This is a genomic window from Nonomuraea sp. NPDC050790, from assembly GCF_044456745.1.
GTDB lineage: Bacteria > Actinomycetota > Actinomycetes > Streptosporangiales > Streptosporangiaceae > Nonomuraea.
In genome coordinates, this window is sequence record NZ_JBITGF010000008.1 from 223,721 (window position 1) to 323,579 (window position 99,859).

General features: G+C 72.0%; 98 protein-coding genes (1 of these 98 only partly in view). 47 read left to right on the forward strand and 51 right to left on the reverse strand.

Annotated features, from left to right (window positions below; translation table 11 throughout):
- From ACIBEJ_RS37245 to ACIBEJ_RS37270, 6 genes are all read left to right on the forward strand, one after another.
- Window positions 1-249, forward strand: the end of a protein-coding gene (locus tag ACIBEJ_RS37245; RefSeq protein ID WP_397187633.1) for an ABC transporter substrate-binding protein. It extends 1,095 nt beyond the left edge of the window; only the last 249 of its 1,344 coding nucleotides appear in the window; the start codon falls outside the window, past its left edge; the stop codon is at window positions 247-249.
- A 1-nt stretch (window position 250) separates the two neighbouring features.
- Window positions 251-1,195: a carbohydrate ABC transporter permease gene (locus ACIBEJ_RS37250; RefSeq protein WP_397187634.1), complete on the forward strand. Its 945-nt coding sequence runs from the start codon at window positions 251-253 to the stop codon at window positions 1,193-1,195.
- A complete protein-coding gene (locus tag ACIBEJ_RS37255) occupies window positions 1,192-2,079 on the forward strand; it encodes a carbohydrate ABC transporter permease (protein WP_397187635.1) in 888 nt (295 codons plus the stop codon). The genes ACIBEJ_RS37250 and ACIBEJ_RS37255 overlap by 4 nt, the downstream gene beginning before the upstream one ends.
- Complete coding sequence (locus ACIBEJ_RS37260; RefSeq protein ID WP_397187636.1) at window positions 1,965-3,032, forward strand: N-acetylglucosamine kinase; 1,068 nt, start codon at window positions 1,965-1,967, stop codon at window positions 3,030-3,032. The genes ACIBEJ_RS37255 and ACIBEJ_RS37260 overlap by 115 nt, the downstream gene beginning before the upstream one ends.
- A gap of 98 nt (window positions 3,033-3,130) precedes the next feature.
- Complete coding sequence (locus tag ACIBEJ_RS37265; protein WP_397187637.1) at window positions 3,131-3,445, forward strand: hypothetical protein; 315 nt, start codon at window positions 3,131-3,133, stop codon at window positions 3,443-3,445.
- 67 nt (window positions 3,446-3,512) lie between these two features.
- Window positions 3,513-3,743, forward strand: coding sequence for a hypothetical protein (locus ACIBEJ_RS37270; protein ID WP_397187638.1), 231 nt, complete (start codon window positions 3,513-3,515; stop codon window positions 3,741-3,743).
- A 43-nt stretch (window positions 3,744-3,786) separates the two neighbouring features.
- On the opposite strand, the gene ACIBEJ_RS37275 is transcribed toward ACIBEJ_RS37270, so the two are convergent.
- From ACIBEJ_RS37275 to ACIBEJ_RS37295, 5 genes are all read right to left on the reverse strand, one after another.
- Entirely contained in the window at window positions 3,787-4,251 is a 465-nt protein-coding gene (locus tag ACIBEJ_RS37275; protein ID WP_397187639.1) for an Lrp/AsnC family transcriptional regulator, read from the reverse strand.
- Between the two features lie 23 nt (window positions 4,252-4,274).
- Window positions 4,275-4,868 (reverse strand): GTP-binding protein, encoded by a 594-nt coding sequence (locus ACIBEJ_RS37280; RefSeq protein ID WP_397187640.1) that lies wholly within the window; start codon window positions 4,866-4,868, stop codon window positions 4,275-4,277.
- Between the two features lie 217 nt (window positions 4,869-5,085).
- Window positions 5,086-5,946 carry a terpene synthase family protein gene (locus tag ACIBEJ_RS37285; RefSeq protein WP_397187641.1) on the reverse strand — a complete coding sequence of 287 codons (861 nt, stop codon included), beginning with the start codon at window positions 5,944-5,946 and terminating at the stop codon, window positions 5,086-5,088.
- A gap of 636 nt (window positions 5,947-6,582) precedes the next feature.
- Window positions 6,583-7,476 carry a 5'-3' exonuclease H3TH domain-containing protein gene (locus ACIBEJ_RS37290; RefSeq protein WP_397187899.1) on the reverse strand — a complete coding sequence of 298 codons (894 nt, stop codon included), beginning with the start codon at window positions 7,474-7,476 and terminating at the stop codon, window positions 6,583-6,585.
- Window positions 7,477-7,815: 339 nt separating this feature from the next.
- Window positions 7,816-9,015: a PP2C family protein-serine/threonine phosphatase gene (locus tag ACIBEJ_RS37295; RefSeq protein ID WP_397187642.1), complete on the reverse strand. Its 1,200-nt coding sequence runs from the start codon at window positions 9,013-9,015 to the stop codon at window positions 7,816-7,818.
- A 214-nt stretch (window positions 9,016-9,229) separates the two neighbouring features.
- Here ACIBEJ_RS37295 and ACIBEJ_RS37300 point away from each other — a divergent pair, with 214 nt between their 5' ends.
- Window positions 9,230-10,324, forward strand: coding sequence for a M24 family metallopeptidase (locus tag ACIBEJ_RS37300; protein WP_397187900.1), 1,095 nt, complete (start codon window positions 9,230-9,232; stop codon window positions 10,322-10,324).
- Here the strand turns inward: ACIBEJ_RS37300 and hpaE are convergent.
- The 3 genes from hpaE to ACIBEJ_RS37315 are packed head-to-tail and all read right to left on the reverse strand — an operon-like array spanning window position 10,321 to window position 14,116.
- The gene (gene hpaE, locus ACIBEJ_RS37305; RefSeq protein WP_397187643.1) at window positions 10,321-11,787 is read right to left on the reverse strand and encodes a 5-carboxymethyl-2-hydroxymuconate semialdehyde dehydrogenase; all 1,467 of its coding nucleotides are present in this window, start codon (window positions 11,785-11,787) and stop codon (window positions 10,321-10,323) included. The two genes, ACIBEJ_RS37300 and hpaE, sit on opposite strands and share 4 nt — an antisense overlap.
- Window positions 11,784-12,698 (reverse strand): 4-hydroxy-tetrahydrodipicolinate synthase, encoded by a 915-nt coding sequence (gene dapA / locus ACIBEJ_RS37310; protein ID WP_397187644.1) that lies wholly within the window; start codon window positions 12,696-12,698, stop codon window positions 11,784-11,786. Before dapA ends, hpaE begins: the two co-directional genes overlap by 4 nt.
- Window positions 12,695-14,116, reverse strand: coding sequence for a fumarylacetoacetate hydrolase family protein (locus ACIBEJ_RS37315; RefSeq protein WP_397187645.1), 1,422 nt, complete (start codon window positions 14,114-14,116; stop codon window positions 12,695-12,697). The genes dapA and ACIBEJ_RS37315 overlap by 4 nt, the downstream gene beginning before the upstream one ends.
- Before the next feature lie 170 nt (window positions 14,117-14,286).
- Here ACIBEJ_RS37315 and hpaD point away from each other — a divergent pair, with 170 nt between their 5' ends.
- The 3 genes from hpaD to ACIBEJ_RS37330 are packed head-to-tail and all read left to right on the forward strand — an operon-like array spanning window position 14,287 to window position 16,654.
- Window positions 14,287-15,147, forward strand: coding sequence for a 3,4-dihydroxyphenylacetate 2,3-dioxygenase (gene hpaD, locus ACIBEJ_RS37320; RefSeq protein ID WP_397187646.1), 861 nt, complete (start codon window positions 14,287-14,289; stop codon window positions 15,145-15,147).
- 38 nt (window positions 15,148-15,185) lie between these two features.
- Complete coding sequence (locus ACIBEJ_RS37325; protein ID WP_397187901.1) at window positions 15,186-15,905, forward strand: alpha/beta fold hydrolase; 720 nt, start codon at window positions 15,186-15,188, stop codon at window positions 15,903-15,905.
- A gap of 59 nt (window positions 15,906-15,964) precedes the next feature.
- Window positions 15,965-16,654, forward strand: coding sequence for a GntR family transcriptional regulator (locus ACIBEJ_RS37330; RefSeq protein ID WP_397187647.1), 690 nt, complete (start codon window positions 15,965-15,967; stop codon window positions 16,652-16,654).
- A gap of 12 nt (window positions 16,655-16,666) precedes the next feature.
- Here the strand turns inward: ACIBEJ_RS37330 and ACIBEJ_RS37335 are convergent, their stop codons facing one another.
- Together ACIBEJ_RS37335 and ACIBEJ_RS37340 are read right to left on the reverse strand one after the other, a co-directional pair.
- Window positions 16,667-17,389 carry an SDR family NAD(P)-dependent oxidoreductase gene (locus ACIBEJ_RS37335; RefSeq protein WP_397187648.1) on the reverse strand — a complete coding sequence of 241 codons (723 nt, stop codon included), beginning with the start codon at window positions 17,387-17,389 and terminating at the stop codon, window positions 16,667-16,669.
- On the reverse strand, window positions 17,386-18,378 hold the full coding sequence (locus tag ACIBEJ_RS37340) for a methyltransferase dimerization domain-containing protein (protein ID WP_397187649.1): 993 nt from the start codon (window positions 18,376-18,378) through the stop codon (window positions 17,386-17,388). The genes ACIBEJ_RS37335 and ACIBEJ_RS37340 overlap by 4 nt, the downstream gene beginning before the upstream one ends.
- 95 nt (window positions 18,379-18,473) lie before the next feature.
- Here ACIBEJ_RS37340 and ACIBEJ_RS37345 point away from each other — a divergent pair, with 95 nt between their 5' ends.
- Window positions 18,474-19,451 (forward strand): aldo/keto reductase, encoded by a 978-nt coding sequence (locus ACIBEJ_RS37345; protein WP_397187650.1) that lies wholly within the window; start codon window positions 18,474-18,476, stop codon window positions 19,449-19,451.
- Here ACIBEJ_RS37345 and ACIBEJ_RS37350 read toward each other — a convergent pair.
- Window positions 19,448-20,776, reverse strand: coding sequence for an amidohydrolase (locus ACIBEJ_RS37350; protein ID WP_397187651.1), 1,329 nt, complete (start codon window positions 20,774-20,776; stop codon window positions 19,448-19,450). The two genes, ACIBEJ_RS37345 and ACIBEJ_RS37350, sit on opposite strands and share 4 nt — an antisense overlap.
- A 113-nt stretch (window positions 20,777-20,889) precedes the next feature.
- Here ACIBEJ_RS37350 and ACIBEJ_RS37355 point away from each other — a divergent pair, with 113 nt between their 5' ends.
- From ACIBEJ_RS37355 to ACIBEJ_RS37385, 7 genes are read left to right on the forward strand one after another with little or no spacing between them, the layout of a single operon-like run.
- The gene (locus ACIBEJ_RS37355; RefSeq protein WP_397187652.1) at window positions 20,890-21,837 is read left to right on the forward strand and encodes an alpha/beta hydrolase; all 948 of its coding nucleotides are present in this window, start codon (window positions 20,890-20,892) and stop codon (window positions 21,835-21,837) included.
- Complete coding sequence (locus ACIBEJ_RS37360; protein WP_397187653.1) at window positions 21,834-22,553, forward strand: ABC transporter ATP-binding protein; 720 nt, start codon at window positions 21,834-21,836, stop codon at window positions 22,551-22,553. The genes ACIBEJ_RS37355 and ACIBEJ_RS37360 overlap by 4 nt, the downstream gene beginning before the upstream one ends.
- Window positions 22,550-24,331, forward strand: coding sequence for an ATP-binding cassette domain-containing protein (locus tag ACIBEJ_RS37365; protein WP_397187654.1), 1,782 nt, complete (start codon window positions 22,550-22,552; stop codon window positions 24,329-24,331). Before ACIBEJ_RS37360 ends, ACIBEJ_RS37365 begins: the two co-directional genes overlap by 4 nt.
- Window positions 24,332-24,355: 24 nt before the next feature.
- Window positions 24,356-25,507 carry an ABC transporter substrate-binding protein gene (locus tag ACIBEJ_RS37370; RefSeq protein WP_397187655.1) on the forward strand — a complete coding sequence of 384 codons (1,152 nt, stop codon included), beginning with the start codon at window positions 24,356-24,358 and terminating at the stop codon, window positions 25,505-25,507.
- A gap of 3 nt (window positions 25,508-25,510) precedes the next feature.
- Complete coding sequence (locus tag ACIBEJ_RS37375; protein ID WP_397187656.1) at window positions 25,511-26,383, forward strand: branched-chain amino acid ABC transporter permease; 873 nt, start codon at window positions 25,511-25,513, stop codon at window positions 26,381-26,383.
- A gap of 15 nt (window positions 26,384-26,398) precedes the next feature.
- On the forward strand, window positions 26,399-27,508 hold the full coding sequence (locus ACIBEJ_RS37380) for a zinc-binding dehydrogenase (protein WP_397187657.1): 1,110 nt from the start codon (window positions 26,399-26,401) through the stop codon (window positions 27,506-27,508).
- An 11-nt stretch (window positions 27,509-27,519) separates the two neighbouring features.
- Window positions 27,520-28,476, forward strand: coding sequence for an aldo/keto reductase (locus ACIBEJ_RS37385; RefSeq protein WP_397187658.1), 957 nt, complete (start codon window positions 27,520-27,522; stop codon window positions 28,474-28,476).
- Here the strand turns inward: ACIBEJ_RS37385 and ACIBEJ_RS37390 are convergent, their stop codons facing one another.
- Complete coding sequence (locus ACIBEJ_RS37390; RefSeq protein ID WP_397187659.1) at window positions 28,477-28,794, reverse strand: hypothetical protein; 318 nt, start codon at window positions 28,792-28,794, stop codon at window positions 28,477-28,479. It abuts the gene before it with no gap.
- Between the two features lie 230 nt (window positions 28,795-29,024).
- Here ACIBEJ_RS37390 and ACIBEJ_RS37395 point away from each other — a divergent pair, with 230 nt between their 5' ends.
- The gene (locus tag ACIBEJ_RS37395; RefSeq protein ID WP_397187660.1) at window positions 29,025-29,594 is read left to right on the forward strand and encodes a TetR/AcrR family transcriptional regulator; all 570 of its coding nucleotides are present in this window, start codon (window positions 29,025-29,027) and stop codon (window positions 29,592-29,594) included.
- 184 nt (window positions 29,595-29,778) lie between these two features.
- Entirely contained in the window at window positions 29,779-32,439 is a 2,661-nt protein-coding gene (locus ACIBEJ_RS37400; RefSeq protein ID WP_397187661.1) for a calcium-translocating P-type ATPase, PMCA-type, read from the forward strand.
- A 9-nt stretch (window positions 32,440-32,448) separates the two neighbouring features.
- On the opposite strand, the gene ACIBEJ_RS37405 is transcribed toward ACIBEJ_RS37400, so the two are convergent.
- A complete protein-coding gene (locus ACIBEJ_RS37405; RefSeq protein ID WP_397187662.1) occupies window positions 32,449-33,444 on the reverse strand; it encodes a LuxR C-terminal-related transcriptional regulator in 996 nt (331 codons plus the stop codon).
- Window positions 33,445-33,580: 136 nt separating this feature from the next.
- Window positions 33,581-33,940, reverse strand: coding sequence for a hypothetical protein (locus ACIBEJ_RS37410; protein WP_397187663.1), 360 nt, complete (start codon window positions 33,938-33,940; stop codon window positions 33,581-33,583).
- A gap of 174 nt (window positions 33,941-34,114) precedes the next feature.
- Between ACIBEJ_RS37410 and ACIBEJ_RS37415 the strand changes: the two genes are divergently transcribed.
- Complete coding sequence (locus ACIBEJ_RS37415) at window positions 34,115-35,173, forward strand: glycoside hydrolase family 19 protein (protein WP_397187664.1); 1,059 nt, start codon at window positions 34,115-34,117, stop codon at window positions 35,171-35,173.
- A gap of 81 nt (window positions 35,174-35,254) precedes the next feature.
- Here the strand turns inward: ACIBEJ_RS37415 and ACIBEJ_RS37420 are convergent, their stop codons facing one another.
- Window positions 35,255-35,767, reverse strand: coding sequence for a hypothetical protein (locus tag ACIBEJ_RS37420; RefSeq protein ID WP_397187665.1), 513 nt, complete (start codon window positions 35,765-35,767; stop codon window positions 35,255-35,257).
- A 145-nt stretch (window positions 35,768-35,912) separates the two neighbouring features.
- On the opposite strand from ACIBEJ_RS37420, the gene ACIBEJ_RS37425 reads away from it, so the two are divergent.
- From ACIBEJ_RS37425 to ACIBEJ_RS37445, 5 genes are read left to right on the forward strand one after another with little or no spacing between them, the layout of a single operon-like run.
- Window positions 35,913-36,587 carry a response regulator gene (locus ACIBEJ_RS37425; protein WP_397187666.1) on the forward strand — a complete coding sequence of 225 codons (675 nt, stop codon included), beginning with the start codon at window positions 35,913-35,915 and terminating at the stop codon, window positions 36,585-36,587.
- Window positions 36,584-37,963: an ATP-binding protein gene (locus ACIBEJ_RS37430; protein WP_397187667.1), complete on the forward strand. Its 1,380-nt coding sequence runs from the start codon at window positions 36,584-36,586 to the stop codon at window positions 37,961-37,963. The genes ACIBEJ_RS37425 and ACIBEJ_RS37430 overlap by 4 nt, the downstream gene beginning before the upstream one ends.
- Window positions 37,960-38,451, forward strand: a complete 492-nt coding sequence (locus ACIBEJ_RS37435; protein ID WP_397187668.1) for a hypothetical protein — start codon at window positions 37,960-37,962, stop codon at window positions 38,449-38,451. Before ACIBEJ_RS37430 ends, ACIBEJ_RS37435 begins: the two co-directional genes overlap by 4 nt.
- A 49-nt stretch (window positions 38,452-38,500) precedes the next feature.
- A complete protein-coding gene (locus ACIBEJ_RS37440; RefSeq protein WP_397187669.1) occupies window positions 38,501-39,262 on the forward strand; it encodes a class I SAM-dependent methyltransferase in 762 nt (253 codons plus the stop codon).
- Window positions 39,259-39,564: a hypothetical protein gene (locus tag ACIBEJ_RS37445; protein WP_397187670.1), complete on the forward strand. Its 306-nt coding sequence runs from the start codon at window positions 39,259-39,261 to the stop codon at window positions 39,562-39,564. Before ACIBEJ_RS37440 ends, ACIBEJ_RS37445 begins: the two co-directional genes overlap by 4 nt.
- A 4-nt stretch (window positions 39,565-39,568) precedes the next feature.
- On the opposite strand, the gene ACIBEJ_RS37450 is transcribed toward ACIBEJ_RS37445, so the two are convergent.
- A complete protein-coding gene (locus ACIBEJ_RS37450) occupies window positions 39,569-40,594 on the reverse strand; it encodes a LacI family DNA-binding transcriptional regulator (protein ID WP_397187671.1) in 1,026 nt (341 codons plus the stop codon).
- Between the two features lie 86 nt (window positions 40,595-40,680).
- On the opposite strand from ACIBEJ_RS37450, the gene ACIBEJ_RS37455 reads away from it, so the two are divergent.
- The 4 genes from ACIBEJ_RS37455 to ACIBEJ_RS37470 are packed head-to-tail and all read left to right on the forward strand — an operon-like array spanning window position 40,681 to window position 45,098.
- On the forward strand, window positions 40,681-41,958 hold the full coding sequence (locus tag ACIBEJ_RS37455; RefSeq protein WP_397187672.1) for an ABC transporter substrate-binding protein: 1,278 nt from the start codon (window positions 40,681-40,683) through the stop codon (window positions 41,956-41,958).
- Window positions 41,955-42,833: a carbohydrate ABC transporter permease gene (locus ACIBEJ_RS37460; protein ID WP_397187673.1), complete on the forward strand. Its 879-nt coding sequence runs from the start codon at window positions 41,955-41,957 to the stop codon at window positions 42,831-42,833. The genes ACIBEJ_RS37455 and ACIBEJ_RS37460 overlap by 4 nt, the downstream gene beginning before the upstream one ends.
- Complete coding sequence (locus ACIBEJ_RS37465; RefSeq protein WP_397187674.1) at window positions 42,834-43,661, forward strand: carbohydrate ABC transporter permease; 828 nt, start codon at window positions 42,834-42,836, stop codon at window positions 43,659-43,661.
- Window positions 43,662-43,676: 15 nt separating this feature from the next.
- Complete coding sequence (locus tag ACIBEJ_RS37470; RefSeq protein WP_397187675.1) at window positions 43,677-45,098, forward strand: RNB domain-containing ribonuclease; 1,422 nt, start codon at window positions 43,677-43,679, stop codon at window positions 45,096-45,098.
- 124 nt (window positions 45,099-45,222) lie between these two features.
- Here ACIBEJ_RS37470 and ACIBEJ_RS37475 read toward each other — a convergent pair whose 3' ends face one another.
- On the reverse strand, window positions 45,223-46,074 hold the full coding sequence (locus ACIBEJ_RS37475; protein ID WP_397187676.1) for a LysR family transcriptional regulator: 852 nt from the start codon (window positions 46,072-46,074) through the stop codon (window positions 45,223-45,225).
- A 70-nt stretch (window positions 46,075-46,144) separates the two neighbouring features.
- On the opposite strand from ACIBEJ_RS37475, the gene ACIBEJ_RS37480 reads away from it, so the two are divergent.
- Window positions 46,145-46,843 (forward strand): hypothetical protein, encoded by a 699-nt coding sequence (locus tag ACIBEJ_RS37480; RefSeq protein WP_397187677.1) that lies wholly within the window; start codon window positions 46,145-46,147, stop codon window positions 46,841-46,843.
- A gap of 34 nt (window positions 46,844-46,877) precedes the next feature.
- Here the strand turns inward: ACIBEJ_RS37480 and ACIBEJ_RS37485 are convergent, their stop codons facing one another.
- The 6 genes from ACIBEJ_RS37485 to ACIBEJ_RS37510 form a co-directional block, all read right to left on the reverse strand.
- Window positions 46,878-47,741, reverse strand: a complete 864-nt coding sequence (locus tag ACIBEJ_RS37485) for an aminoglycoside phosphotransferase family protein (protein WP_397187678.1) — start codon at window positions 47,739-47,741, stop codon at window positions 46,878-46,880.
- Window positions 47,742-47,843: 102 nt separating this feature from the next.
- Window positions 47,844-48,014 (reverse strand): hypothetical protein, encoded by a 171-nt coding sequence (locus ACIBEJ_RS37490; protein WP_397187679.1) that lies wholly within the window; start codon window positions 48,012-48,014, stop codon window positions 47,844-47,846.
- A gap of 187 nt (window positions 48,015-48,201) precedes the next feature.
- A complete protein-coding gene (locus ACIBEJ_RS37495) occupies window positions 48,202-49,719 on the reverse strand; it encodes an acyl-CoA dehydrogenase family protein (RefSeq protein ID WP_397187680.1) in 1,518 nt (505 codons plus the stop codon).
- A 14-nt stretch (window positions 49,720-49,733) separates the two neighbouring features.
- Window positions 49,734-51,344, reverse strand: coding sequence for an acyl-CoA dehydrogenase family protein (locus ACIBEJ_RS37500; protein WP_397187681.1), 1,611 nt, complete (start codon window positions 51,342-51,344; stop codon window positions 49,734-49,736).
- 28 nt (window positions 51,345-51,372) lie between these two features.
- Window positions 51,373-51,648 (reverse strand): acyl carrier protein, encoded by a 276-nt coding sequence (locus ACIBEJ_RS37505; protein ID WP_397187682.1) that lies wholly within the window; start codon window positions 51,646-51,648, stop codon window positions 51,373-51,375.
- A 120-nt stretch (window positions 51,649-51,768) separates the two neighbouring features.
- Entirely contained in the window at window positions 51,769-54,330 is a 2,562-nt protein-coding gene (locus ACIBEJ_RS37510; RefSeq protein ID WP_397187683.1) for a glycosyl hydrolase family 18 protein, read from the reverse strand.
- 413 nt (window positions 54,331-54,743) lie between these two features.
- On the opposite strand from ACIBEJ_RS37510, the gene ACIBEJ_RS37515 reads away from it, so the two are divergent.
- Complete coding sequence (locus tag ACIBEJ_RS37515; protein WP_397187684.1) at window positions 54,744-55,607, forward strand: lytic polysaccharide monooxygenase; 864 nt, start codon at window positions 54,744-54,746, stop codon at window positions 55,605-55,607.
- A gap of 45 nt (window positions 55,608-55,652) precedes the next feature.
- Here ACIBEJ_RS37515 and ACIBEJ_RS37520 read toward each other — a convergent pair whose 3' ends face one another.
- Both ACIBEJ_RS37520 and ACIBEJ_RS37525 read right to left on the reverse strand, forming a co-directional pair.
- Window positions 55,653-58,376, reverse strand: a complete 2,724-nt coding sequence (locus ACIBEJ_RS37520) for a DEAD/DEAH box helicase (protein WP_397187685.1) — start codon at window positions 58,374-58,376, stop codon at window positions 55,653-55,655.
- A 31-nt stretch (window positions 58,377-58,407) separates the two neighbouring features.
- The gene (locus ACIBEJ_RS37525; protein ID WP_397187686.1) at window positions 58,408-58,557 is read right to left on the reverse strand and encodes a hypothetical protein; all 150 of its coding nucleotides are present in this window, start codon (window positions 58,555-58,557) and stop codon (window positions 58,408-58,410) included.
- A gap of 219 nt (window positions 58,558-58,776) precedes the next feature.
- Here ACIBEJ_RS37525 and ACIBEJ_RS37530 point away from each other — a divergent pair, with 219 nt between their 5' ends.
- The gene (locus ACIBEJ_RS37530; protein WP_397187687.1) at window positions 58,777-59,700 is read left to right on the forward strand and encodes a BtrH N-terminal domain-containing protein; all 924 of its coding nucleotides are present in this window, start codon (window positions 58,777-58,779) and stop codon (window positions 59,698-59,700) included.
- A 77-nt stretch (window positions 59,701-59,777) separates the two neighbouring features.
- On the opposite strand, the gene ACIBEJ_RS37535 is transcribed toward ACIBEJ_RS37530, so the two are convergent.
- Window positions 59,778-60,830: a diacylglycerol kinase family protein gene (locus ACIBEJ_RS37535; protein WP_397187688.1), complete on the reverse strand. Its 1,053-nt coding sequence runs from the start codon at window positions 60,828-60,830 to the stop codon at window positions 59,778-59,780.
- A gap of 184 nt (window positions 60,831-61,014) precedes the next feature.
- On the opposite strand from ACIBEJ_RS37535, the gene ACIBEJ_RS37540 reads away from it, so the two are divergent.
- Window positions 61,015-62,196 (forward strand): cytochrome P450, encoded by a 1,182-nt coding sequence (locus tag ACIBEJ_RS37540; protein ID WP_397187689.1) that lies wholly within the window; start codon window positions 61,015-61,017, stop codon window positions 62,194-62,196.
- A 3-nt stretch (window positions 62,197-62,199) separates the two neighbouring features.
- On the opposite strand, the gene tatC is transcribed toward ACIBEJ_RS37540, so the two are convergent.
- The 5 genes from tatC to ACIBEJ_RS37565 form a co-directional block, all read right to left on the reverse strand.
- Window positions 62,200-63,093, reverse strand: a complete 894-nt coding sequence (gene tatC, locus ACIBEJ_RS37545; RefSeq protein WP_397187690.1) for a twin-arginine translocase subunit TatC — start codon at window positions 63,091-63,093, stop codon at window positions 62,200-62,202.
- Window positions 63,094-63,119: 26 nt separating this feature from the next.
- On the reverse strand, window positions 63,120-63,443 hold the full coding sequence (gene tatA / locus ACIBEJ_RS37550; RefSeq protein ID WP_397187691.1) for a Sec-independent protein translocase subunit TatA: 324 nt from the start codon (window positions 63,441-63,443) through the stop codon (window positions 63,120-63,122).
- Window positions 63,444-63,511: 68 nt separating this feature from the next.
- On the reverse strand, window positions 63,512-63,700 hold the full coding sequence (locus ACIBEJ_RS37555; protein ID WP_397187692.1) for a hypothetical protein: 189 nt from the start codon (window positions 63,698-63,700) through the stop codon (window positions 63,512-63,514).
- Window positions 63,697-64,662: a helix-turn-helix transcriptional regulator gene (locus ACIBEJ_RS37560; RefSeq protein ID WP_397187693.1), complete on the reverse strand. Its 966-nt coding sequence runs from the start codon at window positions 64,660-64,662 to the stop codon at window positions 63,697-63,699. The genes ACIBEJ_RS37555 and ACIBEJ_RS37560 overlap by 4 nt, the downstream gene beginning before the upstream one ends.
- Window positions 64,663-64,690: 28 nt before the next feature.
- Window positions 64,691-65,638 carry a helix-turn-helix transcriptional regulator gene (locus ACIBEJ_RS37565; protein WP_397187694.1) on the reverse strand — a complete coding sequence of 316 codons (948 nt, stop codon included), beginning with the start codon at window positions 65,636-65,638 and terminating at the stop codon, window positions 64,691-64,693.
- A gap of 40 nt (window positions 65,639-65,678) precedes the next feature.
- Here ACIBEJ_RS37565 and ACIBEJ_RS37570 point away from each other — a divergent pair, with 40 nt between their 5' ends.
- Window positions 65,679-66,746, forward strand: coding sequence for a DUF3866 family protein (locus ACIBEJ_RS37570; protein WP_397187695.1), 1,068 nt, complete (start codon window positions 65,679-65,681; stop codon window positions 66,744-66,746).
- An 80-nt stretch (window positions 66,747-66,826) separates the two neighbouring features.
- Window positions 66,827-68,011, forward strand: coding sequence for a monooxygenase (locus ACIBEJ_RS37575; RefSeq protein ID WP_397187696.1), 1,185 nt, complete (start codon window positions 66,827-66,829; stop codon window positions 68,009-68,011).
- Here the strand turns inward: ACIBEJ_RS37575 and ACIBEJ_RS37580 are convergent.
- From ACIBEJ_RS37580 to ACIBEJ_RS37605, 6 genes are all read right to left on the reverse strand, one after another.
- Window positions 67,948-68,436, reverse strand: coding sequence for a DUF3291 domain-containing protein (locus ACIBEJ_RS37580; protein WP_397187697.1), 489 nt, complete (start codon window positions 68,434-68,436; stop codon window positions 67,948-67,950). The genes ACIBEJ_RS37575 and ACIBEJ_RS37580 overlap by 64 nt on opposite strands.
- Before the next feature lie 33 nt (window positions 68,437-68,469).
- Entirely contained in the window at window positions 68,470-69,120 is a 651-nt protein-coding gene (locus ACIBEJ_RS37585; protein WP_397187698.1) for a helix-turn-helix transcriptional regulator, read from the reverse strand.
- A 25-nt stretch (window positions 69,121-69,145) separates the two neighbouring features.
- Complete coding sequence (locus ACIBEJ_RS37590) at window positions 69,146-70,039, reverse strand: FKBP-type peptidyl-prolyl cis-trans isomerase (RefSeq protein WP_397187699.1); 894 nt, start codon at window positions 70,037-70,039, stop codon at window positions 69,146-69,148.
- 78 nt (window positions 70,040-70,117) lie between these two features.
- Window positions 70,118-71,044 carry an FKBP-type peptidyl-prolyl cis-trans isomerase gene (locus tag ACIBEJ_RS37595; protein ID WP_397187700.1) on the reverse strand — a complete coding sequence of 309 codons (927 nt, stop codon included), beginning with the start codon at window positions 71,042-71,044 and terminating at the stop codon, window positions 70,118-70,120.
- A 76-nt stretch (window positions 71,045-71,120) separates the two neighbouring features.
- Entirely contained in the window at window positions 71,121-72,479 is a 1,359-nt protein-coding gene (pafA, locus tag ACIBEJ_RS37600) for a Pup--protein ligase (RefSeq protein WP_397187701.1), read from the reverse strand.
- 101 nt (window positions 72,480-72,580) lie between these two features.
- Window positions 72,581-73,258 carry an FCD domain-containing protein gene (locus ACIBEJ_RS37605; protein ID WP_397187702.1) on the reverse strand — a complete coding sequence of 226 codons (678 nt, stop codon included), beginning with the start codon at window positions 73,256-73,258 and terminating at the stop codon, window positions 72,581-72,583.
- 102 nt (window positions 73,259-73,360) lie between these two features.
- Here ACIBEJ_RS37605 and ACIBEJ_RS37610 point away from each other — a divergent pair, with 102 nt between their 5' ends.
- From ACIBEJ_RS37610 to ACIBEJ_RS37620, 3 genes are read left to right on the forward strand one after another with little or no spacing between them, the layout of a single operon-like run.
- Entirely contained in the window at window positions 73,361-74,470 is a 1,110-nt protein-coding gene (locus ACIBEJ_RS37610) for a mandelate racemase/muconate lactonizing enzyme family protein (RefSeq protein WP_397187703.1), read from the forward strand.
- A 2-nt stretch (window positions 74,471-74,472) separates the two neighbouring features.
- On the forward strand, window positions 74,473-75,762 hold the full coding sequence (locus ACIBEJ_RS37615; RefSeq protein ID WP_397187704.1) for a cation:dicarboxylate symporter family transporter: 1,290 nt from the start codon (window positions 74,473-74,475) through the stop codon (window positions 75,760-75,762).
- Entirely contained in the window at window positions 75,737-76,903 is a 1,167-nt protein-coding gene (locus ACIBEJ_RS37620) for a mandelate racemase/muconate lactonizing enzyme family protein (RefSeq protein WP_397187705.1), read from the forward strand. The genes ACIBEJ_RS37615 and ACIBEJ_RS37620 overlap by 26 nt, the downstream gene beginning before the upstream one ends.
- 323 nt (window positions 76,904-77,226) lie before the next feature.
- Here the strand turns inward: ACIBEJ_RS37620 and ACIBEJ_RS37625 are convergent, their stop codons facing one another.
- The 5 genes from ACIBEJ_RS37625 to prcB all read right to left on the reverse strand — a co-directional run bounded on the left by ACIBEJ_RS37625 (window position 77,227) and on the right by prcB (window position 81,662).
- A complete protein-coding gene (locus tag ACIBEJ_RS37625) occupies window positions 77,227-78,834 on the reverse strand; it encodes an ABC-F family ATP-binding cassette domain-containing protein (RefSeq protein ID WP_397187706.1) in 1,608 nt (535 codons plus the stop codon).
- Between the two features lie 154 nt (window positions 78,835-78,988).
- Entirely contained in the window at window positions 78,989-79,267 is a 279-nt protein-coding gene (locus ACIBEJ_RS37630; protein WP_397187707.1) for a hypothetical protein, read from the reverse strand.
- 75 nt (window positions 79,268-79,342) lie between these two features.
- Entirely contained in the window at window positions 79,343-79,900 is a 558-nt protein-coding gene (locus tag ACIBEJ_RS37635; protein ID WP_397187708.1) for a hypothetical protein, read from the reverse strand.
- Between the two features lie 129 nt (window positions 79,901-80,029).
- Window positions 80,030-80,809, reverse strand: coding sequence for a proteasome subunit alpha (gene prcA, locus ACIBEJ_RS37640; protein WP_397187902.1), 780 nt, complete (start codon window positions 80,807-80,809; stop codon window positions 80,030-80,032).
- A 22-nt stretch (window positions 80,810-80,831) separates the two neighbouring features.
- Window positions 80,832-81,662, reverse strand: coding sequence for a proteasome subunit beta (gene prcB, locus ACIBEJ_RS37645; RefSeq protein ID WP_397187903.1), 831 nt, complete (start codon window positions 81,660-81,662; stop codon window positions 80,832-80,834).
- A gap of 190 nt (window positions 81,663-81,852) precedes the next feature.
- Between prcB and ACIBEJ_RS37650 the strand changes: the two genes are divergently transcribed.
- The 4 genes from ACIBEJ_RS37650 to ACIBEJ_RS37665 are packed head-to-tail and all read left to right on the forward strand — an operon-like array spanning window position 81,853 to window position 85,968.
- Window positions 81,853-83,205, forward strand: coding sequence for an extracellular solute-binding protein (locus tag ACIBEJ_RS37650; protein WP_397187709.1), 1,353 nt, complete (start codon window positions 81,853-81,855; stop codon window positions 83,203-83,205).
- Entirely contained in the window at window positions 83,202-84,113 is a 912-nt protein-coding gene (locus tag ACIBEJ_RS37655) for a carbohydrate ABC transporter permease (RefSeq protein WP_397187710.1), read from the forward strand. Before ACIBEJ_RS37650 ends, ACIBEJ_RS37655 begins: the two co-directional genes overlap by 4 nt.
- Window positions 84,110-84,928: a carbohydrate ABC transporter permease gene (locus ACIBEJ_RS37660; protein ID WP_397187711.1), complete on the forward strand. Its 819-nt coding sequence runs from the start codon at window positions 84,110-84,112 to the stop codon at window positions 84,926-84,928. The genes ACIBEJ_RS37655 and ACIBEJ_RS37660 overlap by 4 nt, the downstream gene beginning before the upstream one ends.
- Window positions 84,925-85,968 (forward strand): ABC transporter ATP-binding protein, encoded by a 1,044-nt coding sequence (locus ACIBEJ_RS37665; protein ID WP_397187712.1) that lies wholly within the window; start codon window positions 84,925-84,927, stop codon window positions 85,966-85,968. Before ACIBEJ_RS37660 ends, ACIBEJ_RS37665 begins: the two co-directional genes overlap by 4 nt.
- Here ACIBEJ_RS37665 and ACIBEJ_RS37670 read toward each other — a convergent pair.
- The gene (locus ACIBEJ_RS37670; protein ID WP_397187713.1) at window positions 85,941-86,828 is read right to left on the reverse strand and encodes an alpha/beta fold hydrolase; all 888 of its coding nucleotides are present in this window, start codon (window positions 86,826-86,828) and stop codon (window positions 85,941-85,943) included. The two genes, ACIBEJ_RS37665 and ACIBEJ_RS37670, sit on opposite strands and share 28 nt — an antisense overlap.
- An 86-nt stretch (window positions 86,829-86,914) precedes the next feature.
- Here ACIBEJ_RS37670 and ACIBEJ_RS37675 point away from each other — a divergent pair, with 86 nt between their 5' ends.
- From ACIBEJ_RS37675 to ACIBEJ_RS37685, 3 genes are all read left to right on the forward strand, one after another.
- Entirely contained in the window at window positions 86,915-87,349 is a 435-nt protein-coding gene (locus ACIBEJ_RS37675; RefSeq protein ID WP_397187714.1) for a MarR family winged helix-turn-helix transcriptional regulator, read from the forward strand.
- Window positions 87,350-87,413: 64 nt separating this feature from the next.
- Window positions 87,414-87,836 (forward strand): luciferase family protein, encoded by a 423-nt coding sequence (locus tag ACIBEJ_RS37680; RefSeq protein WP_397187715.1) that lies wholly within the window; start codon window positions 87,414-87,416, stop codon window positions 87,834-87,836.
- A gap of 33 nt (window positions 87,837-87,869) precedes the next feature.
- Window positions 87,870-88,922 (forward strand): DNA polymerase IV, encoded by a 1,053-nt coding sequence (locus ACIBEJ_RS37685; protein WP_397187716.1) that lies wholly within the window; start codon window positions 87,870-87,872, stop codon window positions 88,920-88,922.
- Here the strand turns inward: ACIBEJ_RS37685 and ACIBEJ_RS37690 are convergent.
- Genes ACIBEJ_RS37690 through ACIBEJ_RS37700 form a run of 3 tightly spaced genes read right to left on the reverse strand, consistent with a single transcriptional unit; the run spans window position 88,912 to window position 92,728 of the window.
- A complete protein-coding gene (locus ACIBEJ_RS37690) occupies window positions 88,912-91,164 on the reverse strand; it encodes an ATP-binding cassette domain-containing protein (RefSeq protein ID WP_397187717.1) in 2,253 nt (750 codons plus the stop codon). The two genes, ACIBEJ_RS37685 and ACIBEJ_RS37690, sit on opposite strands and share 11 nt — an antisense overlap.
- Window positions 91,161-91,970, reverse strand: a complete 810-nt coding sequence (locus ACIBEJ_RS37695; protein ID WP_397187718.1) for an ABC transporter permease — start codon at window positions 91,968-91,970, stop codon at window positions 91,161-91,163. Before ACIBEJ_RS37695 ends, ACIBEJ_RS37690 begins: the two co-directional genes overlap by 4 nt.
- A complete protein-coding gene (locus tag ACIBEJ_RS37700) occupies window positions 91,967-92,728 on the reverse strand; it encodes an ABC transporter ATP-binding protein (RefSeq protein WP_397187719.1) in 762 nt (253 codons plus the stop codon). Before ACIBEJ_RS37700 ends, ACIBEJ_RS37695 begins: the two co-directional genes overlap by 4 nt.
- 59 nt (window positions 92,729-92,787) lie before the next feature.
- On the opposite strand from ACIBEJ_RS37700, the gene ACIBEJ_RS37705 reads away from it, so the two are divergent.
- On the forward strand, window positions 92,788-93,540 hold the full coding sequence (locus ACIBEJ_RS37705) for a TetR/AcrR family transcriptional regulator (protein WP_397187720.1): 753 nt from the start codon (window positions 92,788-92,790) through the stop codon (window positions 93,538-93,540).
- A gap of 168 nt (window positions 93,541-93,708) precedes the next feature.
- Here the strand turns inward: ACIBEJ_RS37705 and ACIBEJ_RS37710 are convergent, their stop codons facing one another.
- The 5 genes from ACIBEJ_RS37710 to ACIBEJ_RS37730 form a co-directional block, all read right to left on the reverse strand.
- Window positions 93,709-94,296: a gamma carbonic anhydrase family protein gene (locus ACIBEJ_RS37710; RefSeq protein ID WP_397187721.1), complete on the reverse strand. Its 588-nt coding sequence runs from the start codon at window positions 94,294-94,296 to the stop codon at window positions 93,709-93,711.
- 528 nt (window positions 94,297-94,824) lie between these two features.
- Window positions 94,825-95,034 (reverse strand): ubiquitin-like protein Pup, encoded by a 210-nt coding sequence (locus tag ACIBEJ_RS37715; protein WP_397187722.1) that lies wholly within the window; start codon window positions 95,032-95,034, stop codon window positions 94,825-94,827.
- 479 nt (window positions 95,035-95,513) lie between these two features.
- Entirely contained in the window at window positions 95,514-97,028 is a 1,515-nt protein-coding gene (dop, locus tag ACIBEJ_RS37720; RefSeq protein ID WP_397187723.1) for a depupylase/deamidase Dop, read from the reverse strand.
- Window positions 97,029-97,114: 86 nt separating this feature from the next.
- The gene (locus tag ACIBEJ_RS37725; protein WP_397187724.1) at window positions 97,115-98,218 is read right to left on the reverse strand and encodes an acyltransferase family protein; all 1,104 of its coding nucleotides are present in this window, start codon (window positions 98,216-98,218) and stop codon (window positions 97,115-97,117) included.
- A gap of 371 nt (window positions 98,219-98,589) precedes the next feature.
- Window positions 98,590-99,639, reverse strand: coding sequence for a diaminopropionate ammonia-lyase (locus ACIBEJ_RS37730; RefSeq protein ID WP_397187725.1), 1,050 nt, complete (start codon window positions 99,637-99,639; stop codon window positions 98,590-98,592).
- Window positions 99,640-99,859 lie beyond the last annotated feature (220 nt).

A 99,859-nucleotide genomic window follows, 5' to 3' on the forward strand; every position in this document is an offset into this window, starting at 1 on the left:
GTGCCCACGACCAAGGCCGCGATGGAGTCGCCCAACCTGGCCAAGGACGACAACTTCAAGACCTTCCTCGACATCTTCGCCCACCCGAAGACCTCGACGCTGCCCGCCAACGTCAACAGCGTCTTCAACCAGGACGCCTTCTCCACCTTCATGGCCTCCTGGGAGAAGGGGCAGGTCAAGGACCTCGACGCCGGGCTCAAAGAGGTCGACAAGCGCATCAACGACAAGATGAAGCTGTCCGGAGGCTGATGTGGCTTCCCGCGCTCACGCTGCGCCGCCGTCCCGGTGGCGGCGCAGCGAGGGCCTGCGCGCCCTCGTGTGGCTGTCGCCCTGGCTGGTCGGGATCACGATCTTCTTCGTCTACCCGCTGGTCGCGACCGTCTACTTCTCCTTCCACCGCTACGACCTGTTCACGCTGGAGTTCATCGGCCTGGACAACTGGCGCTACCTGTTCAAGGACGACCGGGTCTGGACCTCGATCAAGAACACGCTGTGGCTGGTCGTGTTCATGGTCCCGGCGCAGTTGATCTTCGCTTTGGGCGTGGCCCAGTTCATCACCCGGCTGAAGTCGGGCCTCGGCCTGATCCGCACCATCGTCTACCTGCCCTCGCTGGTGCCGATGGTGGCCGGCACGGTGGCGTTCGTCTTCCTGATGAACCCCTCGACCGGCCCGTGGAACCAGTTGCTCGCGCTCGTCGGCATCACCGGGCCCGACTGGTTCGGCAACCCGGCCTGGTCGAAGCCGAGCCTGACGCTGCTGGCGATGTGGAGCGCCGGCAACATGATCGTCATCTTCATGGCGGCGCTGCTCGACGTGCCCAGGCACCTGTACGAGGCGGCCTCCATCGACGGGGCCAACGCCTGGCGGCAGTTCCGCAGCGTCACGCTGCCGATGATCTCGCCGGTGCTGCTGTTCTCGACGATCACCGCGGTCATCTACGCCCTGCAGTACTTCACCCAGGCCATGATCGCCTCCCGGGTCGCGTCGGGCTCCACCGACTCGGCCGGGTCGGTGTTCACGCCCGGCTATCCCGACCAGTCGCTGCTCACCCTGCCGCAGTGGCTCTTCCACGCCGGCTTCCGCGACTTCTCCATGGGCTACGCCTGCGTGATGGCGCTCCTGCTGTTCGCGGCGGCCATGTTGTTCACCCTGGTCCTGCTGCGCAGGTTCCGTTACGCGGAGGAGGTCTCATGAGCGCCACCGCGACGGCGCCCGCACGGCGGCGCGCCGCCCGCGCCAGACCGGCGGCCGGCTCCCGGCGCAGGACGCTCTTCTGGATCGCCAAGCACTCGATCACCATCGTGCTCTGCCTGATCTTCCTCGGGCCGCTGGTCTTCGTGTTCCTGACGGCGCTGATGACCGACGAGCAGGCGCTCACGAGCGAGCTGTGGCCGCAGACGTGGAACTGGTCGAACTTCGCCGCCGTCTTCGCCAAGTCGAAACTGGTGCAGTGGACGCTCAACACGTTCATGTACGCGGCGCTCGCGACGACGTTCACGCTGCTGTCGTCGATCCCCGTGGCCTACGCCCTGGCCCGGTTCCGCTTCCGCGGGCGCAAGCTGGCGTTCCTGCTGGTCATCACCACGATGATGCTGCCGCCCCAGGTCGTGGCCGTCCCGGTCTACCTCATCTGGGCCCGCTTCGACCTGACGGACTCACTGTGGCCGCTGATCCTGCCGATGCTGCTGGGCGACGCCTTCTCGATCTTCCTGATGCGCCAGTTCCTCGTCACGATCCCCCGCGACTACACCGACGCCGCCCGGGTGGACGGCTGCTCCGACGTCAAGACGCTGTTCAAGGTCATCCTGCCGATGGCCAGGCCGGCGATCGCGGCGGTCGCGCTCTTCCAGTTCTTCTACTGCTGGAACGACTACTACGGCCCACTCCTGTATGCGGGAGTCGACCAGGAGGGGTGGACGCTATCGCTGGGTCTGGCCACCTTCAAGGCCTTCCACAGCGTGCAATGGAACCTCACCATGGCGGCCACGCTGCTCGTGACGGCTCCGGTCATCGTCATCTTCTTCCTGGCGCAGAAGGTGTTCATCGAGGGGGTGACATTGACGGGGGTGAAGGGCTGATCCTGGCCATCGACGGGGGCAACAGCAAGACCGACGTCGCGCTGGTCGCCGCGGACGGCAAGGTCCTGGCCACCGTGCGCGGCGGCCCGTTCACGCCGCACACCGAAGGCGTCCCCGCCGCCGTCGCGACGGTCCTCCACACGGTACGGCAGGCCGGCATCACCACCTCCCCCACACTGGTCGCGGCCTTCCTGGCCGGTGCCGACCTGCCCGCGGAGGAGGAGGTGCTGGCGGCCGAGTTCGCGCTCCAGGGCCTCTCCGGCCGGATCGTGGTCCGCAACGACACCTTCGCGCTGCTGCGGGCGGGCGCGTCCGGGCCGTGGGGCGTGGCCGTCGTCTGCGGCGCCGGCATCAACGCGGCCGGCGTCTCCCCCACCGGCAAGGTGGCCCGCTTCCCCGCGCTGGGGAAGATGTCGGGCGACTGGGGCGGCGGACAGGACGTGGCGGAGGAGATGCTCTGGCACGCGGTGCGCGCCGAGGACGGCCGCGGCCCGGCGACCGCGCTGAGCACGCTGGTGCGCCGGCAGTTCGCCGTCGGGTCGGTCGAGGAGTTCGTGCTCGACATGCACTTCGGCCGGGTGGATCCGGCCCGGGTGCTGGAGCTGGCGCCCGGGTTGTTCTCGGCCGCCGCCTCCGGTGACGCGGTGGCAGCCGCCCTGGTCAGGAGGCTGGCCGAGGAGGTGGTCGTGATGGCGGAGGTGTGCCTGCGCCGGCTCGACCTGCTGGAGACGCCCACCGAGGTGGTCCTGGGCGGCGGCATGCTGACCGCGCGCGACCCGCTCATGACGGCGCTGCTCGACGGTGAGTTCGCCGGGCGGGCGCCGCGGGCCAAGCTGATCGTCGCCGACGTGCCGCCGATCGCCGGGGCGGCGCTGAGCGGCCTGGACCTGCTCGGCGCCACCGAGGAGGCGAAGGCCCGCCTGCGCGCCCGCTACGCGCCCCTGCTGCCCTGAACGGCCTCCCCGCCGCCGCCCGCGGGGAGCCTGTTTAGGGGCTCTGAGCTGCGGATACTAATCACCACGGCACGAGTTTCGCGACTCTGGGTGATGGTGTGACCACGTTTAGCTCGCAGATCAGATCGGCGCGGTGGCCGGCGGTGCTGGCCGCGTTCTGGTTGTGCGTGGCGTTGTGGTCACCCGGTCACGCGGTCGGGGCCGCGGAGCCTGTGGCGGTGGCCTCCGCCGTACATCTGGGCGAGGAGTGCGGCACCGAGGAGGCCGGTCCGCGCGGCGCCCGCCGCCCGCCCGTGAAGCGGCCGCGGTTCGCGGCCGCCCGCCCCTCCCCAGGGGTACGGCGGGCCGCGCCCCCGGCCAGGACGGACGGCCACGCCGAGCGACTGGTCCTGCTGAGCGTCTGGCGGCTGTGAGCCGGGCGGGGAGACCTCTCCCCCGCCCGTCAGCCATCATCACCAAGCGCTCGGAGGGTGATTCGCCATGCGCGAAACCGACGTCTTCTCGGAAATCTGGACCTTCTTCTGCCAGCGCTGCTCGCACGTCTGGCAGGACGAGTACGAAGCCCGCCACCTCGACGACGGGCACGGCGGCGACACCGTCGCCTGGCGCCACCACGGCGTGCACAGCATGCCGCCGTGGGCGCACGCGACCTGCGTGAGCTGCGCCGGCGTCACGGTCAGGGTCATGCCGGCCGTTCCCGGCCAGCGCTGAGCACCCGAGCGGCCTCCGTGTCGTGCGGGGGCCGCCCGCGGGGTCAGTCGACGGGTTCCGTCTCGCCCTCCAGGAGCGGAGGCCGGTGCTCGTACGGGGTGCTCAGGACCACGGTCGTGCGCGTGGAGACGTTGGCGGCGGCCCTGATCTGCTGCAGCAACTCCTCCAGCCCCACCGGCGAGGCCACGCGGACCTTCAGGATGTAGCTCTCGTCGCCGGCGACGCTGTGGCAGGCCTCGATCCCGTGGAGATGGGCCAGCCGGTCGGGGGCGTCGTCGGGCGCGGCGGGGTCGATGGGTTTGATCGACACGAACGCGGTCAGCGGCAGCCCGACGGCGTCATGGTCGATCACGGCGGCGTAGCCGCGCACGATGCCGCGCTTCTCCAGGCGGCGCACCCGCTGATGCACGGCCGAGACGGACAGTCCCGTCTCCCTGGCCAGATCGGTGAAGCTCATCCGGCCGTCCTTGGCCAGCAGCGTGACGATCCGGCGGTCGATCTCCTCCATCGGTCAAAGGTAGCGGCTTCGTGTCACGGCGCGGTTCCGACGGGCTCGGCGCCCGACCGCATCGCGTGCTCGACGAGCGTGATGAGCACCTCTTTGCCCGAGTCCTTACGGCGGGCGTCGCATAACACGATCGGGATCTCGGGCTCCAGCTCCAGCGCCTGGCGGACTTGGCCGACGGTGAAGGGGCGGGCGCCGTCGAAGCAGTTGAGGGCGACGACGAAGGGGGTGCGGTGGCGCTCGAAGTAGTCGATGGCGGGGAAGCAGTCGGCCAGGCGCCGGGTGTCGGCCAGCACGACCGCGCCCAGGGCGCCGAGCGCCAGTTCGTCCCAGACGAAGTAGAAGCGCTCCTGGCCCGGCGTGCCGAACAGGTAGAGCATGTAGTCGTCGCGGATCGTGATGCGGCCGAAGTCCATGGCGACCGTGGTCGTGGGCTTGGTCTCCACGCCGGACAGGTCGTCGACACCCGCGCTGACGTGGGTGATCATCTCCTCGGTGCGCAGCGGGCGCGTCTCGGAGACGGCGCCGACCATCGTGGTCTTGCCCGCGCCGAACCCGCCGGCGATCAAAATCTTGATCGCGGTCGGCAGTCGCCATCGTTCAGAGCGACCGAAGTCCATCGAGCACCGCCCTGTGAAGTGCCCTGGTCAGAGTGACCTGTCAAGGCGCAGAGAAAAGGTCCCATCCACTTACCTGGCAACGAGACACCCTAGCAACGCCACAATTTCCACTCAAGGCACAATCCATCACAGGAAGCCATATGTCCCGCTTTGTCGCCTAGAGCACGGTAATACACGGCGGGCCGTCGCGCTCGTAAACTCCGGAGTCAGCAAGTTGTCAGGCCATCAGGCCCGAAATGCCATGAAAACCGGTATTAAATCCGATCTGACGACGCAGGTACGCGGCCGTCAGCGGGCTCACCTCACGCAACGGCCCGATCAGCGCCGCCGCCTCCTGGGCCAGAACGGTCATCCGGTCGGTCACGTCGCCGTGACTGACGCCCAGCATGAGCACGTTGAGATCGCCCCAGCTGACATCCCGGCGATAGGAGGCCAGGTCGCCCAGCAGGTGCAGATACCGCTGCACCTGCCGGCTGGCCGGCTCCAGCTCGCCCAGATTCCGCCGCGCCCACGGGTCGCCCGCGTAGATCCAGTGTGACAGATCAACAAAGCTCGAACCGCAACTGTCGGCATTGTCGAGATATCGCCCCAGCGAGGGCACGGTCCCCGCCTCCCGCCACACCCAGGCCCGCGCCATGGCCGACAGCATGCGTTCGAGCTGCGCCCGCCAGTGGCCGCGCAGGTCGGCGAAGCCGTTGGAGGTGGCCAGCTCGTCGCGCAGATCCGCCAGGAACCGGGTGGCCGGCACCCTCGGCGCCGCCCCGTCGGCCACGGCCAGGCAGTCGTGGCGCAGCTCGTCCACCTCGTCGCGGGTGGCCGCCGCGTGCTCCACCAGCCACCCGACCGCCCGCACCCATAGCGCCGCCCGGTTGGCCACCTTCAGCCGCTCCGCCGCCGACCAGGGAGAACTGAACGCCGTGGACAGGCACAGCGCATGGTAAAGGTCGGGGTCGAAGGCCGCCCTGGGGAACAGGCCGCCGTACATCTCGACGCAGCGGCGCAGGTCACGGGCGCATTCGGCGGCGAGCGCACAGACGCGACCCAGCTCGGAGGCCTCGCCCAGCTCGTCGCCCGCCACCCTAGGGCCGCTCGCTCAGCGTACGCACCATGACGCCGACCCCCACACCGCGTGTATCGACCTGTGGGCGAATTGTCACATGATCGCGCACTACCGATCAAGGTATGCCCCAGTTGCTAAACCATCCCATCCCACCCACCCATGTGCCCCCCTCCGTGCCGAGAGCCCCCACCCCCAGACACCCCTCCGCCACCACGCCCGCGCCCCGGTCGTCGCTCCAACACCGGTCCCCGCGGACTGACCTGCCCAGCGTGCATCTCCCCGGCAGCCTGGCACCGCTCCAGGGGTGCCTCGGCGACCCTGGAGCTCCGCCCCCAGCAGACCGAGACCCAGCAGACCGAGGCCCAGCGGCGCGGGGCCGTCGAACCAGGGCCAGCGAACCGGGCCAGCGAATCGGGGCAGCGAATCGGGGCGGCGTGCCAGGTAGCCGAAAGGCCCAGGCGCCAGGAAATGGCCGGTGACCGGAAGCGCGGGCGGCCAGAAGGGTGGGCGCGGGTCGGCAAGGGCGAGGGCGGGTCCGTGGGGTTGAAGGCGGGCAGGTTAGGGCGAGGACAGGTCGGTGGGGGTCCGAGGCGGGTCGGGCGGGTCGGTGGCGGGTCGGTAAGGGCGCGGGTGGGCGGCGGGTTGGTGAGGTGGTTATTTGAGGGTGTCGAGGAGGCGGTTGAGGGGGCTGTCGAGGTCGTAGCGGTCGGCGAGCTGGACCAGGGTCTCAGGGTCGCGGGGCTTGGTGGGGACGGTGAGGTCGGTGGCGGGTAGCGGGGCGCCGGAGGCGACCTCCACCACGGCGGGGGCGACCCGGAGGTAGTCGCGGGCCGCGGTCAGCTTGGTGCGGGCGCCGGCGGGGAAGCCTTCGGTCACTCCGTCGTCCAGGGCAGTCAGCAGAGCGTCCAGGGAGCCGAAGCGGGTGATCAGCGCGGCGGCCGTCTTCTCCCCCACGCCGGACACGCCGGGCAGGCCGTCGGAGGGGTCGCCGCGCAGGGTGGCGAAGTCGGCGTAGGAACGGCCGGGAATGCCGTACTTGGCGGTCACCCACGCCTCGTCCACGACCTGGAGGTTGCGGATGCCGCGGGCGGTGTAAAGGATGCGCACCGGCCGCGAGTCGTCCACGAGCTGGAACAGGTCGCGGTCCCCGGTCACCACGTCGACCGCGCCGCTCCCGGCCGCGTGGGTGAGGGTGCCGATGACGTCGTCGGCCTCGTACCCGGGCGACTCCAGGCGGGCGATGCCGACCGCGTCCAGCACCCGCTCGATCACCGGGATCTGCGGCACCAGCGTGTCGGGCACCTCCTCCGTGTCGCCGTGTGCCACCCGGTGCGCCTTGTACGTGGGAATCGCCGCCACCCTGAAGGCCGGGCGCCAGTCGGCGTCCATGGTCGCGACCAGCTCGGCCGGGCGGTACTTGCGCACCAGCGTGGCGATCATGTCGATCAGGCCGCGGACGGCGTTGACCGGCATGCCGTCGGGCGCGGTCATCGACTCCGGGATGCCGTAGAAGGCACGGAAGTAGAGCGAGGGTGTGTCGAGAAGCATCAGCACCCGCCCATGTTCGCACCCCGCCCCGACATTCCGCTCCCCACCGCTCCGCACACCCCACACCCCCCACCGCCACCGCTCGACACCCCGCCGCTCGGCACAGCCCGCTCCGCACACCGTCGCTCGGCACACCGCCTGAACGCCTCGCCTCTATGTCAAAGGGAAAAGGAGTGGGCCGGGGCGCGTGCCCAGGGCGGAGTCGTTGCGGCGGGAACCCCGTGAGCCCTCACGACCGGCGCTCGACAGGCGGTCAGGCACGTCGGCGGGGCGGGTGGGGCGGCTTGCCGTAACGGAAAAGGGCCGGAAAGCAAGGAGCGGGACGGAAACCCACGACCATCAGCAACCGACCCCCACGGCAAGGAGGCAGGCGTCGTCGTCCGGGTTGGGGCCGCCGATGGCGTGGAGGAGGCGGTCGAGGCCGGCGTCGAGGTCGGTGGTGAGGAGGTGGGCGGCGGCCGAGACGGCGAGGTCCAGGCCCGCGTCGATGTCGCGGGTGCGCCGTTCGACCAGCCCGTCGGTGAACAGCAGCAGCAGGTCGCCGTCACGCAGTTCCACGCTGGCCAGGTTGTAGGGCTGGTCGCAGGTGGCGCCCAGCAGCACCCCCCTCGGCTGGGTCAGCGTCTCGGCCTTGCCGTCGCGGACCAGGATGGGCGGCAGGTGTCCCGCCTGGCTCCAGGTGAAGACGCGCGTCCCGGTGTCCAGGTGGCCGATGATCGCGGTGGCGGTGGTCTCCTCAAGGCGGTGCAGGACGAGTTCGTTGAGCCAGGCCAGGAGCTGGTCGGCGCTCTGGCCGGTCATCGTCAGGCCGACGAGGGCGTGGCGGAGCTGGGCCATGTGGGCGATCGCGGGCAGCCCGTGGCCGGAGACGTCGCCGATGGCCAGCATGACGCGGTCGTCGGGCAGCGCGGCGGCCTCGAACCAGTCGCCGCCCAGGTTGGCGGTCTTCTCGGCGGGCACGTAGCGGACGGCGATCCGGGTGCCGGGCAGGTCGAGGCGGCCGGTGGGCTCGGGCAGGATGGCCTCGCGCAGGGCCAGCATGACGTGGCGTTCCTCGGCGGCCCGCTCGCGGGCCTCCAGGAGCTGGCGGCGGGACTCGGACATGATGCGCTCGGCGCGGCGGCGGCCGGTGATGTCCTGGACGACGCCGTGGACGCCGATGGGCCCGCCGGGGGCGATGAGCGGTTCGAGGACGACGCGCAGGTTGCGCACCTCGCCCCCGCGCCGGATGCGGAACTCCGCCTGGACCGGCTCCACGCCCTGCACCACGCTCCACAGGAGCTGGTCGAGGGCGCCGAGGTCGCAGGGCTCGACGTAGCCGGCGAGTTCGGGCAGCCCGAGCGGGCCGTCGGCGGGGTCGCGGCCGAAGATCACGTAGACGTGGTCGGACCATATGGCCTCGCCCGTGCGCAGGTTCCATTCGGCCCAGCCCATGTTGCCGAGCCGCTCGGCGTGGGACAGGCGGATGGCCAGCATGGCGGTGTCGTGCTCGCCCGCCTGCTGCTGGGTCAGGTGTCCGATGAGCTCGGCCGCGCTCATCGGACGGTGGTCCGGTGATGGGAGGGGTGGCTGATGGCCGCCCGTAACGTCGACCATAGTTCACTCGCAAATGACAATGGATCGGGACAAGAGGTCCCACAGTATGTGATCGTCCTTGAACGGAGTGTAGCGATGGCTTGCCGTGTTGTGAGAGCTTTTCGCGGATTTTAGATGTGGGGTCGCGAGTAGATTGGGGCCTGTGACGTCCGAAGACTTGTATCCCGTGTCCCGTCTTGCCGCCGCCCAGGAGGCCACCGCCAAGGCCGGGCTCGACGCCCTGCTGCTCACCCCCGGGCCCGATCTGCGCTACGTCAGCGGCTACCAGGCCCTGCCGCTGGAGCGGCTCACCTGCCTGGTGGTGCCCGCGGCCGGCGAGCCGTACATGATGGTGCCGCGGCTGGAGCTGCCGGCCGCTCAGGCCTCGCCCGCCTCGCGACTGGGGCTGGAGTTCGTGGCGTGGGACGAGACCGACGATCCCTATGAGATCGCCGCGAAGCGCCTCGGCCCCGTCGCGAAGGTGGGGCTGGCCGACCGGATGTGGGCCATGGCCTCGCTGGCCTTCCGCGCCGCCATGCCGAAGACCGAGCAGGTGCTGGCCGGGACGGTGCTGCGGGAGCTGCGCATGCGCAAGTCCGCGGCCGAGGTCGAGGCGCTGCGCGAGGCAGGGGAGGCGATCGACGCGGTGCACCGGCAGGTGCCCGGGTTCCTGCGGGCGGGGCGCACCGAGCGCGAGGTGGGCCGCGACATCGCCGACGCCATCCTGGCCGCAGGGCACGAGACGGTCGACTTCGTCATCGTCGCCTCCGGCCCCAACGGCGCCAGCCCGCACCACGAGCTGTCGGACCGGGTCATCCAGGCGGGCGAGCCGGTCGTGGTGGACATCGGCGGGCAGTTGCACAACGGCTACTGCTCCGACTCCACCCGCAACTACTGCGTGGGCGAGCCGCCCGCCGACTACGCGGCGTACTTCGAGGTGCTGCGCCGTGCCCAGGACGCCGCGTGCGAGGCGGTACGGCCCGGCGTGTCCTGCGAGTCGATCGACGCCGCGGCCCGCGAGGTGATCACCGAGGCCGGGTTCGGGGCGAACTTCATCCACCGCACCGGGCACGGGATCGGCATCGAGACGCACGAGGAGCCGTACATCGTCGCGGGCAACGGCGAGCCGATGGAGCCGGGCTTCGCGTTCTCGGTGGAGCCGGGCATCTACCTCGCCGGGTCCCACGGGGCCCGGATCGAGGACATCCTGGTCTGCACGGGCTCGGGCGGCCTGCGGCTCAACAACACGCCGCGCGACCTGGTGATCGTCTAGCCCGCGCCGAACCTCGGCACCGGCAGGTCGTCGGTGGCCAGGTGCACGACGGGCGAGACCGTGTAGACGTCGATGCTGTGCCGCCCGCCCTCGCGGCCCAGCCCGCTGGCCTTCACCCCGCCGAAGGGTGTGCGCAGGTCGCGGACGTTCTGGGAGTTGACCCAGAGCATCCCGGTCTCGATGGCCTGCGCCATGCGGTGGGCGCGGCGCAGGTCGTTGGTCCACAGGTACGCGGCCAGGCCGTACCGGGTGGCGTTGGCCAGCTCGATCGCCTCGGTCTCGGTGCCGAACGGGGTGACGCACACGACGGGCCCGAAGATCTCCTCCTGGAAGATCCGCATGTCCGGGGTGACGTCGGCGAACACGGTCGCGGCCAGGAAGTTGCCGCGGGGCAGGTGTGGCGGCCGGTCGCCGCCCGCCGCCAGGCGCGCGCCCTCCTCCACGCCGAGCCGCACGTACCCGGCGACCCGGGCGTGGTGCTCGGGGTGGATGAGCGCGCCCAGTTCGGTGGCGGGGTCGGCGGGGTCGCCGACCCGTACCTGGGCGGCGCGGGCGGCCAGCCGTACCGTGAACTCGGCGTAGATCGAGGCGTGCACGAGCACGCGGGAGCTGGCGGTGCAGCGCTCGCCGTTGAGGGAGAACACGCCGAAGACGGCGGCGTCCAGCGCCCGCTCCAGGTCGGCGTCGTCGAACACGATCAGCGGCGACTTGCCGCCGAGCTCCATCGACAGGGTCTTCAGCGATCCCGCGGCGTTGCGCATGATCTCCTGGCCGGTGGCGCTCTCCCCGGTGAAGGAGATCACCGGGACGTCGGGGTGCGCCACCAGCGCCGCGCCGGCCTCCTCGCCGATGCCGTGCACGAGGTTGAACACCCCGGGCGGCAGCCCCGCCTCCTCCATGATGTCGGGCAGCAGCCCGGCCGACAGCGGCGACCACTCGGCGGGCTTGAGCACGACCGGGCAGCCCGCCGCGAGCGCGGGCGCCAGCTTCCAGGTCTCCAGCATGAACGGCGTGTTCCACGGCGTGATCAGCCCGGCCACGCCGGCGGGTTTGCGCAGGACGTAGTTGAGCTGGGCGGAGCCGACCCGGTAGACGTCCTCGCTGATCGTGGCGGCGACGTCGGCGAAGAAGCGGAAGTTCTGCGCCGCGCGCCTGGCCTGGCCGCGGGCCTGGGTGATGGGCAGACCGGTGTCGCGGCACTCCAGCGCGGCCAGGCGCTCGTCGCGCGCCTCGATCGCGTCGGCGATCCTGCGCAGCGTGACGGCGCGTTCCTCGCCGGGCAGCCGCGGCCACGGGCCGTCGGTGAACGCCTTCCTGGCCGCGGTCACGGCCGCCTCGACGTCCTCGGCGCGTCCGGCCGCCACCGTCAGGTACGCCTCGTTCGTCGCCGGCTCCAGGGAGGTGAAGGTGGCCCCCGAGACGCTCGGGACGCGGGCCCCGTCGATGTAGTGCTCCAGGGTCATCGGGTCAGTTCCTCACACTCGGCCAGCAGCGCCTCGATCCGGGTGACTCCGGCCGGGGTCGGCGGGATGAGCGGCGGACGCACGTGCCCGGAGGCGATCCGGCCCCGCAGCTCCAGCACCCATTTGGCCGGGGCGGGGTTGGTCTCCACGAACAGCAGTTCCACGAGCGGGTGCAGGGCGTGGTGCAGGTCGAGCGCGGTGCGGTGGTCGCCTTCGGTGTACGCGGTGTACATGCGGGCCACGGCCGCGGGGGCCAGGTTGGCCGCGGCGCTGACGAACCCGGTGCCGCCGATGGCCAGCAGCGGCAGGCAGAGCAGCTCGATGCCCGACCACACGAGGAAGTCGCGGCCGCAGCGGTACAGCACCTGCGAGAAGTGCTCGAAGTCGCGGGTCGTCTCCTTGATGCCCACGATGTTGTCGTGCGCGTGGCGCAGCCTGGCGACCGTCTCCGGCGCGATGTCGACGGCGGTGCGCGCGGGCACGTTGTAGATCACGATCGGCAGGCCGGGGAACTCCGCGGCGATCGTGGAGTACCAGCGGAACAGCGCCTCCTGGCCGGGCCGGGAGTAGTAGGGCGTGATGACGAGGACGGCGTCGGCGCCGAGCCGTTCCGCCTCCGCGGTGAGCAGGAGGGTCTCCTCCAGCTTGGCCGAGCCGGTGCCGGGCAGGAACGGCGCGCGCTCGCCGAGCTCCTCGGCGACGGCGGCCATGGCGGCGATCCGCTCCTCGGCCGTCTGCGCGCCGGGCTCGCCGGTGGAGCCGCCGATGGAGACGCCGTGCGAGCCCTGGCCGAGCTGCCAGCGGACCAGGCCGCGCAGCGAGGCGAGGTCGAGCGCGCCCTCGGCGGTGAACGGCGTCACCACCGGTGCGATGGACCCCCGGATGGCCGCGGGGTCGGAACGGTACTTCACGCGTCTTCTCCTTGCTGCCAGGCCCGGTAGGACTCGCGCCAGGTCCTGTTCATGGGGTAGAGGCCGTCGATCGAGGCGCCGGCCGCGACCCGCTGGTAGATGAAGCGCTCCTCGTCCTCCTGTACGGCCGCGGCCCCCGCCACCTCGGCGGCCAGCGCCGGCGGCAGCACGACCACGCCCTCGGCGTCGCCCACCAGCACGTCGCCGGGCATGACGAGCACCCCGCCGCAGGCCACCGGGACCTGCGACTCGACGGGCACGTGCCGGCGCCCGAGCACGGCCGCGTGCGGCACCGCGTAGTAGGCGGGCAGGTCCAGTTCGGCGAAGGAGGGGCTGTCGCGCAGCCCGCCGTCGGTGACCACGCCCACGGCTCCCCTGCGCAGGGCGCGCATGGCCAGGATGTCGCCGAGCGTGCCCGCGCCGTGCTCGCCGCGCGCCTCGATCACCAGCACCTCCCCCGGCCTGATCTCCTCGACGGCGCGCTTCTGGGCGTTCATGCCGCCGCCGAGCTCGGCGAAGACGTCCTCGCGCAGCGGCAGGTAGCGCAGGGTCCGCGCGACGCCGACCATGCGCAGGTCGGGCCGGGTGGGCCGGACGCCTTCGACGAAGTGGTGGTCGATGCCGCGCCGGCGGAGCTGCGAGGAGAGCGTGGCGGTGGAGACCGTCCGCAGCGCCGCGATCGTGGCCTCGTCCAGGGGGTACGGCGCCGCCGTCCGCCCCCGTCCGACGGCGGCGGCCCTGCTCTCCTCGTCGGCCCTCGGCTGCGCGCCCCACGCGGCAGGGGCGGCGCGGGGCTCGGCGACGACCTCGTTGCGCAGCCGGCCCGCGCCTGCCAGCTCGACCTCGACGACGTCGCCGGGCTCCACGACGGTCGAGCCGGCGGGCGTGCCGGCCAGGATCAGGTCGCCGGGCTCCAGCGTCATGTAGCGCGACAGGTCGGCGATGAGCAGGTCGAAGCCGAAGAGCAGCTCACCGGTGCCGGCCTCCTGGGCCAGCTCGCCGTTGACGTAGGTGCGCAGGCACAGGGCGCCTGGGTCCACGCCGGTGAGGATCGCGGGGCCGACCGGGGTGTAGCCGTCCTGACCCTTGGCGCGCAGGTTGGAGCCCTGGTCGGCGTGCCGGAAGTCGTACACGCCGAAGTCGTTGGCGGCGGTGTAGCCCGCGACGTGCTCCAGCGCCCGCTCGGGCGGCACGCACCGGGCGCGCTCGCCGATGACGACGGCGATCTCGCCCTCGAAGGTGAGCAGCTCGCACCCGGCCGGGCGCACGACGGGCCGGCCCGACCACGACAGCGAGGAGGGCGGTTTGAGGAAGTAGGAGGGGGCCGAGGGGAAACGTCCCCGCTCGGCGGCCCGGCCGCGGTAGTTGAGGTGGACGGCGATGATCTTCCCCGGCGCCAGGCCGAGCGGGTGATCCATGACTACTCCAGATCGTATATGACATCGTGGATGATAGCGGATCCGAAGGATGGAGTACTATAGACAAAGATATCTGAGTTCGTACATGATTTTGCGATGCCGGGGGGTGGAACAGGCCCCCCGCCCTTCGGCATACTCAACGAGCCGATGCCGGGCCTGGGAGGATGCGCATGGGAGAGATCGTCCTGGCAGCCAAGATCACGCACGTCCCGTCCATCTGGCTGTCCATCCAGCCGGGCAAGCACTACGGCATCCGCCGTCCCGCCGAGATGGCGCTGACGGAGATCGGCCGCCGCGCGCGCGAGCTCGGGACCGAGACCTTCCTGGTGGCCGACACCCACTGGATGAACAGCATCGGCTTCCACCTCAACGGCAAGGAGCGCCACCGCGCCTCCTACGCCAGCCACGAGCTCCCGCACTTCATCCACGACCTGAAGTACGACTACGACGGCGACCCCGACCTGGCCGAGCTCATCCGCGAGGAGATCGTCGCCGGCGGCCAGAAGGCCCACGTGCACACCTACAAGGACCTCGGCCTCGAGTACGCCACGCTCGTGCCCATGTACTTCGTCAACGGCGACTCCGCCGTCCGGGTGCTGCCGATCGGCTGCAACATCTACTCCTCCATCGACGAGAACCGCAGGATCGGCGAGGCGCTGCGCCGCGCGATCCTGCGCAGCGGGCGCAACGTGGCCTTCCTGGCCAGCGGCTCGCTCTCGCACGCCTTCCCGCCCAACGAGATCGCCGAGACCCTGCTCAACGAGGTCAGCAGCGCGTTCAACCGCAAGACCGACATGGCGGTGCTCGACCTGTGGACCGAGGGCAGGATCGCGGAGTTCCTGGAGATGCTGCCCGACTACAACGTGCGGTGCACGGGCGAGGGGGCCATGGCCGACACCGCCATGCTCTTCGGGCTGCTCGGCTGGGCGGACTACACGGGCAAGGGCGAGCAGCTCTGCCCGTACTTCGGCAGCAGCGGCACGGGCCAGGTGGTGGTCGACTTCCCGGTGCCGTCGTGGAGTAACATCTGAAATCGTATGCGAAACCTGCTGTGAAAGGTGCCGGAGTGATGGCGGAGCTGGCCGTACGGGTGTTCGCCCGCGAGGAGACGGCCGGTCCCCCGGTGCTGCTGCTGCACGGGTTCGCCTCCGACGGGCGGCGCGACTGGGTGGCGACCGGGATGGCCGACGCGCTGGCCGCGGGCGGCCGCCGGGTCGTGGTCGCCGACCTGCCGGGCCACGGGGACAGCCCGGCGCCCGCCGACCCCGCGCGGGCCGGGGCCGGCGTGATCGCCGCGGCGCTGGCCGAGGCGATGGGTCCCGGGCCGTTCGACGTCGTCGGCTACTCGCTCGGGGCCAGGATCGCCTGGGAACTGCCCGCCGCCGCGCCCGGCCAGGTGCGCCGGGCGGTGCTGGGCGGGCTCAGCCCGGCCGACCCGTTCGGCGCGCTCGACGCCGGGGAACTGCGCAGGGCCGTCGCCGACGGGCACGTACCCGCCGATCCGCTCACCGCGATGATCGCTGATATGGTCCTCGCCCAGGGCCACCGCGCCGCGGGGCTGGTGACCTGCGTGGAAGGGCTGCGCGCCACGCCGTTCGAGCCGGGGGCGTGGGAGGGGGCGGAGCCTCCGGTGTTCGTCGCGGGACGGGAGGACGTGGTCGCCGCCGGAATCGAGCGTATCGTCGGGCAGGTGACGGGTGCCCGGCTGGTCACCGTCGCGGGCGACCACCGGCAGGCGCTGACCGGTCCCGGCCTGCGCGAGGTCGTGACGGCGACGCTCGCGCTTTGACGACGAGAGGAATCTCGGCAGAGACGATCTCGATCACGATGGGGAATGAGGAAAGAGCGGTGAGTTCCGCCAAGGGGTCCACGCGGGCCAATGCGTCCAAGGCCGAGATCAGCTACGAGTTGCTGCGCTCGCGCATCCTCGACGGCACCTACGGTCCGGGCTACCGGCTGGTGATGGACCAGCTCGCCCGCGAGACCGGGGTCAGCACCATCCCGCTGCGCGAAGCCGTACGGCGGCTGCAGTCCGACGGGCTGGTCGAGGTGGTGCGCAACATCGGCGCCCGGGTGGCCGTCTTCGACGCCGCCCAGGTCGAGCACGCGCTGCAGGTGCTGGCCCGGCTGGAGGGGTACGCCACGGCCATCTCGGCTCCGCTCATGACCCCGGAACACCTCGCGCGGGCCCGCGCGGTCAACGACCGGATGGTCGAGGCGCTGGAGGAGTTCGACCCGGTGTCGTTCACCGCGCTCAACAGGGAGTTCCACTTCGCCATCTACGCGCAGTGCCCGGACGAGCACCTGCGGGCGCTGCTGGAGGCGGAGTGGGCCCGGCTCGACCACATGCGGCGCTCCACGTTCAGCCACGTGCCGGGGCGGGCGCGGCGGTCGGTGGAGGAGCACGAGCACATGCTCGACCTGATCCAGGCCGGGGCGCAGGCCCAGGAGATCGAGCGGGTGGCCTGCGCCCACAAGATCGCCACCGCCGACGCCCTCCACCAGGCCCAGGCCAAACACCACAAACCCAGCGGGTGAGGCACCGCTGGGTCAGGTGAGGAGCTGGCCGCCGTCCACCTGGACGGTCGTGCCGGTGATGTGGCGGGCGGCCGGGGAGGCCAGGAAGACGACCATCGGGGTGATGTCGCCGGTTTCGGCGATGCGGCCCAGGGGGATGCGGGACTCCCAGGCGGCTCGGGCCTGCGGGTCGGACATGAGGGCGGCGGTCATCGGGGTGACGACCGGGCCGGGGGCCACGCCGTTGACCCGGATGCCGTGCGGGGCGAGTTCCAGGGCGGCGGTCCTGGTGAGGGCGTCCACGGCGGCTTTGGTGGCCTCGTAGTGCCCGAGGCCGGCGGTGGGCTGGCGGGCGCCGATCGAGCTGATGTTGACGACGGCGCCGCCGCGTCCGGCCGCGATCATCCTGGCGGCCACCGCCTGGGTGACGGTGAACGTGCCGCGCAGGTTGACCGCGACGACCCGGTCGAAGACCTCCAGCGGCAGCTCCACCAGCGGACCCCCACCGGCCACCACCCCGGCGTTGTTGACCAGGACGTCCACCGGGCCGCCCGCCTGAGCCAGCGCGGCCTCCACCGAGGCCGCGCAGGTGACGTCCATGGGTACCGCGGTGGCCCCGATCCCGGCGGCGGCCTTCTCCCCCGCGCCCGCGTCCACGTCGGCGATCACCACCCGGTCACCGGCCTGCGCGAACGCCAGCGCCACGGCCTTCCCGATCCCGCTCGCCCCTCCGGTGACCAGCACCAGCCGGCTCATCGCGCGTACGCCACGATCACGCGCGGGCAGCCGGGCAGGCTGAGGGTCGGGCCGGGTTCCCAGCCGGCGCCGGCGAGCCAGCCGCGTACCTCCTGCTCGGGGTAGACCGTGGTGCCGTCGATGACCAGGTACTCGGCCGCGTGCAGCGCGTCCACGACCCGCTGCGCGGGGTCGGCGTCGAGGAAGAAGTCCAGCAGGAGCAGCGTGGCGCCGGGGGCGGCCAGTTCGCGAGCGCGCTCGGCGTGGCGGACGTTGCGTTCGGGGCCGAAGCGGTGCACGACGTGCTCCAGCAGCACCAGGTCGTAGTCCGCGGGCAGGTCGGCGGTGAAGGGGTCGGCGGCGGCCAGTTCCGCGCGATCGCCGACGCCCGCCTCGTCCAGCGTCCGCTTCGCGAAGGCGGCCAGGTCGCCCTCGGCGCAGAACGTGCCGCGCAGGCCGGGGGCGGCCTTCATGGCCTCGGCCAGGAACGCGCCGGACAGCCCGCCGAGGTCCAGCGCGCGGCGGTGCGGGGTGAAGTCGTAGTGCGCGGCGAGCGTTCTGGCGTGCAGCGCGTTGTAGGTCATCACCCCGGTGAGGAACACCTCCATCCGCTCGCCCTCCAGGTCCAGCGGGACGGGCTCCCCGGTACGCGCGCTGGCGCCGAACCCCAGCCAGTGCGGGTAGCTGACCGCCTCCAGGAAGGTGAGGAAGGGACGAAGATCGAGCTCCCCCTCGGCCCCGGCCAGGTAACGCGCGGCCGAGGGCGTGTTGGCGTAGACACCGTCGGCGCGGGTCAGCAGGCCGAGCCCCGACATGGCGTCGGCCAGGATGCGCACGGTGCGCACGGGCAGGCCGGTGCGCCGGGCGAGGTCGTCCGCGCTCGCCGGGCCGCTCGCCAGCGCGGCGAACAGGCCGAGCTCCGACGCCGCGAAGAGCTGCTTGGCGGCCATGTATCCGGTGGCCACCTCCACGATGCGGGCCGCGCCGCCGCTGTCCTGGTCAACCGACATGTGACACCCCTTCGGGAGCGAACAGTATCGGGAATGCTATACGATTCTTGGATGTGGCCGCCAGGCCCGTCGTCGCTCGGCTCAGGAGGTGTGCGGTGCGGTTCTCCGGTGCGGTGCCCAGGCGCAGGCTCGGCCCACGCGGGCCGTTGGTCCCCATGGCCGGGCTCGGTTCGTGGAACACCTGGGATCGGATGGAGTTCGGCACGGCGGTCGAGCTGATCGGCGCCGCCGTACGCCATGGGGTGAGCCTCTTCGACGTCGCCCACTACAACTCCGGGCCGCACGCCGAGGACGCGACCACCGACGTGATCTTCGGCAAGGCGGTCAGGGAGGCGGGGATCGCGCGCGAGGAGTACACGCTGTGCGGCAAGCTCTGGCTCTGGGACTACCCCGCGACCTCCTTCGCCGCGCAGATCGACACCTCGCTGGAGCGGATCGGGACGGACCGGGCCGACCTCGTGGTCGTCGGCGACTTCCTGGGCGAGCTCGACCTTCGCTCGGTGCTGACCGACGTGTCCGAGCTGGTGCGGGCGGGGCGGTTCGCGGCCTGGGGAGTGAACAACTGGGCGGCGCGCGACCTGTGGCGGGCGTGCGCCCTGGCCCGTGCCGAGGGGTTCACGCCGCCGTCGTTCGCCCAGCTCAAGTACAGTCTGGCCCGGCGTTCCGTGCCCGAGGGCCTGCCGTACGGCCGGCTGCTGTCGCAGGCGGGGCTGGGGCTGCAGGCCTCCGACGTGTTCGAGGGCGGCATCCTGGCGGGCCGGCTGCACCCACGGCGCAAGATCGGCGCGGACCCGGGCGGCATCAGGGAGCGGATCCGCGCCTCGTTCCCGACGGTGCTGCGGACCGCCGAGCGGTTCGGCGCCACGCCCGCGCAACTGGCCGTCGCCTTCTGCCTCACGCATCCGGCGGTCGCGACCGTGCTGTTCGGGGTGAGCGGGACGCGCCAGCTGGAGGAGAACCTGGGCGCGCTCACCCTTCTCGAACGGCACGGCCCCGACCTGCGCGAAGCCGTCTCCGACCTGTGGCTTGACCGTGGCGTGGTCGATCCAGAGGCGTCCTGGGGCACCGCCTAGGCCTGGTGGACGACCCGCCCGTCCACCATCGTCAGCGCCACCGGCATCCCGGGCAGTTCGGACGGCTCGATCGCGCGCAGGTCGCCGCCGAGCACGCACAGGTCGGCCACCTTGCCCGTCTCCAGCGTCCCCTTCCAGTCCTGCGCGCCGTCCTGCCAGGCCGGGACGACGGTGTACGCGCGCAGCGCCGCGTTCATCTCCATCCCCGACTGGGCCACGCCGATCCGCCAGTCGGGGGTGAGCACGGGCGCGTCCGAGCTGAGGCAGAGCCGTACGCCCAGGGCCAGCGCCTCGCCCAGGGGCCAGGCGCCCGCGAGCGCCTCGGGACCCAGCGCGGCGGCCAGCATCTCCCCGGCCGCCGCGGCGATGCCCGGCTGGGTGTTGAGCCCGATGCCCGCGCGCGCCATCTCCGCGAGCGTGTCGGGCCGCACCAGGTCGCCGTGGATCACGTAGTGGCGCCGGTCGCGGCCGTCGCGGGCGGCGGCCGCGCGCATGGCCTCGACCGCGGCCCGCACGGCCCTGCCGCCGGTGGCGTGCACGCCGACCTGGTACCCGGCCGCGTGCGCGGCGCCGATCATCTCGGCCAGGGCGTCCGCGCGGGCCTCGGGTGAGGGGCCTTCGACCAGGAGCCCGCCGTGGCCGCCGGCCGCGTACGGCTGGTCGGTCCACGCGGTCCCCATCGGCGGGATGCCGTCGGCGAAGATCTTGACCCCGGCCACGCTCAGCCACCCCGGCACCTCGGCCGGCGGCCGGAACCCGCGCAGCCCCTCCCGCAGCCCCGACAGCGTGCTGGGCCCGTCGAGCTCCCCGAACAACATCAGCGCCGTCACCCTCGCCGTGAGCAGCCCGTCCGCGGCCAGCCGCGCGTAGTCGCGCAGCGCCGCCGACCCGAAGCATCCGGTACGGCCGGCGTCCTCCCCCGGCCCGAGCCCCGGCTCGGTGTAGCTGGTGACGCCCAGCGAGGCCAGCAACCGCCCGGCCCGCAGGATGGCGGCCCTGCGCTGCCTGCCGTTCTCCAGCCGGACGGGCTCGCCGCCCGGCTCGCCGGAGGCCATCTGGTCCATGAGCAGATCGGGCCACATCGCACCGAGCCACACCCCGTGCAGGTGCGAGTCGTTGATGCCCGGCAGCACCGAGCGCCCGCTCAGGGCGATCACCCGGGTGTCCGGCCCGATGAGCGGCGCCACCTCGCGGGCCGAGCCCGCGCGGGCGATGAGCCGGCCGCGTACGGCGAGCGCCTCCACCACCCGGTCTTCCCCGTCCAAGGTGTGGACCACCCCGCCCGTGAGCACCGTGTCGGCGGCCCGGGAACCGTTGCGCAACATCTTCCTCCCCACTCTGGACACCACCGCGTGGATGCCCATAACGTACACGGAATCAGATACGATTCGAGTCCTGATCCCGGGTGCATCTCCCACCCCGGCGAGCGGAGGTAGGCATGCCTTTGCATCCCGACGCGCAGGCGATCATCGACCGCACTCCCGCCGTGGAACCGGGCCGACCCGTCGTGCTGGACCCCCAGACCATGCGCGAGCAGTTCCGCACCACGTGGCGGCTGCCCGACGTGCTGCCGGAGGTGGCCGGGGTGCGCGACACCTCGATCCCGGGGCCGGCCGGTGAGATCCCCGTGCGCGTGTACACCCCGGAGGGGGCCGGGCCGTTCCCGGCCTTCGTGTGGTTCCACGGCGGCGGGTGGACGATCGGCAGCCTGGACGAGAACGAGTACGCCTGCCGTACCGTGTGCTCGGGGGCGGGTGTGGTCGTGGTGTCGGTGGACTACCGGCTCGCGCCCGAGAACCCCTACCCCGCCGCGGCCGAGGACTGCTTCGCGGCCGTGCGCTGGGTCCACGAGCACGGCGCGGAGATCGCCGCCGACCCGGGACGGATCGCCGTCGGCGGCGAGAGCGCCGGCGGCAACCTCGCCGCCGTGGCCGCGCTGAAGGCCCGCGACCTGGGCGGTCCGCGGCTGTCGCTGCAGGTGCTGATCTCGCCGGTGCTCGGGCATCCCGACGACGGCCGCGCCTCCTACCGCGACTACGCCGAGGGCTACTTCCTGTCCAGGGCGAGCATGGAGTGGTTCTTCACCCTCTATCCGCGCGATCCCACGAACCTGCGCGACCCCTACCTGCTGCCGCTGCGCGCCGACGACCTGTCGGGGCTGGCCCCCGCGCTGGTGCTGGGGGCGGAGTACGACGTGCTGCGCGACGAGGGCGAGGAGTACGCGGCCCGGCTGCGCGAGGCCGGAGTGGCGGCCGAGGCGGTCCGCTACGACGGGCTGATCCACGGCTTCTTCGGCCTGCTGGCCACCGAGCTGCCCGCCGCGCGCGCGGCGCACGAGCGGGTGGCCGGGGCGCTGCGGACGGCGTTCGGCGGAGGCGGGCGGTGAGCGCCGCCGCTCCGGGCGCGGTGCTCAGCCTGGAGGCGGTCGGCGTCAGGCGGGGCGAGGCCGAGATCGTCCACGAGGTCTCGCTGGAGGTCGAGCCCGGCACGGTGACCGTCGTGCTGGGCTCGAACGGGGCGGGCAAGTCCACGCTCATGGACGGCATCGCCGGCGTCGCCGCCATGTCCGCCGGCACCGTCCGCCTGGGCGGCGCCCCGATCGAGAAGCTGCCCGCCTACCGCAGGGCCCGCGCCGGACTCGGCTACGTCGAGCAGTCCCGCACCGTCTTCCGCGCGCTCACCGTCGAGCAGAACCTGCTCGTCTCGCGCAGCGGGCAGGGCGATCCGGGCCGCGTGTTCACGCTCTTCCCCGAGCTGGAGCGCCGCAGAAACCTCCAGGCCGGGCACCTGTCCGGCGGCGAGCAGCAGATGCTCGTGCTCGGCCGCGCGCTGGTCGCCGACCCCCGGGTCATGCTCATCGACGAGATGTCGATGGGGCTGGCGCCCGTGGTGGTGCGCCGGCTGATGCGGGCGGTGGGCGAGATGGTCGGGCTCGGCATCTCGATCCTGCTGGTCGAGCAGTTCGCGGCGCTGGCGCTGGAGATCGGGACGCGCGCGTACGTGCTGCGCAAGGGCCGGGTCGGCTACGACGGCACCTGCGCGGAGCTGCGACGGGAGCCGGGGCTGCTGCACGAGTCCTACTTCGGGGCGGCGCCGGCATGAGCCCGCGCGGCCTCGCGATCGGACTCGGCCTCGCCGTGGCGGCCTGCGTCGCGGTGCCCGCCCTGTTCTCCGCCCACTGGGTCTTCCTGGCGATCACCGCCGTCGTCGTCTCGGTCATCATGCAGAGCTACGGCGTCATCGTCGGCAGGGCCGGGATGATGTCGCTGTGCCAGATGTCGTTCGCGGCGATCGGCGCGTGGGTGGTGCTCAAGCTCAACCTGCACGACGCGCCCGGCGGGTTCCTGCTCTGGCTGGTGCTGGGCGGGCTGGCGGCGGTCCCGGTGGGCGTGCTGATCGGCCTGCCCGCGCTGCGCATCCGCGGCGTGAACCTGGCCGTGGTCACCTTCGGCTTCGCGGTCTCGACCGACATCGTGCTCAACGCCAACCAGTTCCCCGGCACGGGTGAGCTGAAGACGGTCGTACGGCCCGCGCTGTTCTCCGGCGACCGGGCGTACTTCGTGCTGACCGTGATCGTCTTCTGCGTGGTGGCGATCGGGCTGAGCCTGTTCAACCGGACCCGGCTCGGGATGTCCTGGCTGGAGCTGCGGCACTCCGAGCGGGCCGCGGCCGCGCACGGGGTGTCGGTGGCGCGCAGCAAACTGGCCGCGTTCGCGATCAGCGCGTTCGTCGCGGCGATCGGCGGCGGGCTCATGGCCGGGCAGCTCGGCCTGGTGGTCGCGCAGAACTTCTCCATGGGGCAGTCGCTGGCGTTCTTCGCCGTCGCCATCCTCATCGGGCCGCACCACGTGGACGGCGCGATCATGGGCGGCGTGTTCGGGGCGGTCATGGCCACCGTGCTGGAGCGGCTGCACCTGCCGCAGGACCTGGGCGGCATGCTGTTCGGCGTCTTCGCCGTGCTCGCGCTGCGCTCCGGCGTGAGCCAGACCGACTTCGTCCAGGCGCGCAGGCGGGAGCGGGCCGCGCGGCCACTGCTCGAAGCCCACGCCGGGACGGCGCCCCCACCCGGCAAGCCACCGCCCACCGAGCCAGCACCCACCGGGCCGCCAGCCACCGAGCCAGCACCCACCGGGCCTCCTCCCGGCGCGCCTTCGCCGCCGTCCGGGGCTCCCCTGCTGGTGGTCAGCGGGCTGACCGTGCGTTTCGGCGAGGTCAGCGCGCTGCACGAGGTGGACCTGACCGTGCGCGAGGGCGAGGTGGCCGGGCTCATCGGGCCCAACGGCGCGGGCAAGAGCACGTTCATCGCCGCCGTGACCGGCTTCATCGGCGGCTACCAGGGCTCCATCGCGCTCGCCGGATCCCCGCTGGACGGCCTGCGGCCCGACGTCAGGGCCAGGCGCGGGCTGCGCCGTACCTTCCAGACCACCACGATCCCCGCCGAGCTCACCCAGCACGAGTACCTGACGATCGGCGCCGGTCGCCGCCTGGACCGTGCCGAGGCCGAGGATCTGCTGGGGTTCTTCGGCTGCCCGCCGGCCGAGGTGCCGGTGTCGCTGCTGGACGCCGGGACCAGGCGGCTGCTCGACGTGGCCGCCGCCGTCGCCGCCCGGCCCAGGGTGGCGCTGCTGGACGAGCCCGCCGCCGGGCAGTCGGGCGCGGAGTCGCTGCGCTTCGCCGCCCGGCTGGCCGAGGTGCCCGCCCGATACGGCGTCGCCGTCATGCTGGTCGAGCACGACATGGAACTGGTCACCGCGGCCTGCGCACAGCTCACCGTCCTGGACTTCGGGCGGGTCATCGCCACCGGCCCCACCAGGGACGTCATGGAGGACCCCGCCGTCGTCAACGCCTACCTCGGCATAGCGGCTGCCCCGCTGGCCTGATCTCCCTGAGGAGGAAGCACGCACATGGAGCTTGCACACAGGCTCGCCGCCGCGCTGGGGGTCGCGGCGCTCGCACTGGCCGGATGCGCCGCCGACGGCGGGACCGACGGCCCCATCAAGGTCGGCGCGATCAACGGCATCACGGGCCAGTTCCAGGCGCCCGAGGTGCCCAAGGCCGTGAAGGCCGTCTTCGACGAGGTCAACGCGGCGGGCGGGATCGGCGGCCGGAAGATCGAGTTCATCAGCAAGGACGACGCCATGAACCCGCAGCGCTCGACCGAGGCCGCCGTGGAGCTGATCGAGTCCGAGGGCGTCACGGCCCTGGTCGGCTCCTCCAGCGCTGTGGACTGCGGCCTGAACCGGGCCAAGTACAGCAGCGCGGGCATCGTCTCGATCCCGGCCATCGGCGTCGACCCCGCCTGCTTCACCAGCCCGAACATCGCCCCGGTCAACCCCGGCCCGTACAAGCAGCTCACCGCCGCCCTGTACTTCCTGTCGGAGACGAAGAAGCACGCGAAGGTGTGCGCGTACCTGACGGTGCTGCCCGGCAGCGGCGACGGCATCGAGAACGCCATCAAGGAGTGGTCGACGGTCACGGGCAAGCAGCTGACCGTCAAGGAGACCTCCGTCGGCACGGGCGACCCGACCCCCTACCTGGTCAAGGCCAAGGAGGCGGGCTGCGCGGGCATCCTGTACAACTCGCAGGTGGGGCCGTGGTTCGCGCAGGCCAAGACGCAGGGCATGAGCGCCGTCGACTTCGTCATGCTGGCCAACAGCTACACCGACGCCAACGCGCAGGCGATCCCCGAGGGGCTCAACGTGTACTCGGCCACCGAGTGGCAGCCCTACACCGACGAGACCCTGCCCGGCAACGACAGGTGGGCCAAGATCGTCAGCGCCAACGGGATTCCCAAGACGGCCTTCAGCCAGGGCGCGGTCATGGCCGCCGACGTCTTCGTCCAGGTGCTCAAGGGCATCAAGGGGCCGATCACCCGCGAGTCGGTGACCAAGGCGTTCAAGGAGATGAAGCCGGTGGACTATCCCATGGTCGGCACGCCGTACGTGTTCGGGCCGGGTGAGGCGCACAACCCGGTCGAGGGCGCCAGGTTCGTCAAGGCGGAGAACCGCGCGTGGCGGGTGCTGCCCGAGGGGTTCGTCATCCCCGGCAAGGGCTGAGCGGTGCTGAACTCCCTGATCGCCGGACTGACCAGCGGCGGCGTGTACGCGCTGCTCGGGCTGTGCGTGGTGCTGACCTACCGGCTGGTCGCCGTGGTGAACTTCGCCATGGCGGCCACGGGGGCGGTGGGCGCGTACGTGATGGTCTCGCTGATCGAGGCGGGCACGCACGGCGCGCTCGCGCTGGCGGCGGGGGTCGTGGCGGGGGCCGCGCTGTCGGCGCTGGTCGGCGCGGTGCTCGTGCGGTGGTTCGGCGAGCACAGCGAGCGGACCAAGGCCGCGGTGACGGTCGCGCTGTACGTGGCCATCATGGCGATCGGGCTGCGCGTGTTCGGCAGCGCGACGACGGGCACGCGGCGCTTCCCCGCGCCGCTGGACGGGCCGGCGTTCGTGCTGGGCGACGTCGTGGTGCCGCTGTCCACGCTGGTCTCGCTGGCCTTCGCCGCGCTCATCACGGCCGGGGTGGGGCTGCTGTTCGGCCGGACCCTGCTGGGCCTGCGGCTGCAGGCGCTGTCGGAGCGTCCCACGACCGCGCAGGTGGTCGGCATCGCCGTGCCGCGCCTGGCCATGGCGGTGTGGGCGGTCATCGGCGGGCTCAGCACGCTGGTCATCGTCCTGGTCGCGCCTCGGCTGGGCGGCGACTTCGCCACGCTCGGCAACCTCATCACCACCGCGCTGGCCGTGGCCATGGTGGGCGCGTTCCGCAGCCTGCCGATGACGCTCGCGGGCGGGCTGATCCTCGGCCTGCTGGAGGGCGCCGCCGTCTCGCTGAGCGGCCTGCAGGCCTACCGCGGCGTGGTGCCCTTCCTGGTGATCCTGGTGCTGCTGTGGTGGCGCAGCAGGAACGAGATCTGGGACACCGCCCACACCCGCTGAGAAAGGAACCCGATCGTGCCCGTCCCGACCGCCACCCGCGCCGCCGTGCTCCGCGAGCACGGCGAGCCGCTGGTCATCGAGGAGCTTCCGCTGCCGCAGGAGGTGGAGCCGGGCGCGGCCGTCGTCAGGATCGGCTGCGCCACCCTGTGCGCCACCGACGTGCACATCTGGACCGGCGCGATGGCCTGGCCCGGCATGCTGCCTATGGTGCTCGGCCACGAGATGGCCGGCACGGTCGCCGCCGCCGGGCCGGGAACCCTCGACGCGCTGGGCCGGCCGGTGCGAGCCGGGGACCGGATCGGCTGGTCGGAGTCGACGTGCGGGCACTGCCACGGCTGCACCGTGCTGCGCAGCCCGGTCGCCTGCGCCCAGCGCGGCTACGGGTTCACGCAGCGTGCGGACGCCTGGCCGTACTCCACCTGCGGCCTGGCCGAGTACGCCTACGTCAGGCCGGGCGCGCTCAAGCTCCTGGTGCCCGACGACGTCCCCGACACCTGGGCGGCCGCGGCGGGCTGCGCGGTCAAGACCGTCGTCCACGCCTACGGCAGGGCCGGCGGCGTCCGCCCCGGCGCCGCGGTCGTCGTCCAGGGCGCGGGAGCGCTGGGGCTGGTGGCCACGGCCATGGCCGCCGCCTCGGGGGCGGGCACGGTCATCACCGTCGGCGCCCCGGCGGCCCGGCTGGAGCTGGCCCGCCGCTTCGGCGCCGACGTCGTGATCGGCCTGGACGGCACCCCGGCCGAGCGCCTCGGCCAGGTCATGGAGGCCACCGACGGGCGCGGCGCCGAACTGGTGCTGGACCTGGCCGGCGCGCCGGGCGTGGCGGCGCAGGCCGTCGACATGGCCGCCTGGGGCGGCACGTTCGTGGTCGTCGGCAGCACGGGCCCGCGCCAGGACCCGGTCCCGATGGGCACGATCATGGGCAAGGAACTGCGCGTGCTCGGCTCGCTCAACGGCGACATCGGCGACTACCACCGCGCCCTGGAGTTCCTGCGGGGCTTCCGTACCCGCTTCGGCTGGGACGCCATGTTCGGCGCTCCGGCCGGGCTGGGCGCGGCGACCGCCGCGCTCCGGGCGATGTCCAGGCTCGACGAGGTCAAGGCCGTCATCCATCCGTGGCTACCGTGACGAGGAGTCCGATGCACACCGTTCCCCGCCGCACGATCGGCACGCACGGGCCGCAGGCGTCGGTCCTGTCCCTGGGGTCGTGGCACGTCTACGACCGCATGGACTTCGCCGAGGCCGTCGCGATGGTGCGCCACGCCGCCGACCTGGGCGTCAACCTGTTCGACGTCGGCGTGTACGGCCTGCCGGGGCATCCGCCGGTCTTCACCGACGTGCTGTTCTCAGCCATCGTCCGGGCCGCGGGCCTGGCCAGGGAGGACTACCTGCTGTCGGAGAAGCTGTGGCTGGAGCGCTACCCCGAGCAGCCGCTGCGCGAGCAACTGGAGCACGCGCTGTTCAGGGTCGGCGCCGACCGGGCCGACCTGGTGGTCCTCGGCGACGTCCGGCGCGCCGACCTCGATCTCGAACGGCTGGCCGGCGACCTGGCCGAGCTGGAGCGCGACGGGATGATCGGCTGCTGGGGCGTGAACAACTGGTCGGCGACCGCGATCCGGACGATCGGCGCGCACGCCCTGGCCGCCGGCTCTCCTGGGCCCCAGCTCGCGCAGCTCAAGTACAGCCCGTGCCGCCGCTCGATCCCGGACGGCGAGCCGTTCGCGCCGCTGTTCGCCGAGGGGCTGTCGCTGCAGGCGTCCGACGTGCTGGAGGGCGGCATCCTGGCGGGCCGGACCAGCCCCTCCCGGCAGATCGGCCGCGATCCGGGCGGCGTGCGCGAGCGGATCGTCGAAGCGGCGCCCGGGCTGGCCGAGGCCGCCGCGGGTGTGGGGGCGACCGCGGCCCAGCTCTGCATCGCCTTCGCGCTGTCGCATCCGGCCACGTGCACCGTGCTGTTCGGCGCGAGCAGCACCCGGCAACTGGTGTGCAACGTCGGCGCGCTGGCCGTGCTGGAGCGCGTCGGCGCGGAGCGGATCAGGCAGATCGTGGCGCCGTTCTGGGCCGACCGCGACGCGGTCGACCCCGAGGGGCCCTGATTAGTAGGTGTCGCAGTACGGCCCCGGCGGCACGCCGGGCGCGTGGAACCACATGCACACGACGTCGCCGGGCACCAGCGCCGGCACCGGGTGGTAGGAGCCCTGCAGGTAGGCGGGCGTGGTCATCATGGAGATGGGACCGCCCCTGGAGACCCCGTTGACCGTGGCCCTGACGGAGAGGCCGGAGGGCGGCGGCTTGATCGTGAACACGAACCGCGCCCCGTCCAGGCCCGCGCACACCGGGGCCTCGGGGACGCAGACGGGTCCGGCTGCCTGGGCGGGCGGGGCGGCCAGGACGAAGGCGAGGGACAACGACAAACCCAGAATGATCCGTGCTGCGCTGATGACGCACCCCCTACGGGTCCGCGGGATGACTTCGGGCGTGCCGCTCCGAAGGTAACCCGGCGGGCCGGGCGGGTCCAGGGCCGGCGTCCCGTCCGTGGCGCCGGAGGAACATAACCGGAGATCAACGGCCGCCACCGCACGAAAGTACGCGGTCTCAGCGAGCCTGCTGGGATTTCGCATGGGGCCTATCTACGGTAATGCCGGTGAGCGCGGATCAGGTCCTTGAGGTGGCGACCAAGCTTTTCGCCGAACTGGGTTACGACGAAACGGATATCGGGCTCATCGCACGGGCGGCCGGGGTCGATCCGGCATTCGTCGGCCAGGAGTTCGGCGGAAAGGCCGACCTGTACAAGATGGTGATGCTCCGCGCCGACCAGGCGGAATACGCCGCGATATCGGCGGCGCTGGCCCAGTTCACGGGGACGCCGGAGGCGCTGCACCGGATGGTGGACGCCTATCTGGACTTCTTCGCGGCCCATCCGATGCTGGTCCTGTTGTGGATGCATCGCTGGATGGGCGACGCGGCCGACATTCCGGAACTCGAGGAGGCATACACCCGGCCGCTGCTGGATGAGATTCTCCGGGCCATTTCGCCTCTGCTGCCGCGGGAAGTGGAGGCTCGTTACTTCGTCTGGATGATCGTGTGGTGTGTTTACGGCTTTCTCACCGGCGGCGTGCTCGACCGGCGGCGCAGCGAGCGTACGGTGAAACCGGCGGAGCTCGCGCGCTTCCGCGCCTACCTGCACCAGGTGATCGACCGGCTGATGCGGTGAGCGAGGGGGCCTGGCGGGTGGAGAACCCCCATAGTGTCCACGCCGCAGGCCCCGTCACAGCATAGAGTGATCGGGCGGCTACCGAAGGTGGTTTCAAGCCCTGGCTTCACACAGGGGACAGAATTGGCGCAATGCCGCCATGTGCCAGATGGCGGCGATGGGCTCGCGATCATAACGTGGGATCATGAGCGCTTGGTATGCCATCGACGCCGCCGAGACGGCCGAGCGGCAGCAGGTGGACCCGGCCGTCGGGCTGGGCGGGGCGGAAGCCGTACGGCGCAGGGAGGAACACGGCGCCAACCGGCTGCCCGAGGCCCCTCGCGAGCCGCGCTGGCACGCCTACCTGCGGCAGTTCCAGGATCTGCTGATCCTGACGCTGATCGGCGCGGCCGTGGTGAGCTTCGTGGTGACCCGCGAGTGGGAGACGCCGGCGATCATCGTGCTGGTCGTCATCCTGAACGCGACGATCGGGTTCGTGCAGGAGTCCCGGGCGGAGGCGTCGCTGGAGGCGCTGCGCAAGATGCTCCACACCGAGGCCACCGTGCTGCGCGACGGGGCGGCCATGCGGCTCGACGCGGCCGACCTGGTGCCGGGCGACGTGGTCGACCTGGAGGCGGGCGACCGGGTGCCGGCCGACGGGCGGCTGGTGTCCTCGGCGTCGCTGGAGGTGCAGGAGTCCGCGCTGACCGGCGAGGCGGAGCCCTCGGCCAAGTCCGCCGAGGCGGTCGTGCCGCGGGACGCGCCGCTGGCCGACCGCTCCACCGCGGTGTTCATGAACACGACGGTCACCCGCGGCCACGCCCGCCTGATCGTCACCGCGACCGGCGCCTCGACCGAGATCGGGCAGATCGCCGGGCTCCTCCAGCAGACCAAGCAGGCCCCGACCCCGCTGCAGCGCCAGATCGACGCGCTCGGCAAGACGCTGGCGCTGATCGCGCTCGCGGTGATCGCGGTCGTGTTCGTCCTGGGGCTGCTGCGCGGCCAGCCGCTCGGCGAGCTGTTCATGACCGCCGTCTCGCTGGCGGTGGCCACGGTCCCCGAAGGGCTGCCCGCCGTCGTGGCCTTCACCCTGGCCATGGGTACGGCCCGCCTGGCGAAAAGGGGCGCCATCGTCAAACGGCTGGCCTCGGTCGAGACCCTGGGCAGCACCTCCCAGATCTGCACCGACAAGACCGGCACGCTGACGCTCAACCAGATGACCGCCCGCGAGGTGTACCTGGCCGACCGCCGCTTCACCGTCTCCGGCCAGGGCTACTCGGTGGAGGGCCGCATCCGCAGCACCGACGACGACCCGCCCGACAGCCAGACGCTGCACGCCGCGCTCGTGGCCATGGCGCTGTGCACCGACGCGGTGGCGCGCGCCGCCGACGACGTGGTCGGCGACCCCACCGAGCTGGCGATGGTCGTGCTGGCCGAGAAGGGCGGCGTGGACGTCATGGCGCTGCGCCGCAGGCACCCTCGGATCGCCGAGGTGCCCTTCGACTCCGACGACAAGTTCATGGCCACCTTCCACCGGGAGGACGGCCGGGTGCGCTGCTTCGTCAAGGGCGCGCCCGACGTGCTGGCCGCCCGCGCCGACCGCTACCTGACCGCCGCGGGCCCCCGCCCCTTCGACGCGGCGGCCCGCGAGGAGTACGCCGCCGCCAACGGCGAACTGGCCGAGCAGGGGCTGCGCGTGCTGGCCGTCGGCGTGAAGGACTTCGACGACCTGCCCGAGACCGACGACCTCAAGGCCACGCTCGACGGCATCGTGCTGATGGCGCTGGTCGGCATCGTCGACCCGCCGCGGCCCGAGGCCTCCGCCGCCATCCAGCAGTGCCACGAGGCGGGCGTCCAGGTCCGGATGATCACCGGCGACCACGCCGTCACCGCCGCGGCCATCGCCCGCGAACTGGACATCCCCGGCAAGGCGGTGACCGGCGCCGACCTGGACGAGCTCTCCGACGAGGAACTGGCCAGGCAGCTCCCCGACATCGGGGTGGTGGCCAGGGTCACCCCGCAGCACAAGATCCGGATCGTGCGCGCGCTGCAGGACGACGGCGCCGTGGTGGCGATGACCGGCGACGGCGTCAACGACGCCCCGGCCCTGCGGCGGGCCGACATCGGCGTCGCCATGGGCGTCACCGGGACCGAGGTGAGCAAGGAAGCCGCCACGATGATCCTCACCGACGACAACTTCGCGACCGTGGTCGAGGCGGTGCGCGAGGGGCGCGGCATCTACGCCAACATCGTGAAGTTCACCCGGTTCCAGCTCTCGACGGCGTTCGGGTTCGTGCTCACGTTCCTGGCGGCGTCGATCACCGGGCTGGCGGGCGGCGCGCCGTTCACCGCCGTGCAGATCCTCTTCGTGAACCTCATCATGGACGGCCCGCCGGCGCTGTCGCTCGGCGTCGACCCGGCCGGTCCGGACGTCATGAGCCGCTCGCCGCGCGCGCGGGACGAGCGCATCCTCACCACCGCGCGACTGCTGCGGATCCTGCTGGCCGGCACCACGATGGCCGTGGGGACCCTGCTCGTGCTCGCGCTGGCACCCCAGCCGGTGGCCGCGACGATGGCGTTCGTCACCTTCGTCTTCTTCCAGGTCTTCAACCTGGTCAACGTCCGCAACGACCTGCGCAGCGCCTTCCACCGGGAGACGTTCTCCAACCGCTCGACGTTCGTGGCGATCGGCATCGTGCTCGTGCTGCTGGCGGCCATGGTGGAGTGGCCGGGGCTGCACGACTTCTTCTCCGTCACCAACCTCAGCGCGGCGCAGTGGCTGATCTGCGTGGGGGTGGCGTCGGTGATCCTGTGGCTGGGCGAGCTGGTCAAGATGTTCCTGCGGCGGGCCGGGGCCCGGCCGTAGGGGCGGGCGTCACAGCCAGTTCTCGCGGGCGGCGTGCCAGGCCAGTTGCATCCGGGTCTGGGCGCCGGCCCGCTCCATCAGGTGGGTGATGCGGCGCTGGACGGTCCGCTGCGAGACCTTGAGCTGGGTGGCGATCGACTTGTCGGGGACGCCCGCCAGCAGCAGCGACAGCAGGTAGAGGTGGTCGGCGTCGAGCGGGCTGCCCGGCGTGGTGAGGCTGACCGGGGTGCCGCGCTCCCACAGGCTCTCGAACAGCGCCTTGAGCGCGTCGAGGAGGCTGCTCGGCCGTACCAGGGCGGCGGTGAGCTGGGTCAGGCCGCCGGTGTGCTGGACCAGCGGGAGCACGCCCAGCTCGCCGTCGGCGATCATCATCCGCACCGGCAGCTCGGGCAGCGCCCGCGCGCGTTCCCCGAGCGTCATGCCCTCGGCCAGGTTGACCAGCATGCCGGGCTCCTCCAGCAGGGCCCGCTCGTACAGCACCCGGTAGACCACCCCGCGCCGCAGCGCGGTCAGCTCCTCGGTGTTCTCCTGCGAGCTCATCGCCACGTGCCCGGCCCTGCACAGGCTCACGACCTCGTGCCGGGCGTTGTCCTGCAGCAGCCGCAGTTGCTCGCGCAGCGCCGCCCTGCTGCTGATCACCTCGATGAGCTGGGCGGCCTCGCGCCGCCTGGAGTGCGCCAGGTACTCCCCCGTGAGCTGCTCGACGGCCTGCCGGGCCCGGTCGACCTCCTCCTGGCGCCGGTGCAGGCGCGCCGCGAGCGCGACGTCGGGGGCGACCGCCGTGAACCTGTCGATCTCCCCCGGGACGGCTCGCGCCAGCCCCTTGGCCAGCAACGACCCGAGCGCACCACGGGCCGCCTCGTCCGTCACGCCCAGTTCCCCGGCCAGCTCGCCGACCTCGACCTCGGTGGTCCTGACGAGGAGCCGGTAGGCGGCCTCCTCCTCGGCGCCCAGGCCCGCGGCGCTCAGCACGCCGCCGGGGAGATCCGGCCGGCGATCTCCCACGTTCCGCCATGTCGCGCTTTACGGCCATAGATCGGCACTATGCGGTTCACCTGGCACAGTCTGTTTATTTGGCACAGTCTGTTCACCTGGCACAGTCTAGGGAGCGGCCACCTCCGGCGGGCACCGCTTCCCGTGGTCAGGTGTCGCGCTGGCGGAACAGGCCGTACAGGCCGGAGGCCAGGCACAGGCCGACGATCGCGGCCAGGCGGATCGCGTCCATGCCGCCCGACAGCACGAGCTCACCTGCCGGGTCGATGAGGAAGCCGGTGGCCATCGTCCAGGCCAGCGCCCCGGTCGCGGCGGCGGCGAGCAGGTCGGCGGTGAGGCCGGCGTAGAGGGCGGCGATGAGTCCCACGACGGCGAAGCGGATCTCGACCAGGGCGTGCGGGACCAGTAAAGCGGACACCGCGCAGGCGGCGATGACCACGAAGAACCCGATGCCGATCAGGAGACCGGTCGGGCGCGGGGAGGACAGTTGCGGGCTGCGGAGAAACATGGGCCTCTCAGACGGCGACGAGGAACGGCGTTGATGTTCCTCAACGTACGCCTGAATGCCGCCGTTGGCATCCGGCCCCGCATTGACTTTGGGTCTTGCGCGTTTCCTCATGGGCAGTTAACTATTAGGAAACTTTCTTAAGCATTATCACACCCCCCTAAGGAAGTGAGCAACGTGCGAAGAGTCCTGGCCCCGTTAGCGGCATTGCTGCTGGCCATGGGCGTGCTGGCGGTAGTCCTGCCGTCGGCGGCAACCGCCGCGGCCTGTGCCACGGCGTGGAGTTCGTCCTCCGTCTACAACGGCGGCGCCGTCGTGTCGCACAACGGGCGCAACTGGTCCGCCAAGTGGTGGACCCAGAACGAGACCCCGGGCAGCGCGGCCGTCTGGGCCGACCAGGGAACGTGTACGGGTGGCGGCGGCGGTACGCAGTGCACCTACCCGAACTGGGCGGCGGGTACGTTCTACGCGGTGGGCAGCATCGTCCGCTACACCGACGGCAACCACTACATCGCGGTCCACGAGAACCCCGGATACGACCCGGTGATCAGCCACTGGTACTGGGACCCGTACACCTGCGACGGCGGCCCCGGCCCGACCGACCCGCCGGACCCGGGCGGGTTCGTGGTGAGCCAGGCGCAGTTCAATCAGATGTTCCCGAGCCGGAACTCCTTCTACACCTACAGCGGCCTGACCGCGGCCCTGAGCGCCTACCCCGCCTTCGCCAAGACGGGCAGCGACACGGTGCGCAAGCAGGAGGCCGCGGCCTTCCTGGCCAACGTCCACCACGAGAGCGGCGGCCTCGTCTACATCGTGGAGCAGAACACCGCCAACTACCCGACCTACTGCGACGCGAGCCGCCCCTACGGCTGCCCCGCCGGGCAGGCCGCCTACTACGGCCGCGGCCCGATCCAGCTGAGCTGGAACTTCAACTACAAGACCGCGGGTGACGCGCTCGGCCTGCCGTTGCTGACCAACCCGTGGCTGGTGCAGCAGGACGCGTCCGTGGCGTGGAAGACGGCGATCTGGTACTGGATGACCCAGACCGGTCCCGGCACCATGACGCCGCACAGCGCGATGGTCAACAGCCGCGGCTTCGGCGAGACCATCCGCAGCATCAACGGCGCCCGGGAGTGCAACGGCGGCAACCCCGCCCAGGTCCAGAGCCGGATCAACTCCTACCAGCGCTTCACCCAGATCCTCGGCGTCACCCCCGGCGGCAACCTGTCCTGCTAGGGCCCGCACCCCGCCTCCGCGCCGTCCGTCCCCCCCGGTGGGACGGCGCGGAGGCCATGGCCAGGGTGAGGGCGCCGGCCTCTACTGCTCGTACGGCGCCGGCGGCTCCAGCGACGCGCACCCCGCGAAGACCCGCTTCTCCGCGGCGGAGCCCGGCTTGACCTGCTTGAACCCGGCCGGCTTGGCCTCCTTGCCGATCGGCTGCCAGACACCGCCCTTCTGCAGGCACGTCGCCCACGCGGCGAACTTGGCGTCCTCCTCGGGCGAGGCGGGCTCGTGGCCGCCCAGGATGACCGAGTCCCACTCCTTGCACGCCTTCATGGCGGCGTCGAGCTTCGCCTGGGTGACCTTGGATACGGCGCTCGTGTCGAGGTCCTGGCCCTTGACCGGGTCGGGGATGTCGATGCCGTTGTCCCGCATGCACCCGGCGAACTTCACCGCGCTGTCGTGCCAGCTCGGCTTGGCGGCGGCGGACTCCACGGCCGCGGGGGGCTGGCCCGCCGTGCTGGCGAAGCTCTGCGCTCCGCAGGCCGCGCTCAGCGCCAGCGCGGGCAGGGCGGCCATGACGGCCAGACGTCGCCTGTTGATGATCACTGATTTCCTCCCATAGGTGGGGCTGCTGACTGCCCCTGAGACTCTGGCGCGGCGACATGAGCGACCCGTCAGCGCGATGTCATGAACGTGTAATAGCTCCCGAGTCCGGACAAAGCGCACGTCAAAGCGGCCGATACTGGAACGCATGGCTCGCGTGTTGCTGATCGAGGACGACCCGGCCGTCAGGGACGGCCTGACGCTCGCCCTGAAGGGCCGCGACCACGAAGTCGAGGCGGCCGCCTCCGGCGAGGAGGGCCTGGAACGGCTGGCCGGGTTCGCCGCCGACGTGGTCGTGCTCGACCTCATGCTGCCCGGCATCGACGGGTTCGAGGTCTGCCGGAGGATCCGCGCGGGCTCCGCCACCTCGATCGTGATGCTGAGCGCGCGGGGCGACGACTTCGACGTGGTCGGCGGGCTGGAGGCGGGCGCCGACGACTACGTGGTCAAGCCGGTGCGCCCGCAGGTGCTGGAGGCCAGGATCAGGGCGGTGCTGCGCCGTACCGAGAGCGTGCCGGCGCCCGTGGAGACCTACGGCGCGCTACGCGTCGACCGGGCCTCGCTGACCGTGTACCGGGACGGGCGCAAGGTCGCGCTGCCGCCGATGGAGCTGCGGCTGCTGCTGCACCTGTCGGCGGCGCCCGGGCGGGTGTTCAGCAGGCAGCAGTTGCTGGAGTCGGTGTGGGAGCACGACTATCTGGGCGACTCCCGGCTCGTGGACGCCTGCGTGCAGCGGCTGCGCGCCAAGATCGAGGACGTGCCGGCCGAGCCGCTGTACGTGCAGACCGTGCGCAAGTTCGGCTACCGGTTCGGGCCGGTATGACCTGGCTGCGGGGCCTGCGGGCCCGGCTCGTGATCACGTTCGTGCTGGTCGGCGGGGTGAGCGCGGTGGCCGCGGCCGGGCTCACCTACCTCAAGGCGCGCCAGAACCTGGTGGCGGGCGCGCAGGACCGGCTGCTCGACGACTTCAGGAACCGGGTGCTGCTGCTGTCGCGCGACGTCGTGCTGCCCGCCGACGACCAGGAGCTGGCCCTGCTGGCCGAGGACCTCGAGGTGGGCGACCGCAGGGTGTACGTGGTCAGGGACGGCGCCGTGCCCGGCGACGCCCGCGTCACCGCCGCGCTGCGCCAGGCGGTGGCGAGCCGGCCGGAGCTGGTCTGGCAGCGGGTCAGCCGGGACGGCGTGCCGTACCTGGTGGGTGGGAGCAGGGTCATGCTGCGCGCGGGCGGCACGCCGTCCGGGATCACCGTCTACCTCGTCGAGTCGCTCGCGCAGGCCGCCGCCGACGAGGCGGCCGTGCTGCGCGCGGCGCAGACCGCGGCGGCGCCGGTCGTGCTGGTGGCGGTGCTGGCCGGGCTGCTGGCCGCGCGCGGCGTGCTGCGCCCGGTCGCCGACCTGGACCGCGCCGCGCGCAACCTCGGCGAGGGGCGGCTGGAGACGCGGCTGCCGGTGCGCGGCGGCGACGAGCTGGCCCGGCTGGCCGGGCGCTTCAACGAGACCGCCGCCGCGCTGGAACGCTCGGTCGGCGAGCTGCGCGAGATGGAGGCCAGGTCGCGCAGGTTCGTGGCGGACGTCTCGCACGAGCTGCGCACCCCGCTGGCCGCCGCCACCGCCGTCACCGACGTGCTCGAATCCCGCGCCGACCGGCTCGACGCCGACGCCGCCACCGCGGCCAGGATGGCCGGCGCCGAGATCGCCCGGCTCACCCGGCTCGTGGACGACCTGATGGAGATCTCCCGGTTCGACGCGGGCGCGGCCGTCCTCAACATCAACGAGGTGGACGCGGGCCCCGCCGTCGCCGCCTGCCTGCGCACGCGCGGCTGGAGCGGCGCGGTCACCGCCGACCTGCCCGAGGGCGTCCACCTCCCGGTGGACCCGCGGCGCCTGGACGTCATCGTCGCCAACCTCGTCGGCAACGCGCTGCGCCACGGCGCGCCCCCGGTCACGCTCACGCTGCGGGCCGACCCGCGCACGGTCACCCTCCGGGTCGCCGACCACGGCCCCGGCCTGCCCGAGGACGTCCTGCCGCACGTGTTCGACCGCTTCTACAAGGCCGACGCCGCCCGCGCCCGCTCCGAGGGCAGCGGCCTGGGCCTCGCCATCGCCCGCGAGAACGCCCGGCTGCACGGCGGCGACCTCACCGTCGCCCCCGGCCCCGGCGCCGTCTTCACCCTCACGCTGCCACGGACCCGACCGTGAGCGCCCGCCCCCTGCTCCCGCTGCTGCTCCTTCTGCTCGCCGGTACGGCCTGCGGCACCGGACCCACCGGCGTGGTCGGCGCCGGCGAACCGGCCCGAGGGTTCACCGAGGGCACCCGGCTGTACTTCGTCCGGGACGGCGTCCTGGTCTCCGCCGGCCGGCCCGAGGGCCCGCTGGCCGCCGCCGAGGCGGTCGAACTGCTGACCGGCGGCCCCACCGCCAGGGAACGCGAGCGCGGTTTCGGCACCGCCCTGCCCAAGAACCTGGCCGTGCGGGTGAGCGCGGACGGCTTCGTGCTGGACAAGGGCTCGTCGACGCTGGTCGGCGGCAGGTGGCTGCCGCCGGTCTCCCGCCTGTCACGCCCGGCCACCGGCCAGCTCGTCTGCACGATCGCCGCCGCCACCGCCGCGGGGCGCGGGGTGGACGTGGACGCGGTGCGGGTGACCGTACCGGACGGGGGCGCGGCGCGCTGCGCGGACTACCGCTGAGAGCCGCCGTGCTGGACACAGGCGCGCGTCCATGGTCATCGTTGGCGGCATGCGACAGGAAGAGATCTGGGACGAGGAGGCCGCGCGCCGCTACGACACGCCGGGCACCGGCATGTTCGCGCCCGAGGTCCTGCAGCCGGCCGTGGACCGGCTCGCCGAGCTGGCCGGCGGCGGGCGGGCGCTGGAGTTCGCGATCGGGACGGGCCGGGTGGCGCTGCCGCTGGCCGAGCGGGGGGTGCCGGTCACCGGCATCGAGCTGTCGCGGCCGATGATCGACCGGTTGCGGACGAAGGCGGACGAGGCGGCCATCCCCGTGGTCGCCGGGGACATGTCCGCCGCTACTGCGCCCGGCGAGTACACGCTCGTCTACCTCGTCTACAACACGATCTCCAACCTGCTCACCCAGGCCGGGCAGGTGGCCTGCTTCCGCAACGCCGCCCGCCACCTGGGGCCGGGCGGCCGGTTCGTGATCGAGCTGTGGGTGCCGGAGCTGCGCTCGCTGCCGCCCGGCAAGCAGGCGACCGTGTGGCACAGCGAGCCGGGCTACATCGGCCTGGACACCTACGACGTGCTGGGCCAGCAGGTCGTCTCCCATCACTTCAGGTTCGGCGAGGACGGGCAGGCGCGGCTGTTCCGCAGCCCGCACCGCTACATCTGGCCGAGTGAGCTCGACCTGATGGGGCAGCTCGCGGGGTTCGAGCTGGAGAGCAGGCACGCCGACTGGTCGGGCGCCGAGTTCACCGCCGAGTCCCGCTCCCACGTCTCGGTCTACCGCCTCCCCTCCCAGCCCCACCGGACCTCACCTCGGTGACCACCCCGCTTGCCGCGGCGCACATCCACCACCCGGATCCTGGCCGGGGTTTCTATGGGGGCGTGCCGATCGAGTCGTACGCTGGAGGGGTGGAGACGGGCCGCTGTTACGGGTGCAAGCGCGAGTTCGACTTCGATCCGGCGGAGGTCGAGACGTTCCTGGTCGATCCGGAGACCGGCCTGCCGCCCGGCCTGACCGTCTTAGCCTCCCTGCGACCGGCCACGCCCGAGGCCGTGGCCAGGTCGGTGGACCTGCCGGTCTGCCCGGACTGCATCGAGAAGGCGAAGCGGTTCACCTTCTAGGTAACTAAACCCCTTTAGCGGCTCGTGCCGTACTCTCGCGGACGGTCAGGCGCGGCGTCGGCGTCTTGACCTCCAGCGGCCGCGAGGGATCCTCCAGCGTCTCCAGCAGGGTCTCGGCGACCTTCTCCCCCAGCGTGAACGTGTCGCGCGACAGGGCCGTCAGCGCGGGGTGCACGATGCGGTTGAGCACCGAGTCGTCGAAGGCCACGATCGACACCTCGCGCGGCACCTCCACGCCCATCTCCGCGGCCACCCCGAGCCCGGCCACCGCCATCACGTCGGAGTCGTAGACGATCGCCGAGGGACGCGCGGCGCGCGAGAGCAGCGAGCGGGTGGCCGCCGCCCCCTCGGCGTCGCTGAAGTCGGTCGGCACCGACACCACCTCGGCCAGCTCCAGCCGCCTGGCCGCGTCGCGCAGGGCGCGGATGCGGCGCTGGGTATGGCGGAAGCCGGGCAGCCCGGCCACGTGCGCGATGCGGGTGTGGCCGAGCGCGGCCAGGTAGTCGGCGATCGACAGCATGGCCTCGCGGTCGTCGGCCCACACGCTGGACAGCCTGCCGTGCCTGCCGGGCCCGCCCAGCACCACCGCGGGCACCCCCAGCTCCTCGATGACCGCGATGCGCGGGTCGGCGACCTGCAGGTCCACCAGGATGAAGCCGTCCACGCGGTGCTCGCGCGCCCAGCCCCGGTAGACCTCGATCTCGGCGGCGGTGTCCTCCACGACGAGCAGGTGCAGCGCCACCCCCCGCGCCGAAAGGCCCGCCTGCAGGCCCGACAGCAGGTGCGCGAAGAACGGCTCGACGCCGATGGTGCGCGCGGGCCTGGCGATGACCAGCCCGGCCGCCTGCGCCCGCGCGCCGCCGAGCGCCCTGGCGGCGCTGTGCGGGCGCCAGTTCATCTCCTCCGCCGCCGCCAGGATGCGGGCGCGGGTCTCCTCGCTGACGCCGGGGCGCCCGTTGAGCGCGAACGACACCGCGCCCCTGGACACCCCGACCCTGCGGGCGATGTCGTCGATCGTCGGCCGTGCCACGGCCCCTCCCCTTGACACGAGAAGTACAGCGGGTAGATAGTCCCGAAAACTGAAGCGGTTTAGCAACCCCGGCAGGAGAGTGCACCATGCGCTTCCCCTTAACAGCGCTGACCACGGCGGCGGTCCTGATGCTCGCGGGCTGCGGGCTCGGTGACGCCGAGGCCCCCGCGAACAGCCCCGCGGCGAGCGCGGGCGGCGGAATCACGGGGAAGGTCTCGCTGCAGACCTGGTCGTTGAAGCCGAAGTTCACCGACTACGTCCAGGGTGTCATCGATTCCTTCGAGAAGAAGTATCCCGGCACCGAGGTGGAGTGGCTGGACCAGCCCGGCGAAGGCTACGCCGACAAGGTGCTGAGCCAGGCCGCGAGCGGCACGCTGCCCGACGTGACGAACCTGCCGCCGGACTTCGCGCTGCCGCTGGCCCGCCAGGGCATGCTGGCCGACATCGGCAGGTCCGACGCCGCCGCGCTCGCCGACTACGTCGAGGGCGGCCTGGCCGCCTACCGCTTCGCCGGGCTCGACGGCGTCTACGGCTACCCCTGGTACCTCAACACCGACGTCAACTACTGGAACGCCGACCTGCTGAAGAAGCACGGCCTCGACCCGGCCAAGCTTCCGGCGAACCTGGACGAGCTGATCGAGCAGGCCCGCGTCCTCAGGGACAAGTCCGGCGGCAAGGTGTACCTGATGAGCCGCAAGCCGGAACTGGGCGACCTGGCCAACGCCGGCGTCAGGCTCATGAGCGAGGACGGCAAGAGCTTCACCTTCAACACGCCCGAGGCCGCGGCGGTGCTGGACCGCTACCGGGAGGCGTTCAAGGAGGGGCTGATGCCCAAGGACGTGCTGACCGACGACTACGCGGGCAACGCCAAGCTGTTCACCGAGGGCAAGGTGGCCTGGACGACGGCCGGCGGCAACTTCATCTCCACCCTGGCCGTGGACAACCCGTCGATGGCGCCGAAGGTGGTCTCCAGCAAGGCGTTCGGCACCCCGCCCCTGTACGTGCAGGGCGTGTCGGTCTCGGCCAGGAGCAAGAACCCGGCGGCGGCCACCGCGCTGGCCCGCTGGGTGACCAGCCCGGACAACCAGGCCGCCTTCGCCCGCCTGACCGCCATCTTCCCGAGCACCAAGGCGTCGGCGGGCGACCCGTTCTTCAGCAAGAGCGACGGCACCAACGGCGGCGACGCCAAGGTGACCGCGTTCACGTCGCTGGGCGAGGCCAAGATGCTGCAGCCGGTCGAGGTGGGCGAGGCCATCTCGAAGATCATCAAGCAGCAGATCTCGCTGGCGATCAGCGGCGGCGCCTCCTCCAAGCAGGCCCTGGACACCGCCGTGGCCAAGGCCGACGAGCTGCTCCAACAGTGATCAGGACCTACCAGGGGCGCCTGACCCCCTGGTTGTTCGCCGCGCCCGGCCTGGTGTGGCTGGTGGTGTTCAACCTGTGGCCGGCGGTCAACACGGTGGTGCTGGCCTTCACCAACGCCAAGCCGCTGGGCGGCGGCCGCTTCACCGGCCTGGCCAACCTCGGCCGGGCGCTGAACGACGACCAGCTCGCCACCGCCCTGCTCAACAGCGTCATCTACATGCTGGTCTGCCTGCCGGTGCTGACGCTGGCGCCGTTGCTGCTGGCCGTACTGGTGGAGAAGAAGCTGCCGGGGATCACGTTCTTCCGCACCACCTTCTACACGCCGGTGGTCGCCTCCGCGGTGGTGGTCGCGCTGATCTGGGAGTGGCTGCTGGAGGACCGCGGGCTGGTCAACGGGTTCGCGCAGTGGCTCGGGGTGATCGCCGAGCCACTGCCCTTCCTGACCGACCGGTGGCTGCTGCTGTTCAGCGCGATCAGCCTGACGATCTGGAAGGGCCTGGGCTACTACATGGTCATCTACCTGTCGGCGCTCGGGAACGTGCGGCGCGAGCTGCACGAGGCCGCCGCGGTCGACGGGGCCGGCGCGGTGCGCCGCTTCCGGTCGATCACAGTGCCGGGCGTGCGCAACACGATGCTGCTGGTGTCGGTGCTGATCTCGGTCTCGGCGCTGCGGGTCTTCTCCGAGCTCTACGTGCTCTCCAACGGCACCGGCGGCCCCGGCGGGCAGGACATGTCGGTCGTGATGCTGATCCAGATGTACGCGCGCGGCTTCACCGGCCACCTCGGGTACGCCTCGATGCTCAGCCTGGTGCTGTTCGTGGTGACGGTGGGCCCGATGCTCCTGCTGCTGCGGCTCAACAGGAGGGGGACGTAGATGCGCGGTTTCACCGGCGAGAACGTCCTGCGTTACGCGCTGCTCGTCCTGGTTCTCGTGCTGACCGTGGGACCGTTCGCGTGGATGCTGTCCACCTCGCTCAAGGGCAGCGGCGAGGACGTCTTCACCGAGATCCCGGCCTTCCTGCCGCAGCAGCCCACGCTGGACAACTACGGGCGGGTCGCCGAGAGCATCCCCGTGTGGTCCTACATCGCCAACTCGCTGATCGTGGCCGCCATGGCCGTGACCGGCAACGCCGTCGGCGCCACGCTGGCCGGGTACGCGCTGGCCAAGCTCCGCTTCCGCGGCATGAAACTGCTGCTCGGTCTCACGCTGGGCACGCTCATCCTGCCGGCCGAGGTGACGATCATCTCCCAGTACGTCACCGTGCGCAGCATGGGCCTGGCCGACACCCTGCTCGGCGTGGCGCTGCCCGGCGCGATCGCGATGCTCAACGTGCTGCTCATGCGCACCGCGTTCGCCGCGATCCCGGACGAGATGGACGAGGCGGCGATCATCGACGGGGCCGACGCGTGGCAGCGGTTCGTCCGCATCGGGCTGCCGAACGTCAAGGGCATGCTCAGCGTGGTGGTCATCTTCTCCTTCATCGGCGCCTGGGACGACTTCCTGTGGCCGCTGATCGTGCTGACCAATCCGGACAGGTACACGCTCACGGTCGGCCTGCAGTACCTCAGCGGGGCCTTCAGCTCCGACCCTCGGCTGATCGCGGCCGGAACCATGATCGCGTTCCTGCCGATCGCGATCGTCTTCGGCGTGGCGCAGCGCTTCTTCTTCCGCGGTGTCGAGGAGGGCGCCATCAAGGGCTGAGGGTAGGTTTGCCCTGTGACGACCAAGATTCGTGTGCACGGCGAGGTCCCGGCCCGGCTCGACGAGGGGTTCGAACGGATCCGGCGGGAGCTGAAGCTGCCGGAGGACTTCCCCGCGGCGGCGCTCCACGAGGCCGAGCGCGCCGCGGACGCCGACCACGGTGACCGCAAGGACCTCACGGACCTGCCGTTCGTCACCATCGACCCGCCCGGGTCGATGGACCTCGACCAGGCCGTCCACCTGGAGCGCCTGCGCGACGGTTTCCGCGTCTGGTACGCGATCGCCGACGTCGCCTCCTTCGTACGGCCCGGCGGCGCCCTCGACAACGAGGCCCACGCCAGGGGCGAGACCGTCTACCTGCCCGACGGCAAGGTGCCGCTGCATCCGCCGGTGCTGTCGGAGGGCGCGGCCAGCCTGCTGCCCGGCACGACCCGCCCGGCCGCCGTGTGGCGGATCGACCTCGACGCCGAGGGCCGCACGGTCGGCGCCGACGTCCAGCGCGCCCTGGTGCGCAGCCGCGAGCGCCTCGACTACGCCTACGTGCAGGCCGCCGTCGACACCGGCACGGCCGACGGCACCCTGGCGCTCCTGCGCGAGATCGGCGAGCTGCGCCTGGCGCTGGAGCGCGAGCGCGGCGGCGTCACGCTGCCGACGCCCGAGCAGGAGGTCGTGCCCGACGGCGACGGCTACCGGCTGGAGTTCCGCATCCCGCTGCCGGCCGAGGCGTGGAACGCCCAGATCTCCCTGATGACCGGCATGGCCGCCGCCGCGATGATGCTCGACGCCGAGATCGGCGTGCTCCGCGTCCTGCCGCCGCCGCGGCCCGGCGACCTGGCCAAGGTGCGCAGGGTCGCCCAGGCCCTCGACGTGACCTGGCCCGACGGCGCCTCCTACGGCTCGGTCGTCCACGGCCTCGACCCGAAGAACCCGCAGCAGGCGGCGTTCCTCCAGGAATCGAAGGTGCTGCTGCGCGGGTCCGGCTACGTCGCCTTCGACGGCGAGCCGCCCGCGCTGGCCGAGCACACGGCGGTGGCGGCGCCGTACGCGCACGTGACCGCGCCGCTGCGCCGCCTCGTGGACCGCTACGCCACCGAGGTGTGCCTGGCGGTGGCCGCGGGCGAGCCCGTCCCCGCCGAGATCCGCGCCGCCCTGCCCGGCCTGCCCGAGGTCATGGCCGCGACCGGGCGGCGCGCCGGCGGCGTCGAGCGGGCCTGCGTGGACCTGGTGGAGGCGTTCCTGCTACGCGAGCGCGTCGGCCAGGACTTCCCCGCGGTCGTGATCGACGTGGACGACCGCCGCACCGGCGGCCTGGTCCAGCTCGTGGAGCCCGCCGTGATCGCGCGCTGCGACGGCGCCCTGCCGCTGGGCGAACGCGTCACGGTACGGCTAGCCAAGGCCGACCCCGCCACCCGCGAAATCCGCTTCACCCTCCCCTGACCCCCACCCCGTGGCAACGCCCGGCGTGGAGGGTCTGGCCCGAGGCACACCAGGCGCGGACCGCCGTGGCAACGCCCGGCGCGGCAGGCCAGGCCCGGGGCGCGCCGGGTGCGTGGGGGTGGGGTCAGGGGGTTAGGGTGTCGCGGATCTGGGTGGCGGGGCCTGGGGGGAGGCGGGTGTGGAGGAGTTCGACCCGGTGCACCAGCCGGGGCCCCAGCAGCGGCACCCCCTCCCCCACCGAGGCGGGCAGCAGAGTGAGGCCGTGGCCTGCCCTGACCAGGTTGAGGACGGTGTGAACGTCGTCCCCGGTATAGGCCAGGCCCTCGCGGAAGCCGCCCCCCAGCAGCTCGCGCAGCCGTTCCAGCGGGCACAGCGAGGTCTGCAGCCACACCGCGTCCACCAGGTCGGCCAGCCGCAGCCCCGCCCGCCCGGCCAGCGGGTGCCCGCCGGGCAGCGCCACGACCAGGTCCTCCTCCGCGACGCCCACGGCGCTCATCGGCCCGGCGTCCGGCAGCCGCAGCGGGTCGCTTGGCGCGGTGATGCCGTCGGCCAGGCCCAGTTCGGCGCGGCCGGTGGCGACCTCGACGGCCACGCCGTCCCGGCTCGCGGTCCGCAGCTCGACGTGCAGGCGGGGCTGGGCGGCGCGGGCGCGCGCCAGCCGTAGCGCGATCGCGGGGGTGACGGCGAGCGGCGTGGCGGCCACGGTGAGCCGGTGCGCGGGGGCGGCGGCGCGGCGCACGTCGGCGCGGGCGGCGTCGATGCGCAGCAGCAGCGGCCCGGCGTGCTCCAGCAGCCGCTCGCCCGCCTCGGTGAGCTCGACGGGCCTGCGGCGCAGCAGCGGCAGTCCCAGGTCGGCCTCCAGCGCGGCGATCTGCTGGGAGACGGCGGACTGCGTGTAGCCGAGCTCGTCCGCGGCGGCCGAGAACGATCCCAGGCGCGCGACGCGGACGAGCGTGCGGAGCAGGCGGGAGTCCATCAGCAATTCTTATCAGAACAGCAGGAACTGTCGTTGGCCTTATCCTCGCCCGCCCGGCAGGCTGGTGGCCATGAGAATCGCCCTGGTCGCAGACCGTTCTCCCACCGTGCGGGCCCACGCCCGCGTACCGCGGATCCTCCAGGCCCTCCGCGAGCGCGACGGCCTGGCCCTGGACGCCTACTGGATCCCCACGCCCGAGGCCGTCTCCGGTCTGGAGGGGTTCGACGGCATCTGGGTGCTGCCCGGCAGCCCGTACGCCAGCGAGGAGGGCGCGCTCAACGCCGCCCGCACCGCCCGCGAGAACGGCATCCCGTTCCTGGGCACGTGCGCCGGCTTCCAGCACGCGATGCTGGAGTACGCGCGCGCGGTGTGCGGCCTGGACGTCGGCCACGCGGAGAACGACCCGGACGGCGACGCGTTCCTGCTCACGCCGCTGGAGTGCTCGCTGGCCGGGCACGAGAGCCTGGTCCTGCTGACGCCGGGCTCGCTGGCCGAGCGGGCCATCGGCGCGCCCTCGACCGTGGCCGCCTACAACTGCTCCTACGGGCTCAACCCCGCCTACGAGGCGAAGCTGGCCGAGGGCGGGCTGGCCATCACCGGCCGGGCCGAGGACGGTTCCGTGCGGGTGGCCGAGGTCCCCGGCCACCCGTTCTTCCTGGGCACGTTGTTCCAGCCGGAGCTGTCGGGCGACCAGACGCGCCCGCACCCGGTGGTGTCCGCCTTCGCCGCGGCGGTCGCCGCCCGCGCCTCGGCGGCACTCAGCCGGTGAGCCGCGGCGGTCGCCGTCCGCGCCTCGGCGGCGCTCAGCCGGTGAGCGCCTGGGTGATCTGGCGCGTGGTCTGCTCGGCGACCCGCGGGTTGACCGCGGCGTAGGCGGTGTAGGCGTTCAGTCCGGTGGCGAGGGCCCAGCCGCGCCCGCGCAGCCAGGTGGCCTCGTCGAGGTCCAGGGCGGCCCGGAAGGCGGCGCGGCCGGTGGCCGACATCAGGGTGTAGGCGATGGTCAGGTCGCAGGCCGGGTCGCCGGCGCCGAGCCCGCCGAAGTCGATGACCGCGCTGAGCCTGCCGTCGACGGTCAGCAGGTTGCCGGTGTGGAAGTCGCCGTGGAACCACACCGGGTCGCGTCCCCACTCCGGCGCCGCCAGCGCCCGCTCCCACAGCTCGGTCATGGCGGCGCCGTCGAAGACGCCGTCCGTGCGCGCGATCGCCGCCCGGGTGTCACGGTCGCGTACGGCCAGCGGCTCCCCGGCCAGCTCGCCGCCCGGGGCCGCGGCGAACCCCTGCAACGCCTGGAGGAACGCCGCCAGTTCCCTCGCCGCCTCGGCCGAGTCGGCCAGCGCCGCCACCGTGGCGACCTCGCCCTCCAGCCAGCGCGAGACCGCCCACGGCCAGGGGTAGCCGAAGTCCGGCCGGCCCACGGCGACCGGGACCGGGACGGCCAGCGGCAGGTGCGGGGCGAGCCTGGGCAGCCACTCCAGCTCCTTGGCCGCCTGCTCGATGGCGCCGGAGTGGCGCGGCAGCCGTACGGCGAGCTCTGCGCCCAGCCGGTAGATCATGTGGTCGGAGCCGCCCGGGTCGACGAGGTCGAGCGCGAGCCCCGACCACTGCGGGAACTGGCTGTCGACCAGCCGTCTGGCCAGCGCGGCGTCGATGTGGGGTCTGAGCGACAAGGGCCCTCCTGGCGGTCGCGGCGTCCTGCCCGGCCATTGTGGCCGCCAGACGGGCGAGCCGCACACCGGGACGTGTGCGGCTCGCCGTACGAGGGCCGGGGGTCATTTCCTCATGGGGCTCCAGCCGGCGCCCACGCCCATGAGGTGCAGGGCGACGCAGAGCAGACCGGCGATGCCGAGCGTGGTGACGGTGAGCACACCGCCGACCGCCACGCCGGCGATCTCGAAGATCAGAGCGAGGACGAACAGCAGTGCGGCGATGAGGGCGAACATCTCAACCTCCTGGCAGGGAGCCGGACTCCGCGTTGGGGGCGGGCCTCAGCGGGTGCGTCCGAGGGTCTGACGGGCTTCCGACATGGGGATGTCCGCCGAGATCGCCAAGGAAACTGGCCCCGAGGTGACGATGGGTGAACCAACCACGACAGCACCTTGACCGGGCGGTCAGTTTGCGGCGCCGGGGTCAGGCGAGCTCGACGTCGTGGTCGGAGATCAGGCGCCGCTGCTCGGCGGCCTTGCGCAGCCGTACCAGCGCGACCCTGCGCACGCCGCCGTCCTCGGGCTGCTCCTGACCCAGCAGTACGGCCAGCCGCCGCAGGCACAGCAGCAGCCAGCCCCCGCACATGTGGTAGCCGTCCCTGCCCCGCGCCCGCAGCCACGCGGCGGCGCAGGCGGCGGCGGCCTCGGCGTGCGCGCAGCCGGTACGGCGGGCGCGGAAGAAGCCGAGCAGCTCCAGCAGCCTGGGCGCGTGCGGTCCCGGCAGCCCGTCCGCGCCGATCACCCGGGCCGCGGCGGCCAGGCCGTTCTCGGACGGCGGCGGCGCGGCGGGCGGCGGCCCGAGCCAGGCCAGCTCGGGCGGCACCGCCACGAACGGGTCGGGCGGCAGGTCGTCCTCCGGCGCCGCGGGTGGCAGCCGGTCGTCGGCCAGCGCGCCCGCCACGGCGCTGTCGCGGCGCATCTTCTCCACGATGCCGCCGCAGAACCCGGGCCCGCCCAGCGCGCCCGCCACGTCCTCGACGGCGTCGCCCGCCAGCCGCGCCGCCAGACTGGCCAGACGGGCGCTGGCGGCGGCGAAGGCGTGCGGGTCCTCGCGCGCGGTACGGCACAGCTCGTGGCAGAGCGCCTCCCCGATCAGCAGGTCGGCGTAGGCGTCGGTGAGCCGGCGCGCGAGCACGGGCGCCTCCTCCGCGTACGGCAGCGCCGCCCGCAGGCAGGTGTCGAGCGCCCCGAGCGCGAGCGCCGCGACGAGCAGCCGCGCGACCGGCAACGTCCGGCCCGCCGTGGCCAGCCCCTGCCCGAGCCCGCCGACCACCTGGGCGTCGCCCGCGGGCACCCCGGCCAGCGTGAGCCTGCTGAGCGCGCCGCCGCGCAGCCCGTGCGCCTCGTGGGCGGGCTGGAACCACCAGTGCTCGCCGTCGCCGCGCAGCAGCAGGAAGGTCGTGGGCCCGTCGCCGGTGCGGGCCAGCACGGTCGTCGCGGCGGCGTAGCCGCCGTTGCCGATGAGCGACATGCGCCCGTCCAGCCGCCAGGCGTGCCGGTCGCCGAAGGCGGCGATCTCGCGGGCCAGGATGTCCACGCCCGGCTCGGCCTCGCCGATCGGCAGCCCCATCAGCTCGTGCCCGCGCAGCAGCCCGGCCACGGCCCTGCGCTGCGACTGGCTGCCGTCGCGCCAGACGGGCAGCGCCGACAGGAAGCTGGCCGCGATCGCGGTGGCGGCGGTGAGGTCGCGCCTGGCCAGCACCCTGAACAGGGCGAAGGACTCCTCCAGCGAGGTGAGCCGGCCGCCGCAGACCGCGGGGATCAGGTACTCGGCCAGCCCCCACGCCAGCGCCGACCCGCTCAGGTGGCGTGGGAAGCGGGCGTCGCGGTCGGCGTCGACGGCTGCGTGGAAGGAGGCGGGGTTGCGCTCGTCCATGGGGTCGGCCAGCGCCCGGTCGAGCTGGGCGGCGACCGCCAGCGCGCGGGTGATCGCCTCGTCCATGCGCTCTCCTCCCGTCAGGCGGGCCGCGACAGTGACAGCGCGGACCGGCCTGCGCACTCCATGGCCAGCTCCAGGAACAGGCTCTCGACGTTCTCGCCCGGCAGCGGCGTGCCGGGGCGCAGCACCGTGGTGAGCGCGGGCGCCAGCCAGTGCAGCCGCTCCCCCGCCAGGTGCCGCCTGGCCAGGCACAGCGCGGCGAAGACGCGGGCGTAGCGCTCGCCGGCGCGCTGGCCCTGCTCGGCGGCGGGGTCGGCGGGCTCGCCGGCCTCCGCGCGCAGCTTCTGGCCCTCGGCCAGCAGCAGCGCCGCCGCTCCTGCCAGCGCGGGCTCGCCGGTGCGCAGCGCCGTACACACCTCGTCGAGTCCCGCCGTGACGGGGTCGCCGCCGCTCGCGACGGCGAGCGCGCGCAGCCCCGAGGGGTACGGCGGCGCCACGCACACGGGCAGGAAGGCCGGGTCGGCGCGGCGCGGGTCGGCCCCGTCGGCGTCCAGGCGGGGCAGCCGGGCGGCGAGCGTGCCGAGCATGTCGTGGGCGGCGCCGTGCAGCAGGACGAACAGCCGCGCGTCGCGCAGCAGCTTGTCGAAGACGCCCGACCAGTGGTCCTGGCGCAGCAGGTAGCGGGGGCCGAGCACGCCGGCCAGCCGCCGCAGCCGCTGCTCGGCCAGGTGCGGGACCAGGTACTTGGCGACGGCCGAGGAGACGGGCGCGAGCGCGGGCAGGCGCTGCAGCAGGCGGGCGCAGCCGCTCGCGACGGTCTCGGCGACGCGCAGGTCGAGGTAGGCGGCGGCCAGTTCGGCGCGCACGGGCGGCAGGTCGATCGCGCGGCCGAGGTGCACGGGCTGGTGGCGCAGGAAGTCGAAGGCGCAGCGCAGGCCGGTGTCGAGGGCGCCGAGGCCGAAGGCGGGCAGTACGGTCCTGATCGTGGCCAGGGAGCGGGCGGCCAGGTCGGCGCCGCCGCCGGGGCTGCCGAGCACGGCCGCGGCGGGCAGGAACGCGCCGTGGAAGCGGATGCCGGCCAGGTCGGCGCCGCGCACGCCGTGGGTGGGCACGCGGGGCAGCAGCTCGTACCCGGCGGTGGGGAGCTGTTCCAGGTCGGCGAGCAGGAGGGTGTCCGCGCCGGTCTCTGGGTCGCGGGCGCGCAGGCAGGCGAAGCGGGCCATGCGCACGTCGCTGACCGCGGTGGCGCTGCCCTCCAGGCGGTAGCCGCCGTCGGCGCGGCGGGCGGTGAGAGCCTCGCCCTCGCCCGGTTCGTCCAGGGACATCGCCGACCAGTGGCCGCGCAGGGCGGCGTCGGCGTAGGCGCGCTGCTGGGCGGGGGTGCCGGCCTGCCAGACGGGTACGCCGGCCATCCAGGGCGAGGTGGCGATCAGGGCGGCGGTGGGGTCGCGCCTGGCCACGACGCGGGCCAGCGCGAGCAGTTCCTCCAGCGAGGTCAGGCGGCCGCCGAGCGCGGCGGGCACCAGGTACGCCGGGTAGCCCCAGCCGCGCAGGCGGTCCAGGGAGGCGTGCGGACGGCGCTCGGCGCGGTCGCCGGCCATGGCGGCGGCGTAGGTGAGCGGGCCGTTCGGCAGGTGGGGATCGCCGAGGGTGTGCTCAAGGGCCTCGGCGGACGGGAAGGTGTTCAATGCCGCTCTCCTGACCCGCTCGGTGTTCTCAGGCGGCCTGCTCCTGCTCGCGCAGGCACAGCCGGTGGACCTCGTCGGCCAGCTCGCTCAGCGTGGCGGTGCGGAAGAGCACCTCGTTGTCGAGCTCGATGCCGAAGGCGCGCTCGATGCGGCCGCCGATGCGCAGCAGCTTGATCGATTCGACGAGGCTGAGGTCGGTGATGCGCGAGCCGGGCAGGATGCCGCCCTCCTCTACCTGGAGGACGCGGGCCACGATGCCCTTCATCGTGTTGCACACGGCCTGGTGGGTGAGCTGGTCGCCCATTCGGTACACCTCCGCCTTCTTTTTCGCCTATGTAGGCAGTAAAGCCAGGCGGGCGGGGTGATCCAACCCCTGCCGTGCCGGGGCGACCCCTATCCAGGAAGGGGTCGCCCCGGAGCGGGGTTATCGGAGGCCGGCGTCGAGGGCCGTGGTCAGGGTGCCGGTGTCACCGGACATCTCCCAGATCATGGCGCCCAGCAGGCCCTTGCTCTTGATCCACGCGGTCTTCTTGCCGATCGACCAGGTGTCGTCGAAGCTCCACCACTGGCCACCGGGACCGGTGTAGCAGTAGGTGGCGACGGCGGCCTCGTCGTGCTTGACGGCGCAGCCGGGCACGCCGGCGATGAGGTTGCTGTAGCCGCGGGTGCCGGCCTCCTCGGCGAACTGGCCGGGTGCGGCGCCGTTGGCCGACTGCCACTCGCCCGACTTGCCGCCCTCGGCGACCTCCTTCCAGCCCCGGCCGTAGTAGGCCAGGCCGATGGTGAGCTTGCGCGGGCTGACCCCGGCGTCGAGGTAGACGTTGACCGCCTTCTCGACGCTGAAGTCCGGGTTGTAGGGGCTGTCGGCGTCCAGGTAGAGGTTGCCCTGGTGGCCGGTCCTGAACGGCTCCCACGAGTTGTCGCTGCCGGCGCCGTGGAAGTCGTAGCCCTGGATGTTGAAGATGTCCAGGTTGGGGGCGATGTTGGGCAGATCCCAGCCGGCCGCGATCTTGACCGGGTCGGCGGGGGTGAAGGCGGTGAGCTGGTAGCGCTTGCCGGTCTGCGCGCCGAGCGCGTCGAGCTGGCGGCGGAACTCGGCGATGAGCAGCGTGTTGTTGGCCTTGTCGTTGGGGCTGACGTGGTTGCCCGCGTGCCCCTCGGCGCCCGGCCACTCCCAGTCGAGGTCGATGCCGTCGAAGACGCCCGCCGCCGAGCCGGGGCCGCCCGCGGCGTTGACGACCGGCAGGTTGCCCTTGATGTAGATGTCGATGCAGGAGGAGACGAACTTCTTGCGGGCGGCGTCGGTGGCGGCCACGTCGGAGAAGTACTTGGAGTAGGTCCAGCCGCCGAGCGAGATGAGCACCTTCAGGTGCGGGTGCTTGGCCTTGAGCTTCTTGATCTGGTTGAAGTTGCCGCGCAGCTTCTCCCAGCCGGTGTCGGCCACGCCGTCCACGGACTGGGCGGCGCTGAAGGGCCTTCCGTAGTCGGCCTCGGCGTCGCCGGCGCCGTCGCCCTGGTTGGGGTCCTGCGGGTTGGGCGTGGTGCCCCTGGTGACGCCCTGCAGGCAGGTCAGGTTGACCGGGTCGATGTTGGCGAAGGCGTAGTTGATGTGGGTGAGCTTGGCGGCGGCGCCGGTGGTGTCCAGGTTGCGGACGAAGTACTGGCGGCCGTAGATGCCCCACTGCACGAAGTAGCCGACGCGGGCGTACCCGGTCTCCACGATGTCGAGCGTGGTCACGGAGACGGGCGCGGAGGCGGCCGACATGTTGTCGTACTGGTCGCGGGCGCGCACGGTGAAGCTGTAGGCGGTGGACGGCGACAGCCCGGAGACCGTCGCGGTGGTGCCGGTGACGGTGGTGGCCAGCGTCGAGCCGGTGTAGACGTCGTAGTTGGCCACGCCGGTGTTGTCGGTGGCGGCGTTCCAGGCGAGCGTCACGCTGGCGGAGGTACGCGCGGTGCTGCGCAGGTTGCCGGGCGTCGTCGGCGCCTGGGTGTCGTCGGCGGGGTTGTTGGTCCTGACGGTGACCGGGGCGCTGGCCGCCGACAGCGTGCCCTTGCGGTCCTTGGCCTTGACGGTGAAGGTGTAGGACGTGTTCGGGGTCAGGCCGGTGACGGTGGCCTCGGTGCCGGTGACGCTCGTGGCCAGGGCGCTGCCGTTGTAGACCTCGTACCCGTTGATCGGCAGGCTGCCGGGGGTGGCCGCGTCCCAGGCGAGGGAGACGGTCTTGGTGGTCTTCACCGGCGAGCGCGGGTTGCCGGGGGCGCCGGGCGGCGCGTCGGCCGAGCCGTCGCAGTTGACGTCGTTGACGCGGCAGCTCGTGGGCTCGGCGTTGGCGCTGCTGACCGTGAACGACGGGCTGTAGGGCTCGGTCGTGCGGCCGGCGGCGATGGTGGTGTTGTAGTGGGCGGGCGAGAGCGTCACCGTGCGCCCGCTCTGGCTGATGGAGCCGTGCTGGGCGTTGCTCGCGGTGACGCCGGCGGGCAGGTCGAAGACGACCGACCAGCCGTTGAGCGCGGCGGTGCCGTTGTTGGCCACGACGATCTTGGCGGCGGTGCCGTTGACGTCGTAGGTGGCGGTGACGGGCGCGGGGGCGGGTGGCTCGGGTCCCGTTCCGTCGCAGTTCGCGCCGTTGACCTTGCAACTGGTCGGCTGTACGGCGGAGCTGAGCGTGACCTTGGGGCTGAACGGCTCGGTGCTCTTGCCCGCCTGGAGGGTGTCGATGTAGTAAGCCGGGGTGAGCGTCACCTTCGTGCCGGTCTGGCGGATGGTGGCGTTCTGGGGACTGCTGGCGGTGACGCCCGAGGGTAACTCGAACACGATCGACCAGCCCGTGACGGCGCTCGTGCCGGGGTTGCTGACCACGAACGTGCCCGTCGTTCCCGACAGGCTGAACGCGGCCAGCAGCCGACCGGCGGCGTTGGCGGGCAGGGACGACAGGGCGAGAACCACGAGGACGGCGATCAGGGGGGTGAGTGATCGGCGCACGTGCCTGGCCTTTCTTTAAAGAAAGTTTCCTAAGAATTACGCGGATCGTAAGCCCGCGGGGACGGCCGTGCAAGGGAATGACTGGCAATCCTCACCAGATCGGATCAACCTGGTCGCTAGGAAACTTTCCCAATAAACCCTGGGGCTCCAGCACCGGGTCGGCCGGCGCGGGCGGGTCGGGTGGGCAACGGCCGAACCCGGCCCCCGCGGCTGCGCACGCACGGGGGCCGGGGGCTCGGTCCTCCAATTTACAGGAAAGTTTCCTGCGAATTCGGGAGCGTAGGGTTCCGTCATTCATCCGTCAATCCCTTGCGTCAAACCCTCGCTTCGGGGATAGTTGAACTCTTAGGAAAGTTTCCTAACAGATAGTCGGCCGCTGCGCTCCTCACCCCCCGTTCCCTCAGGAGAGACAGTTGCGAACCCGAAACAAGGTGGCCCTCGCGACCACCGCCAGCCTGCCCATGGCCCTGCTGGCCTCCGTCCTCACCAGCACCCCCGCCCTCGCCCACGGCACCATGTCCAACCCGCCCAGCCGCGTCTACACCTGCAAGAACGAAGGCCCGGAGACCCCCAAGTCCGACGCCTGCAAGGCGGCCGTCGCGGCCGGCGGCACCCAGGCCTTCTACGACTGGAACGAGGTCTCCCTGCTGGAGGCCGGCGGGCGCCACCGTCAGCTCATCCCCGACGGCAAGCTCTGCAGCGCGGGTCGCGACAAGTACCGGGGTCTGGACCTGCAGCGCGCCGACTGGCCCGCCACGCCGTTCAGCGCCGGGCCGAGGACGATCACGTACCACGCCTCCGCGCCGCACTCGAATAGCAACTTCGAGTTCTACATCACCCGCGAGGGCTGGAACCCGACGCAGCCGCTGCGCTGGTCGGACCTGGTGCACATCAAGACGTTCACCAACTTCAACCCCACGACGTTCACCAACTGGACGATCGACATCCCGCAGCGCAGCGGGCGGCACATCCTGTACTCCATCTGGCAGCGCGTCGTAGGCAGCAACGAGGCCTTCTACACCTGCTCCGACGTGCAGTTCGGCGGCTCGAACCCGACGCCCACGCCGACCCCCACGCCGACGCCGACGCCCACCAACCCGACACCCACGCCGACCCCCACTCCCACGCAGCCTGGCGGTACGTGGGCCGCGGGCACCGCCTACCGCCCCGGTGACCGGGTCACCTACGGCGGCGCCACCTACGAGTGCGTGCAGGCGCACACCGCCCTGCCGGGGTGGGAGCCGCCGAACGTCGGCGCCCTCTGGCGTCGCGTCTAGCGCCTGACCCCGGGCGCGCTCCGGTGAGGGGCGCGCCCGGACGGCTCAGGTCATCGAGGAGTAGGCCACCACACCGCGGCGCATGGCGTCCATCGCCTTGCCCGCGGTCGCCTTGACCTTGCTGCCCTTCGGCGCCGCGCCGCCGAGCTGGCTCAGCAGGTCCATGAGCTGCTTGATCCACCGGACGAAGTCGCCCGCGGCCAGCTCGCCGCCGTTGACGCCGTCCATCAGCACGGCGTCCAGGCTGTGACCCTTGGTCCAGCGGAAGGCCGCCCACGCGAAGCCCAGGTCGGGCTCGCGGATCGTCTGCAGGGCGTGATCGTTCTCGATCGCCTCCAGCTCGCCCCACAGCCGCACCATCTTGGTCAGCGCGTCCTGCGCGCGCCCCGCCGGGATCTTGGGACGGCGGGCGTCGTCGGCCTGGCGCGACTCGAAGACCAGCGCCGACACGCAGGCCGCCAGCTCGGCGGGGTCGAGCTCCTCCCACAGCCCCTGGCGCAGGCACTCGGCCGTCAGCAGGTCCAGCTCGGTGTAGAGCCGGCCCAGGCGGCGCCCCTCGTCGGTGACGGCCTCGTCCTCCAGGTAGCCGAGCTGCTCCAGCACCGCGCAGATGCGGTCGAAGGTGCGCGAGATGACGTGCGAACGCCCCTCGACCCGGCGCCGCAGCCCCTCGGTCTCACGCAGCAGCTTGTAGTAGCGCTCGGCCCAGCGCGCGTGGTCCTCACGCTCGTCGCAGCCGTGGCACGGATGCTGGCGGATACGGCGCCGCAGCTCGTTGATCTCCTCGTCCTCCACCGCGTGGTCGCGGGCGCGCTGCGGCTTGCCCAGATCCCGGTCGCCGATCTTGGCCAGCAGCGTGGAGACGAGGTTGGCGCGCTCCTTGGGCGCGCGCGGGTTGAAGTTCTTGGGGATGCGCAGCTTCTCGATCGGCTCGACCGGCACCGGGAAGTCGGCCGGGTCGAGCTTCTTGACCTGCTTGCCGATGGTCAGCACCAGCGGGCTCGGGCCGTGGCCGCGCGGGTTGCGTCCCGGGTCGAGCACGATCGCCAGGCCCGCCCTGCGCCCGCCGGGCACCCGGATGACGTCGCCGGGCTGCAGCGCCTCCAGCGACTTGACCGCCGCCGCCCGCCGCGCGGCGCCGCGTTCCTTCGACAGCTCCGCCTCACGGTCCGACAGCCTGCGGCGCAGCGCCGCGTACTCGGGGAAGTCGCCGAGGTGGCAGGTCATGGCCTCCTTGTAGCCGTCGAGCGCCTCCTCCTGCTTGCGGAGCTGCCTGGCCAGCCCGACCACGGCCCGGTCGGCCTGGAACTGGGCGAAGGAGGCCTCCAGCAGCGTCTTGGTGCGCTCCCTGCCGAACTGGCCGACGAGGTTGACGGCCATGTTGTAGGAGGGCTGGAAGCTGGAGCGCAGCGGGTACGTGCGGGTGCCCGCAAGCCCCGCCACCGCCAGCGGGTCCATGCCCGGCTGCCACAGCACGACGGCGTGGCCCTCGACGTCGATGCCGCGCCGCCCGGCCCGGCCGGTGAGCTGCGTGTACTCGCCGGGCGTGAGGTCGGCGTGGGTCTCGCCGTTCCACTTGTCGAGCTTCTCGATGACCACGCTGCGGGCCGGCATGTTGATACCCAGCGCCAGCGTCTCGGTGGCGAAGACCGCCTTGACCAGGCCGCGCGTGAACAGCTCCTCGACGACTTCCTTGAAGGCCGGCAGCATGCCCGCGTGGTGGGCGGCCAGGCCGCGCTCCAGGCAGTCGCGCCACTCCAGGTAGCCCAGGACGGCGAGGTCCTCGTCGGGCAGGTGGGCGGTGCGCTCGTCGACGATCTGGCGGATCTCGTGCTGCTCGCGGTCGGTGGTCAGCCTGATGCCCGCGTACAGGCACTGCATGACCGCGGCGTCGCAGCCGGCCCGGGAGAAGATGAAGGAGATCGAGGGCAGCAGGCCCTCGCTGTCGAGCTTCTCGATGACCTGCGCGCGGTCCGGGGGCCGCGAGCGCTGGGGACGGCCGTAGCCGCGCCGGCCCTTGCCCTGGGTGAGGCGCTCGGCGTCGCGCGTGACCCGCATGAGCGTGGGGTTGATGCGCGGGGTGAGGTCGTCGGTGATGAACAGGTCGTAGATCCTGTTGCCGATCATCATGTGCTGCCACAGCGGCACCGGGCGGTGCTCGTCCACGATCACCGTGGTGTCGCCGCGGACCTCGCCCATCCACTCGCCGAACTCCTCGGCGTTGGAGACCGTCGCCGACAGCGCCACCAGCCTGACCGACTCGGGCAGGTGGATGATGACCTCTTCCCACACCGCGCCGCGGAAGCGGTCGGCCAGGTAGTGCACCTCGTCCATGACGACGAAGCCGAGCCCGGCCAGCGTGGCCGAGCCGGCGTAGAGCATGTTGCGCAGGACCTCGGTGGTCATGACCACGATCGGGGCCTCGCCGTTGACGCTGTTGTCGCCGGTGAGCAGGCCGACCTTGGCGGTGCCGTACCTCTTGACCAGGTCGTTGTACTTCTGGTTGGACAGCGCCTTGATCGGGGTGGTGTAGAAGCACTTCATGCCCGTTTCCAGGGCGAGGTGGACGGCGAACTCGCCGACGACCGTCTTTCCCGAACCGGTGGGGGCGGCCACCAGGACCCCGTCGCCGGCCTCCAGCGCCCGGCAGGCGTCGAGCTGGAACTCGTCGAGCTCGAAGTCGTACAGTCCACGGAACGATCTGAGGGCCGTGCCGTCGTCCCCGAATTTCTCGCGGAAGGCCGCGTAGCGCTCCGCTGGCGTCGTCATACCGATCAGCCTACCGAAACCGCCTTTCCGGTCAGGCCAGGTAGTCGCCCAGTTCCTGTTCGAGCAGGGCGAAGCCGCGTTCTGCCGCCTCGACGGCCGCCGGGTAGGCCTGCTCTGCGCTCTGGCCCAGGTGGACGCGGGTGGTGTTCTGGACCTGGAGGGTGCGCCACAGCGCGTACACGAGCCCGGCGGCGAAGGGCGCCCGCGTCGGGGCCGCGCGCCTGCGCCAGCGCGGCCTCGGCGCGCACGTCCTGGGCGATCGTGACCGAACTCGACCCCGCCCACGGCCTCGAACGCCTGCCGTGGCGCGTCACCGCCACGGCGCTGGCGCCGGCCGCGTTCCTGCCCGCCGCCGCCGCTGCGCCCGGCGGAAGTGGACTCTCCCACGGGGTGAGAGCCCATGCTGGTCCGCATGATGCTCCACGACATCTCCACGTACGGCACCGCCCACTGCGAGACCAGCACCCTGGGCGTGCTCCTGCGCCACCAAGGCGTCGCACTGTCCGAACCCATGCTCTTCGGCCTGGGCTCCGGGCTCGGCTTCGTCTACTGGCAGGGCTTCGTCGGCGGCCGGGTCAAGCCCATGGACCTGACCAGGACCCTGGCCGACCGGCTCGGCCTCGACCTCGTGGTGCGCGAGAGCGCCTCGGCCCGCAAGGGCTGGCAGAACGTCCAGGCGGCGCTGGAGTCAGGGCTGCCGGTGGGCCTGCAGCTCGACAGCTACCACCTGGAGTACTTCACCGCCAAGGTGCGCTTCGGCGGCCACGTGGTGGCCATGTACGGCTACGACGACGAGCGGGCGTACCTGGTGGACACCGAGCAGCAGGGCGGGGCGGTGACGACCAGCCTGGAGAGCCTGGCGGCGGCGCGGGCCGAGCGGGGGCCGATGACCGCCCGCCACCTGTCCTTCACCCTCACCGGGCGGCCCGGCGACCTCGGTGCGGCGATCGGCCCCGCCGTACGGGCCAACGCGGCCGCCTTCCTGGCCGCGCCCATCGCCAACCTCGGCCACCGCGGGATCGCCAAGACGGCCGATCTGGTGGCGGAGCTGCCTGCGGAGACCGGGATGCTGATGGAACGCGCGGGAACCGGGGGCGCGCTGTTCCGCAACCTGTACCGGGACTTCCTGGCCGAGTGCCTGACGATCGCCGACGACCCGGCGCTGCGTCGGGCGCACGCGCTGTACGCCGGGATCGCGCCGCTGTGGAGCGAGGTGGCGTCCCTGCTGACCGCGGGGAGTACGGAGGAGGCGGCGAAGATCCTGCGGGAGCTGTCGGGCCTGGAGCGCACGGCCATGGAGACCCTCGCCGCCGTGGAGATCTGACCCCCGGCGCCGCCTCCGTGACGCGGCTGCCACTTTCACTGGGCGACCATCGCGAGCGCCCGCCTTTACAAAGTAGATCAGGTGAGGATTCGCAGGGAGCCGGGCTCCACGCTGCAGGTCACCGGGGCTGGGCCGACGCGCTCGCCGTCGGCGTAGGCGACCACGTCCGGGGCCTCCAGGGTGACCGCGCGCACCCGGTGGATCGAGACCGCCGGATGCCGTACGTGCGTCCCTCGGTACACGCTGGGGAAGACCCGCAGGAACTCCGCCTTCGACACCGCCTCCAGCACCATCACGTCCAGCAGCCCGTCGTCGGGCCGGGCGTCGGGGCAGACGCGCATGCCCGCGCCGTAGGAGCTGGTGTTGGCCACCGACACCAGCATCGCCTCCCGCTCGATCACCTCGCCGCCGTCCAGCGTCACCCGGAACGGGATCGGCCGGAACCGGCGCAGCTCCTCCACCAGCGCCACCAGGTACTTCGCCATGCCCGGCGGCCAGCTCAGCCGGTTGGCCCGCTCATTGACCCGCGAGTCGAACCCACAACACACCACCCCGGCAAACCACTCCCCCACCCCCGTCCCGACGCCCCCGACTTCCGCGGCTCCCCCGTCCGTTGGGATCTCCCCGCCTCCTCCAGGTGAGCCCGCACTGGCGGGGCCCGCCGCGAAGCCCGCGCCGCCGCCACCCCCGCCCATCGCGACTTCCGTGGTTGTCGGGGTTCCCCCTGCGGAGCCCGGGGCGGCGGGGGTGATCCAGGCGGCGTCGGCCTGGCGGGGGTGCATGCGCAGCACCACGTCCGCCGTCGCCAGTACGTCCCCGCGGGGCAGGCCGAAGGCGGTGGCGATGTCGTTGCCGGTGCCCGCCGGGATGATGCCCAGCGGCACGCCGGTCCCCGCCACCGCCTGGACCGCCAGGTGGACCAGGCCGTCCCCGCCGAAGGCGACCAGGGCGTCGGGGCGTTCGGCGGCGGCCGTACAGGCTCGGGCGAGGGCGTCGGCGGCGTCATCGCCGACGATCACCGACACGTCGGCGCCACCGTCGCGCAGGCGGCGCACTACCGGCTCCAGCAGGCGCACGGTACGGCCGCCACGCGCGGTGGGGTTCACGAGGAGGGCGAGTTGCACGGACACGTCCGGAACCTACCGGGGATCGCCCGGCCGTGCCAGATCACCCCGGGGATCGCCCGGCCGTGCCAGATCTCCCCGAGGTTAAGGCTGCCGGCCAGATCACCCCGGGGTTGAGGCTGCCGGGCCCACGGCCTGCGCGCGGCCATGGGAAAGTCTCCGGGGCAAGTTCAACGACAGGGTGGGAGTCATGACACACGACCTCCCCCCGTTCCCCATGCCCCGCGACACCGGCTGCCCCCTCGACCCGCCGCCGGGGCTGACGCTGCACGGCCCGGTCGCCCGCGTACGCCTCTGGGACGGCGGCACCGCCTGGATGGTCACCCGCCACGCCGACGCCCGCGCGCTGCTGGCCGACCCGCGGGTGAGCGTCGACGTCGCCGAGCCCGGCTTCCCGCACACCAACGCCGTCAGCAAGGCCCGCGACGCCAGGATGAAGACGCTCATGCAGATGGACGCCCCCGAGCACCTCGCCCACCGGCGCCTGCTGGCCGCCGACTTCACCGTCAGGAGGATGGAGGCGCTGCGGCCGAGGATCCAGGCGATCGTGGACGACCTGCTCGACGCTCTGCTGGCCGGGCCGAAGCCCGCCGACCTGGTCGAGGAGTTCGCGCTGCCGGTCCCCTCGCTGGTGATCTGCGAGCTGCTGGGCGTGCCGTACGGCGAGCGCGGCTTCTTCCAGCGGGTGGCCGCGGAGCTCGTCATGGACGAGGGCGACCCCGCCCGCGCCCTCGCGGCCAGCGAGGAGCTCCACGCCTACCTGGAGCGGCTGGTGGAGCGCAGAAGGGCCGAGCCGGGCGACGACGTGCTCAGCCGGCTGGCCTCGGACGGCGTGCTGAGCCGCGAGGAGATCGCGACGACGGGCCAGTTGCTCCTGGTGGCGGGCCACGACACGACCGCGAACATGATCGCCCTGGGCGCCGCCGCACTGCTGGCGAACCCCGCGCAACTGGCGGCGGTCCGCGACGGCTCCGCTCCCCCGGCCGTCGTGGTCGAGGAACTGCTGCGCTACCTGTCGGTCACCCACACCGAGGCCCGCCGTGTGGCCCGCGAGGACCTCGTGGTCGGCGAGCGGCTCATCCGCGAGGGCGAGGGGATCATCGTGGTCAAGAGCACGGCCAACCGGGACCCGTCGGTCTTCACCGCGCCGGACGACCTCGACGTGCGCAGGGACGGCCGCCACCACCTCGCGTTCGGCTTCGGCCCGCACCAGTGCCTGGGACAGGGGCTGGCCCGCGTGGAGTTGCAGGTGGTCTTCGGCACGCTGCTGCGCCGCGTGCCCACGCTGGCGCTCGCCGTACCGCTGGAACGGCTGGAGTTCAAGGAGCAGGCGGTCTTCTACGGCGTGCGGGCGCTACCGGTCACCTGGTGAGGCTCAGCGCGGGTCGGGGCCGGTCTCCAGGTCGGAGTCCGCGCTGATGTCGGCGGGCGTGGTGTCCAGCGGCGAGACCTGGTCGTCGTCGAGGCCCGAGTAGTCCTCGGTCGCGGGCAGGCGCCGCTCGCGCACGAACATCACGAACTCGGCCACCGCGAACAGGACCAGCATCGGCACGGTCAGGGCGAGCATGGTGAAGATGTCGCCGCCCGGCGTGATGATCGCGCTGAAGACGAACAGCAGGAAGACGATCAGACGGCGGTGCTTGGCCAGCGCCGCCCGGGGCAGCACCCCGATGATGTTCAGGAAGACCATGAGCAGCGGCACCTCGAACGAGACGCCGAACACCAGCAGCATGATCACCCAGTAGCTGAGGTACTCGTCCATCTCGATGAACGGCAGCGCGCTCTCGGGCATGAACCCCAGGAGGAACCCGAGCCCGGTGTCCATCACCAGGTAGGCGAAGGCGGCGCCCACGAAGAACAGCGGGACGGCGATCGCCAGGAAGGTGACGGTGTACTTCTTCTCGTTGCGGTAGAGGGCCGGCGTCACGAACCGCCAGACCTGGAACAACCACACCGGCGAGGCGGCCACCACACCGGCCAGCGCCGCGACCTTCAGGTTGACGAAGAACGACTCGAAGACGCCGCGCACGGCGAACGTGCACTCGGGCCGCACCTGCTTGGAGACCTCCAGCGAGCAGTACGGCTCGGCCATGAACTTCCAGATCGGGTCGAAGAAGATCAACCCGACGACGGTCGCAACGGCGAGGGCGAGGACGGAGATGACGACACGGTTGCGCAGCTCACGGAGGTGGTCCATGAGCGGCATGCGACCCTCGGAGTCCTTGGGTGCCTCCGAGCCCTCGGAGCTCGTCCGTTTGAGCAGCGCCATGTGCGGTCCTCGTGGTGTGGTGGGGGTCAGGCCTGCTTGTCGGCTTGGGCGTTGGCGCGCAACCGGGCGGCCTCCTCCTCGAGGCGGCGGGCCTGCTCCTCCGGCGTCAGCGGCGGCACGACCGGCGGGATCTGCTGCGGCGCGGCGGGGGCGGGCGGCTGCTGCACGGTCTGCCCCTGCACCACCGTGGTCTTGGACTCGTCGTCGTCGTCCTTGCGCAGGTCGCTGGTCTCCGCCTTGAAGATGCGCAGGGACCGGCCCACACCGCGGGCGAGGTCAGGGAGCTTCTTGCCACCGAACAGCAGGAGAAGCACCACGATGATGACGATCCACTCAGGTCCGAAGGACATGGAGAACTTCCTTTAATGCGAGCGAGAGGCTTTCTCAGCCACGATCGTACGCTGCTCGCGGCCCAGACTCATCCCTCCACGGCCTTGTTCATCCCGATTTGACCCCGCAGGCGCTCCTCGGCGGGCGAAATCCGGGCCTCGGCCTGCGCGAGTTCCCTGCTCAGCCCACGTGCCGCGGACAGGACCCGCACCCCCGCGGCCACCAGTACGGCGATGCCCGCGACCCCGAGCCCGATCGCCACGAAGATCCACGTCATGACCGGTGAGCGTACAGGGCCAGGGCACGCTCGGCCTCCTCGCGCACCCGCTCGGCCATCGACTCCGGCGCCACCACGCGGCCGGTGTCGCCCAGCCGCAGCGCCAGCTTCAGCACCCAGTCCTCGTCACGGGCGCGCAGCGCGATGCGCAGCCTGCCCTCGCCCAGCTCGGTCACCCCCTCGACCGGGTAGTACTCGGCCACCCACCGCCCGGCCGCGCTCACCTCGAGCTCGACCAGCTCGTCGGTCGGCGAGGGACGGAAGACGCCCTGGGTGACGTCGATCGGCTCGGCGTCGGCGGGCGGGTCGGCGGGCACGTCCAGCACCTCGACGCCCACGACGCGGTCGAGCCTGAACAGCCGCATCGCCTCGGCGCGGTAGCACCAGCCCTCCATGTAGGTGCGGCCGTCCACGATCATGATCCGGGTCGGGTCGACCTCGCGCGGGGTCACCTCGTCGCGGCCCGGCACGTAGTAGCGCAGCGACAGGCGACGCTTCCTGGTCAGCGCGTCGCGCACCCGGGGCAGCGCGTCGGGGGCCGCGTCGACGTCCACGGCCACCTGGCTGCTGACGGCGGCGGCGCCCTCGCCCGCGGCCCGCTCCAGCTTGGCCACCACGCGCGGCAGCGCGTCGCCGGGCACCTCGGCGAACTCCGGCATCGCGCTCAGCATCCGCAGCGCCACCAGCAGCGCGCTGGCCTCGTCGATGCCCAGCCGCAGCGGCCTGGCGATGGTGTCGGCGTTGTCGATGACGATCTCGCCGCCGTCCCACGAGACGTCGATGAGGTCGCCGGGGGTGTGGCCGGGCAGGCCGCACATCCACACGAGCTGCAGGTCGTCGATGAGCTGCTTCTCGCTGAGCCCGAACACCTCGGCCACCTCGCCGACCTGCGCACCCGGGTGCGACATCAGGTACGGCACGAGCGCCAGCAACCTCGGCAGCCGATCCGCGCTTCCGCTCACGCCCTCGCCCCCTTCACCACGGCCCTGCTCATGCCAGCGCCCCCTTCAGCCGCCTGATGACCGCCTCGCGCGCGTCGGGCGGGTCCACGAGCTCCACGTCGGAGCCCAGGCTGGCGATCCAGCCCGCCAGCCGGTCCGGGTCGGAGAAGCCCAGCTCCACCTCGTCCCATCCGTCCTCGCCTGCGCGGGTGTCCGTGGCGAGCTGGCGCAGGCCCTCGCCCGCGCCCCGCCGTACGCGAAGGGTGGCCACGCGCTCCTCCACCGGCTCCTCGGGAAAGCCGATCATCTCGCGCACGTCGACGCCGGGCGGCACCTCGACCGCGCCCGGCCGGCCGACGGCGGCGACCTGACCGATGATGCGGCTGAGGCGGAAGGCGCGCGGCGCGTCGCGGTCGCGGTCGAAGCCGGCCAGGTACCAGCGGCCCCGGCGGCTGACCACGCCCCACGGCTCGACGGTGCGGGTGCGCACGTTCTCGCTGCCGGCGCTGCGGTAGTCGAAGCGGACCACGCGCCGGTCGCGCACGGCGTCCCAGAGCGCGGGGAAGGCCGGGTCGCGGGTGTCGACGCGCAGCTCCAGCGCCCCGCCGCCGGCCGCGTCGGTGGCCACGCCGCCCGCGCGCAGCTTCAAAAGCGCCCCCGAGGCCGCCTCGGCGAGGCTGGCGCGCTGCCACACCTGCGCGGCCAGGCCGAGCACCGCGGCCTCGTCGGCCTCCAGGGTGATCTCGGGCAGCTCGTAGGACTGGCGCTCGATGCGGTAGCCGGGCTCGTCCTCCCACGGGTCGCGCACGACGTCGATGGGGATGCCGATCTCGCGCAGCTCGTTCTTGTCGCGCTCGAACATGCGCTGGAACGCCTCGTCGCCGTCGCGGTCGTAGCCGGGCACGGCCTGGCGGATCTGCTCGGCCGACAGCGGCCGGCGCGTGGCGAGCAGGCAGATCACAAGATTGAGCAACCGCTCGGTCTTACGGCGCGACATCTGCCCTCACTCCTCCTGTGTTCGACGCTACCCTGCCCTGGTGATCAGATGGCGCATGGGCGAGGTGACGCGGATCCGGCGCGAGTGGCCTGGGGCGGTGGAGCTCGACGTCGCCGTTCCCGAGGGTGAGTGCCGGGCGCTGGCCTACCCTCCCCTGGTGGGCCGCCCGGAACCCGGCGACGAGGTGCTGCTCAACACGACGGCACTCGCGATGGGTCTCGGTACGGGAGGTTACGCCATGGTGGTGGCCGTCCCGAACAGATTGCCGGAAGATCCCGCGGGTCCCGGTCACCTGGTGAAGGCGCGCTACACGCCGCTGCAGGCCACGGTGCTGGGCGCGGACGAGCAGGACTCCCCCTACCACGAGCTTCTGCGCGAGGCCGACTCGCTGGACGGCATGCCGGTCGTGGTGGCCGACCTGCACTCGGCGCTGGCGCCGATCCTGTGCGGCCTGTACGCCGCGCGCCCCGGCGTGCGGGTGGCGTACGTGATGCTGGACGGCGGCGCCCTGCCCGCCTGGTTCTCCATGTCCTGCGCCAAGCTGCGCGAGATCGGCTGGCTGGCCGGGGTCGTCACGGTGGGCCAGGCCTTCGGCGGCGACGTCGAGGCGGTCACCACGCACACCGGGCTGCTGGCGGCCAGGCACGTGCTGGAGGCGGAGGTGGCGATCGTGACGCAGGGGCCCGGCAACCTCGGCACCGGCACGCGGTGGGGCTTCTCGGGCGTGTCGGCGGGCGAGGCGGTCAACGCGGCGGCGGTCCTGCGCGGGCGGCCGGTGGCGGCGCTGCGGGTCAGCGAGGGCGACAAGCGCGAGCGCCACGTCGGGGTCTCCCATCACTCGCTGACGGCCTACGGGCGGGTGGCGCTGGCTCCGGCTCAGGTGCCGGTGCCCGAGCTGCCGGGGGCGTTCGGGGAGCGGGTCAGGGACCAGGCCGAGATGCTGGCCGTACGGCACGAGCTGGTGGCGGTGCAGGTGGAGGGCCTGCGCGAGGCGCTGGCCGCGGCGCCGGTGAAGCTGTCGACGATGGGGCGCGGGCTGGAGGAGGATCTGGCCTATTTCCTCACCTCCGCGGCGGCCGGGCGGCATGTCGCCACCCTTCTGGGGTAGGCGCGGGTTCAGACCTGAGGCGTAGGCGGTTCCGACCTGAGTGTGATGACGCCACGCCCCCGGCGCGAGAGCGTAGAGGCATGACACGCACACGCATCGGGGCGGGCGTCGTGCTGGCCGCGGCGGCCATGCTGCTGGCGGCCTGTGGGAGTGGACCGGCCCGGGGATCAGGCACCACCGCCACGCCGTCGCCGCCGCCGTCGGCGACGGACACGCGGGGAGGGCACGGGCTCCACGGCTCGGCCACCCCGGCGCCGGCCGCCCCGCTGCGTGCGGGCGAGCGTTTCGTGACCGCGACCATGCCCAAGCCGTACTCGCCGCGACCGGCCGCGGGCGGCACCGACGTCTACCGCTGCTTCCTGGTCGACCCCGGCCTGACCGAGGGCGACACGTTCCTGACCGGCACCCAGTTCGCCGCCCAGAACACCGACGTGGTCCACCACGCGATCCTGTTCTCGGTGGCGCCGGAGGCGATCGCGGGGGCGAAGCGGGCCGACGCCGAGGACGAGGGTGAGGGCTGGACCTGCTTCGGCGACGCGGGCGTGCGCGAGGCCGCGTGGATCGGCCACTGGGCGCCCGGCACCGACGAGGTGCTGCTGGATCCGAAGCTCGGCTATCCGATGGCCAAGGGCGGCGCGCTCATCATGCAGGTGCACTACAGCACGCTGGCGCTGGACGGGCAGCCGGCCGGCAGCGACCAGTCGAGCGTACGGCTGCGCGTGGCCTCGGGCGAGCGCACGCCGCTGGTGACGACGTTGTTCCCGGCGCCGATCGAGCTGCCGTGCACGAAGCGGGAGAAGGGCCCGTTGTGTGACCGCGAGGCGGCGATCAAGGACGTGGGCGAGCGCTTCGGCCGCGACTCGGCCGCGGAGGTGGGGGCGCTGCTGCAGCAGTGCGCGAAGGGCAGGCTCAGGCCGGGCGCCACGCAGCACTGCGACCTGACCTCGCCCTCGGCCTTCACCCTGCACGCCCTGGCCGGGCACATGCACCTGCTGGGCCGCTCGATCAAGGTGGAGCTCAACCCCGGCGAGGCCGGCGCCCGCACGCTCCTGGACGTGCCGGAGTACAACTTCGACAACCAGGCGCTGCAGCCCCTGCCCGAGCCGGTGGCGGTCAAGAAGGGCGACACGATCCGGGTGACGTGCACGCACGACGCCTCGCTGCGGGCCAGGCTGCCGCTGCTGCAGAAGCTCCCGCCGCGCTACGTGGTCTGGGGCGAGGGCACCCAGGACGAGATGTGCCTGGGCATCGGGGTCGCCTCGTAGAAGTCCTTGAAGGTGAACGCCTCGGGGCCGGGTCCCTCGGTCCTGAGGCGCCGCAGCCGCTCGAAGCCCTCCGCGGCCGTCGGCAGCACCCCTTCGGGCACCCACCACATCACCGCGTACGGCTCCACGAGGTGCTCGAACCACTCCCGGCGCCGCCGCAGGTAGTCCAGGTGGGCGGAGCGGTAGACGAAGTTCCACAGCGCCTCGCGCGACTCCCACACCGACAGCGTGGTGGCCAGGTAGTCGTCGTGGTCGTAGCTCAGCAGTTCCCTGGGGTCGTCCTCGTTGGCCTGCATGCGCCAGACGAAGCCGGGCGCGGCGTCGGCGAGGGCGTTGATGGGTTCGAGTCCGTCAATGAAGTCGGCGATGCGGGGGTCGTCGGCGGGAGCGAGGAGGCGGGCGACGTTCATCTGGGCCAGGTGCATGGACCTCACCTCACCATGCCCCGCACTTCTATGTCAATCTTCATTTGTTTTAGAAGGTTCGGCGACGGCGACGCAGCACTCCCCCGGCCGGGGGTCGAGCGTGGCCCGGCCCGGATCGCCGCCCATGCCCGCCAGCAGCCCCTGGCACAGCGCCAGGTTCATCGCGCACACCAGCACCGGCTGCTCCTCCGACAGCGTGTGGAAGGGGCAGTTGCGCATGCGCAGGACGCCGCCCTCCGCATAGGGCTCGTAGCCCCGCTCGCGCAGCACCCCGGCCAGCGGCTCGCCCCCGCGGCCCCTGCCCAGGCGCTCGCCCGCCGTGCGCGCCGCCGCCTCGGCCCGGTCCTCGACGCCCAGCGTGCCGACCACCCCGGCCAGCAGCCCGGCCAGCGCGCCGTAGTCGCGCGGCGGCAGGCTCACCGACCGCTCGGCCTTGGCCCGCCGGTACACCTTGGCGGGGCGCCCGCTGCCCGGCCCCTTCTTCTCGGGCGCGCGAAAGCCCGACTCCAGCAGGCCGGCCTCGACCAGCTTGTCGAGGTGGTGGGCGGCCAGCGTGCGGGAGACTCCGGCGGCCTGCGCCGCCTCTCCCCTGCCGACCTCGCCGCCCGTGGCCGCGACGTGGTCGTACAGGGCCCGCCGTACCGGGTCCTGCAGGTGGGACAGCGCGTCGAGGTCTTCGTTCACGCCCGCGAGTCTAGGTCCCCCGCGCTCACCGGTAGGCGGCCAGCACGTCCACGACGAAGACCAGGGTGTCGGAGGGGCGGATGCCCAAGGCGGGCAGGCCCGCCCTGCCGTACGCGCTGTGGGGCGGGGCCAGGACCAGCACGCGGCTGCCGACCGGCACACCCATCAGCGCGCGCTCCCACGCCTGGATGACGCCGCCGTCGCCGATCGTGAACGCGCGCGGCCGGCCGCTGTCCCAGGTGGAGTCGAACACGCGCCGCCGCCCCCACACCGCGCCCGCGTACTGCGTGACCACGAGCTGCCCGCGCTCGACCCTCGGCCCGTCACCTCTGACCAGGACCTTCGCGGAGTAGCGCGCGGGCGGCGGGGCGGCCGGCAGCGACAGCTCCGGCCGCCTTCCGCCGCCGACCCTGACCCCCGCGTACGCGCCCGCGCGGCCCTTGACCGACTCGCCCTCGGCGTGCGCGCCCAGGACGTCCATCACGTAGAGGAGCCGGTCGGCGGGGCCGACGCCCTGCGGCGGGTTGGCGCCGAAGCCCTCGGCGGGCGGGATCGCGGCGATCACCCGGCTGCCCACGGCACGCCCGGCCAGTGCCTTGTCCAGCCCGGGGACGAGCCGCCCGACGGGAAAGGCGGCGGGGGCGCCGCGGGCGAAGCTGGAGTCGACCCTGCGGTTCTCCGCGCCGTCCCACACGTGCGCGGTGTAGTGCACGATCGCCACGTCGCCGACGCCCAGCTTGGCGCCCTTGCCCGCGCTGAGCTGGTCGATCCGCAGGCCGTCCGGGGGCCGGCCCGAGGGGAAGGCGACCGACGGCTCGGCGCCGAACGCGCCGCCGACCTTCAGGCCGGGGTCCCGTTCGGCGGGGGCGGTGCACGCGGTCAGGACGAGCGCCGGGACCAGGAGCAGGATCGGCCGCATCGACGTCCTTCCGCACCAACGCCAGTGGCCCGGGCGGTGCCCGGGCCACGAGATGCTACCGCGTTGTCAGACCAGGTGTCAGTAAGCGGCCAGGACGTCCACGACGAACACCAGCGTGCTGTTGGCGGGGATGCCGTTCTGCTCCTGGGCGCCGTAGCCCAGGTCCGGCGGGATGCTCATCACGACGCGGCTGCCGACCGGCACGCCGACCAGGCCCTTCTGCCAGCCCTGGATGACGCCGCTCAGCGGGAAGTTGGCCGGCTGGCCCCGCTCCCAACTGGAGTCGAACTGCTTGTCGGTGCCCCAGATCTTGCCGGTGTAGTGCACGTCGAGGGTCTGGTTGGCCGCGACGGGCTTGCCGGTGCCCTTGATCACGGTCTTGACGACCAGTTCCTTGGACGGCTTGTCGCCGGTCTTGGTGGTCAGCGTGGGCGCCTTCTCGCCGCCCGGGTTGACGACCTTGACGCCCTTGATGGACTCCTTGGTCTCTTCGCCGGTCGCGGACTTGAGCGGCACGGGCGCGCCGCCGACCACGTCGAGGACGAACACCTTCGTCGGCTGGGCCTGCTGCTGTTGCTGCTGCGGGGCGGCGTCGGCGGCCATGACCGCCAGCAGCCTGCCACCGTGCTTGACCTTGACGAAGCCGTCCTGGAGGACCTTGGGAAGCTGCTGGTCGATCGCGATGGTCTCCGGCTGCTTGGAGTCGTAGGACGAGCCCTGGAAGGCGTTGGACTTGCCGTCCCAGTCGTAGACGGTCAGGTTGACGATCAGCTTGTCGCCGCTCTTGATCGCGGGACCGGTGCCCGCGTTGATCACCTCGAAGGAGGACTTGGCCGCGGGGGTGCCCGAGGGGAAGGTCACCGTCGGCTTGGCGTTGAGGTTGCCGGCGACCTTCACCCCCGACGCCGCGGCGGCCGATGGAGAGCTCGTGGGCTCGGCGGTTCCGCACGCGGCGGCGGTGAAGATCAAAGGCACGGCGGCCAGTACGGCCAGGCGGCGGCGCATGGACTTCCCTCGGGACAGACGTCTAGGTTCGCGTCACCCTATCCGAGTCCGATGTAGGCCCGGGGTAAACGACCCACTACATTCCGGCGATAAGCTTGTCCACCCTCTCGTCCACACTGCGGAACGGATCCTTGCACAGCACCGTCCGCTGCGCCTGGTCGTTGAGCTTCAGGTGCACCCAGTCGACGGTGAAGTCGCGGCGCTTCTCCTGTGCCTTGCGGATGAACTCGCCCCGCAGCCGCGCCCTGGTCGTCTGCGGCGGCACCGACTTGGCCTCGAAGATCTTCAGGTCGGAGGCCACCCGCTCCACCGCGCCGCGCTTCTGCAGCAGGTAGAACAGGCCGCGCTTGCGGTGCACGTCGTGGTAGGCCAGGTCGAGCTGCGCCACGCGCGGCGAGGACAGCGGCAGGTCGTACTTCTTGCGGTAGCGCTCGATCAGCTGGTACTTGGTCACCCAGTCGATCTCGCGCGAGACCAGGTCGAGGTTGCCGGTCTCCACCGCGCGCAGGGTGCGCTCCCACAGCTCCAGCACCCGGCGGGAGATCGGGTCGCCGCCGCGGCGGTCGACGAAGTCCTTGGCCTTCGACAGGTACTCCTGCTGGATCTCCAGGCTGGAGGCCTCGCGCCCGTTGGCCAGCCGTACGCGGCGGCGGCCGGTCATGTCGTGGGAGACCTCGCGGATGGCCCTGATCGGGTTCTCCAGCGACAGGTCGCGCATCACCGTGCCCGCCTCGATCATGCGCAGCACCAGGTCGGTGGCGCCGACCTTGAGCAGCATCGTGGACTCGCTCATGTTGGAGTCGCCCACGATGACGTGCAGGCGGCGGAAGCGCTCGGCGTCGGCGTGGGGCTCGTCCCGGGTATTGATGATCGGCCGCGACCGGGTGGTGGCGCTGGAGACGCCCTCCCAGATGTGCTCGGCGCGCTGGGAGACGCAGTAGACGGCGCCCCGCGGCGTCTGCAGCACCTTGCCGGCGCCGCAGATGATCTGCCGGGTGACCAGGAACGGGATGAGCACGTCGGCCAGGCGGCCGAACTCGCCGTGCCGGCCGACCAGGTAGTTCTCGTGGCAGCCGTAGGAGTTTCCGGCGGAGTCGGTGTTGTTCTTGAAGAGGTAGATGTCGCCGGCGATGCCCTCCTCGCGCAGGCGTTTCTCGGCGTCGACGAGAAGCCCTTCGAGGATGCGCTCGCCCGCCTTGTCGTGCGTCACGAGTTCGACGACGTTGTCACACTCGGGGGTGGCGTATTCGGGGTGGCTGCCCACGTCGAGGTAGAGGCGGGCGCCGTTGCGGAGGAAGACGTTGCTCGATCGGCCCCAGGACACGACTCGGCGGAAGAGGTAGCGCGCGACCTCGTCGGGGGACAGCCTGCGCTGGCCCCTGAACGTGCAGGTCACGCCGTACTCGTTCTCGAGTCCGAAGATGCGACGATCCATCACCTCACACTATGCCCACGGATCGGCAAGCGGGAGGGATCTTGGCTGGCGTTTTTGCGCCGCCCGCGCCGCATGTGCCGACATATCACTTTTTGTTGCTATCACTGGGATTCGGTCAGGCCCAGCATGCGCCCCTTCCCGGCCAGGATGTGCTCCTCCATCAGGCGGCCGGCCGTGGCCGCGTCACCGGCGGCGATGCGTTCGACGATCTCCCGGTGCTGGGCGTTGGAGGTCTGCCGGGCCGCGTCCGGCTCAAGGCCGTGCCGCCGGAACAGGTGGAGTTCTTTCGAAATATCGTCATAAAGCTCGACCAAGCGGGGATTGCCAGACAATGCCACCAGGCGCCGGTGCAGGTCCACGTTGAGCGGATAGTAGTGATCCATGTCCGCGCAGCCCCGGAGCCGCTCGACCGCCTCCAGCAGCCCGGCCACGTCGTCGCGTGACGCCCGTTCGGCTGCCAGCCGCCCGGCCAGGCCGAACAGGCTCGCCCTGATGTCGTAGAGCTGGGCCGCCTGCTCGACCGAGATCTCCCTGACGAACATGCCGCGGTTGGCGCGGAACTCGGCCAGCCTGCTGCGTTCGAGCTGGCGGCAGGCCTCGCGGACCGGCCCCCTGCTGACGCCCAGCCGCATGGCCAGCGCCGACTCGTTGATCCGGTCACCGCCCTTGAGCGTGCCGTTGATGATCATGTTCTCGAGCTCTTCGACGATCAGCTGAGGAAGTGAGGTGGCCTGCCGCTCGGCCACCCTGCGCCGGAGCGCGTCGGTGTAGTCGCCCACCGGATCTTCCTTACCCGAGCATGCCGCAAATTGCAAATCGTTGACAGTTGACGATTCTGGGAGAGAAGCTCCTTCCAACCACCCCCCGACCGAGGGAGCAGCATGAAGATCAAGGACATCCGGGCCGGCGTGCACACCACCTCCATCGAGGTGCCGCTGCTGGAGGGCCGGGTCGTCGGGTACGGCAGGGCCGAGCAGAAGGAGTTCGTCTTCTGCGAGGTCGAGACCGACGAGGGCCTGACCGGCGTGGCCATCACCGGGCACTTCCTGGCCAGGTCCGTCGTCGCCGCCCTGGAGCACCACTTCCTGCCGATCGTCACCGACCTCGACCCGCGCGACGTGGAGGCCGTCCACCAGCGCGTCTGGCAGAAGCTCAACCCGCGCACGATGACCGGCGTCGTCTCCAGCGCCCTGTCGCTGCTGGACATCGCCCTGTGGGACATCGCCGGCAAGCACGAGGGCCGCCCGGTGTCGGCCCTTCTCGGCGGAGCCCGTACCTCCTTGCCGGTCTACGTGACGTTCGGCTTCCCGCAGTACGACCGCGACCAGCTCGCCGAGGCCGCCCGCCTCCAGGTGGCGGCCGGGTTCACCGCGCTGAAGATGGTCGTCGGCGTGGACGAGGGCGGCTGGCGCGAGGACGTCCGCCGGATCCGCGCCGTGCGCGAGGCGGTCGGGGGCGACGTGGATCTCATGATCGACGCCAACTACCTGTTCACCCCGACCGAGGCCAAGTACCTGGCCCGCGCCGTGGAGGACTGCCACCTGACCTGGTTCGAGGAGCCGCTGCACCAGAACGACGCCCGCGCCCTGGCCGACCTGCGCGAGCACACCTCGATCCCGCTGGCCGCCGGGCAGATGGAAGGCCACCGCTGGCGTCTGCGCGAGCTGGTCGAACGCCGCGCCGTGGACATCCTGCAGCCCAACCCCTGCTACTGCGGCGGCTTCACCGAGGCCCGCAAGGCCGCCCACCTGGCCCAGATCTACAACCTGCCGATCGCGCACGGCGGCGGCTGGCCGCTGTTCAGCATGCACACCCTCGCCGGGCTGATGAACGGCTGGATCCTCGAATGGCACCTCGGCATGGGCCAGGTGGGACAGCAGCTCTTCCCCGGCTCGCCCGTCCCCGAGGCCGGGAAGATCACGCTCTCCGGCCGGCCGGGGCTCGGCCTCGACGTCGACCGCGAGGCGCTCCGCGACACCCTGGTGCGGTAGTCATGCGGGCATTGGCGCGCAACACCAGCATGCAGGTGCTCGTCGCGGCCATCGCCGCCGCCGTCTTCGGGCTGCTGTGGCCGGAGACCGGAGCCCAGCTCAAGCCGCTGGCCGATGTCTTCATCGCGCTCATCAAGCTGGTGATCGCGCCTGTGGTGTTCCTGGTCGTGGTCAGCGGCATCGTCTCGGCCGGCAACCTGAAGTCGGTCGGCAGGATCGCGCTCAAGGCGATCGTCTACTTCGAGATCGTCACCACGCTCGGCATGCTCATCGGCCTGGCCGCGGTCAACCTCCTGCAGCCCGGCGCCGGGGTCGCGCCGCCGGCCGGCGCCTCGGAGGAGCTGACCGACTACGTCAAGGGCGGCACCGAGCGCACCTTCACCGACTGGCTGACCCACATGGTGCCCGACAACGCCGTCGGCTCCTTCGCCACCGGCGAGGTCCTCCAGGTGCTGATCTTCGCCGTGCTGTTCGCCCTGGCGCTGCTCGCCCTGCCGGCGGAGGTGGGCGAGCCCATCGCCCGCGGCTGCACGCGCCTGGCCGAGGTGTTCTTCAGCATGATCCGCTTCATCATGTACCTGGCGCCGATCGGCACCTTCGGCGCCGTCGCGTACACCGTCGGCAAGTACGGCCCCGAGACCCTGACCGCGCTCATGAAGCTCGTCGGCGTCTCCGTCCTGGCGCTGGCCGTCTTCATGCTGGTCGTGCTGGTCCCGGTCTGCCGCATGGCCGGGTTCTCCTTCCTGCGCCTGGTCCGCGCGCTGCGCCGCGAGCTGTACATCGTGCTCGGGACCTCCTCCTCGGAGTCGGTCATGCCGCAGCTCATGGCCCGCCTGGAGGAGTTCGGCTGCAAGCGCTCGGTGGTCGGGCTGGTCGTCCCGACCGGCTACTCCTTCAACCTCGACGGCGTCGCCGTCGTCATCCCCATCTGCGTCGTCTTCATCGGCCAGGTGTACGGCGTGCCGCTCAGCCTCGGCGACCAGTTCCTGCTGTTCCTGGTCTTCCTGGTGCTGTCCAAGGGGACCGCCGGGGTCACCGGGTCGGCGTTCGTGACGCTGGCCAACACCGTGGCGGCGGTACGGCTGGTGCCCATCGCCGGCCTGGCCCTGGTGCTGTCGGTCGACCGCTTCCTGTCCCTGATCAGGGCCGTCACGAACGTGCTCGGCAACGCCGTGGCCGCGGTCGTCGTGGCCCGGTGGGAGGAGGGCGGCCTCGACCGCGAACGTTTCGAGCAGACCATCGGCAACCCACGCAAGGAGAAGGTCCATGCCGCGGATCACCGCGATTCATGAGGCGACGATCCCGATCAGCTCGTCCATCGCCAACGCCTACATCGACTTCAGCCGCATGGACTGCTCCGTGGTGGCGATCGTCAGCGACGTCGTGCGCGAGGGCCGCCCGCTGGTCGGCTACGGCTTCAGCTCCAACGGCCGCTACAGCGCCGGCGAGATCATCCGCCGCCGGGTCGCGCCCCGCCTGCTCGAAGCCGACCCCGAGAGCCTGCTGACCGACGACGGCCGCACGCTCGACCCGGTCAAGGCGCTGCCGATCATGACCGGCGGCGAGAAGCCGGGCGGCCACGGCGAGCGCTCGGTCGCGGTCGGCGTCCTCGACATGGCCCTGCACGACCTGGCCGCCAAGATCGAGGACGAGCCCCTCCACCGGTGGCTGGCGCGCCGCCACGCCCTGGGCGAGCCGGACGAGTCGGTCTTCGTCTACGCCGCCGGCGGCTACTACGCCCCCGGCAAGACGCTCAAGGACCTCCAGGAGGAGATGCGGCGCTTCCTCGGCCTCGGCTACACCACCGTCAAGATGAAGATCGGCGGCGCCTCCCTGGCCGAGGACCTGCGCCGCGTCGAGGCCGTCCTCGACGTCGTGGACGGCGCCCACCTGGCCGTGGACGCCAACGGCCGCTTCGACCTCGCCACCGCCCTGGCCTACGGCGCCGCCCTGGAGCCCTACGGCCTGGCCTGGTACGAGGAGCCGGGCGACCCGCTCGACCACGCCCTGCACGCCACGCTGGCCGAGCAGTACCCGGGGCCGCTGGCCACCGGCGAGAACCTCTTCTCCCTCCAGGACGCCCGCAACCTCCTGCGGTACGCGGGCATGCGCCCCGACCGCGACCTCATCCAGATCGACCCGGTCCTCAGCTACGGCCTGGCCGAGTACCTGCGCATCCACGCCATGCTCAGGCAGTACGGCTGGTCGCCCCGGCGGTGCGTCCCGCACGGGGGACACCAGTTCGCCCTGCACATCGCCGCCGCGCTCAAGCTGGGCGGCAACGAGTCCTATCCCGGGGAGTTCGAGCCCACGGGCGGCTTCGCCGACGACACCGTCATCGAGAACGGCCGCCTGCGCCTGCCCGACCTGCCCGGCATCGGCTTCGAGAACAAGGCCAAACTCCTCCAGGTCTTCCACTCCCTCCACACCTGAACAGACCGACCGAGGGCGTGGGAAACCCGGCCAGCGGGATGCGGGAATCTGCTGGCCAGGGGCCGAGGGGAACCGGCCGACGCGGGCGCGTAGCGAGCTGGCCAGCGGGATGCGGGGAGCCTGCTGGCCGGGGCACAGGGAAGCGGCCGACGCGGGCGCAGGGAAGCGGCCGACGCGGGCGCAGGGAAGCGGCCGGCGGGGCGGGCGTTGCGGCGGCCCGCCCCGCACGCTGGACGACCGTGCCCCTGGACGGGGCCCAGCCACGTGCGGAGGGTGGGGGTGGGCGTGGCTGGGCCGTAACGGATGGGGGTAGGAAAGGCGGGTCAGAGGGAAAGGGCCGGCCAGTCGGCGGCGTCGCGGAGGAGCTGGCGGTCGTGGGTGGCGAGGACCACGGCCGCGGCCGTCGCCCGCAGCGCCTGCGTGAGCTCCTCCACCAGCGCCATCGACAGGTGGTTGGTCGGCTCGTCCAGCAGCAGCACCTGCGGCCGCGAGGCCAGCAGCATCGCCAGGTCCAGCCGCCGCTGCTGGCCGATCGACAACTGCGCGACCGGCAGGTGCGCGGCCTGCGCCGGCAGCAGCCCGAGGCTTGACAGCCCCACCCGCTCCCCCTCCGCCAGCACCCCGGTGCTGACCAGCCGCGCCATCGCCGCCTCGAACACCTCGTAGGCCGGCCGCCGCGACGGCTCGGGCGACTCCTGCGACAGCAGCCCGACCCGCCCGCCGCGCTGCACGCTGCCCGCGTCGGGTTCGAGCCGCTGAGCGAGTACGGCCAGCAGCGTCGACTTGCCCGCGCCGTTCGGACCGGTCACCACGAGGCGCTCGCCCGCGCGCAGGTGCACCGACACCGGAGCGCGCAGCCGCCCGGCCACCTCCACCCCGTCGGCGCGCAGCAGCGTCACCCCGGGCGGGGCGGACAGCGGCGGCGCCTGGAAGCGCATCGGCGGCTTCGGCACGTCCAGCACCTGCGCCTCCAGCGCCTCCTGCCGACGGTGCACCGCGCGCACCAGCGCGGGCGCCCGGGTGGCGCGCGTGTGCTTGCCGGTGCCCTTGTCCGGGCGCCAGCCGGTGCTCAGCCGGTTCTGCGCGGCCGACAGGTCGTCGGACAGGCGCCGGCGTTCGCTTTGCTGGTCGCGGTAGTCGGACTCCCAGCGCTCGCGCTCGGCCCGGTGTCCCTCGCGGTAGCCCTCGTAGCCGCCGCCGTAGGTGCGGGGGCGGCCGTCGCGGGTCGGGTCGAGGTCGAGCACGGTGGTGACGACGTCGCCGAGCAGCGCGCGGTCGTGGCTGACCAGCACGACGCCGCCCGGGTGCTCGCGCAGCCGGGCGGTCAGGTAGTCCAGGCCCGCAGCGTCGAGGTGGTTGGTCGGCTCGTCGAGCAGCAGCAGGTCGTGCCCGGCGCCGAGCAGGCAGGCCAGGCGGATCCGGTAGCGCTGCCCGACCGACAGCCCGGCCAGCGGCCTGCTCCGGTCGTCGACCGCACCGAGCGCGGCCAGCGAGACGTCCACGCGCCGGTCGGCCTCCCACGCGCCGATCGACTCGGCGTCGGCCAGCGCGCGCTCGTACTCCTGCTCGGCCCCGGGACGTCCCTCGGCCAGCGCGGCCGTGGACTCCTCGAACGCGGCCAGCACCCGGCGTACCTCGGCGAGTTCGACGTCGATCAGGTCGCCGACGGTGCGGTCGTCGCCGACGGGCATCTCCTGGTCGGCCACGCCGATGGAGCCGGTCCTGCTGACCTCGCCCGCGTCCGGCGCCAGAACACCGGCCAGGACCTGCAGCAACGTGGTCTTGCCACGGCCGTTCTCACCGACCACGCCCAGGCGTTCACCTGGCGAGACCGTGAGGTCGACCCCGACGAGGACCTGCCTGCCGCCGCGCGTGACGCGAAGATCGGTAGCGCTCAGATGGGCGCGGGCGCGCACGGAAAGGGTGGACACACTTCCTCCAAGAACGGGGCATCGCCCCGTGAAAAGAAACGGACGGCGGATACGCCTCGCCGCGCCCGGGGCCGCTCATGGGGCCGCGTCGGGCGTAGTCGGGGGCTTGGCGCCGTCCCTCTTAGAGGAAGTAGTAATAGTGCATGTGAACAGGCTATCGGATGCGTCGGCGTGCGCGCCGCTCAATTTCCGGTACGGCCCTGCGGCGGGTACGGCGGCGCACCGCGGCGGCTCCCCCGAGCGCCAGCGCCCCCACCCCCGCCCACAGCAGCGCCCCTCCCGGAGCCCCCCGCTGCAGCCCGACCTCCCCCTGGCCGGGCTGGGTCCGCACGGCCGTCGGCCGGACGTACCGGCCGTCGTCGGCCGAAGCCGGGCCCGCGGCCACCCCGAACGCCACGGTGAACCCGGTCAAAGCGGCGGCGATCCCACGCATCTGCGGCCCCCATCGGTGATCCACTTCCCCTGACCACCTACCGCCGCAAGACCCAACGTAAGACCCGACTCGGGGCTACGGGGTGTAAATCTCCTGCACCCGGACGATCTTCCCCTTGTAGACGGTGATCAGCGCGGGACGCTCGTACTGCTTGGCCCGCTTGACCAGCACCGGCCGCGAGCAGCTCTTGTTGCCGAGGCCGGTCCTGCGGTTCACGGTCATGTTCTGCATGGACGCCTTGCAGCCGAACGCCGACAGGTACGTCACGTTCTTCGCGATCGGCGAGGCGTAGGCCATCACGTCACCCTCCGGCGGTCCCACGAAGTGGCCCTCGGTATGGGTGCCCTTCTTCCACTTGATCGGCTCGTACTCGGCCTTGTCGCCGCTGACGTGGGTGATCCAGCCGCGCAGGATGCCGTCGCGGCGGGAGTGGACGCCCTTGGTGAAGTCGTGGCCGGGGTCGGCCTGGAAGGTGGTCCCGAAGATCTTGGGCGCCTTGAACTTGGGAATCGCCCCGGCCGTGGCGGGCACCGTGATGGTGACCTGGGCGCCGGCGTGGGCGGTGCTGACGAAGGACAGGGCCATGGCGGCAGCGGCGCCACCGGCCAGCAGGTATCGGGTCGAAGTCTTCACACGATCTACGATCCCGGATCCGCCACCCGGGTTCGCGCTGCGCCACGTGACACACGTCACACCCCCGGAGGCGCGAAAAAGGGGGCGCCGTGGTCGGGTGGCGCCCCCTGCTGCTCTGCCTGATGACCGCTACAACGGCGAGGAGCCGTCGTCGACGTCGCCGTCCGGGCCCGTCGGCGGGCCGGTCGGGGCGTCGTCGGGCTCGGTCGCGGCGGGGGGCGTCGCCGGTGCGGCCGGGAGGACGCGCTCCAGGCGTGCCCCCGTCAGCCGCAGGAACTTGCGGTTCTCCCGGTTGCGGTCCAGCACCGCCACCTCGAGCTGCGCCACCGGCGGCCGCTCCCCGCCGGGCTCGGTCAGCGCCACCAGGGCGACCTCCAGCGCGTCGGCCAGCGGCATCGCCTCGCGGTAGCGCTCCTTGAGGCGGCCGGAGACCGCCTCGGCCTGGCCGCCCATCACGGTGAAGCCGTGCTCGTCGAAGACCGAGCCGTCGAAGGTGAGCCGGTAGATGGCGTCGCCGTCGGAGGTGTCGCCGACCTCGGCCACCACGACCTCGACCTCCAGCGACTTGATCGACTCGGTGAAGATGCGGCCGAGGTTGGAGGCGTAGAGGTTGGCCAGTCCGCGGCCGGTCACGTCGGAGCGGTCGTAGGTGTAGCCGTTGATGTCGGCGTAGCGGATGCCGCCCAGCCGCAGTTCTTCGAACTCGTTGTAGCGCCCGACCGCGGCGAAGCCGATCCTGTCGTAGATCTCGCTGATCTTGTGCAGCGCCCGCGACGGGTTGGGCGCGACGAACAGGATGCCGTCCTCGTACTGCAGCACGACGACCGAGCGACCTCGCGCGATGCCCTTGCGCGCGTAGTCCGCCTTGTCCCGCATGATCTGCTCAGGGGAGGCATATCCAAAAGGCATGGACACCGCAGGTGTTTCCTTTCTAGCGCAGCGGGGCGATGGGGCCGTCAGGCGAGATCAACCGGGCTTCGAGCATCCGCTCGACGTATCCGGAGACCTCCTCGTCGGTGAGCTGGCGGAACCCGTTGGTGTCGATCACCGCCACCATCGGCCAGATCTTCCTGGTCACGTCGGGGCCGCCGGTCGCCGAGTCGTCGTCGGCCGCGTCGTAGAGCGCCTGGATGAGCGTCATCACGGTGTCGTCGGCGCTCGCGCCGTCGCGGTAGAGCTTCTTCAGCGACCCCCGGGCGAAGATGGAGCCGGAGCCGATCGCGTCGAAACGCTCCCTCTCGTACGGCCCGCCCGCCACGTCGTAGCTGAAGATGCGCCCCTCGTCCTTGTCGGGGTCGTAGGCGGCGAACAGCGGCACCACCACCAGACCCTGCATCGCCATGCCGAGATTGCCGCGGATCATCGTGGCCAGGCGGTTGGCCTTGCCGTTGACGGAGAGCGTGCGGCCTTCCATCTTCTCGTAGTGCTCCAGCTCCACCCGGTAGAGCCTGGCCATCTCGATGCCGGTGCTGGCGGTGCCGGCGATGCCCATGACGGAGTAGTCGTCGGTGCGGAACACCTTCTGCACGTCGCGCTGCGAGATCATGTTGCCTGAGGTGGCCCTCCGGTCACCGGCCATGACCACGCCGCCCGCGAACGTGGCCGCCACGATCGTCGTGGCGTGCGGAACCTGGTCGCCGATCGGGGTGGCCAGGACCTCGCCGCGTACCGGGAGCAACTCCGGCGCGTGCGAGCTGACGAACTCGGTGAACGACGAACTCCCCGAGTTCCGGAAAAATCGATCAACCAAGCCGGCGGGCATATCCCTGTGCGATGCCACGCGACTCCTTCCCCAATCGTCACTACCTCTAGCCAGACCCTACTCATGTTGCGTTGCCCCATGCACTTCCCACGATCAGCTCAGGGCGAACCGTTCACCAGATCGTTTCTTTACGCCCGAGACGGGTCGTGCGATTGTCGGTATGTCTGCACGTCCTCAACTGGAGGCCGACATGCGACCTGTGCTCATCGGCGCCGCCCTCCTCCTGGCCCTCGCCGCGTGCGGCACAGGACAGCCGTCCGCGCCCGGGAGCGTGACCCTCACGATCGCCGCCAACTCGATCTCCGGCGGCAAGAACTCCGAGAGCGCCGACTGGATCAAGAACTGGGTGATCCCCGAGTTCGAGCGGTCCCATCAGAACGTCAAGGTGCTCTTCCAGCCGAGCGGCGTCGAGGACGAGCAGTACAAGACGAAGATCGCCCTGGACCTCAAGTCGAGGACCGGCGCCGACGTGATCGACGTGGACGGCATCTGGGTGGGCGAGTTCGCGCAGGCCGGCTACATCAAGCCGCTGGCGGAGGTGGGCGGGTCCACGGTGGACGGCTGGGAGGGCTGGTCACAGATCCCGCAGGCCGTACAGGGGCTCGGGATCTTCGACGGCAAGAGGTACGCGCTCCCGCAGGGCACCGACGGCCGGGTGCTGTTCTACAACAGGACGCTGTTCAAGAAGGCCGGGCTGCCGGAGCCGTGGCAGCCGAAGAGCTGGCAGGAGATCATCGACGCCGGGACCAGACTGAAGGCGGCGGGGGTGCCGGCGCCGATCCAGATCAACGCGGGCACCGCGATGGGCGAGGCCACGACGATGCAGGGCGCGCTGCCGCTGCTGACCGGCGCGGGCTCGGAGATCTACACCACCGGCAAGTGGACCGGCGCCTCCCAGGCGATGAAGGACGTGCTCGGCTTCTACCAGCAGATCTACTCCAAGGGCCTGGGCGACCCCAAGCTGCAGCAGGAGGCCAAGGGGCGTGACAAGTCCTTCGCCCAGTTCGCCGAGGGCAGGATCGCGATCCTGGCGGAGAGCGACTACTTCTGGCGTTCGGTCATCGAGCCGAAGGCGGGCGTGGCGCCCATGGCCGATCGCGACGCGGTCGTCGGCTACGCCAAGATCCCGGCCAGGCAGCCGGGCGGCGGCATCCGCGGCCAGGACTTCGTGTCGATGTCCGGCGGCGCGGTGCGGGTGCTCAACCCCTTCTCCAAGAACCCCAAGCTGGCCTGGGAGCTGCTGGCGTTCATGCACTCGGCGGCGGCCACGAAGTCGCAACTGGCCGGGCAGGTGCGCATCAGCGCGCGTGACGACGTCAACGACGAGGTGCTGACGGCCGACCCGATGCTGCGCTACATCGCCGAGGAGGTCCTGCCGATCACCGCCTACCGGCCGCCGCTGGCGGTCTATCCGCAGGTGTCGATCGCGCTGCAGGAGGCCACGGCCGCGGTGGTGTCGGGCTCATCGCCGGACGAGGCGGCCGGCGCGTACCAGGGGAAGCTGGAGCGGCTGGTCGGCGGCGCGGCCAACATCGCGGGATGACGAGCGATGCCGCCGGGCTCGGGCGGGCCAGGGCCACCGCGTTCGTGCTGCCCGCGCTGGTGCTCATCGCGGTCTTCCTCGTCTTTCCCGCGCTCTGGACGATCTACCTGGGGCTGACGGACTACCGGCTGACCGGGCTCCAGGCGGCCGATCCGCGAGTGGTCGGTCTGGACAACTACGCCTACGCGCTCGGCGACCCGCGCTTCCTGACCTCGCTGTGGCTGACCGTGGCCTACGTGGGCGGCTCGGCCGTCATCGGGCAGGCCGGGCTCGGCTTCGCGCTGGCGTGGGTGCTGCGCGCCCGCCGCGGGGCGCTGCGCCGGGTGGTCGAGGGCGTGGTGCTGCTGTCCTGGATCCTGCCCTCGACCGTGGTGGGGTTCCTGTGGTTCGCGCTGCTCGACCGCACCGACGGCACGCTGAACGCGCTGCTGGGCACGCCGGAGTTCGCGTGGCTGCTGGACCATCCGCTGCTGTCGATCATCGTCTTCAACACCTGGCGGGGGACGGCGTTCTCGATGATGCTGTACTCGGCGGCGCTGGAGAACGTGCCGCCCTCGCACCTGGAGACCGCCCGGCTGGCCGGCGCCAACGTCTTCCAGCAGCTGCGCGACGTGGTCTTCCCGCTCATCCGCCGGCACGTGCTGACGAACCTGCTGCTGATCAGCCTGTGGACGTTCAACGACTTCACGCCGTTCGTGCTGACCGGCGGCGGGCCCGAGGGCCGCTCGGAGATCCTGCCGGTCTACGTCTACAACATCGCGCTGCGTGGCGGCGAGCTCGGTGTGGGGGCCGCGGTCTCCTTCCTCATCCTGCTGATCAACCTCGTCTTCGCGCTGGCGTACCTGCGGCTGCTGCGCGGCAGGCGGCGGCAGGCGGCCACGGCCGCGGCGGGAGGTCCGCCGGCATGATCAGGCACACGGTCGGCAGGCTCGTCTCGACGGTGTTCATCGCGGTCGTGCTGGCGTTGTTCGCGCTGCCGATGCTGTGGCTGGCGGCGGCGCCGTTCGACGCCTCGCCCACGATCACCACGTCGGTGCCGGAGTTCACGCTGGCCAACTTCGCCGCCATTCTCGACAACCCCTACGCGCTGGGCTCCATCGGCAACTCGCTGATCCAGGGCGGGGGTGCCGCGGTGCTGGTCGTCGTGCTGGCCGCGCTGGCGGCGTACGCGCTGTCGCGGGTGCCCGTGCCGGGCCGGGACGTGCTCCTCTACCTGCTGCTCCTGCTGTCGTCCGTGGTCACGGGCACCGCGGCGATGGTCCCGATCTTCGAGCTGGCCACCCGGCTCAACCTGATCGACACCCATCTGGGCGTCATCCTGGTCGTCTCCGGCGGCCTGCTGCCCGCGGCGATCTTCATTCTCAAGGACTTCATGGACGAGACGCCCACCTCGTACGAGGAGTCCGCGAGGGTCTTCGGCGCCTCGCCGCTGCAGATCCTGCGGCACATCACCGTCCCGCTGGTCCGCCCCGGCCTGGCCACCATCGGCGTGTGGGCGCTGGCCAGCGTGTGGGGCGGGTTCCTGTTCCAGTTCATCCTGCTGCGCGACCCGGCGAAGTCGCCGGGCTCGGTGATCCTCTACACCCTCTACACCGAGGGCGGCGCGCCCAAGCTCGACCTCATCTCGACGTTCTCGCTGCTCTACTCGCTGCCGGTCGTGGCCATGTACCTGTTCGTCTCCCAGCGGTACGGCTTCCGCTTCCACGGAGGTATCAAGCGGTGATCTCGCTGCACGCCCTGACCAAGGTGTTCCCCGGCGGCGTGCGCGCCCTGGACGGGATCGACCTGACGGTCGCCGACGGCGAGTTCTTCGCGCTGCTCGGCCCGTCGGGCTGCGGCAAGACGACGCTCCTGCGCACGATCGCCGGCCTGGAGACCCCCACGTCAGGAAACATCCGGATCAACGCGGCGGACGTCACCCGCCTGCCCCCGGGCCGCCGCGACGTCGCCATGGTCTTCCAGGACTACGCGATCTTCCCCCACATGGACGTCACCGACAACATCGCCTACCCGCTGCGCATCAGGAAGGTCCCCCGCGCCGAACGTGTGCGCAAGGCCGCCGAGGTGGCCCGCCGCCTGTCGCTGGCCGACCTGCTGCACCGCCGTCCCTCGCAGTTGTCCGGCGGCCAGCAGCAGCGGGTGGCCCTGGCCCGCGCGATCGCCTGCCATCCGGCCGCGTTCCTGTTCGACGAGCCGCTGTCGAACCTCGACGCGCGCCTTCGCCTGGAGGCGCGCACATTCCTCAAGCGGCTGCAGCGCGAACTGGCCGTGACCACGGTGTTCGTCACCCACGACCAGGCCGAGGCGCTGGCGCTGGCCGACCGCATCGCCGTCATGTCGGCCGGTCGCATGGTCCAGATCGGCACCCCCGCCGAGGTCTTCCAGCGCCCGTCCACCACGTTCGTGGCCTCCTTCATCGGCTCCACCCCCATGAACCTGCTGCCCGGCACCAACACCGGCGGCGCGCTGCGCGTCGCGGGCGCCGTCCGCGCCGCTCCCGCCGGTCTCGGCGAGGGCGACGAGATCGTCTACGGCGTGCGGCCCGAATACATGCGCCTGTCGGAGACCGAGCGCCAGGACGGCATTCCCGGCACCGTGGCCGTGCTGGAGAACCTGGGCACCGGCGTGCTGGTCACGCTCGAGTCCGGTGACCATCTCGTCCAGGCGGTGGTGCCCGAGGGCAGCGAGCCGGCGCTGGGGGCGCGGCGCTGGGCCGTACCGGATCGGTCGCTCGTCTACCGCGACGGCGCGCTGCTGGCCTGAGCCCGAGCGCTCCTGGCCGTGTGCTCCAGGATCGCCGGGACGACCTCGTCCCAGGTGCGGCGGGGGAAGATCTCGTGCCCGACGCCCTCCAGCACCCTCACGCGCGCCCCCGAGATCGCCTCGGCCAGCGCCTGCCCGTGTCCCGGCGGGAACAGCGGGTCGTCGCCGCCCTGGAAGACCAGCACCGGCGTGGCGATCTCGCCGAGCCGCCCGCGCCAGGGCGTGCCCGCGTCGATGAGGAACGGGTTGGTGAGCTGGGCGGCCAGGTTCGGGGTGCGGTCCACGACGCGCCCGGCCATCACCCGCTGCGCCGCCTCGTCGAAGACGGCCCCGGCGTAGGGGCGCTCGCCCTCGACCAGGTAGCCGAGCACCGCCTCGCGGTCGGACCAGTCGGGCTCCCGCTGCTCCTCGGCGAACAGGGCCAGGATCTTCTCCGCCATCGGCGGCAGGTCGGCGTACTCGTGGCCGGGGCCGCCCGGGGTGGCGCCGGTGAGGGTGAGCGAGGCGACGCGGCCGGGGTGGCCGAGCGCCAGCAACTGCGCGACCGCGGAGCCCTGCGACATGGCCACGAGGTGGGCCCGCTCCAGGCCGAGCGCCTCGATGAGCGCGGCGGCGTCAGCCACGAGGTCGTTCAGGCCGTAGCCGGGCTCGCCCGCCGGGTAGCTCGTCGAACGGCCGGCGTCGCGGCTGTCGAAGCGCACCACCTGCCGCCCGCCCGCGACGAGCGCGGCGACGAAGTCGTCCTCCCAGGCCACCAGCGACTGCCCGGCGCCGTGGAGCAACAGGATCGCCGGGTCGCCGTGGGCGCCGCTCGTCTCGACGTTCAGCTCGATCCCGTTGACGGCCAGCTTCCGTTCCATGGCATTTCCTCCCGCAAGTTCGTTACGTGTAACGAAAGGCTAGCCCAAGATCCGTTACATGTCACTAGACTGTGGGGGTGACCGAGATGAGCGACGCAGCCGCGATCGCGGCGTGGGAGTCCTACCGCCGCCTGCGCCTGCACGTCGACGCCGAGATCGCCCGCGACCTCGAGCGCGCGAGCGGCCTGTCGATGGCCGACTACGACGTGCTGGCGGCGCTGAGCGCGCTGTCGGACGGCGAGCACTGCATCCGCGTGCGCGGCCTCACCGAGCACCTGCACTGGGCGCACAGCCGCCTGTCGCGCCAGCTCGGCCGCATGGAGCGGCGCGGGCTCGTCGCCCGCGAGAAGTGCGAGCTCGACGGCCGCGGCGAGGACGTCGTCCTGACCGAGGAGGGCCGCCGCGCGCACGACCGCGCGGCCCCTGCCCACCTCGACGCGGTACGCCGCCACTTCACCGGAGCCCTCTCCCCCGGCCAGTTGGCCGCCTTCACCGCGGTCGCCCGGAGCCTCGCTCCATAACGATTGGGAACACCCTGGCGGCATCCACCTTTGCTCGGCGTGCCCGCGGGACGACGATAAGCACATGCGAGCAAGCGGCATCGCCCTGGGTTCCCAGGCCGGCCGGGTGCTGACGCTCCTGCGCGAGTGGCCCGGCCTCCAGGCGACAGCCCCCTACTGCACATGCGGCGTCGGCGTGGCCGCCGGCACCTGCCAGATCCTGCACCTGCACGCCGACGACGACGCCGAACTCCGCCTCACCCGCCCGGCGATCTGCCGCATGTACCCGGCCCTGGCCGGGACCGAGCGGATCGTCTTCGGGCGCAGCGAGGACTGGATCGGCATCCGCCTCGACACCGAACACGACACCGACCTTCTGCTCACCCTTCTCAGCGTGGCCATCAAGGCCTGCGACCGCGGCGAGTGCCGCCAGGCGGTCACCCCGTGCTCGGCCGTCCTGCGCGGCGACGAGCCGATCCGCCTGCCGGCCCGGACCGTCCCGGCCTGACCTCCGCCGCCCTGCCCGCGCCACCGTAAGGTGGTGCGGGATACTGGGCTGGTGGCCGTCAGGGACTGGATCCTGCACCTCGACCTCGACTCCTTCATGGCGTCGGTCGAGATCCTGCGCCATCCCGAGCTGAAGGACCGGCCGGTCATCGTCGGCGGCAACGGCGATCCGACCGTCCCGCGCACGGTCGTGGCCACCGCCTCCTACGCCGCCCGCGAGCACGGCGTCCACTCCGGGATGCCCATGCGCACGGCCCTGCGCAGGTGCCCGGACGGCGTGTTCCTGCCCAGCGACATGCCGGCCTACGAGGCCGCCTCCGCCCAGGTCATGGAGATCCTGCGCGGGTTCCCGATCACGCTGGAGGTGTGGGGGCTGGACGAGGCGTTCATCGGCGCTCACACCGGCGACCCGTTCGCCCTGGCCCGCTCCCTCCAGCGGGCCGTCACCGAGGGGACCGGCCTGACCTGCTCCATCGGCATCGGCGACAACAAGCACCAGGCGAAGCTGGCCGCCCAGTTCCGCAAGCCGGAAGGGGTCTCCCGGCTCACCACCGAGGAGTGGGAGGAGGTCATGGGCGGGCGGCCCACCACGGCGCTGTGGGGCATCGGCGCCAAGACCGCCAAGAAGCTCGCCGACCTCGGCCTGCACACCGTCGCCGACCTGGCCGCCGCCGACCCCGCCGGGCTGGCCGGGCGCTTCGGCCCGACCAACGGCCCCTGGCTGCGCTACCTCGCGCTCGGCAAGGGCGAGACGAGCGTGAGCGACACCCCGTGGGTGCCGCGCGGCCACAGCCACGAGAGCACGTTCACGACGAACCTCACCGATCCGGCCGACGTCCGCGAGCACGTCGCCGCCTTCGCCCGCCGCCTGGCCGCCGAGGCGGCCGAGGAGGGCAGGACGGTCATGCGGGTCACGGTCAAGGTGCGCTTCGCCCCGTTCGTCACCCAGACCCGGCAGACCAAGCTCGCCGCCGCCACCACGGACCCGGCGCCCATCGAGGCCGCCGCCCTGGCCGCCCTCGACCGCTTCGTCCTGGACCGTCCGGTGCGGCTGCTGGGCGTCGGCGTGGAGTACGTCAGCCGCTGAGGCGCAGGTGACGGGCGGTGTGGGTGTCGGCCGAGTCGATCATGGCCTGCGGGGTGCCGGTGAAGACGACCTGGCCGCCGTCGTGTCCCGCCTCGGGTCCCAGGTCGATGATCCAGTCGGCGGCGCGTACCACGTCGAGGTTGTGCTCGATGACGACCACGGTCGAGCCGTCGTCCACCATGCGGTTCAACAGCGCGACGAGGTGGTCGATGTCGGCGAGGTGCAGGCCCGTGGTCGGCTCGTCCAGGATCAGGGTACGGCCCGGCGCCGCCAGTTCGGCGGCCAGCTTGAGCCGCTGGCGTTCGCCGCCTGACAACGAGGTGAGGGGCTGGCCCAGGGTGAGGTAGCCGAGGCCGACGTCGGCCAGGCGGGTGAGGGTGTCGCGTACCTGCTTCTGGGGGAAGTGCTCCCCGGCCTGGGTGACGCTCATCTCGAAGACGTCGGCGATCGAGCGGCCGCCGACCGTGTGCCGCTGCGCCTCCGGGGTGAAGCGGCGGCCCCGGCAGGTCTCGCAGCGCGTGGTGACGCCCTCCATGAACGCCAGGTCGGTGTAGATGAGGCCGGTGCCCTCGCAGTCGGAGCAGCCGCCGGTCGAGTTGGGGGTGAACAGGCCCGGCGGGCGGCCGGTGGCGCGGGCGTAGATCTGGCGGATGGAGTCGAGCAGGCCGGTGAACGTGGCCGGGCTGGAGCGCCGCGAGCCGCGGATCGGCCGCTGGTCGATCACGACGGCGTCGGGGGCGGCGGCGGGCAGGTGGCCGAGGATGAGGCTGCTCTTGCCGGAGCCGGCCACGCCGGTGACGACCGTCAGCACGTCGCGGGGGACGCGGACGGTGATGTCGCGCAGGTTGTTCGTGGCCGCGTGCTCGATGACCATCCAGTCGGTGACCGGGCGGGGTTCGCCGTGCTTGGCCCGGTCCGCGCGCAGGCCCGCGCCGGTCGGCGTCCCGGCCTCGCGCAGTCGGGCGTACGTGCCCTCGAACACCACGCGCCCGCCCGCGCCGCCGGCGCCGGGGCCCATGTCGACGCAGTGGTCGGCGATCGCCATGATCTCGGGGGCGTGCTCGACGACGATCACCGTGTTGCCCCGGTCGCGCAGGGCCAGCAGCATCGTGGCGAGCGTGTCCACGTCGCGCGGGTGCAGGCCGACGGTCGGCTCGTCGAAGACGTACAGCATGTCGTTCAGGGCGCTGCCCAGGTGGCGCACCATCTTGACGCGCTGCGACTCGCCGCCCGACAGCGTCGAGGTGGCGCGGCCGAGGCTCAGGTAGCCCAGCCCGAGCGTGACCATCCGGCTCAGGTGCTCCCGCAGCACGGCCACCAGCGGCGCCACCTCGGGCCGGTCGAACTCTCCCAGCAGGGCCAGCAGGTCGTCGATCTGCATCGCGTTGCAGTCGGCGATCGAGCGCCCGCCGACCAGGCTGGCCCGCGCGGGCGCGGCCAGCCGGGACCCCGCGCACTCGGGACAGGGCCGCCTGGCCACGATCCGCTCGAACGCGGCCCGCTGCGCGCCCTTGAGCGACTCCGGCTCCTTCTGCAGGTAGATGCGGCTGAACCTGGACATCACGCCCTCGTAGGCGGTGCCGACGGCGTCCATGCCCGCCGGGGGCTTCAGCGTCCCCGGGGGCGTGTGGAGAAGGATCTCGCGTTCCTCCGCGGTGTAGTCGCGGATCTTCTTGTCGACGTCGAAGAAACCCGAGCGCGCGTACGCCTTCCACATCCACTGGCCGGGCGCGAACGCCGGGAACGTGATGGCCCCCTCCGCCAGCGACAGGTCCTCGTCCACGAGTTCCGACTCGAGGACCGTGGCCGCCACCCCGAGCCCCTGGCAGCGCGGGCACATCCCGGCGGGGTCGTTGAAGCTGTAGGCGTTGGAGTAGCCCGCGGGCGGCTCGCCGAGCCTGGAGAACAACAGCCGCAGCCGTGCCCCGATGTCGGTCGCGGTGCCTACGGTCGAGCGCGGGCCGCCGCCGAGCCGCTTCTGGTCCACGATGATCACCGCGGAGAGGTTCTCCAGGTGGTCCACGTCCGGCTGGCCGTAACTGGGCAGCCGGCCCTGCGCGAAGGCCGAGAACGTCTCGTTGAGCTGGCGCCCCGACTCCGCCGCGAGCGTGTCGAACACCAGCGAGGACTTGCCCGACCCCGACACCCCGGTGACGACGGTCAGCTTGCGCTTGGGGATGTCGACGGCGACGTTCTTGAGCGTGTTCTCCCGCGCGCCGCGCACCCGGATCATCTCGCTCATCGGCTCAGCCCCTGGAACGCGCGGACCGCCAGCGGGCAGAACACCGCGGCCAGCACCAGCGGCGCCGCCAGCGCGACCAGCAGCGCGTGGTCGGCCGCCCAGGTCAGGCCCTGGAGGTGGACGCCGGTGAACAGTTCGCGCACGGCGCTGGCCGTGGCCGCCAACGGGTTGTGCTCGGCGATCGCACCCAGCCACGGCGGCATCGTGGACGGCTGCACGAACACCGTCGACAGGAACCCGATCGGCCACGACAGCAGTTGCACCGCCCCGACCGCCTCGGGCGAGCCGGCCCGCAGCCCCGCCCACACGCCGACCCACAGCAGCCCGAACCGCAACCACAGCAGCAGTCCGTACGCCGCCAGCGCGGGCGCGATGCCGTTCTCCCACCGCCAGCCCAGGGCCAGCCCCGCCAGCGTGATCACCACGAGTTCCACGGCCGAGGTCAGCATGTCCGCCAGCACCCGGCCGAGCAGCACCGCCCCGGGCGAGATCGGCAGCGACCGGAAGCGGTCGGTGACGGTCCTGGTCGCGTCGGTGGTGACCGCGATCATCGTGGTCTCGATGCCGGACAGCATCGTGAACGCCAGCACGCCCGGGATCACGAACAGGATGTACTGCCCGGCGCTGCCCGCGATCGCGCCGCCGAGCAGCCCGCCCATCAGCAGGATGACGAGCACCGGGAAGAACACCTGAACCGCGAAGCCGACCGGCCTCGCCCGCCAGTGCCGCAGAGTACGGCCGGCCAGGATCACCGCCTCCCGCCAGACGTGGGTGCGCGCGGGCGCCGTCGAAATCGTCGTGGTCATGAGGCCGCCACTCCCTGGTGCAGATGCAGGTAGACGTCTTCGAGCGTTGGCTCGCGCAGCTCCATGCGGGGCTCGCCGACGAGCTTCTTCAGGTCGCCGGGCGTGCCCTCGGCGATCACCCGGCCTTCGCGCAGGATCACCACGTCGTCGGCCAGCGCGTCGGCCTCCTCCAGGTATTGAGTGGTCAGCAGCACCGTCGTGCCCGCGGCGGCCAGCTCCCTGACCGAGGACCACAGCTCGCGCCGCGCCTGCGGGTCCAGGCCGGTGGTGGGCTCGTCGATGAACAGCACCGCCGGGGTGGTGATCAGCGAGGTCGCCAGGTCGAGCCGCCTGCGCATGCCGCCGGAGAACGAGCCCACCGGGCGCCTGCCCACCTCGCCCAGGCCCGCCGTACCCAGAAGCTCGCCCGCCCGGTCGCGGGCGTGGCGGCGGCCGAGCCCGGCCAGCCGGCCGAACAGCTCGAGGTTCTCGCGGGCGCTCAGCACCTCGTCGAGCGCGGCGTACTGGCCGACGAGCCCGATCGAGGCCCGCACCCGCGTGCCCTCGGCCCGCACGTCCCAGCCCGCGACCTGGACGGTGCCCTCGTCCGCCCTGGTCAGCGTGGTCAGGATGCGGATCATCGTGGTCTTGCCCGCCCCGTTGCCGCCGAGCAGGGCGCAGACGCGGCCCGCCCGGACGGTGAGGTCGACCCCGTCGAGGGCGGGACGTTCGTTGCCCGGGAAGTGCTTGCGCACCCCTCTGGCGAAGATCGGTGTCATGGTGCCCTCCCATCGTTTTGGACAATGTATAATACATCGTAAATCGATGGGAGCGGAGAATGGCGAAGAGAGCGGAACGGCCCGGCGACCCGATCAAGCTGATCGGCCTGCTGTGGAAGCCCACCGAGGCGGTCAGCAGATCCGGGCTCACCCCCAGACGCGTCACCGGCGCGGCCATCGCGGTCGCCGACGCCGAGGGCCTCGACGCGCTCACCATCCGCCGGGTCGCCGGTGACCTCGGGGTGAGCCCCATGGCCCTGTACCCGCACGTCGCCGGCCGGGCCGAGCTCATCGAGCTGATGCTGGACGCCGTGGCCGCCGAGGTCTACGCCACCGGCCCGCTCCCCGCCGAGGCGGCGGCCTGGCGGGCCAGGATCGAACGCGTCGCCCAGGCCAACTGGGACCACCACATGGCCCACCCGTGGACCGTGGACGTCGCCCCGGGGCGTCCCGTGCCGGGGCCGGGGGTGTCGGGCAAGTACGAGGCCGAACTGGCCGCGCTGGACGGCCTCAGGCTGGGCGACATCGAGATGGACCAGACGCTCACGGCGGTGCTGGGTCTGGTGTCCAGCGCGGCGCGGGGGGTGATCTCGATGCGGCGGGTGTGGCAGGAGAGCGCGCTGACGGATGTGCAGTGGTGGGAGAACGTGGGCCCGGCCTTGGCCTTGGCGATGGCCGGGGTGTCCTATCCGGTGGCACAACGTGTCTCGACCACGGTCGGCGAGACCACCGGCATGGCCACCGACCCCGAGGGAGCGTTCCGCCTGGGCCTCACCATGCTGCTGGACGGCCTGGCCCTCCGCATCACCTGACCCCGGTCACCGGCGTACCGCGCCTGGGCCACCTCCGAACGGCCGCCGCGCCTTCGGCCCCGTGCGCCGCCGGAGCGCGACGGCGCGGAGTGAAGGGTGGCGGCGGGAGCGTGAGGGTTTTGAGCAGGAGACGCGAGCGCGGAGGCGTGGGCGCTGGTGGTGGGGTGGTCAGGGGAGGATTTCGTCGTCGGCGTGGGTGGCGAACTGGGCGGAGCGCACCTCGGCGATCCGTTCGTAGCGGGCGATGCGGTCCGTCCACTCGGCGTCCACCCCGAACGCCACCTGGGCGAAACCCACCTGACTGATGGCCTCCGGCAGCCCGGGGTCGCCCGGTGCGTACGCGCGCTCGCCCACCTGGACCATGTGCGGTGCTAGGAACTCCTCCCGGCCCAGCCGCGCCCGCGCGTGCACCGCCGCCCCGATCGCCACCACCGCGCCCGCGCCGATCTCCGCCTCCTGGAGGAGGGTCACCCCGGTCGCCAGGTACGCGCACCGCTCCACCCGGCAGCCCAGCAACGTCGCCTGGGGCCCGACGAACACATGGTCACCGAGGCTCACCCCGCCGCGCAGCACCGCGTTCTCGCAGATGATCGAGCACTCCCCCACCTCGATCGCCGCGTCCTCCGCGTCCAGCACCGCCCCGTACATCACCCGAGCCCGCGGCCCCACCCGCACCTGGCCGACCAGGGTCGCGTTCGGCGCGACGTAGGCGGACTCATCGACGACCGGCTCGAACCCACGATGACGAATACGCATAGGTCTCATCATGTCCAGCAGACTTCATGGCCTCACCTCGGCCGACCGCAAGGTCCGAAACCCGCCGGAAAGACACCCACAGCGGGGACCTCGCCCGCCAGACCAGCCGGTTTCCGGTGGAGCAGTCGGTGTCCGGTGGAGCGGCTGGGCTCCGGTGGTGCGGCTGGGCTTCGGTCGTGCGGCTGGGCTCCGGTGGAGCGGCTGGGCTTCGGTCGTGCGGCGGGGCGCTCTCAGGGACGGGCTGACGGTTGGCGCGGCGTCCGCCTGGGCAGGCGGGCGCGCGCTCGAAGTCGTCTTTGGGTCATGCCGTGGTCAGCCCATCCCCGGTGGACCTGTCCCGAACGTGCTCCTCCCCGATCTCCACGGACCTCACGCGCGCCCGTGCCGCGATCTCGGCCGGCGGCGTCGGCGGCCTCGCGCAAGGCCCCCTCCCTCGCGCGGTGACTCCCATGACCCGGCAGGCACATCACAGTCCCGGGCATCGATCACCTCGCGAGGGCGTTTCCACCCTTTACTAGCTGTTTGCCCCTACTGGCCGCCCTTTTGGACATAGGAGCGCACAAATTCCTCTGCATTCTCTTCGAGGACTTCGTCGATCTCGTCCAGGATCGCATCGACATCGTCCGTGAGCTTCTCCTGCCGCTCCTGGACGTCGGCGGACGCGGAAGCCTCGGTCTCCTCGACCTCGTTCTCGCGCCGCCCGGCCTGCTTCTGGCCGCCGGTGTCCTTCGTCGCCATGTCCTACCTACCTCCGGTTGGGGGACTGCCTCTAAGCCATATCTTCCCCGAACCGAGCGACATTTCGCGTCCAGCACCCCGCGATCTTCGCCCGACCCGGAACCTCTGCTCCACCCTACGTAAACACGAGCCCGGCGCGACGGGTCAGCCCTCCCGGCCAGCACAGGGGATGCCGGCACTCCGGTAGTGGTGAAAACCGCCGCACCGGCCGCCCAGAGCCGCGGGCCGACCGGCTGAAAGAAGCTACGGACCGATCGGGGGAACGGAACTACGGGCCGCTCGGGGGGAGCAGCCAAGGGCCGACCACGGGTGGGGGGTGGGGCGCCCGTCCGCGTGCCGGCGGGGCGGGCGTGACGGCGGCCGGCCGCGCGCGGCCTGCCTGCCGTCTTCCTGGAATGTCCTCAGCCCCGTACGGCGGGTGGCGGTGGGGGCGGCTTGCCGTAACGGATGGGAGGAGAGATCCGCAACCTGACGCGGGGCTAGTCGCCGCCGGTGAGGGCGGCGACCAGGTCGGCGGCGGTGCGGCAGCGGTCGAAGAGCTCGCCGACGTGGGCCTTGGTGCCGCGCAACGGTTCCAGGGTGGGGACGCGCTGCAGGCTCTCGCGGCCCGGGATGTCGAAGATGACCGAGTCCCACGACGCCGCCGCCACCGACTCGCTGTACTGGCGCAGGCAGCGGCCGCGGAAGTACGCGCGGGTGTCGTTGGGCGGGTTCTCGACGGCGCGCTGGACGTCTTCCTCGGTCACCAGGCGCTGCATGCGGCCCCTGGCGACCAGCCGGTTGTACAGGCCGCGGTCGGGGCGGATGTCGGAGTACTGCAGGTCGACGAGCTGCAGGCGCGGGTGGGACCAGGCCAGGCCGTCGCGGGTGCGGTAGCCCTCCAGGAGTTCGAGCTTGGCGACCCAGTCGAGTTCGCGCGAGAGCTGCATCGGGTCGTCGGCCAGGCGGGTGAGGACGGACTCCCAGCGGTCGAGGATGTCCTTGTTCATCTCGTCCTGGGCGGTGCCGCGCTCCTCGACGTACTTCCTGGCCTGCTCCAGGTACTCCATCTGCAACTGGATGGCCGTCAGCTTGCGGCCGTCGCGCATGGCGATCTCGTAGCGGCAGGTGGGATCGTGGGAGACCGCGCGCAGCGCCTGGACGGGGTTGTCGACGGCGAGGTCGCGGGTGAGGAAGCCGTCCTCGATCATGGCGAGGACGAGCGCCGTGGACCCCAGCTTCAGATATGTCGAAATTTCCGACATGTTGGCGTCGCCGATGATCACGTGCAGGCGGCGGTACTTCTCCGGGTCGGCGTGCGGCTCGTCGCGCGTGTTGATGATGGGGCGCTTGAGGGTCGTCTCCAGCCCCACCTCGACCTCGAAGAAGTCGGCGCGCTGGGAGATCTGGAAGCCCTCGCCGCGCGAGTCCTGGCCGATGCCGACCTTGCCCGCCCCGGTCACGACCTGCCGCGAGACGAAGAACGGCGTCAGATGACGCACGATGTCGGCGAACGGCGTGGCCCGGCGCATCAGGTAGTTCTCGTGGCAGCCGTAGCTGGCGCCCTTGGCGTCGGTGTTGTTCTTGTAAAGCTGGATCGGGGCGTTCGTGGGGATCGCGGAGGCTCGGGTGGCCGCGTCGTACATGACGCGTTCTCCGGCCTTGTCCCAGATCACCGCGGCGCGGGGGTTGGTGCACTCGGGGGTGGAGTACTCCGGGTGGGCGTGGTCGACGTAGAGCCGGGCGCCGTTGGTGAGGATGACGTTGGCCAGACCGAGGTCCTCGTCGGTGAGCTGACTGGGATCGGCCACCTCCCTGGCCAGGTCGAAGCCGCGCGCGTCGCGCAGCGGGTTCTCCTCCTCGAAGTCCCATCTGGCGCGTCGCGCCCGGGCCGCGGAGGCGGCCAGGTAGGCGTTCACGACCTGCGATGAGGTCACCATCGCGTTGGCGCCTGGCTGACCTGGTACGGAAATGCCGTACTCGGTCTCGATGCCCATCACCCGACGCACCGTCATGCGCACCTCTCGTCGTCCGGCCAAATCGCTATCCGCCGTTTATATGCCCGAGCCTATGCCCTTCACAGTGCCCCAAGGCCACAGAGTTATGGCACCGACGCCTTTTCGACCTGTGTGGAGGGCGTTGCTGAGGTTCGGGATGTCTTGCGTGGTCTGAGAAGTCGCTGGACCGGACGTTCGACGCACGCGTACACCAGATAGGAGACCAAGATCGCGACGAGAGTGGTCACGAGGGCGTTCAGCCAGGGCGGCAGACCGCCCGCGAGCAGGGGGATGAGGACGACGGCCGCGGCCGAGTGGAACAGGTACAGCGGGTAGGTGGTACCGCCCAGCGCGGTCAGGAGGCGGTTCGGGCGCATCCGCAGGAGCCCGATGGCGACCAGGGCCATGACCACGAAGATCGCGGTGACGGTGAGGATGACGCCGAGGTCGGTCACCGGCATGGCCGCCGATCCGGCGGCCTTGACCCGCCGTTCGACGCGTTCGAGCGCGGCGTTGAGGGCCAGCGCCCATCCGGCGACGACGTAGAGCCAGGGCAGCCAGGCCGAGCCGCGGCGGTGGATGAGGTAGAGGGACATGCCCGCGACGAAGTAGGGGGCGTAGGCGGGCATGACGATCTCGTTGACGACCTGGTTGTCCAGGAACAGGGCGCCGGTGGCGGCGGCCAGCCAGACGCCGCCGAGGATCAGGATCCTGTTGGCGGTGATGCCGATGAGGATCATGACGGCCATGATCAGGTAGAAGCGCAGCTCGGCCCACAGGGACCAGTAGACGCCGACCGCGTCGGTGCCCTTGAACAGGCGCTGGAACATGGTGGCGTTCAGCGCGTACTCGCCGCCGGTCAGCTTGGGGTCGGGGCCCTTGAGGGCGAGCACGCCGTACAGGCCGAAGGCGACGGCGAGGCTCAGCCAGTAGGCCGGATAGAGCCGCACGAACCTGGACCGCGCGAACGCCCCCAGCCCCCTGCCCCAGGCGCTCATGAGGATCACGAACCCGCTGATCATGAAGAACAGCTCGACGCCCAGAATCCCCAGCCCGGCCAGCGGGGCGACGGCGGGGAACAGCTCGGCCGGCTGCTCACCCCACACGGACCTGAAGGCCACCAGGTAGTGGAAGGCCACTACGGCCAGCGCCGCGACGAACCGCAGCAGATCCAGTTCAGCAAGCCGCTCCGGCGCCCGACGATGCACGTGCGCTTTGACGCGCCTCGTGCGTCACTTGGTTCCCATCTGTCCCATGTGTTTCTTTCGCCCCCATATCCTTCGCCCCCAACGCCCGCCCCGTTACACCGCGCCTCTTTTCTTCTGTTACGGCTCTCTCTTCTGTTACGGCTCCCGCCACCCCACCGCCACCCGCCGCACGGGGCTGAGGACATTCCAGGAAGACGGCAGGCAGGCCGCGCCTGGCCGGCCGCCGTTACGACCGCCCAGTTGACCACCCGCCCGGACACCCCGGCCTGCCCACACGGACACCTTCGTTCCGACCCCGCGGACACCCTCAGACCGGTCCCCACGGATGCCCTCAGCCCGACTTCGCGCCCCTCAGCCCGACCCCGCGCCCGTCAGACCGGCCCTTCCGTTCCGATCACCAGGACCGTGGAGTCGGCGCCCAGCCCGAGCCGAGTCCTCGTCTCGTCATCCAGGCCCAGCAACCCCGCCAATCCCGTGGCTCCACATGGCGAGACGTTCACGCCCTCCTCGGCCATGGAGGCGGCGGCCAGAGCGGCCTGAGCGTCCGTGACGGTGATGAAGGCGTCGGCCAGGTGCTCCAGGAGCTGGAACGCCAGGAGCGAGGGCTCCAGGCAGTCCAGGCGACCCAGGTTGGTCGGTGAGCCCTTGACCCGGCGCGGCTCACCCGCCTGGACGCTCTCCAGCAGACACGGCGCACCCTCAGGCTCCACCACGACCACCACCGGCTCCTCGCCCCACCGGTCGCGCACATAGGCGGCCGCCGCCGCGGCCAGCCCGCCCACCCCCGCCTGCACGAACACATGCGTGGGCGCCACACCAGCCTCGTGCACCTCGTCGAATAGAGCGGTGTACCCACGCATGACGTCCAGGGGCACCCGGGTATAGCCGGGCCAGGAGCTGTCGGAGATGAGCCGCCAGCCGTTGCCGGTGGCTGCCTGGAGGGCGTCGGCCATGCTCTGGTCGTAGTCGGCGCCGCTACGCCGTACCTGCGCGCCGAGGTCTCGCAGCCGCTCCGCGAACTCCTCAGGCACCCCATGGCTCAGATAGACGACACAGGAGCCACCAAGCGCCCGAGCCCCGGCCGCGACGGAGATCCCGTGATTGCCCGCACTGGCACACACGAACGGCACCCGCGCCGCCACCTCCCGCAGCCGCCCCTCCCCCGCATCAGGCCCGGCCTCCTCCCCGACCACCCTGGCCACCGCGTACCCGCCACCGAGCGCCTTGAAGCTCCCCAGCCCCATGCGCCCGCTCTCATCCTTGACCAGCACCCGCCCAACCCGCTGCGCCACGGCCATCCGCGGAAGCCCGGTAAGCGGTGTGGACAGGGTGCCGAAGTGGTCACGGGCCCGCCGGGCGTGGGCGACGCCGATCAGGTCCCGGTCGATGCTGGTGTACGGCGAGCGGCCACGATTAAGCATGGCGGCCATGCTAGACACCCACCCCGCCCCCCAACACACCACACGCTCCACCCTCCCCCACCTACCAACCACGCGGTAGCGCCAAGCTCGGCCGTCCAAGCAATCCGCGGCCCAAGCAGCCCGTGGCCCAAGCAGCCCGTGGCCCAAGCAGCCCGTGGCCCAAGCAGCCCGTGGCCCAAGCAGCCCGTGGCCCAAGCAGCCCGTGGCCCAAGCAGCCCGG

Coding starts and splice junctions, on each gene's coding strand:
- ACIBEJ_RS37255 (WP_397187635.1), top strand. CDS start 1,192: ATGAGCGCCACCGCGACGGCGCCCGCACGGCGGCGCGCCGCCCGCGCC.
- ACIBEJ_RS37260 (WP_397187636.1), top strand. CDS start 1,965: ATGGAACCTCACCATGGCGGCCACGCTGCTCGTGACGGCTCCGGTCAT.
- ACIBEJ_RS37270 (WP_397187638.1), top strand. CDS start 3,513: ATGCGCGAAACCGACGTCTTCTCGGAAATCTGGACCTTCTTCTGCCAG.
- ACIBEJ_RS37275 (WP_397187639.1), bottom strand. CDS start 4,251: ATGGAGGAGATCGACCGCCGGATCGTCACGCTGCTGGCCAAGGACGGC.
- ACIBEJ_RS37280 (WP_397187640.1), bottom strand. CDS start 4,868: ATGGACTTCGGTCGCTCTGAACGATGGCGACTGCCGACCGCGATCAAG.
- ACIBEJ_RS37290 (WP_397187899.1), bottom strand. CDS start 7,476: ATGCTTCTCGACACACCCTCGCTCTACTTCCGTGCCTTCTACGGCATC.
- ACIBEJ_RS37295 (WP_397187642.1), bottom strand. CDS start 9,015: ATGAGCGCGGCCGAGCTCATCGGACACCTGACCCAGCAGCAGGCGGGC.
- hpaE (WP_397187643.1), bottom strand. CDS start 11,787: ATGACCCTGGAGCACTACATCGACGGGGCCCGCGTCCCGAGCGTCTCG.
- ACIBEJ_RS37315 (WP_397187645.1), bottom strand. CDS start 14,116: ATGGATCACCCGCTCGGCCTGGCGCCGGGGAAGATCATCGCCGTCCAC.
- hpaD (WP_397187646.1), top strand. CDS start 14,287: ATGGGAGAGATCGTCCTGGCAGCCAAGATCACGCACGTCCCGTCCATC.
- ACIBEJ_RS37325 (WP_397187901.1), top strand. CDS start 15,186: ATGGCGGAGCTGGCCGTACGGGTGTTCGCCCGCGAGGAGACGGCCGGT.
- ACIBEJ_RS37335 (WP_397187648.1), bottom strand. CDS start 17,389: ATGAGCCGGCTGGTGCTGGTCACCGGAGGGGCGAGCGGGATCGGGAAG.
- ACIBEJ_RS37340 (WP_397187649.1), bottom strand. CDS start 18,378: ATGTCGGTTGACCAGGACAGCGGCGGCGCGGCCCGCATCGTGGAGGTG.
- ACIBEJ_RS37350 (WP_397187651.1), bottom strand. CDS start 20,776: ATGTTGCGCAACGGTTCCCGGGCCGCCGACACGGTGCTCACGGGCGGG.
- ACIBEJ_RS37355 (WP_397187652.1), top strand. CDS start 20,890: ATGCCTTTGCATCCCGACGCGCAGGCGATCATCGACCGCACTCCCGCC.
- ACIBEJ_RS37365 (WP_397187654.1), top strand. CDS start 22,550: ATGAGCCCGCGCGGCCTCGCGATCGGACTCGGCCTCGCCGTGGCGGCC.
- ACIBEJ_RS37370 (WP_397187655.1), top strand. CDS start 24,356: ATGGAGCTTGCACACAGGCTCGCCGCCGCGCTGGGGGTCGCGGCGCTC.
- ACIBEJ_RS37385 (WP_397187658.1), top strand. CDS start 27,520: ATGCACACCGTTCCCCGCCGCACGATCGGCACGCACGGGCCGCAGGCG.
- ACIBEJ_RS37400 (WP_397187661.1), top strand. CDS start 29,779: ATGAGCGCTTGGTATGCCATCGACGCCGCCGAGACGGCCGAGCGGCAG.
- ACIBEJ_RS37410 (WP_397187663.1), bottom strand. CDS start 33,940: ATGTTTCTCCGCAGCCCGCAACTGTCCTCCCCGCGCCCGACCGGTCTC.
- ACIBEJ_RS37425 (WP_397187666.1), top strand. CDS start 35,913: ATGGCTCGCGTGTTGCTGATCGAGGACGACCCGGCCGTCAGGGACGGC.
- ACIBEJ_RS37430 (WP_397187667.1), top strand. CDS start 36,584: ATGACCTGGCTGCGGGGCCTGCGGGCCCGGCTCGTGATCACGTTCGTG.
- ACIBEJ_RS37440 (WP_397187669.1), top strand. CDS start 38,501: ATGCGACAGGAAGAGATCTGGGACGAGGAGGCCGCGCGCCGCTACGAC.
- ACIBEJ_RS37455 (WP_397187672.1), top strand. CDS start 40,681: ATGCGCTTCCCCTTAACAGCGCTGACCACGGCGGCGGTCCTGATGCTC.
- ACIBEJ_RS37465 (WP_397187674.1), top strand. CDS start 42,834: ATGCGCGGTTTCACCGGCGAGAACGTCCTGCGTTACGCGCTGCTCGTC.
- ACIBEJ_RS37475 (WP_397187676.1), bottom strand. CDS start 46,074: ATGGACTCCCGCCTGCTCCGCACGCTCGTCCGCGTCGCGCGCCTGGGA.
- ACIBEJ_RS37480 (WP_397187677.1), top strand. CDS start 46,145: ATGAGAATCGCCCTGGTCGCAGACCGTTCTCCCACCGTGCGGGCCCAC.
- ACIBEJ_RS37490 (WP_397187679.1), bottom strand. CDS start 48,014: ATGTTCGCCCTCATCGCCGCACTGCTGTTCGTCCTCGCTCTGATCTTC.
- ACIBEJ_RS37495 (WP_397187680.1), bottom strand. CDS start 49,719: ATGGACGAGGCGATCACCCGCGCGCTGGCGGTCGCCGCCCAGCTCGAC.
- ACIBEJ_RS37505 (WP_397187682.1), bottom strand. CDS start 51,648: ATGGGCGACCAGCTCACCCACCAGGCCGTGTGCAACACGATGAAGGGC.
- ACIBEJ_RS37520 (WP_397187685.1), bottom strand. CDS start 58,376: ATGACGACGCCAGCGGAGCGCTACGCGGCCTTCCGCGAGAAATTCGGG.
- ACIBEJ_RS37530 (WP_397187687.1), top strand. CDS start 58,777: ATGCTGGTCCGCATGATGCTCCACGACATCTCCACGTACGGCACCGCC.
- ACIBEJ_RS37540 (WP_397187689.1), top strand. CDS start 61,015: ATGACACACGACCTCCCCCCGTTCCCCATGCCCCGCGACACCGGCTGC.
- tatC (WP_397187690.1), bottom strand. CDS start 63,093: ATGGCGCTGCTCAAACGGACGAGCTCCGAGGGCTCGGAGGCACCCAAG.
- tatA (WP_397187691.1), bottom strand. CDS start 63,443: ATGTCCTTCGGACCTGAGTGGATCGTCATCATCGTGGTGCTTCTCCTG.
- ACIBEJ_RS37555 (WP_397187692.1), bottom strand. CDS start 63,700: ATGACGTGGATCTTCGTGGCGATCGGGCTCGGGGTCGCGGGCATCGCC.
- ACIBEJ_RS37565 (WP_397187694.1), bottom strand. CDS start 65,638: ATGTCGCGCCGTAAGACCGAGCGGTTGCTCAATCTTGTGATCTGCCTG.
- ACIBEJ_RS37575 (WP_397187696.1), top strand. CDS start 66,827: ATGACACGCACACGCATCGGGGCGGGCGTCGTGCTGGCCGCGGCGGCC.
- ACIBEJ_RS37580 (WP_397187697.1), bottom strand. CDS start 68,436: ATGCACCTGGCCCAGATGAACGTCGCCCGCCTCCTCGCTCCCGCCGAC.
- ACIBEJ_RS37590 (WP_397187699.1), bottom strand. CDS start 70,039: ATGCGGCCGATCCTGCTCCTGGTCCCGGCGCTCGTCCTGACCGCGTGC.
- ACIBEJ_RS37595 (WP_397187700.1), bottom strand. CDS start 71,044: ATGCGCCGCCGCCTGGCCGTACTGGCCGCCGTGCCTTTGATCTTCACC.
- pafA (WP_397187701.1), bottom strand. CDS start 72,479: ATGGATCGTCGCATCTTCGGACTCGAGAACGAGTACGGCGTGACCTGC.
- ACIBEJ_RS37610 (WP_397187703.1), top strand. CDS start 73,361: ATGAAGATCAAGGACATCCGGGCCGGCGTGCACACCACCTCCATCGAG.
- ACIBEJ_RS37615 (WP_397187704.1), top strand. CDS start 74,473: ATGCGGGCATTGGCGCGCAACACCAGCATGCAGGTGCTCGTCGCGGCC.
- ACIBEJ_RS37620 (WP_397187705.1), top strand. CDS start 75,737: ATGCCGCGGATCACCGCGATTCATGAGGCGACGATCCCGATCAGCTCG.
- ACIBEJ_RS37630 (WP_397187707.1), bottom strand. CDS start 79,267: ATGCGTGGGATCGCCGCCGCTTTGACCGGGTTCACCGTGGCGTTCGGG.
- prcA (WP_397187902.1), bottom strand. CDS start 80,809: ATGCCTTTTGGATATGCCTCCCCTGAGCAGATCATGCGGGACAAGGCG.
- prcB (WP_397187903.1), bottom strand. CDS start 81,662: ATGCCCGCCGGCTTGGTTGATCGATTTTTCCGGAACTCGGGGAGTTCG.
- ACIBEJ_RS37650 (WP_397187709.1), top strand. CDS start 81,853: ATGCGACCTGTGCTCATCGGCGCCGCCCTCCTCCTGGCCCTCGCCGCG.
- ACIBEJ_RS37655 (WP_397187710.1), top strand. CDS start 83,202: ATGACGAGCGATGCCGCCGGGCTCGGGCGGGCCAGGGCCACCGCGTTC.
- ACIBEJ_RS37660 (WP_397187711.1), top strand. CDS start 84,110: ATGATCAGGCACACGGTCGGCAGGCTCGTCTCGACGGTGTTCATCGCG.
- ACIBEJ_RS37670 (WP_397187713.1), bottom strand. CDS start 86,828: ATGGAACGGAAGCTGGCCGTCAACGGGATCGAGCTGAACGTCGAGACG.
- ACIBEJ_RS37675 (WP_397187714.1), top strand. CDS start 86,915: ATGAGCGACGCAGCCGCGATCGCGGCGTGGGAGTCCTACCGCCGCCTG.
- ACIBEJ_RS37680 (WP_397187715.1), top strand. CDS start 87,414: ATGCGAGCAAGCGGCATCGCCCTGGGTTCCCAGGCCGGCCGGGTGCTG.
- ACIBEJ_RS37690 (WP_397187717.1), bottom strand. CDS start 91,164: ATGAGCGAGATGATCCGGGTGCGCGGCGCGCGGGAGAACACGCTCAAG.
- ACIBEJ_RS37695 (WP_397187718.1), bottom strand. CDS start 91,970: ATGACCACGACGATTTCGACGGCGCCCGCGCGCACCCACGTCTGGCGG.
- ACIBEJ_RS37700 (WP_397187719.1), bottom strand. CDS start 92,728: ATGACACCGATCTTCGCCAGAGGGGTGCGCAAGCACTTCCCGGGCAAC.
- ACIBEJ_RS37705 (WP_397187720.1), top strand. CDS start 92,788: ATGGCGAAGAGAGCGGAACGGCCCGGCGACCCGATCAAGCTGATCGGC.
- ACIBEJ_RS37710 (WP_397187721.1), bottom strand. CDS start 94,296: ATGCGTATTCGTCATCGTGGGTTCGAGCCGGTCGTCGATGAGTCCGCC.
- ACIBEJ_RS37715 (WP_397187722.1), bottom strand. CDS start 95,034: ATGGCGACGAAGGACACCGGCGGCCAGAAGCAGGCCGGGCGGCGCGAG.
- dop (WP_397187723.1), bottom strand. CDS start 97,028: ATGACGGTGCGTCGGGTGATGGGCATCGAGACCGAGTACGGCATTTCC.
- ACIBEJ_RS37730 (WP_397187725.1), bottom strand. CDS start 99,639: ATGCTTAATCGTGGCCGCTCGCCGTACACCAGCATCGACCGGGACCTG.